The sequence below is a fragment of the Geomesophilobacter sediminis genome, assembly GCF_016458275.1.
GTDB lineage: Bacteria > Desulfobacterota > Desulfuromonadia > Geobacterales > Geobacteraceae > Geomesophilobacter > Geomesophilobacter sediminis.
Genome location: NZ_JAEMHM010000021.1, coordinates 1 through 114572, shown reverse-complemented (window position 1 = coordinate 114572; position 114572 = coordinate 1). Strand labels below are relative to the sequence as shown.

General features: G+C 59.3%; 97 protein-coding genes, 1 pseudogene and 1 riboswitch. Of the genes and pseudogenes, 31 read left to right on the top strand and 67 right to left on the bottom strand.

The window, feature by feature from the left end; translation table 11 throughout:
• Positions 1-280: 280 nt before the first annotated feature.
• The 7 genes from JFN93_RS21380 to JFN93_RS21350 form a co-directional block, all read right to left on the bottom strand.
• Positions 281-2212 (bottom strand): cytochrome c3 family protein, encoded by a 1932-nt coding sequence (locus JFN93_RS21380; RefSeq protein ID WP_199386179.1) that lies wholly within the window; start codon positions 2210-2212, stop codon positions 281-283.
• A 1-nt stretch (position 2213) separates the two neighbouring features.
• Positions 2214-3365 carry an SMP-30/gluconolactonase/LRE family protein gene (locus JFN93_RS21375; RefSeq protein ID WP_199386178.1) on the bottom strand — a complete coding sequence of 384 codons (1152 nt, stop codon included), beginning with the start codon at positions 3363-3365 and terminating at the stop codon, positions 2214-2216.
• 1 nt (position 3366) lies between these two features.
• Positions 3367-5421, bottom strand: a complete 2055-nt coding sequence (locus JFN93_RS21370; protein ID WP_199386177.1) for a hypothetical protein — start codon at positions 5419-5421, stop codon at positions 3367-3369.
• A gap of 4 nt (positions 5422-5425) precedes the next feature.
• On the bottom strand, positions 5426-6058 hold the full coding sequence (locus JFN93_RS21365) for a cytochrome c3 family protein (RefSeq protein ID WP_328754550.1): 633 nt from the start codon (positions 6056-6058) through the stop codon (positions 5426-5428).
• 140 nt (positions 6059-6198) lie between these two features.
• Positions 6199-7344 (bottom strand): NHL repeat-containing protein, encoded by a 1146-nt coding sequence (locus JFN93_RS21360; RefSeq protein WP_199386175.1) that lies wholly within the window; start codon positions 7342-7344, stop codon positions 6199-6201.
• 40 nt (positions 7345-7384) lie between these two features.
• Positions 7385-8749 carry a cytochrome c3 family protein gene (locus tag JFN93_RS21355; RefSeq protein WP_199386174.1) on the bottom strand — a complete coding sequence of 455 codons (1365 nt, stop codon included), beginning with the start codon at positions 8747-8749 and terminating at the stop codon, positions 7385-7387.
• Between the two features lie 460 nt (positions 8750-9209).
• Positions 9210-9836, bottom strand: coding sequence for a hypothetical protein (locus JFN93_RS21350; RefSeq protein ID WP_199386173.1), 627 nt, complete (start codon positions 9834-9836; stop codon positions 9210-9212).
• Positions 9837-10178: 342 nt separating this feature from the next.
• Between JFN93_RS21350 and JFN93_RS21345 the strand changes: the two genes are divergently transcribed.
• Positions 10179-10664 carry a hypothetical protein gene (locus JFN93_RS21345; RefSeq protein ID WP_199386172.1) on the top strand — a complete coding sequence of 162 codons (486 nt, stop codon included), beginning with the start codon at positions 10179-10181 and terminating at the stop codon, positions 10662-10664.
• A gap of 519 nt (positions 10665-11183) precedes the next feature.
• On the opposite strand, the gene JFN93_RS21340 is transcribed toward JFN93_RS21345, so the two are convergent.
• The 6 genes from JFN93_RS21340 to JFN93_RS21315 form a co-directional block, all read right to left on the bottom strand.
• Positions 11184-12512, bottom strand: a complete 1329-nt coding sequence (locus tag JFN93_RS21340) for a fibronectin type III domain-containing protein (RefSeq protein WP_199386171.1) — start codon at positions 12510-12512, stop codon at positions 11184-11186.
• Positions 12513-12965: 453 nt separating this feature from the next.
• Entirely contained in the window at positions 12966-13436 is a 471-nt protein-coding gene (locus JFN93_RS21335; RefSeq protein ID WP_199386170.1) for a DUF2318 domain-containing protein, read from the bottom strand.
• Complete coding sequence (locus JFN93_RS21330; RefSeq protein WP_199386169.1) at positions 13433-13855, bottom strand: heavy-metal-associated domain-containing protein; 423 nt, start codon at positions 13853-13855, stop codon at positions 13433-13435. Before JFN93_RS21330 ends, JFN93_RS21335 begins: the two co-directional genes overlap by 4 nt.
• 116 nt (positions 13856-13971) lie before the next feature.
• Positions 13972-14820 carry a GerMN domain-containing protein gene (locus JFN93_RS21325; protein WP_199386168.1) on the bottom strand — a complete coding sequence of 283 codons (849 nt, stop codon included), beginning with the start codon at positions 14818-14820 and terminating at the stop codon, positions 13972-13974.
• Between the two features lie 344 nt (positions 14821-15164).
• The gene (locus JFN93_RS21320; RefSeq protein ID WP_199386167.1) at positions 15165-16277 is read right to left on the bottom strand and encodes a two-component system sensor histidine kinase NtrB; all 1113 of its coding nucleotides are present in this window, start codon (positions 16275-16277) and stop codon (positions 15165-15167) included.
• 110 nt (positions 16278-16387) lie between these two features.
• The gene (locus JFN93_RS21315) at positions 16388-17041 is read right to left on the bottom strand and encodes a YajG family lipoprotein (protein WP_199386166.1); all 654 of its coding nucleotides are present in this window, start codon (positions 17039-17041) and stop codon (positions 16388-16390) included.
• A gap of 278 nt (positions 17042-17319) precedes the next feature.
• Here JFN93_RS21315 and JFN93_RS21310 point away from each other — a divergent pair, with 278 nt between their 5' ends.
• On the top strand, positions 17320-18573 hold the full coding sequence (locus JFN93_RS21310) for an SAM-dependent methyltransferase (RefSeq protein WP_199386165.1): 1254 nt from the start codon (positions 17320-17322) through the stop codon (positions 18571-18573).
• A 2-nt stretch (positions 18574-18575) separates the two neighbouring features.
• On the top strand, positions 18576-19682 hold the full coding sequence (locus JFN93_RS21305) for an FAD-dependent monooxygenase (RefSeq protein ID WP_199386164.1): 1107 nt from the start codon (positions 18576-18578) through the stop codon (positions 19680-19682).
• Positions 19683-19870: 188 nt separating this feature from the next.
• On the opposite strand, the gene arsS is transcribed toward JFN93_RS21305, so the two are convergent.
• The 3 genes from arsS to JFN93_RS21290 form a co-directional block, all read right to left on the bottom strand.
• A complete protein-coding gene (arsS, locus tag JFN93_RS21300) occupies positions 19871-20827 on the bottom strand; it encodes an arsenosugar biosynthesis radical SAM (seleno)protein ArsS (protein WP_199386163.1) in 957 nt (318 codons plus the stop codon).
• 19 nt (positions 20828-20846) lie between these two features.
• Positions 20847-21179 (bottom strand): arsenosugar biosynthesis-associated peroxidase-like protein, encoded by a 333-nt coding sequence (locus JFN93_RS21295; RefSeq protein ID WP_199386162.1) that lies wholly within the window; start codon positions 21177-21179, stop codon positions 20847-20849.
• A 119-nt stretch (positions 21180-21298) separates the two neighbouring features.
• A complete protein-coding gene (locus JFN93_RS21290) occupies positions 21299-21970 on the bottom strand; it encodes a TVP38/TMEM64 family protein (RefSeq protein ID WP_199386161.1) in 672 nt (223 codons plus the stop codon).
• 624 nt (positions 21971-22594) lie between these two features.
• Here JFN93_RS21290 and JFN93_RS21285 point away from each other — a divergent pair.
• The 3 genes from JFN93_RS21285 (at position 22595) to JFN93_RS21275 (ending at position 25062) form a co-directional block, all read left to right on the top strand.
• Positions 22595-23011, top strand: coding sequence for a QcrA and Rieske domain-containing protein (locus JFN93_RS21285; RefSeq protein ID WP_199386160.1), 417 nt, complete (start codon positions 22595-22597; stop codon positions 23009-23011).
• 24 nt (positions 23012-23035) lie between these two features.
• Positions 23036-24139, top strand: coding sequence for a cytochrome b (locus JFN93_RS21280; protein ID WP_199386159.1), 1104 nt, complete (start codon positions 23036-23038; stop codon positions 24137-24139).
• Between the two features lie 125 nt (positions 24140-24264).
• Positions 24265-25062, top strand: a complete 798-nt coding sequence (locus JFN93_RS21275; RefSeq protein WP_199386186.1) for a multiheme c-type cytochrome — start codon at positions 24265-24267, stop codon at positions 25060-25062.
• 350 nt (positions 25063-25412) lie between these two features.
• Here the strand turns inward: JFN93_RS21275 and JFN93_RS21270 are convergent, their stop codons facing one another.
• Complete coding sequence (locus JFN93_RS21270; RefSeq protein WP_328754548.1) at positions 25413-26129, bottom strand: Crp/Fnr family transcriptional regulator; 717 nt, start codon at positions 26127-26129, stop codon at positions 25413-25415.
• A gap of 648 nt (positions 26130-26777) precedes the next feature.
• Here JFN93_RS21270 and JFN93_RS21265 point away from each other — a divergent pair.
• A complete protein-coding gene (locus JFN93_RS21265) occupies positions 26778-29009 on the top strand; it encodes a thioredoxin domain-containing protein (protein WP_199386158.1) in 2232 nt (743 codons plus the stop codon).
• On the opposite strand, the gene JFN93_RS21260 is transcribed toward JFN93_RS21265, so the two are convergent.
• Both JFN93_RS21260 and JFN93_RS21255 read right to left on the bottom strand, forming a co-directional pair.
• Positions 29010-29633 (bottom strand): 3'-5' exonuclease, encoded by a 624-nt coding sequence (locus JFN93_RS21260; RefSeq protein ID WP_199386157.1) that lies wholly within the window; start codon positions 29631-29633, stop codon positions 29010-29012.
• 191 nt (positions 29634-29824) lie between these two features.
• Positions 29825-30310 carry a DUF6328 family protein gene (locus tag JFN93_RS21255; RefSeq protein WP_199386156.1) on the bottom strand — a complete coding sequence of 162 codons (486 nt, stop codon included), beginning with the start codon at positions 30308-30310 and terminating at the stop codon, positions 29825-29827.
• Positions 30311-30507: 197 nt separating this feature from the next.
• Here JFN93_RS21255 and JFN93_RS21250 point away from each other — a divergent pair, with 197 nt between their 5' ends.
• Together JFN93_RS21250 and JFN93_RS21245 are read left to right on the top strand one after the other, a co-directional pair.
• A complete protein-coding gene (locus JFN93_RS21250) occupies positions 30508-30903 on the top strand; it encodes a response regulator (RefSeq protein ID WP_199386155.1) in 396 nt (131 codons plus the stop codon).
• Positions 30896-31501 (top strand): CheB methylesterase domain-containing protein, encoded by a 606-nt coding sequence (locus tag JFN93_RS21245; protein WP_199386154.1) that lies wholly within the window; start codon positions 30896-30898, stop codon positions 31499-31501. The genes JFN93_RS21250 and JFN93_RS21245 overlap by 8 nt, the downstream gene beginning before the upstream one ends.
• Before the next feature lie 88 nt (positions 31502-31589).
• On the opposite strand, the gene JFN93_RS21240 is transcribed toward JFN93_RS21245, so the two are convergent.
• Positions 31590-34247, bottom strand: a complete 2658-nt coding sequence (locus JFN93_RS21240) for a sensor histidine kinase (RefSeq protein WP_199386153.1) — start codon at positions 34245-34247, stop codon at positions 31590-31592.
• A gap of 319 nt (positions 34248-34566) precedes the next feature.
• Between JFN93_RS21240 and JFN93_RS21235 the strand changes: the two genes are divergently transcribed.
• Both JFN93_RS21235 and JFN93_RS21230 read left to right on the top strand, forming a co-directional pair.
• Entirely contained in the window at positions 34567-36375 is a 1809-nt protein-coding gene (locus tag JFN93_RS21235) for a SulP family inorganic anion transporter (protein ID WP_199386152.1), read from the top strand.
• Between the two features lie 231 nt (positions 36376-36606).
• Positions 36607-38064: a DUF3300 domain-containing protein gene (locus tag JFN93_RS21230; RefSeq protein ID WP_199386151.1), complete on the top strand. Its 1458-nt coding sequence runs from the start codon at positions 36607-36609 to the stop codon at positions 38062-38064.
• 148 nt (positions 38065-38212) lie between these two features.
• On the opposite strand, the gene JFN93_RS21225 is transcribed toward JFN93_RS21230, so the two are convergent.
• Positions 38213-41647, bottom strand: a complete 3435-nt coding sequence (locus JFN93_RS21225) for a DUF4082 domain-containing protein (RefSeq protein ID WP_199386150.1) — start codon at positions 41645-41647, stop codon at positions 38213-38215.
• Positions 41648-42076: 429 nt separating this feature from the next.
• On the opposite strand from JFN93_RS21225, the gene JFN93_RS21220 reads away from it, so the two are divergent.
• On the top strand, positions 42077-43312 hold the full coding sequence (locus tag JFN93_RS21220; protein ID WP_199386149.1) for an FprA family A-type flavoprotein: 1236 nt from the start codon (positions 42077-42079) through the stop codon (positions 43310-43312).
• Positions 43313-43319: 7 nt separating this feature from the next.
• Here the strand turns inward: JFN93_RS21220 and JFN93_RS21215 are convergent, their stop codons facing one another.
• The gene (locus JFN93_RS21215) at positions 43320-43775 is read right to left on the bottom strand and encodes a DUF2141 domain-containing protein (protein WP_199386148.1); all 456 of its coding nucleotides are present in this window, start codon (positions 43773-43775) and stop codon (positions 43320-43322) included.
• Positions 43776-44145: 370 nt separating this feature from the next.
• Between JFN93_RS21215 and JFN93_RS21210 the strand changes: the two genes are divergently transcribed.
• The 3 genes from JFN93_RS21210 to JFN93_RS21200 all read left to right on the top strand — a co-directional run bounded on the left by JFN93_RS21210 (position 44146) and on the right by JFN93_RS21200 (position 46642).
• The gene (locus tag JFN93_RS21210) at positions 44146-44586 is read left to right on the top strand and encodes a GSU0071 family protein (protein WP_199386147.1); all 441 of its coding nucleotides are present in this window, start codon (positions 44146-44148) and stop codon (positions 44584-44586) included.
• A gap of 344 nt (positions 44587-44930) precedes the next feature.
• On the top strand, positions 44931-46301 hold the full coding sequence (locus JFN93_RS21205) for a DUF4403 family protein (protein WP_199386146.1): 1371 nt from the start codon (positions 44931-44933) through the stop codon (positions 46299-46301).
• Positions 46302-46357: 56 nt separating this feature from the next.
• Entirely contained in the window at positions 46358-46642 is a 285-nt protein-coding gene (locus tag JFN93_RS21200) for a hypothetical protein (protein WP_199386145.1), read from the top strand.
• 102 nt (positions 46643-46744) lie between these two features.
• Here JFN93_RS21200 and JFN93_RS21195 read toward each other — a convergent pair whose 3' ends face one another.
• From JFN93_RS21195 to JFN93_RS21185, 3 genes are all read right to left on the bottom strand, one after another.
• Positions 46745-46981 carry a hypothetical protein gene (locus JFN93_RS21195; protein WP_199386144.1) on the bottom strand — a complete coding sequence of 79 codons (237 nt, stop codon included), beginning with the start codon at positions 46979-46981 and terminating at the stop codon, positions 46745-46747.
• Positions 46982-47051: 70 nt separating this feature from the next.
• Positions 47052-49502 (bottom strand): methyl-accepting chemotaxis protein, encoded by a 2451-nt coding sequence (locus JFN93_RS21190; protein WP_199386143.1) that lies wholly within the window; start codon positions 49500-49502, stop codon positions 47052-47054.
• 90 nt (positions 49503-49592) lie between these two features.
• The gene (locus JFN93_RS21185) at positions 49593-50354 is read right to left on the bottom strand and encodes a substrate-binding domain-containing protein (RefSeq protein ID WP_199386142.1); all 762 of its coding nucleotides are present in this window, start codon (positions 50352-50354) and stop codon (positions 49593-49595) included.
• A 591-nt stretch (positions 50355-50945) separates the two neighbouring features.
• Between JFN93_RS21185 and JFN93_RS25630 the strand changes: the two genes are divergently transcribed.
• Positions 50946-52382, top strand: coding sequence for an OmpA family protein (locus JFN93_RS25630; protein WP_236021880.1), 1437 nt, complete (start codon positions 50946-50948; stop codon positions 52380-52382).
• A 336-nt stretch (positions 52383-52718) separates the two neighbouring features.
• Here JFN93_RS25630 and JFN93_RS21175 read toward each other — a convergent pair whose 3' ends face one another.
• From JFN93_RS21175 to JFN93_RS21140, 8 genes are all read right to left on the bottom strand, one after another.
• Positions 52719-53279: a peroxiredoxin family protein gene (locus JFN93_RS21175; RefSeq protein WP_199386141.1), complete on the bottom strand. Its 561-nt coding sequence runs from the start codon at positions 53277-53279 to the stop codon at positions 52719-52721.
• An 85-nt stretch (positions 53280-53364) separates the two neighbouring features.
• Entirely contained in the window at positions 53365-54024 is a 660-nt protein-coding gene (locus JFN93_RS21170) for a cation transporter (protein ID WP_199386140.1), read from the bottom strand.
• Between the two features lie 297 nt (positions 54025-54321).
• The gene (locus JFN93_RS21165; RefSeq protein ID WP_236021879.1) at positions 54322-54837 is read right to left on the bottom strand and encodes an SH3 domain-containing protein; all 516 of its coding nucleotides are present in this window, start codon (positions 54835-54837) and stop codon (positions 54322-54324) included.
• A gap of 251 nt (positions 54838-55088) precedes the next feature.
• A complete protein-coding gene (gene hcp, locus JFN93_RS21160; protein ID WP_236021875.1) occupies positions 55089-56747 on the bottom strand; it encodes a hydroxylamine reductase in 1659 nt (552 codons plus the stop codon).
• A gap of 369 nt (positions 56748-57116) precedes the next feature.
• Positions 57117-58826, bottom strand: coding sequence for a diguanylate cyclase (locus tag JFN93_RS21155; RefSeq protein ID WP_199386138.1), 1710 nt, complete (start codon positions 58824-58826; stop codon positions 57117-57119).
• Between the two features lie 304 nt (positions 58827-59130).
• Entirely contained in the window at positions 59131-60402 is a 1272-nt protein-coding gene (locus JFN93_RS21150) for an MFS transporter (protein WP_199386137.1), read from the bottom strand.
• Positions 60403-60693: 291 nt separating this feature from the next.
• Positions 60694-61152: a CC0125/CC1285 family lipoprotein gene (locus JFN93_RS21145; protein ID WP_199386136.1), complete on the bottom strand. Its 459-nt coding sequence runs from the start codon at positions 61150-61152 to the stop codon at positions 60694-60696.
• Between the two features lie 7 nt (positions 61153-61159).
• Positions 61160-61720 (bottom strand): hypothetical protein, encoded by a 561-nt coding sequence (locus JFN93_RS21140; protein WP_199386135.1) that lies wholly within the window; start codon positions 61718-61720, stop codon positions 61160-61162.
• A 658-nt stretch (positions 61721-62378) separates the two neighbouring features.
• On the opposite strand from JFN93_RS21140, the gene JFN93_RS21135 reads away from it, so the two are divergent.
• The 3 genes from JFN93_RS21135 to JFN93_RS21125 all read left to right on the top strand — a co-directional run bounded on the left by JFN93_RS21135 (position 62379) and on the right by JFN93_RS21125 (position 65679).
• Positions 62379-64610, top strand: coding sequence for a multicopper oxidase family protein (locus JFN93_RS21135; RefSeq protein WP_199386134.1), 2232 nt, complete (start codon positions 62379-62381; stop codon positions 64608-64610).
• Between the two features lie 117 nt (positions 64611-64727).
• A complete protein-coding gene (locus JFN93_RS21130; protein WP_199386133.1) occupies positions 64728-65132 on the top strand; it encodes a hypothetical protein in 405 nt (134 codons plus the stop codon).
• 217 nt (positions 65133-65349) lie between these two features.
• Complete coding sequence (locus JFN93_RS21125; RefSeq protein ID WP_199386132.1) at positions 65350-65679, top strand: hypothetical protein; 330 nt, start codon at positions 65350-65352, stop codon at positions 65677-65679.
• 171 nt (positions 65680-65850) lie between these two features.
• On the opposite strand, the gene JFN93_RS21120 is transcribed toward JFN93_RS21125, so the two are convergent.
• Positions 65851-66090, bottom strand: coding sequence for a hypothetical protein (locus JFN93_RS21120; protein WP_199386131.1), 240 nt, complete (start codon positions 66088-66090; stop codon positions 65851-65853).
• 187 nt (positions 66091-66277) lie between these two features.
• On the opposite strand from JFN93_RS21120, the gene JFN93_RS21115 reads away from it, so the two are divergent.
• Complete coding sequence (locus tag JFN93_RS21115) at positions 66278-67162, top strand: DMT family transporter (RefSeq protein ID WP_199386130.1); 885 nt, start codon at positions 66278-66280, stop codon at positions 67160-67162.
• 325 nt (positions 67163-67487) lie between these two features.
• Here JFN93_RS21115 and JFN93_RS21110 read toward each other — a convergent pair whose 3' ends face one another.
• The 4 genes from JFN93_RS21110 to JFN93_RS21095 all read right to left on the bottom strand — a co-directional run bounded on the left by JFN93_RS21110 (position 67488) and on the right by JFN93_RS21095 (position 69609).
• Positions 67488-67706, bottom strand: coding sequence for a hypothetical protein (locus JFN93_RS21110; RefSeq protein ID WP_199386129.1), 219 nt, complete (start codon positions 67704-67706; stop codon positions 67488-67490).
• Between the two features lie 51 nt (positions 67707-67757).
• The gene (locus JFN93_RS21105) at positions 67758-67958 is read right to left on the bottom strand and encodes a hypothetical protein (RefSeq protein ID WP_199386128.1); all 201 of its coding nucleotides are present in this window, start codon (positions 67956-67958) and stop codon (positions 67758-67760) included.
• Between the two features lie 137 nt (positions 67959-68095).
• Positions 68096-69205: a GTP pyrophosphokinase gene (locus tag JFN93_RS21100; protein ID WP_199386127.1), complete on the bottom strand. Its 1110-nt coding sequence runs from the start codon at positions 69203-69205 to the stop codon at positions 68096-68098.
• Positions 69206-69345: 140 nt separating this feature from the next.
• Entirely contained in the window at positions 69346-69609 is a 264-nt protein-coding gene (locus JFN93_RS21095) for a DUF3553 domain-containing protein (RefSeq protein WP_199386126.1), read from the bottom strand.
• Positions 69610-70150: 541 nt separating this feature from the next.
• On the opposite strand from JFN93_RS21095, the gene JFN93_RS21090 reads away from it, so the two are divergent.
• Together JFN93_RS21090 and JFN93_RS21085 are read left to right on the top strand one after the other, a co-directional pair.
• Positions 70151-71332, top strand: a complete 1182-nt coding sequence (locus JFN93_RS21090; protein WP_199386125.1) for a methyl-accepting chemotaxis protein — start codon at positions 70151-70153, stop codon at positions 71330-71332.
• A gap of 293 nt (positions 71333-71625) precedes the next feature.
• Positions 71626-72696: a diguanylate cyclase domain-containing protein gene (locus JFN93_RS21085; protein WP_199386124.1), complete on the top strand. Its 1071-nt coding sequence runs from the start codon at positions 71626-71628 to the stop codon at positions 72694-72696.
• A gap of 746 nt (positions 72697-73442) precedes the next feature.
• Here JFN93_RS21085 and JFN93_RS21080 read toward each other — a convergent pair.
• From JFN93_RS21080 to JFN93_RS21065, 4 genes are all read right to left on the bottom strand, one after another.
• Entirely contained in the window at positions 73443-75011 is a 1569-nt protein-coding gene (locus JFN93_RS21080; RefSeq protein ID WP_199386123.1) for a sensor histidine kinase, read from the bottom strand.
• A gap of 510 nt (positions 75012-75521) precedes the next feature.
• Positions 75522-77120, bottom strand: coding sequence for a hypothetical protein (locus tag JFN93_RS21075; RefSeq protein WP_199386122.1), 1599 nt, complete (start codon positions 77118-77120; stop codon positions 75522-75524).
• 603 nt (positions 77121-77723) lie between these two features.
• Complete coding sequence (locus tag JFN93_RS21070; protein ID WP_215907833.1) at positions 77724-78095, bottom strand: helix-turn-helix domain-containing protein; 372 nt, start codon at positions 78093-78095, stop codon at positions 77724-77726.
• Between the two features lie 89 nt (positions 78096-78184).
• The gene (locus JFN93_RS21065; protein ID WP_328754529.1) at positions 78185-78562 is read right to left on the bottom strand and encodes a type II toxin-antitoxin system RelE/ParE family toxin; all 378 of its coding nucleotides are present in this window, start codon (positions 78560-78562) and stop codon (positions 78185-78187) included.
• Between the two features lie 714 nt (positions 78563-79276).
• Between JFN93_RS21065 and JFN93_RS21060 the strand changes: the two genes are divergently transcribed.
• The gene (locus JFN93_RS21060; RefSeq protein ID WP_199386121.1) at positions 79277-80365 is read left to right on the top strand and encodes a nuclease-related domain-containing protein; all 1089 of its coding nucleotides are present in this window, start codon (positions 79277-79279) and stop codon (positions 80363-80365) included.
• Positions 80366-80487: 122 nt separating this feature from the next.
• Here the strand turns inward: JFN93_RS21060 and JFN93_RS21055 are convergent, their stop codons facing one another.
• From JFN93_RS21055 to JFN93_RS21025, 7 genes are all read right to left on the bottom strand, one after another.
• A complete protein-coding gene (locus JFN93_RS21055; RefSeq protein WP_199386120.1) occupies positions 80488-81435 on the bottom strand; it encodes a hypothetical protein in 948 nt (315 codons plus the stop codon).
• 60 nt (positions 81436-81495) lie between these two features.
• Entirely contained in the window at positions 81496-82026 is a 531-nt protein-coding gene (locus JFN93_RS21050) for a CHAP domain-containing protein (RefSeq protein WP_199386119.1), read from the bottom strand.
• 1378 nt (positions 82027-83404) lie between these two features.
• Positions 83405-83749 (bottom strand): hypothetical protein, encoded by a 345-nt coding sequence (locus JFN93_RS21045; RefSeq protein WP_199386118.1) that lies wholly within the window; start codon positions 83747-83749, stop codon positions 83405-83407.
• Between the two features lie 21 nt (positions 83750-83770).
• Complete coding sequence (locus JFN93_RS21040; protein WP_199386117.1) at positions 83771-84226, bottom strand: hypothetical protein; 456 nt, start codon at positions 84224-84226, stop codon at positions 83771-83773.
• A 237-nt stretch (positions 84227-84463) separates the two neighbouring features.
• On the bottom strand, positions 84464-85378 hold the full coding sequence (locus tag JFN93_RS21035; protein WP_268898848.1) for an alpha/beta hydrolase: 915 nt from the start codon (positions 85376-85378) through the stop codon (positions 84464-84466).
• The gene (locus tag JFN93_RS21030; RefSeq protein ID WP_199386115.1) at positions 85375-86079 is read right to left on the bottom strand and encodes a hypothetical protein; all 705 of its coding nucleotides are present in this window, start codon (positions 86077-86079) and stop codon (positions 85375-85377) included. Before JFN93_RS21030 ends, JFN93_RS21035 begins: the two co-directional genes overlap by 4 nt.
• A 66-nt stretch (positions 86080-86145) precedes the next feature.
• Positions 86146-86226, bottom strand: a riboswitch (cyclic di-GMP riboswitch).
• A gap of 415 nt (positions 86227-86641) precedes the next feature.
• Positions 86642-87841 carry a Fic family protein gene (locus JFN93_RS21025; RefSeq protein WP_199386114.1) on the bottom strand — a complete coding sequence of 400 codons (1200 nt, stop codon included), beginning with the start codon at positions 87839-87841 and terminating at the stop codon, positions 86642-86644.
• 644 nt (positions 87842-88485) lie between these two features.
• On the opposite strand from JFN93_RS21025, the gene JFN93_RS21020 reads away from it, so the two are divergent.
• The 8 genes from JFN93_RS21020 to JFN93_RS20985 all read left to right on the top strand — a co-directional run bounded on the left by JFN93_RS21020 (position 88486) and on the right by JFN93_RS20985 (position 95040).
• Positions 88486-88740, top strand: coding sequence for an AbrB/MazE/SpoVT family DNA-binding domain-containing protein (locus JFN93_RS21020; RefSeq protein ID WP_199386113.1), 255 nt, complete (start codon positions 88486-88488; stop codon positions 88738-88740).
• Positions 88734-89054 carry a type II toxin-antitoxin system PemK/MazF family toxin gene (locus tag JFN93_RS21015; protein ID WP_199386112.1) on the top strand — a complete coding sequence of 107 codons (321 nt, stop codon included), beginning with the start codon at positions 88734-88736 and terminating at the stop codon, positions 89052-89054. The genes JFN93_RS21020 and JFN93_RS21015 overlap by 7 nt, the downstream gene beginning before the upstream one ends.
• A gap of 1413 nt (positions 89055-90467) precedes the next feature.
• Positions 90468-91133, top strand: a complete 666-nt coding sequence (locus JFN93_RS21010) for a fibronectin type III domain-containing protein (RefSeq protein WP_199386111.1) — start codon at positions 90468-90470, stop codon at positions 91131-91133.
• Positions 91134-91176: 43 nt separating this feature from the next.
• Positions 91177-91353, top strand: coding sequence for a YegP family protein (locus JFN93_RS21005; RefSeq protein ID WP_199386110.1), 177 nt, complete (start codon positions 91177-91179; stop codon positions 91351-91353).
• Between the two features lie 532 nt (positions 91354-91885).
• The gene (locus JFN93_RS21000) at positions 91886-92323 is read left to right on the top strand and encodes a MarR family winged helix-turn-helix transcriptional regulator (protein WP_199386109.1); all 438 of its coding nucleotides are present in this window, start codon (positions 91886-91888) and stop codon (positions 92321-92323) included.
• A gap of 59 nt (positions 92324-92382) precedes the next feature.
• Positions 92383-93663 (top strand): beta-ketoacyl-ACP synthase II, encoded by a 1281-nt coding sequence (fabF, locus tag JFN93_RS20995; protein WP_215907832.1) that lies wholly within the window; start codon positions 92383-92385, stop codon positions 93661-93663.
• A 2-nt stretch (positions 93664-93665) separates the two neighbouring features.
• Positions 93666-94514, top strand: a complete 849-nt coding sequence (locus JFN93_RS20990) for an epoxyqueuosine reductase (protein WP_199386108.1) — start codon at positions 93666-93668, stop codon at positions 94512-94514.
• 19 nt (positions 94515-94533) lie between these two features.
• Positions 94534-95040: a CGGC domain-containing protein gene (locus tag JFN93_RS20985; RefSeq protein WP_199386107.1), complete on the top strand. Its 507-nt coding sequence runs from the start codon at positions 94534-94536 to the stop codon at positions 95038-95040.
• A 941-nt stretch (positions 95041-95981) separates the two neighbouring features.
• On the opposite strand, the gene JFN93_RS20980 is transcribed toward JFN93_RS20985, so the two are convergent.
• The 18 genes and pseudogenes from JFN93_RS20980 to JFN93_RS20895 all read right to left on the bottom strand — a co-directional run bounded on the left by JFN93_RS20980 (position 95982) and on the right by JFN93_RS20895 (position 113975).
• Entirely contained in the window at positions 95982-96233 is a 252-nt protein-coding gene (locus JFN93_RS20980; protein ID WP_199386106.1) for a hypothetical protein, read from the bottom strand.
• Between the two features lie 86 nt (positions 96234-96319).
• Entirely contained in the window at positions 96320-96499 is a 180-nt protein-coding gene (locus JFN93_RS20975) for a hypothetical protein (RefSeq protein WP_199386105.1), read from the bottom strand.
• A 32-nt stretch (positions 96500-96531) separates the two neighbouring features.
• Positions 96532-97197 (bottom strand): annotated as a pseudogene (locus JFN93_RS20970) (SOS response-associated peptidase).
• A 427-nt stretch (positions 97198-97624) separates the two neighbouring features.
• On the bottom strand, positions 97625-98230 hold the full coding sequence (locus JFN93_RS20965; RefSeq protein ID WP_199386104.1) for a hypothetical protein: 606 nt from the start codon (positions 98228-98230) through the stop codon (positions 97625-97627).
• Positions 98231-98353: 123 nt separating this feature from the next.
• Entirely contained in the window at positions 98354-98743 is a 390-nt protein-coding gene (locus JFN93_RS20960; protein ID WP_199386187.1) for a hypothetical protein, read from the bottom strand.
• A 33-nt stretch (positions 98744-98776) separates the two neighbouring features.
• The gene (locus JFN93_RS20955; protein WP_199386103.1) at positions 98777-100906 is read right to left on the bottom strand and encodes a hypothetical protein; all 2130 of its coding nucleotides are present in this window, start codon (positions 100904-100906) and stop codon (positions 98777-98779) included.
• A 188-nt stretch (positions 100907-101094) separates the two neighbouring features.
• Positions 101095-101346 (bottom strand): ATP-binding domain-containing protein, encoded by a 252-nt coding sequence (locus JFN93_RS20950; RefSeq protein WP_236021872.1) that lies wholly within the window; start codon positions 101344-101346, stop codon positions 101095-101097.
• Positions 101347-101790: 444 nt separating this feature from the next.
• Positions 101791-102348: a transposase gene (locus tag JFN93_RS20945; RefSeq protein ID WP_199386102.1), complete on the bottom strand. Its 558-nt coding sequence runs from the start codon at positions 102346-102348 to the stop codon at positions 101791-101793.
• Positions 102349-102465: 117 nt separating this feature from the next.
• Positions 102466-102810, bottom strand: a complete 345-nt coding sequence (locus tag JFN93_RS20940) for an IS110 family transposase (RefSeq protein ID WP_199386101.1) — start codon at positions 102808-102810, stop codon at positions 102466-102468.
• A gap of 236 nt (positions 102811-103046) precedes the next feature.
• A complete protein-coding gene (locus JFN93_RS20935) occupies positions 103047-106172 on the bottom strand; it encodes a DUF3427 domain-containing protein (RefSeq protein ID WP_199386100.1) in 3126 nt (1041 codons plus the stop codon).
• A 33-nt stretch (positions 106173-106205) separates the two neighbouring features.
• Complete coding sequence (locus tag JFN93_RS20930; protein ID WP_199386099.1) at positions 106206-108611, bottom strand: DNA/RNA helicase domain-containing protein; 2406 nt, start codon at positions 108609-108611, stop codon at positions 106206-106208.
• A gap of 28 nt (positions 108612-108639) precedes the next feature.
• A complete protein-coding gene (locus JFN93_RS20925; protein ID WP_199386098.1) occupies positions 108640-108996 on the bottom strand; it encodes a nucleotide pyrophosphohydrolase in 357 nt (118 codons plus the stop codon).
• Positions 108997-109050: 54 nt separating this feature from the next.
• Positions 109051-110028: an HNH endonuclease gene (locus JFN93_RS20920; protein ID WP_199386097.1), complete on the bottom strand. Its 978-nt coding sequence runs from the start codon at positions 110026-110028 to the stop codon at positions 109051-109053.
• A gap of 52 nt (positions 110029-110080) precedes the next feature.
• Positions 110081-110380, bottom strand: coding sequence for a hypothetical protein (locus JFN93_RS20915; protein WP_199386096.1), 300 nt, complete (start codon positions 110378-110380; stop codon positions 110081-110083).
• A gap of 909 nt (positions 110381-111289) precedes the next feature.
• Complete coding sequence (locus tag JFN93_RS20910; RefSeq protein ID WP_199386095.1) at positions 111290-111619, bottom strand: hypothetical protein; 330 nt, start codon at positions 111617-111619, stop codon at positions 111290-111292.
• Positions 111620-111744: 125 nt separating this feature from the next.
• Positions 111745-112341 carry a hypothetical protein gene (locus tag JFN93_RS20905; RefSeq protein ID WP_199386094.1) on the bottom strand — a complete coding sequence of 199 codons (597 nt, stop codon included), beginning with the start codon at positions 112339-112341 and terminating at the stop codon, positions 111745-111747.
• Between the two features lie 12 nt (positions 112342-112353).
• Positions 112354-112650 (bottom strand): hypothetical protein, encoded by a 297-nt coding sequence (locus tag JFN93_RS20900; protein ID WP_199386093.1) that lies wholly within the window; start codon positions 112648-112650, stop codon positions 112354-112356.
• An 851-nt stretch (positions 112651-113501) separates the two neighbouring features.
• On the bottom strand, positions 113502-113975 hold the full coding sequence (locus JFN93_RS20895) for a universal stress protein (RefSeq protein WP_199386092.1): 474 nt from the start codon (positions 113973-113975) through the stop codon (positions 113502-113504).
• Positions 113976-114572 lie beyond the last annotated feature (597 nt).

The window sequence follows — 114572 nt, the reverse complement described above, 5'->3', positions numbered from 1 at the left end:
CGTCAAAGCGAGATCGAAAAGAAACACCCGCTTAAGAAACAAGCGACGTAAAGCAAAAACCTAACCGGACAACGCTGCCCCAGCCCCCCTTTGCCAAAGGGGGGTGTCAAGGGCTAGGAGTGAGGCTGGGGGCTGCAACTCCTCCCCTTCAAGGACGTTGCATGCGAGAGCACGGGTTGCAAAATGGGGTGAGGAAGGGGGTCATGATGCCATATAAAGGCAAATCCCCCCAGCCCCCCTTTGCCAAAGGGGGGTATCAAGGTCGGACTCCATAGGCCCCTTAGCGGAACCGCGGGACGCGGCGCGGCATTACCGCTACGTTGCGGTCATAGCCCATCCCGGTGGGGTGGCAGCTGACGGTGCAGCTCCCCCCGGTTCCGGTCATGGTGTAGCGGGGAAACGGGACCGACTGGCTTGAAGCGTAGAACTTATCGAAGTTCATCAGGAAGCTGTTGTTGGTGACCGTCGCACCGTCCTGGGTCGAGACGCCGTGGGGATCATGACAGGCGAAGCAGGGAATACACTGGTCCACCACGTGCTTGGCGTGTTGGTTGGCGGACCCGTTGCGGAACTTGCTCCCGCTCACCATGACGTAATCGTCGGAATGGCAGATGAAGCAGAGGGCGTAGTCGGAACGGTAGCTGCCGCACTGGTTAGCGCGCCCCATCGCCCCCTGGGTCGGCGGCATTTCATAACGGGCAATCAGGATGTGCTCATAGCGCGAAGCGTGCGGCCCATTCGGCCCGCTCCCCCCCGCCTTGCGGCTCTGGTCGCTGTTGTGGCAGTCGGTGCATTCGATGGTGAGCATCGTGGTCTGATACTGGGCCAATAGGCTTGCCCCCGTACCTCGACGTGTGGCGGCAACGGGATGGAAGGAGGGGTTGCCGATGTCGAAGCGCTTACGCAGGTCCGCGTCCTGGATCACCCGGTTCTCCTTATCCAATCCGATGAATTTCAGCGCGTAGGGCCCGGAGTGGCACTTGTAACAGATCTCGTACTCCCGCGTCGCCTCCACGGTGGCCATCGAGTCTTTGTTGACGCCGCGCACCTTTTTCAGCGATCTCTTCATGGTGCCCGCCCCCGGCATAGCGCTTCCGGTCAGATGGGAATTGTGGCAATCCACGCATTCCACGCGCGGCTGCTTCAGTGGCAGCCTCTCATTGCGCTTGTACGGGGTCTTCACCTGCCCCACCGGGTGCTTGTACAGGGACTGGCCAAAGAGCGACTGCATGTCGAAAAGCCCCCTTTGGCGGGCCGGGGCAGCCGAGGCCGGCCGTGCGACGGAACTGTTGAGCTGCTTGCTCTGGGCGATCATCTGGGTCGGCACGGGATGCGCCGCCGGGTTGCCGGTCCCGTGGCACCCGGTTCCGTTGAAGCAGACCTGGTCCACCGGTGCATTGAGCAGGTACTCCTTCACCGGCGAGGTGTGGCTTGCGTGACAGTTCAGACACCCGGCCCCGGCGTAGTGCGGGGAGGTTGCGTCCCACCCGGAAGGGGTGTGGCATGCCACGCAAAGCGGCGAGGTGACATTGGGGTTGTAATCCGGCTTGGTGGGGTCGCCGTTGTTCATCACCAGGAAATTGCCGTACTCGTTGTCGTGGGGGTCGTGGCAGGCGGTGCACTGGAGATTATTGTTCTTGTCCAGCTTGATGTTCGGGGGAAGCGCCGTCGGCGAGACCAACTCCACCTTCGCCGCCAGATCGTCGGTATAGGGGAATGATATGGGATGATCGTCGGAGAGGTCGGTAGTGAGATTGGCGTTCTTGGTCCGGTCGGTGTCACCGGGCATGGTGGTCGCCGCCTCGGGGACCCCGGTATCGCTCAGCACCTTGCCGCCGTACCGGTTGAGCGCAAGGGTCCCGTCGTGGCAGCTCAGGCAGACCCGGGACGACCCGGTCGGGTACAGGGGGCGCGGGTTGACGTTCTGGTTGAAGAAGTCGGACTGGTACATGCTGTAGGACTGCCCCGCCGCAGGGAGCGCACGGTTCCAAAGCGGAGCGGAGTCGGAATTGGCAACGGCGTTGTGGGGCGTATGGCAGAAAACGCAGACCCGGATCTCGCCGAAGGAGATGGCGTGCGCCCCGCCCCCCCCGGAGATGGAGAGGTTGTGGGGGGAATTGAGGACGCTCCCCTTGGCAAAGACCAGCTCTCGGGCGCAAAAGGTAGCGCAAAGGGCAAGCGCTGCGGCGGTGAAATATTTGGAGATGGACATGTTACCTCCCTGCGGCTTCGGAATCCGCGACCTGCAGCTCCGCATCGAAGGGACGGCCGCCCTTGGACACATCGCCTTGTCCCTGGTTCTGCTGCGGCAGGAACCGGAACACCTGCACCTGCTTGTTGTAGGTGTCCGCAACGTAGATGAAGTCGTCCCGGTCGATAAAAAGGCCGGAGGGCATCCAGAACCCGCCGTGCCCATGGCCGGACCTGCCGAAGGAAAGGAGCGGTTTCCCCTCCGGGTCGAAGACCAGTACCTCGTCGCGCAGGGCGTCGCAAACGTAGACGTGTCCCGCGCTGTCGATAGCAACGCCCTTGGGCCGGCTGAAGTGGCCCTTGGCATCGCCGACCGCACCGATTTCCCGCACCAGGAGCCCTTCCGGGGTCATGACGGCGATCCTGAAGTTGAGAGAATCGGTCACGTAGATCTGCCCGACCCGGTCGACGGCAAGGTCGGTGGGGTGGTTGAAGTCGGTCTCCCCGGCCGAGTGCCGCGCCTCCGCGGGATCGATCCCCAGCCGCTGCCGGATCACCCCGGTCAAGGTCACGGCAAGGACCCGGTTGTTCAACGTGTCGGAGACGTAGATCAGCTTGTTTACCCGGTTGAAGGCGATCCCCGTGGGGCGCGTCACCCCCTCGGTAAGAAACGGGGCCAGCCGGCGCTCGTCCGGGTTGTAGCGGTAGACGGCCCCCCCTACCGAGTCGGTGATATAGAGTTGCCCGGCGTCGTCTTCGGTCAGTCCGATCGGCGTTTGCATCGGAGCTTCGCTGGTGCCGCGGATGACAAAATAGCGCCCGCCGTCGATGTCGAAGCAATGCACCAGCCCCGCCCCCGGATCGGCAAGGTATAACCGGTGCCGGGAATCATGCAGCACGCCGTAGGGACGCTGGATTCCGATATCCTCGGCGCCGGTGATCATTTCCTTCACCCTGGTCCAAAAGCCCTTGGTGAGCGCCAGGTCCTTTGCCCCGGTGATGTCCCTTACCCACGCGACCCGCGTCTCCTCGCCAGCCACGGGCCATTCCATGGTCAGGTCCGGACTTACTTTGGTGAGAGGCCGGGGACCGGAGCATGCCGTCAGCAGCGCGAAGCCGACGCAGCAGAGCAGACGAAACGCCAGGGCAAGATGCGAAAAGGGACGTGGTTCCATGTCAGAAGTACCTCAGTAACTGTACCGATGCGGTGTTTTCCCTGGTAACGATCCCTCCGGAGAAACTCCAGGAAGTTTGCCCGTCCACGGTGAGAGACATCCTGTTGACCACGATCAGCAGCGTTCCCCGCAAAGAGACGATGTCCTTGGGAGAGCGGATATCGCTGCGGGTGTCGTAGGCATTCGCCGCCACGGTGAACCGGGCGTAGGGATTGAGCTGACGCATGCCCCCCACCGAGCAGGAGGCGGTGTTCTCACCGTAACTTCGAGTGGTGGAAGTGGCATCGTAGCTCACGTAGCGGTCGGAACCGACGACGGTGTAGCGCGCGTTCCCCTCCTCCTTGAAATACTGGCCGCTCCCCTCGAAGGTGCGTGAGGTCAGGTCACCCAATTGGTTTTGGGACGCAGCCACCCGGTAGGTGAGGGGCTGGATCTCCCCGTTCAGGTAGACCAGAATGTTGCGGGAGTTGCGCAGGCTGTTGTTGGGGGGACCGCTGATCAGGGACAAACGCTGGGAGGAATAGGAGCCGCCCACGGAATGGCTCCCCCCCAAAAAGGTCATATTGGCCGAAACGGTGGTGGATTCGTTGGAATACTTGAGGCGCTCGTCAACCTGCACCCGGTACGAGATCAGAATGTCCTGGTTCGCGGTGGTGGCGATAGTGCCCCCAACGGTAATGGTGATCTGCCCGGTCCGGGTGTCGAAGGTGTAGTCCCGGGGGGACTGGTAGGTTATCGTGCTGATGCTGTTGCCGGTGCTGTCCACGATCCGGTTGCGTACCGAGATCACGTCGACCAGCGGCCGGGTGTCGCCAAGGGTGATTACCTGCCCCTGCGCGACCTGGGCGTGCAGCTCGTCGGGGATGAGTTCGAAGGGGGAACCGAGCTGATTGTCGATAACCTCGTAGAGCTCGGTGAAGTTGATGGCCAGCCGGTTATTGTCGGGGAGTTTCTTGGTGTAGTTGAGGTCGGCCTGGCCGGAATAGCGGGACTCGGTGCCGTCCAGGAGCTGGTTGTAGGTTCCCTTCCCGGTAAGGCGCGTAGTCAGGCTCTCGAACAAGCGATGGGTCAGTCCCACCTCCCCGATGTTGCTCCGGGTCCGGTTCGTCGTCGCGGCGGCATTCGGGTCGGTGGCGCCGCCACTGCCGACGCTGTTGCCGAGGACGATGCCGCTTACGGTGCTGTCGGCGAGAGAGTAAACCGCGTGGAACTCCAGGCTCTTGCCGAGGGCATCCCGGAACCCTTCATTCCAGGAGAAGTTCCGCTGGGTCACCCCCTGGTCCAGAGCCTCGGAGACCTGGACCGTGGAGGCAAGAGAATATTGGCTGCGCGCCCCCCACTGCACGGCGTTGTTCGCCGAAAGGGAGTAGGCCCGGGTGTCCAGCGAGCCTCCGCCGAACGAACTCGCCGTTCCCTCGCTGATGGATAAGGCCAGCCCGCTGTGCACCCAGTCCTGGTACTGATGCCTGACGGTGTAGCTGAAGGTGTTGGTGACCGCATTGGTGTCGTTGCCCCCGCCGGTGGTCTCGGTCCCGATCCGCGAAAAGCGGAAGGTGGAGGGGAGGAAGACGTTGCGGAGATCGACCTGCAGGTCGGTGCCGGAGGTGGTGGCGGTATAGGACGGCGAGAAGGGAGCCTGTACCCGGTCGGTGTTCTGGTAGGTGCTGATGGTGAACGGGGTCACGCTCCGGTCCAGCCCCGCCCCGGTGAACTGATAGTTGTAGCGGACGCTGTCCCCCCAGTTGGAGCCCTGGGAGTCGTACCGGTTCTGGTCCAGGCCGAGCGAGAAGTTCAGGTTGGCGTTGAAAAAATGGGGATTGAGGATGTCGAAACCGAAGCTGGAGTTGTAATCCTCTAAGAACTCATGCGAGGAGGAGCCGGCGAAACCGGTGGACTTGTTCCCCGAGTACAGATAGCGCAGGCTCACCCACTGCTGGAAATCGCCCAGGATGATGAGCGCCCGTTTCTGGACCAGTTCGTCGTCACCGCTCCCCTGTGCGACGCCGGAAAGGGCCAGCATTGCAACGAGCGCTATGAGGAGGATCCGCCGTACCATGCGGCTACTTTAGGAAGTAGCGGTTGCTGCCGCCGTGGGGATCGTGGCAATCGGTGCAGTACATGCCGTTGCTGATCACCTTTTTGTGCATCGAGTCAGCCAGCCGGGATTCGACGTGGCAGATACCGCAGATCTCCGACTTGGGCTTCACGATGAGGCTCGGATTGTCCGAGGTGTGGGGGACATGGCACTTGAGACAGGCGCCGACCGCCGCCGGCCCGTGCAGATATTCCCCCTGGGGAAAGTTCTTGTGGCAGTGGGCGCAGAGTTCGTCGGCCGGAGTGACAAAACCGGACTCGGTGTTTTTGTCGTGGCAGTTGCTGCAGCGCTTCTGGGCGTAGGGGGGGTGCGAGGAGGCCGCCGTCTTTCTCTGGGCCAGGCGCGCCTTGAGCGCGGCGTCCGCCTCCTCCTTCAAGGCCCGCTCATGGTAGTCCTTGCAGTACTGTTCTGCGGGAGGCATGCTGGGGACGCCGTCGAAGATGGTGGTAGTCACCTTGTGGACGGTCAGGGGGTCGCAACCGGCAAGAACCAGCAGCACCGCAGCGGCCAGGAAGGCAGCGGCCGAGCGGAACCAGTAACGCCGCAGGCGCACCCCTGGCGTGTTCGCGGGCTCGCCCCCCTCCTCGTTGAATGCCACTTCTGTATTTCGCAACGATCCCATCGGCTACCCGTCGTAATCAGCAGGGAACTGACCGGAAACCTTGGAGCCCGAGCCGGTGTTCACAACCGCTCTCTCCCTAGCCCCTGGCCCCTAGGCCCTAGCTCCGGTTCCAGATCCTATTTCTTGGCCATTCCGCCGATCCCGTAGACCGAGATGCGGGGAATACAGTACTCCTGCCCGAACTGGCTGACCACCAAGACGAGGTAGTCGATATTGAAGCCGGGAGCCGCGTACTTTTTGAAGTAATCGATGTGGTCCGTAGTGATTGCGATCCCGGCCGGACCGTTGAGCGACCCGTAGGGGAGCCCAGGCCAGCCGAAATAGGTCAGCGGACGGAACTTGTCGTCGAAGACCTGCACCACGTTGGTTCCCCCGTCGACCACGTAGATGAACCCCTCCGGGCCGAGGGCGATACCTTTGGGTTTTACGAAGGATCCGACGGTGTCGCCGCCTCCGCCGAAAGCGCCCAGGAAGTTACCGTCGAAGTCGTACTTCATGACCCGGTTGTTCCCGATGTTGGAGATGAAGATCTCCCCCTTGTCGTTCATCACCATGTTGGAGGGGAGCCGCAGGCTCTGGTCCGGCTTTTCGATGTACCCCATCTCGCTGATCTGCTCGCCGGTCTTGCGGTCCAGGACCCGGAGCCGTCCCGCGCCCAGGTCGAGCGCCAGCAGGTTCCCCTTGAAGACCTTGACGTCAACGACCTTGGAGCGTTTGTCCCAGAGTTCCGGGATGGCGCGCGAGTAGTTGCCGTTGGGATCGTAGACGACGATTTCCTTGCGGGCGGTGTCGGCGACGTAGAGGTATCCCTCGTCGTCGAGGGTGAGATTGACCGGGTACTTGAGCATCCCCTTGGGAATGCTGAGACCCGCGGGCTGCTCGAAGGTTCCCTTCTCGACGTCGATGATGTCGACCCGCCCGTTCATACCTTCGGCAATGTACAGTTTCCCGTTTCGAGCAACGATCCCGTAGGACTTGCCGATCCGTTTGATGACCTCCGGTGCCTCAGACCCGGACATGAAAAGGGAGAAGGAGCTCTGCTTCTTGATCGTTCCGATGTCTTCACTGGAGTTGATGCCGGTAAGGTACTGGATGTGCGGCTCGTCAGGCGCAGGCGGGAAAAAGATCGGGGTCTCCCAGTTGTAGCTGCACTTGTTCTCAGCGGCACAACCGGAGAGAAGACCTGCCAGCAGCGCGACATAGAGTGAAACCCGGAGAACCTTTCCTACCATCGACTTTGACGTGAGGTTGTTTCCTTTCATCTCGACTACTCCTTGCTCCTGATTCCTTGGTTGCATCGGTCTACTTCACGACGTAGTACTTGCCACTGGAGTACCCACCGTACCGGACCGGCTTCTCGCGGTCATAGACGAAGGCCCTGTGACATCCGGGAGCGCATCTCCCTCCATTCTCGGTAACGGTGAAATTGAGCGGGATCTTCCACTCGCCGAACTTGTACCCCTCTTTTCGGATCAGCTTGTCGAGGTCACCTGCGTGCGGCTCGTGGCAGATGCGGCAGGTCCGCCCCTTCTGCTTGTTGGCGACATGGACGAAATGGAGGTTCCGCTTGCCGTTACGGAACTTGGTGTAGAGGGAAGTCTCCGGAAAACGGAGCAGGTTCTTCTCGTGGCATTTGAGGCAGGCGTCGTAGAGACCATCCTTGTAGGGGACATAGAGGCTGGCGGGATACGCCCCGGGCAGCATGCGGAAGTACTCCGACCCGTGCGGGTCATGGCAGGCCTTGCAGCTCCCTTTCTTGATGGGGCCGTGGAGGAACTTTTTCCCTTCCAGGTCCTTCTTGATGTTGCGCAGCGGCGGCTGGCCCAGTTCCTTGTCGTGGCAGCTCAGGCAGACCGCCATCTCGTCGGCGGCCAGCATCCCCTTGGCCTTGGAGATGTGGGCGGCATGGCAGTTGGTGCAGCCCCCCTCGGCCATGACCGGCTTGTGCGGGACCTTGACGACCTTGAGCTTTTTGCCGATGTTGCCGTGGCAGTCGATGCAGAGGTCGGGCAGTTTCTTGTTGAGGAAGTACATGGTCGCACTGCCGTGGGCGTTGTGGCAGGAGGTACAGGGACCGACCTTGACCGGCGGATGGACCATGGGAGCGTCGCGCAGCGTCTTGTCGAAATCGGCGTGGCACTTGAGGCAGAGGTCGCGGACCTGCCCCTTGAGCAGGGCCTTCTCGTTGGACTGGTGCGGGTCGTGGCACTCGTTGCAGGTGCCGACCGCGGCGGGACCGTGCATGTAACGTTGCTGGAAGGGGCCGGGGGTGTGGCAGCGCAGGCAGAAGTCGGTCTGGTTGTCCCCCATGTTGAGCAGGGCCTTACCGGAGGAGGCATGCGGCTGGTGGCAGGAGGTGCATTCCCCCTTTTTGACCGGCCGGTGCACCACCTTCATGGTGAACTTCTTGTCGTGGCACTGGCTGCAGAGGTCGGCCCCCTGGGCGGCAAGCTCGAAGCTTTTCCCCTGCTTGATCGGGTGTTCCTTGGCACGCTGGGTATGGCAGGAGGTGCAGTCGTTCTCCTTGACCGGGGCGTGCACCATGGTGCCGTTGCTTATGGTGGCGTGACATGCGGAGGTAACACAGGAGGAGGCGCCGAGCGCGGGATTGGCGATGCACAGGGCGACAAAGGCCAGGGCCAGGGAAACGTACGGAGCTACCTTCATAAGGACATTCCACTCCAGGTGAGATAAAACGCGAAAAAAATCGCCCCTCCCCGTGGCCCAGGGGGAGCGTCGGGACCGCTCCGGCCCCCATAAAACGCTTATGGATAGGGTCCGGTTGACAAAGGAGTGGCTGTCCCCGGCCCCAAAATCATGTGATGTCCCTGCAAAAACGGTTCCCGGCTCAGCCCCTGCAGGCGGCGGGGTCCGTTCTATTTCTGCGCGGCTCCCTTCCGGTTCCGGAACGGGCCCGATTGTATGCAGTTAGCCTTTAGGCCATCTGACGGGTAACTACGCAAAAACGCCCCAGATACTTAACAGAATTGAGAAATCTTTTCAACAGAAAAGCCTGCACCGCGAAAGGAGCGGTTAAAAACAACTTAAGGACCTGGAGCTTAGCGTGTTTTAAGAAGGGAGGTGCCGGGACGCGCGACTTCGGGGGCGAGGTCGCGTTTTCGCGATATCACTGATCGGGGTAGTCGGAAAGGGCGGCGAAGGTCTCGCGCAGTTCGTGGGTGAAGATGGAAAATACCCGGTTGGCGAGGCGGGAGGTGAAAGCCGGCGGGTAGAGCGGGACGGCCAGCCGGTAGATGAGGTCGAGCAGCTGGTCGTGGGGGTTTTCTTCGAGAAAGAGCGCTCCGTACTGGAGCACCGGCGCGGTGAGGAGCGCCTCCTCCATGACGGCATCGTCCTCGCTGAAATACGGGAGGATCATCTCCAGCGACAGGCACAAGCCGGCACCGGTGGCGTCTTCGGAGATGGCGACCAGAACCTCGTCCTGCGCCGAGCCGTATTCGGCGGCTTCGGCGGAGAGTACGGTGGCGGGTATGACCATCACCCGGCCGTGCAAAGGGTCGATGCCGTATGGGATGTTCCGGCCCTGCAGAAAGCGCTCCAGGGCCTGGTAGCCTTTACCCTGCAGCCGCCCTACCCCTTCATAGAACGCGGCGCGGAACTGGTCGCGGTTCGCGATGAGCTCATCCAGGGGAATGAAGTCGACTTCGCCGGAGGGGCGAGCGCTGCGATTCTCCGTATTGTTTACTACGAGCTTCAAATGGCTTCTTTTGCGCTCGTCTTTGTCTTTGCTCATGGCTTGCCACCACCTTGGAAGGTAACCTCGTTCTCCTTGTTAATACACCCCCGGGTCGAAGAGTGTCAAGAAATCCCGGCGCAAGGCGCCGATTTCACTTCCGGAGCCGCCCCTAAAAACGTTGATTTATCTGGCGGGCATTGCTATCATGACGCCGGTTTATGTCGCTGCGGCGCCGTCTTGGGAGATCTCCCCGGACTTACCCGCCCCAACAGATCCAGGACGGATGCGCGCTGTCCCCTGAGGCCCTTTTCTTCCACCGGGAAGAGAACCCTGCCATTGAAGTTTTGTCGAGGTGGCGATGAGAATGAGCGCGAGGCAACGCATTGAAAGAGGTGGCGGGTGAAGGCAAGAAAAACGAGATGGATCGGCATGATCGCAGTGGGACTTTTGCTTGCAGGCTGCGGTGTCGATTGGTTCCCCGACGATTCGGGCAAGACGTTCAATAACAACAGCACCGCAAGCACGAGCCCCACCCCGACCTTCAGCTGGCCGGCTCAAACCGTGACACTGGCGAACGCACCGCTGCAAGATTTCGAAACTCCCGAGGTCACTATCAACGGCACCAGCGCGACAGGTTGGCCACTCAGCCTCCGGTCAACACCTGCGGGTGCCGGTACCGCAGTTCTGATTAACGGTAGCTCGTACGTTTTAAACACCCTCGGGGATGGCACAACCCTCGCTACGGTAAAACCCGGCGATACTTTAAAAGTCTACATAAAGCCGACTCTTACCCAGAACGCCTCGGTTTACACCAAGGTCGTTCTCGGAACCTACTCCACGGCCGGAGTCTACACCACGACGATCAAGCTGACCACCGTGCCTTGACCTCATCCGGACGAGCTCGGCGAAAGATGCTTCGAGCGGGTAACCAGCGAGGCCGGAATCAACGATTCCGGCCTCGCTTTTTTGTCCCCCGCCCCTCAAGCTCACCTCACCAAGACTTCGATCAAGCCACCTGCATAGATCTTGGCTCAGACAGAAGCCGATGAAGTCCCTTTGCGAAGGAGATGTCCCTCACCCCGTCCCTCACCCGGAGGGCGAGGGACGGCAAGGTCTTGATGCAACAATGCAACCGGACACCGCTGAGAAAAACGAAATAGTCCCCTAAACCCTTTGATCCCCCCTTTGACAAAGGGGGGACAGGGGGGATTTGGTCTTGAGGTTTCGGAATCTCCTAAACATCGGACCCTAGAGGCAAATCCCCCTATATCCCCCTTCGCAAAGGGGGACTTTATCGGTCTTTTGCCCAGAGCAAGCATTGCCCGTGTTTGGGGTCAATTCACCATAAAAAAAGGGCCGGGATGAAATCCCGGCCCTCTGCATATCAGCTGCAAGAAAAGAAAACTAGTTGATGGTCAGCACGCCGGTGTCACGCGACTGGCTGCTGTAGTAGAACTGCGCCTTCGCTACCATCGGCTGCCCACTGGTGAGCTGGAACATCTGGTAGTCGAACGTCAGCAGCGCGACCGAGGTGTTAACCGTGAAAAGGGGGCCGCTGACCGACCAGGCACCGGTGCCGCTGGTGGTCGTGCCGTCAATGGTGGCGCGATACTGGACCGTTCCGTCTGCGGCACAGTTGAAGGTGATCTGGTCCGCTTTCGTGTTGCCGACGTAGGTGACCACCTTGCTGGCAATCATCGTGTCGGTGAACACGAGCGGCAGAGACACGCCCACCGCAGAGGGAGCCGACTCGATCCCGTTGGAATCTACCGCGGTGACCAGGAAGTAGTAGGTATCGGTGTCCGTCGGCAGGTTCAGCGTCGAAGAGGTCGTGGTTTTGGAATCGATCTTGGTGCCGGCTCCGATGCTGAAGCCGCTCGAGGTAGAACGGTAAACGTTGTACGAGGCAGCACCCGGTACCGCCGACCACCGCACCCAAGCCTGGTTAGGGGCAGTAGTTGCGGGGGGGACAACAACCCCCTGCAGGGTCGACACCACGACGTTGGTCGGGTTCGGCAGGGCCGGGGTCACGGAGGGAACGCAGGGGACCTCACCCGAGGCCACCGACTCCAGCGAACCTTTGACCGCGGTGACGACGAAGTAGTAGGTGTTGCCGTCGGTAAGACCACTGATGCTCGTGGAGGTTCCGCTGTTAACCGCCACCGGGTTCGTCAGCGCGACCGGGGAGATATTGGAGTAGTAGACCTTGTAGGAGTCGGCACCATTGCCGGTCCAGGTGAGGCTCACCGAACCGTCGTGTGCCGTAGCCTGGAGGCCAGCCGGGGCCGAGGGAACCGTCACCGTCACGGCACCGGAGGAAAGGGTCGACGCTGCGGATTCCCCGTTGGCGTTGACCGCGGTTACCAGGTAGTAATAGGTGTTACCGGAGACGAGCCCGGAAGTCTGAATGTAGGACTGGGTGCCGGTTCCGCTGGCTGCCACGGGGATCGGGGTCCCGGTTGCCTTGGTCACGCTCGGACTGGTGGAGTAATACACCACATACGAGGTCGCCGTATCGGAAGGCTGCCAGCTAATGGTTACCTGCACCTGGTTGGTTGCCGCAACAGCCGTAACGCCAGTCGGCGCGCTCGGGGCGCTCCCGCCACCGCCACCGCCACCGCCGCCACCGCCGCCACCGCCGGTAGTAGTGCCGCCACCACCGCCACCACCGCCACATGCGGTCAAACTCAATGCGGTGAACACCACAAGAACGAACAACTTCAGTAACTTCATACCCGGCCTCTCCTTGTCTAGTTTTATGCTGCCCGATGTCCAGGCCCGACAACCGTCGATGCGGCAGGTCCGGAACGAGTGACCCGATGCTCCCTGCGAGCATACAGACCATCAACTTTTAGCAAGAACCGTTCCGACCCGACCGGCAGCCAAAGCGCGGGCCTTTATACCACAATCCACCGGCGATTTCCAGCCATATGGCGATTCCGAGCGCGGACCGACGGCCATATGGCGAGATGCGCCTTTCAAAAACTCGGTCATTTCGCCTACCGCCCAAAACCGCCGCGGCTGGCAACCGAAGTCACTTTAACGACTTACCTCCCACCCGCCCCTGCAGGCCAGACAGAGGCTCCGCGAATTCGCGACATCATTTCTCGTAGAATTTTTTAAGTCAGGGATGTGAAGGTCGGGTGCATCGTCGACCTCGCGGCGATGCACCCGTATCAAAGAAGGCTAGAAAAACCGTGCACCGGCTTTGAGGTCGGCAACGCCAATGGCAATACTGTTGCCGTAGATCCTGGAGGGGAGATAGGCGGGGTTGCAGCCCCCCGCGGAGGCGGCGCCGATCTTGTTGATCGGGAAGGCCTTGTTGCAGTTTTTGCAGACCACGTGGTCCTTGTCCTGGACGTATCCTTTTTTCTCTTTGTAGCAGACATCGCAGGCATCGAAGGCGGTATGCAGCGCCCCGTCGCTCCCTTTGGCGACAAAGAAGTTGATCTCCTTGCCGCCGTCCACGAGCCGGAAGAAATGGACCTTGCCGTCGTTTACCTTTGCCACCGGGATGGTCACCAGGCCGTTCACCGGCTTCACCTTCGTGTACTTGCTGAACCCGGGGATGCTGAAGCTATATGCCGCAGTTCCTCCGACCAGCAGGAGGAGTACGACAAGCACCGTGCTGAGCACCCGTTTTTTCATCAAATTCATGAATCACCCCTTTTTGGATTGGTAGTCTGGTTGCCGCAACATCCTCTGCCGCCGGTTCCGGAGGCGCCGACCTCATGGCCGGAACGGGCCATGAACTGCGCCGGGGACAGAACCGACCGGACCGTGCTGGCAAAGCCTGCCGCACTCGCCACGATGGCTATCCGCTCCGGGCTCACCTTTTTGGAGTCGATCCCGGCCGTTACCCGCCCCGCCTCCAGATCGACCTCGGTGGCGACAACGCCGCGCTCCTCGCGCAGGGCAGCCTCCACCCGGCCGGCACAGCTGCCGCAGCTCATGCCGGAGGTAGTGAGTACCACCACCGCATCGGCACCGGAGCCGATCCGAAGGTAGCCGGCACAGAAGATCAGGAGCCCCACCACCGCCGACAGCAGCAGGCTGTTCAGAAGATACTTTTTCATTTCAGGTCTCGAAGGTTGCTGGCGGCCTGGCCGGCAAAAGCACGGGTACTATCGGCGGGGCCGTCATCTTCCGCGTGATTCTACGATATTGCGTATTTTATTGGAAGCCGGAAAGTTCACTGCTCATGAACTTGAAGCGGGATCAGGGTGTCCCCCTTGCCCTCCCTCCCCTTCCGGTCCACCACCTTCCACCGGACCCGCAGCGGCATTCCCGCCTGGAACCGGGCCGGCTCCCGCGGCTTGAGTACCGCGGCCATGTCGAAGACCGAATGAAAGAGTTCGCCGGGAAAACCCTTGCCCTGGCCATCGGTGAGCACCAGCTCCCGGATCTTGAGAGGTCGGTCGAAAAGCACGCTCACCTCCTCCACCGTTTTTCTCCCCTTCCCCTTGTTGGCGACCACCGAAAGCAACCGGGGCGGCCCCGGCTCCCGAACCGCAGCCTCGGCGGGGAGCTTCAGGCGGGTCCGATCCCCGTCCCGGATCAGGTCGACCGTCTTCACCCCGGCAAACTGCTTCAGGGTTAGGGCCAGGGCCTCCCGTCCCGCCTGCCGGAGCACCCGATCGCTGGGCCCCTGGTTGCTCATTTCCAGCGTAACGAGGCCGTTTCGTTCGGAAAGGGCCAGAAGGTGCGTCCCGGGCGGGAAGGGATTGAGCAACTCCCCCCGGTACGCAGGGATCTCCATCCCCGTTACCAGCCGTTCCACCGCCACCTTCTTGAGGGTCGGCTTGTCGAAGCTGAAAAAGGGAAACGGCACCAGCTTCCCTTTTTCCACCCCGGACGGGAAATAGATGACGAAGGCAAAGCATTCCCCGCGGGTAGAGGAGGGAGCCGAGCCGAAATACTTCTCGTAGGCAGGCGTTGCCGAAACCGGCACCGGACGCTCGCCGGAGCCGCCGTCCCGGCGACAGGAGGTGGCGGCCAGCGCCAAGAGCGCGACAACAACCAGGTACATCAATCTTTTCATCAAGACTCCAGTCCAATCAATACCAGCAATTACGGTACGTTAAACGCAGCAGCAACACTCGCGATGACAGGAAAAGCAGAAAACATCCTCTAGTGACTACACCATGGTGCAGTTACCCCCCTTTGCGAAGGGGGGCAGGGGGGATTTGATTTTAAGGTTGTCGGTTCAAACTCTCGTAAGGGCTGAACCTTAGAGGCAAATCCCCCTAAATCCCCCTTCGCAAAGGGGGACTTGGTCGGGCTTTTGTTCAAGGCCAGCAATACTTCGTTGGGGGATATACCCAAAAACAAAAGGCAGAAGCCCTACCCGTCGAGGTAGCACTCCTGCCTTAAAACATCCTGAGCTCATCCGGGCAGGTTCTCCCGGGAAAGCGGCAGCACCACGGTGAAGGTCGCCCCCTGCCCCGGCTCGCTCCGAACCTCGATCCGCCCCCCCTGCCCTTCCACGATCGTTTTCGTAATGGGAAGCCCGAGACCGGTCCCCCCTCCCTTGGTGGTGAAAAACGGCTCGAAGATCTTGTCGCCCAAAGCGGGGTCGACCCCGGCCCCCCGGTCGCTGATACTCACCGCGATGGCGTTTCCCGCTTCAGCCGGGGCGGTGGCGACGACGACCGTCGATCCGGCCGGAGAAGCCTGGATGGCGTTCAGCATGAGGTTCATAAACGCCTGACGCAGCCTTTCGCAGTCGCCCCGGAAAGGAGGGACCGGGGTGCCGCGCAGCTCCAGGGTCACCTGACGTCCCCGGGCCTCCGCGGAAAGGAGCGCCACCATGTTGCGCAGCTCCTCGACCACGTCGCACTCGACGGTAGTGGAAGGACCGGGACGGGCGATGCGCAGAAAATCCTCGACCACGTGGTTGAGCCGGTCCGACTCCTTGACCAGGATCTGCAGAAACTCGCGTTTCTGCGGCCCCAGGGAGGGGTCGTCCGCCAGGATTTCCGCAGTCCCCCGAATCGAGGCAAGCGGGTTGCGGATCTCGTGGGCGAGCATCGCGGAGAGCTCACCGAGCGCCGAAAGCCGCTCGGCCCGCCGCAGCTGCTCCTCGATGCTGATGATGGTCTCCGATTGGCTGCGCAGCTGGCGGTAGGATTCCTCCAGCCCCGTGGCCGTCGCCTCGAGCTGCTGGCGGCGGGCCTGCTCCTGCTGGGAAAGGAACCCGGTGATCCCCCCGACGATGTTGTAGAGCAGCACCTCCAGGTACTTCTCCATTTCCATGGCCAGGTGCCCGCCCCACTGGAACAGGATGTGCGGCGCGTAGCAGAAGGTCACCAGGATGGCGCAGCCGAGCCCGCCCCTGAAACCGAACCAGAAGGCAGCGAGGATGATCGGCAGATAGTAGAGGCGCTGGAAGATGTCGTGCAGCATCGGCAGCCGAAGCGGCGTTAAGTAATGCAGCAGACTGATGCCAATGACACAGGTGATCAGTGTGGCAATCCGGATTAGATCCCGCTTCCCCATGGTTCCCCTTCATCTAGCGATACCGCGTCCCGATCTTCCTTCAGACCTCCCGTTTATATAGTCTCGGCAGAAAATAATCCAGCAGTTTCGCAAAGCTCCACCCTTCTGCCTCAAGGCTGCGCGCCGGCCAGGTTCCGCTTTTTCTCCAGGGCGGCCTGTTCCAGGGCGCGGACGATCTCCGGCACCGACTGTTTCATCAACTGCTGCAGCGATTGCTGCAGTACCTGGTCGGCAATCCGGTCCTTGTCGGAGACCGCGGTGTCGGTAAGGGAAAAGCTGTAGTGCAGCTTCTTGAAGCGCGAGCCATTTTTCAAAAGGTCGACGTCGTAGGCGAGCGAGCTGTTCGCGGTGGCCTTGAACGAGGTCCGGATCACATCGAGGTTCACCACGATCCGGGTGACGTCCACCCCTTTGGTCATCTCGGGGGTGAGCGAGTTGACACTGACCACCTGGTATCCCGCCGAGGAAAGCTCGGCGCTCAGCGCCTGCATGAGGAGCTCCTCGGGCGGGAGCCGGCTCAGGATCTCGCCGGTCTTCTCCCCGCTGTCGTTTTTCACCTGCCCCACCACCCATTCGACGTGCGCGTCCCGCGGCCGTTCCGGCCGCCCGGAAGCCGTCACGTAGATCACGCCGCTTCCCCCCACGACGCCGGACGCCGGAGCGTAGGTCGTGGTAACGTGCTGGTCCACCGAAGCGCATCCGGTGACGGCAATGACGGTGACCAACAGAAGCAACCGCCCCCAGAGATTCCCGATTCCAGTCATAGCTCCTCCGTTTCGCTCAAACTTTAAAGACTTTTTATTTAACATCTTTTCATCAAATTTACAGCCATAAAAATCTCTGCCTCTGCCGGAGTGCTCCCGGGTTCTGTGCCTGACGCCCCGGCCCCTCTGCCAGATGTTGTTTGCTGCGATTGTGCCTGCGTCTGGCGGGACAGAATCAGCCAACTATCTGCGGGGGGCCGCTTGACAATCAGGGCGGAAAACCGAGAATTATGAGTATTGTCTAAAACGACCGACAGTGACGTCCAAGGGAGACTGGAATGGAAAGTACTCGTGGATATGGCGTAGGACCGTCGCCGCTGTTTCGAAATTGCACCAAGGAGGCCGGCAGATCCAATCAGTTTGACCGGTTCCTCATGCACGCTCTGCTCCGGGGGTTAGGCATCCCCAATATCAGGATCATCCTGTGGGATGACAGCGAGTTTTGCCTGAGCGACAAAGCCACCGTCGGGGTGCGGATCAACAGCAGGATGGCCCTGCTGCGCCTGCTCGCCAACCCGCTCGCCTATTTCGGCGATGATTACAGCGCCGGCAACCTGGAGGTGGAAGGCGGATTGGTCCCGTTTCTGGAAACGGTCCTCGGGGCCATGAGCCGTCCCGGGCAGGTGCGCCGCCGCTCCCGGTCAATGGGGCTCATCTGCCGGCCGGGGCGAAACACCCTGACCCGCTCGCGCAACAACGTCCATCATCATTACGATCTGGGCAACGACTTTTACCGCCTCTGGCTCGACCAGGAAATGCAGTACACCTGCGCCTACTTCCCCGATGCCGCGCTCTCCATCGAGCAGGCCCAGGAGGCGAAGATGGAGCTGGTCTGCCGGAAGCTCCGCCTGAAAAAAGGAGACCGGGTGGTCGAGGCGGGATGCGGCTGGGGCGGCCTGGCGCGCTACATGGCCAAGTGCTACGGCGCCAAGGTGCGGGCCTTCAACATTTCGCGGGAACAGGTGGCTTATGCGCGGGAAACCGCGCGGCGCGAGGGGATCGAGGGGGTGGAATACGTCGAGGACGACTACCGCAACATCACCGGCACCTGCGATGCCTTCGTCTCGGTCGGCATGCTGGAGCACGTCGGCCCGGGGCAGTATCGGCAGCTCGGCGCGGTGATCGACCGCACCCTTACCGACCGCGGCATGGGACTCATCCACACCATCGGCCAAAACGTCGCCGAGCCGATGAGCGACTGGATCGAAAAGCGGATCTTCCCGGGGAGCTATCCTCCGACGGTCCGGGAGATGATGGAGATCTTCGAGCCAAACGGACTTTCCCTGCTGGACCTGGAAAACCTGCGCCTGCACTATGCCAAGACGCTGCAGCACTGGCTGGCACGGTTCGAGAACAACAGCTCCCGCATCGCCCGCATGTTCGACGAAAGCTTCGTCCGCGCCTGGCGGCTCTACCTGGCCAGTTCGATCGCGAGCTTCGAGGTGGGGACGCTGCAGCTCTACCAGGCGGTATTCGCCCGTTCCGCCAGCAACGACGTCCCGTGGACCAGGGACCATCTACGGGTACGGTGACCATGGAACATTACGAAGTAGCCGTAATCGGAGCGGGGCCGGCCGGTTCGACCTGCGCCGCGGCGCTCGCCCGCGCCGGGATGTCGGTCCTGCTCATGGACCGGGAGACCTTCCCGCGGGAAAAGCCGTGCGCCGGCTGGATCACGCCGGAGGTGCTGCACCGGCTCGACATTGAACCGGTCCGGTACCGCCAGGCCCACCTGCTGCAGGACATCGCCGCTTTCCGGACCGGTCCCATCTACGGCAAGGAGATCGAGACCCGCTATCCGGCGGTGGTGAGCTACGGAATTCGGAGGGTGGAGTTCGACCGGTTCCTGGTGGATCGCTGCACGGCGGCCAAGGCGCTGGGAGAACAGGTGATTTCGCTGGAACCGATTGCCGGAGGGTGGCGGATCAACGGCAGGATCGAAGCCGCGGTGGTGGTAGGCGCCGGAGGGAATCACTGCCCGGTGGCCCGGGCCTTGGGCGCCCGGCCCGCGTCGGAGCCGATCATCGCCGCCATGGTGGCCGAGTTCCCGGTGCCCGGGGAACAACTGGACCGGGGGGAGCTACCGGCCGGGGTGCCGGTCCTTTGTTTCACCGAGGATCTGCGCGGATACGGCTGGCTGATGCGCAAGGGGGACTACGTCAACGTTGGTCTGGGGAGCATGAGAGTGACCGAGATCCACGGCCAGTCGGTCTCCTTTTGTTCCCACATGCTCGAGAAATATGGGATCGAGGCGCCGAAGTCGTTGCGGCTGCGGGGGCATGCCTACCTCCCCTACCTGGGAAGGGCCGGACGGCGTGCTGTCGGGCAGGGCGCCGTCCTGGTCGGTGACGCGGCGGGTCTGTCGTTTCCGGAAAGCGGCGAGGGGATCCTGCCGGCGGTTGAGTCGGCGCTGCTCGCGGCCGAAGTGATCCTTTCGGCGCGCGGCAACTATCAGAAGGAGCGTTTGGAGCGGTACGCCACCGAGCTGGAACAAACGTTTGCCGGGAAGGAGCTCGGCGGAGCCGGAATTCCCCAACCGCTGCGCAAGCTCGCCGGCACGCTCCTCCTCTCCAGCCGATACCTGACCCGTCGTTACGTCCTGGACAAATGGTTCCTGCACAATGAGACCATGAGGCACTGAAACGGGGTCGAAGGATGTTAGTAAATAAAAAGTGGCCGCTTCAGAATATTTGAAGCGGCCACTTCGCGTTTCCCTACCCGTAGGGGCGCAGCATGCTGCGCCCGCACGCCCGACAGATTTTATTGTTCATTGTCTCATGGTCTCATGGTTCATCGAATCTCTCCCCCGCCGGGGGAAATCGCTCCGCCTCACGTGAAGCCGGAACCGACGGTGCAGGCGTAGCAGTGATCCCCCACCGGGATCGGCGTCCCCGGCGCCGGGAGTTCCGCCAGACCCCGCAGGTAGGTCACCTCTCCGCCGTGCGGCAGCCCCGCGGCCAGGTTGAAATCGCAATCATAGAGCCTCCCCTCCCAATCGACCGAGAGCTGCGACCGGCACATGAGCCCGGCTACGGTGCATGGGTTGAAACCGTCCGCGAGGGTGGCGAGGTACTGCTCCAGGTTTCCCGAGCGCGTCAGAAAATCCCGATACCGCCCCAGCGGGACGTTGGCGAAGGTATACAGCGACGTGAAGCTGATTCCGTACTTTCGGGAAAGATCGGTCCGGTACCGCTTCTCGGCCGCCCCCTGCGCCGGAGGGAGAAACGCCCCAGCCGGGTTTGCCACGAGATTCAGCTCCAGGCTGGTCCCTTCCCGGCCGTACCCAATCGCATTCAGCTCCCGCAAGGTATCAAGAGTCGAAGCCCAGGCCCCACCCCCGCGCAGCGCGTCGGTTTGCGAGGGGTTCGTGGCCGGAAGCGAAACCACCAGGACCGGCCGTACCGCACGGAAAAGTTCCAGGAGCTCGCGCCGGCGGGCCAGGTCCAGTCCCCCGAGGTTGCAGCGCAACATCAGGCGCGAGGTGAGCGGAGCCAGGGCGCGGACCAGGTAGTCGATATCCGGCACCAGTTCCGGTGCGCCGCCGGTTACGTCGATGACCTCGAAGCGAAAGCGCCGCGCCGCGGCGACCACCTCGTCCATCGTCTCCCGCCCCATAACCTCGTCTCGCTTGGGTCCTGCCTCGAGATGGCAATGACGACAGGCCAGGTTGCAAAGCAGTCCGACGTTGACCTGCAGGGCGGAGGTCCGGTCCCGGTGCAGTTTGAGATCGTGCTTCACTAACGTTTCGGCAAAGCCGGTCTCATGTGTTTCGTGTGCAGCGCTCATCCGTATCCCCAAGCGGCGGTTAGAGCGAAAGCTGTTCCGCGATCTTGCGCATCTGGACCCCGTGCACCAAAGAAGCGCCGCCCCGGATCGCAGTCACCACGTGAAGCGCCTCGGTCATCTCGCCCAGGCTGGCCCCTTTTTCCAGACAGCCGCGGGTGTAGGCATCGATGCAGTAAGGGCACTGGACGGTATGGGCCACCGCGAGGGCGATCAGCGCCTTCTCCCGCTCGGAAAGCTCCCCTTCGGCAAACACCGACCCGTAGTAGTCGAAGAACTTCTTGGCGAGCTCCGGCGCATCCTTGCCGATCTCGCCGAATTTACCCAGATCCTGCGGATTATAGTACGTCTCCATTTTCGGCTCCTTGCATTCTATAAGTTCAATCCAGAGGGGTTAGCCCGATCATGCCCGGCGGGCCCCATTGTTGGCAAGGGCGCAGCACGCTTTGCCCGCAATCCGCCCGGCTCATTATCTCACCGGCTCTTGATCTTCGCATAGATCGCCGGCACCAGGGCAAAAAGCCCGAGCAATGCAAAGGAAAGCAGTACCCGTCCCGACGCCACCTCCCGAACGTTCTGCACCGAGGCGAGACTTGCCCCCGCGTTGCAGAAGACGAACCCGCCCGGGATGATGCCGACGAAGGTGGTGAGAACGAACGTGCGCAGCGGCAACGGCGTCAGCCCGGCAGCCAGGTTGATCAGGAAAAAGGGAAAGAGCGGAACCAGCCGCAGAAAGAGGAGGTAGTTCCCGCCCCGCGCCGCCAACTCACGGTTGATCCCCTCGAGTTTGGCCCCGAACCGCCCGACGATGGCGTCACGGAAGAGGTACCGGCTCGCCAGGAAGGCAAGCGTTGCCCCCACCGTCGCGGCCAGGACCGCGTACAGGGTCCCCAAGGCGGCTCCGAAGATCGCCCCCGCAGAAAGCGAGAGAATGGCCGCCCCCGGCAAGGAAAGCGCCGTCTGCACGACGTAGATGGCCACGAAGACCAGGACCGTCTGCAGCCGGTGCGTTGCGTAGTAATCCAGGAGCTGGGCGCGGTGGGCCTTAAGCTCAGCCACGGTCAGATACCGCTGCAGATCGAAATAAAAAAACAGCCCGATAGCCGCTGCCGCCGCAACCACCAAGGCAATTTTCTTCAGATTCATGCCACCTCCGGCGGCTACCGCCATCAACCGATTGTCTTCCCCTCGTTCCCAAGGTCCACCTTGGGAACGCACAGCCCCATCCAAAGCTCCAGCTTGGCAAAGACCCAGGGCAGGCATCCCGCGCCCACCGAACAGGATCCCACTCGATGCGCAACGGCCCAGCATGCTGCGCCCATCACCCCGATCCGCCTTTAGTGCTGCATAACTTCACTGTCCATTATCGCCGCCCCACCGCTGCTAAGCCTTGCGCGGGAAAGTCCCTCCGCTTTGTCTCATCATCGTTGGCCGCCAAGCATACCCATTTTTCCCCACATCGTCCAGCCGGATTCACCACTACATCCGGATCTCCAAACCTGCTGACATAGCAGTCCGGGAATCAGATACAGGTGAAGCTCTCTCTGGAGGAAGTCTTCGGCTTAAATTGTTCCAGCTTGCCCAACTAGATTAGCCACCTCGACAATAAAGCACCGCTGTCAGAAACATGCGACAAAACGGGCAAAAAATATGGCTTATAACATTGCGGTTTATAACGATTGCCATAATTTCAGGATTGTGGACCGCTTGCAATCAAGGTAACAGTCTCTATACTTTCTCCCCATTAAAGACCGCACCCGGGAGAAGCTCATGGAAACCCAAAGCAGAAGAAAGTTCTTAGGATCATGCCTGGTCGGGACGGCGATAGCGGCTGTGGCTGCGGCGCTGTACCCGCTCTACCGGTATCTGGCGCCCAGCCAAAGCGGAACCGGCACGGCAAAGGTGACCTTCGCGGCAACCGAGGTACCCGAAGGGGAAGCCAAGTTCTTCGAGTACGCGGGATCGACGGGGGTGGTGGTTCGCACCAAGGGGGGGCTCATCGCCCTCTCCGCCGTCTGCACCCACCTCGGTTGCATCGTCCAGTGGGAGAAGGATAAGCAGGATTTCCTCTGTCCTTGCCACGCCGGACGTTACACCCCGGAAGGGACCGTCATCTCCGGTCCGCCGCCGCGCCCGCTCCCCAAACTACCCCTCACCCAGGCCGAGGGAAAGATCATCATCGGCTGATCCTTTTTCGGCTACGGAGGCTTCATGTCACTTTTCAAGAAAATTTACCACTGGATCGACGTGCGCATCGGCAGCACCGAGATCGTCGAGAAGGAACTCACCGGTTACCTCCTCCCGAAGAACATCAACGAGTGGTACTCGCTGGGGAGCGTGCTGCTGGTGATCTTCGCCCTGCAGGTGGTGACCGGGATGCTCCTGCTCGTCTACTACGTCCCCGACGCGGACAAGGCGTTCAAAAGCGTCACCTACATCATGAACGAGGTGCCGTTCGGCTGGTTGATCCGGCTCTGCCATGCGGTCGGCTCGAACCTCATGGTGTTCGTGCTCATGCTCCACATGCTTTCCACCCTGCTCATGGGCAGCTACAAGAGCCCGCGCGAGATGAACTGGATTTCCGGCTTCGTCCTGTTCTCTTTGGTCCAAGGGATCTCGCTTACCGGCTACCTCGCGCCCTGGAGCCAGCTCTCCTTCTGGGCAACCACCGTCGCCACCAACAGCGTCACGGCAGTCCCCCTGATCGGGACGGGACTGGTCAAGTTCCTGCGCGGGGGAACCCTGGTCGGACCGGCCACGCTGGGCCGCTTCTTCGCCCTGCACGTCGCCATCATCCCGGCGGTCATCGCCGCACTGATCGGAGCGCATCTCTTCTTCCTGAAACGGACCGGGGTCTCCACCCCCCCCTTTGGGGCCAAAGAGACCCAGAACAACTGGGAAGGCAAAAGCTACCGCTACGAGTTCCACCCGGGCGGCATCCCGTTCTTCCCGAATTACGCCCTGCAGGATGCCACCTCGGTGAGCATCTACCTCGCCATCTTCTTCGCGCTCATCTTCTTCGCGCCGACCCTGTTTTTCACCCCCGACTCGTTCGTGCCGGCAAACCCCTTTAAGACGCCGGCTCACATCAAGCCGGAATGGTATTTCCTGGCCAACTACCAGACCCTCAAGATCTTCCCGAGCGAGCTGATCGGACTTTTGGTTCAGGTCGCGGCGATGACCGTGCTGGCGCTGTTGCCGTTCATCGACCGGACCAAGGAGCGCCATCCGCTGAAACGGCCGATCTTCCTCACCTGCGCCATCGGGGGGATTCTCCTGTGGCTCGGACTCACCATCTGGGGGCACTACTCATGAGAAACCAGCACCGCGCCCAGCGCGCTTCAATCATTGCCGAAGGGGTTATCAAAAGGCTCAGCTGCACACTCCCGCACACCTCTGCCAGTCATCCCCTCCCCTTCAAGGGGAGGGACAGGGTGAGGATGGGGTTGTCATCAGCTCTCCTTTTTGTTGCACTGCTGATCGTTTGCCTTCCCTGGGCAGCCTCCGCGGCCGACCAGCCCCAGGAGCCGGTCTGCATCCAGTGCCACAGCCAGCTTCCCGACCGGCTCGGCGAACCGGTGAAACTCTGGAAGCAGAGCGTTCATGCCGAGAACGGCATTGCCTGCAACGGCTGCCATGGCGGCGATCCCACCAACGCCGCCGACGCCATGAACCGCTCCCGCGGCTTCCTCGGAGCGCCGAAGGAGGCCGACATCCCGGCCTTCTGTGGCCGCTGCCACGTCGGCGTCCTCAAGGATTACCTCGCCAGCGCCCACGGCAGAGCCCTCGGCAAGGGCGGCCCGACCTGTGTGACCTGCCATAGCAACCACCTCGTCACCCGTGCCTCGATCAACATCATCAACGAGAAGACCTGCACCCAGTGCCACACCTTCGAGCGCGCCAAACTGATCAAGGATGCCATGCAGGCGACCGAGACGCGCATCGTCGCCATCTCGGGCCGCATCGACAAGCTGAAAGCCGAAGGGGTCGACACCGAACGGATGGAGAAAGCGACCTTTGCGGTACGCAACCGGTTCCACACCCTGTTTCACGACGTGAACGTGACGCGGGTAACCCAGGAATCGGGCGCGATCGGCGCAGAACTGGCGAAACAAGAAAAGGAGCTGGCGCGAATCGACGAGATCAAACGCGAGCGCAAGATCGCCGGTGCCATAGTGGTAGCCGCCCTGATCGTACTGGCAATCCTCTTCCACCTGCTGAAGAAGACCTACGATTAGTGGAGTCCTTTCCTAGTTGAATAAAAAGAGCCCGCTTCCCTCAAAGGAAAGCGGGCTCTTTTTTTTATTTCAACCCTCACCTCGTAGGGGCGCAGCATGCTGCCTTCTTCCCCCGACCTCCTTCATTGACTCATTAAGGCTCGTCCCCGAGGTCCACCTTGGGAACGCTCCCTCTCACAAAGCTCCGGCTTTGTAAGAGCGCCTGTGCCAAGCCTGCGACCACCAAAGCAAAGAGCCCGCTCTACAAACAAAGCGGGCCCTCTAACTCGTGTAGCCGGAAACAAAGGAAGATCTGCCGATCACTCAAAGCGCCTTCCATTATCAATGGTCCATTGTCAATTATCCATTGCTTACAGCAGTTCCACCTTCTCGGAGAACCCCGGCTTGAGCAGGATGTTCCGGTTCTCCAGCATCTCCAGATCCCCCTCCTCCGACAACCGATGCAAAAGGCGCGTCACCGTCTCCCTGGAGACCGAGGCATACCCCGCTAGCTCCCGGTGGGTGAGCCTAAGCGCGATCACCACCCCGCGGTCGTCCCGGACCCCATGCAGCAGGCTCAGGTGGTTGAGGATCGAGCGGAGCCGGAGTTCCGCGTCCGAAAGCGCGATCGCCTTGAGGATCAGCCGCGTCTCCCGAAGCCTTCGGCAGAGGATGGCAATGAGCTGATGGAGTACCGTCTCGTTGGCAAGGAAGAGCTCCTGGAAGTTATCCTTGGAGAGGAGCCCGATATCGGACTCCTCCATGGCGATGACCGTGGCCGGCGACGTCTCCCCGTCCAAAAGCGCCATTTCCCCGAAGACGTCCCCCCGCTTGTGCACCGCCAGGATCCGCTCCGTCCCGTCCCCCCCCAAGTGGACCGCCCGGACCTTGCCGGTGAAGACCACGTACATGAAGTTCGCGGTCTCCTCCTCCAGCAAGACCACCTGGTTCTTGTAGAAGCGCCGTTCCGTAATGCGCGAAAGGAGCTTTTCGAACTCCCGGTCCTCCAGAGAGGCAAAGAGAGGAATCCGCTTCAACACCTTGCTATGGTCATGATCCAAAGGCACGCCCCGGTCCGATCTCGTCACCGCCGGCCTCCTTGTCTTTCAGACTATTAATACAGGCTAACAATCTTACCCTATTCCCTCCTCTTTTGAACAACAACCGTCCGAATGATCGCCTTAATCGCAAAAAAGCCCTTAGCCAAGGCGCAGGGCTTCCAATTTGAAAATGTCAGAGCCAAGACCGTAAGCTTCCCCCAAAGGCTGTTCAGGGGTTGCCGTGGGTAATCCGGTCCGATTTACTCTACTGCGCTCGTGAACGGGGGAGCTATGCAAGGCACCGAACTGCACCGTCATATTCTGGAACTGGAGTCACCGTGGCCTGTGATCAAGGTGAACCTGGACATCAGCCTGCCTTTCCTTTCTGTCTTTCGGAAACATTCACCATCTACCGCTGCAAGAACTGACGCTTGTGTACTGGTACAGCAATCGCGACAGGAATGTCGCTCCTACCTAGTTCGTCCCCCCTCGTTTTCCTCTTCAGTCACCCTAACAGAAATGGGTCCTTGAGCTCGCCTGCGGCGTGGCGTATGGAGGGCCCATCGTAGGCTCCCCTGCAAATTGATGTTGTCTTTCTGATCATCGCTCATTGATGAGCTATACTCCTACCTTCATATTTCAAGATTAAGCAGGTCGCACTGCTGCCCCAGTACTTATCCATCGAGGTGACGCGTTATGACCGATCCACGTACTCTTAAATACCAGCCGCTCCCCGGAACCCAAGGACTTCCGACGCCCCCCGTGGAACGGTTCGAGGCGCTCCTGGTCCGGCGCGGCACCGATTACCGGCCGCGCACCCGGCACCTTCTCCCGGACGGCTCGGCGCGCTACACCAACCGGCTCTTCCTGGAGTCGAGCCCCTACCTCCTCCAGCACGCCCACAACCCGGTGAACTGGTTCCCCTGGGGCAAGGAGGCACTCGACTTGGCTAAAGAGCTGAACCGGCCGCTTCTGGTCAGTATCGGTTACGCGACCTGCCACTGGTGCCATGTCATGGAGGAGGAGTCCTTCGAGGACGAGGAGATCGCCGAGTACCTGAACGCGAACTTCATTCCGGTGAAGATCGACCGGGAAGAGCGGCCGGACCTGGACGCGGTCTACATGAGCGCGCTGCAGGCGATGACCGGCCAGGGGGGCTGGCCGCTCAACATGTGGCTGACGCCGGAAGGGAAGCCTTTCTACGGGGGGACCTACTTCCCGCCCAAGGGGGGTGGCCATGGGACCGGATTTTTGGAGGTGCTCCGCATCCTGCGCAGCGCCTATGACCGGGACCCGGAACGGGTGGCGCAGAGCTCGGAGCAACTGACGCAAGCGGTGCGCCGCATGCTCGCGCCGGCCGAAGCCGGGGAGGTGCCGCAGCGCGAGGCGATGGAACGGGCGATCCACATCTACCGGGAGCGGATGGATACGGTGAACGGCGGCGTGACCGGCGCGCCGAAATTCCCCAGTTCGCTCCCGGTCCGGTTGCTGTTCCGTGAATACCGGCGCACCGAGGACCCGGACCTGTTGCGCGCCTGCTACCTCACCCTGCGCAACATGGCCCGCGGCGGGATCTACGACCAGGTCGCCGGCGGCTTCCATCGCTACGCCACCGATTCGCACTGGCGCATCCCGCACTTCGAGAAGATGCTCTATGACAACGCCCTTTTGGCGGTGACCTACCTGGAGGGGTTCCAGCTCACCGGCGATCGGGAATTCGCCCGGGTGGCCCGCGAAGTCCTCTCCTACCTGCGTCGCGACATGGCCGCGCCCGGCGGCGCCTTCTACTCGGCCACCGACGCCGACAGCCTCAATCCGGAGGGGGAGCGCGAGGAGGGATACTTCTTCACCTGGACGCCGCAGGAGCTGACCGAGGTGCTCGGCAAGACCCGCGGCGATCTGGTCGCGGCAGTATTCGGGGTGACCGAAGGGGGGAACTTTGAGGGGCGCACCATCTTGCACCGCAGCCGTGACCTCCCCGCGGTGGCGGCGGAGCTGAGGCGGACCGAGGAAGAGGCGAGCCGGATCCTGGACGAGTCGCGCGAGCTTCTCTACCAGGCCCGCGCCCGCCGGCCGCAGCCGATCACCGACCGCAAGATTATAGCTTCCTGGAACGGCCTGGCGATATCCGCCTTTGCCAAGGGGGGATTCATCCTGGACGATGGCGCGGCGGTGGAGCAGGCGGCCAAAACGGCGTCCTTCATACTGGAAGAGATGCTGCGCGACGGGAGGCTCGCCCACAGCTACCAGGAGGGGAGCCCGAAGGGGGAAGGCTTCCTGGACGACTACGCCTTTTTCATTGCCGGTCTGATCGACCTCTTCGAGGCGACCGGTGAACCGGCGTGGCTGGAGCGGGTCCAGGAACTGACGGCGGTGGTGGCGGGAGATTTCGAGGATGATGAGCTGGGGGGATTCTTTTCTACCGGGCCGCGCCACGAGGAGTTGATCGCCCGGGAGAAGCCTTCCTATGACGGGGCCATTCCGTCGGGTAACTCGGTGATGGCGATGAACCTGCTCCGGCTGCACCTTTTGACCGAGCTACCCGAGTACGGCGACCGCGCCCAGCGGGTCTTCTCGGCCTTTTCCTCGACCCTGGCGGCCAATCCGACCGCGCTGTCCGAGATGCTCCTTGCCCTGGACTTCCACCTCGACCTCCCCCGCCAGATCCTGATCGTGGCGCCCGAGGGGGACCGCAAATCGGCGGGATGGCTTTTGGGGAGGCTGCGCGGGGAGTTCCTGCCGAACCGGGTTTTGGCGGTGGTGACGGAGGGAGAGCAGTTGAACCGGGCGGCGGAACTGGTTCCCGCCCTGCAGGGTAAGACGGCGCAGGGAGATCAGGCGATGGCATATCTTTGCGAAAACCGGACCTGTCTCCTCCCGACCAGCGACCCGGAGCTCTTCGAGGACGCCCTTAAGAAGCGCCGCTGATCAATCCTGCTCGTCGGCAAGCTTGCGGAGGTAGTCGGGAACGTTGCGCTTGGGGAGTTTCATCAGCCGCTGCATGACGGCGAAGGGGACCCGCTTCAGCCGGTAGTCGCTCTTCAGCTCCCGGATCATCGCGGTCCATAGACCCGCGGTCATCTCGGCGTCGGCCAGCGCCCGGTGGAAGACGCCGTCGGTCTTGAGTTTGCGGTAGTTGACCAGGGCGCCCAGGCTGTGGCTCGGAGCCTCGGGATAGAGCCGGCGCGCGACCAGGAGAGAACAGGCGAACTCCGCCTTGCGGCGCAGTTGCAACCGGGAGAGCTCGGCGTCGAGAAAACGCTGGTCGAAAGAGGCGTTGTGGGCAACCAGGTGGTGCCGGTCCAAAAAGGCGGTCAACCGCTGCATCACATCCCCGACCGGCGGGGCATCGCGCAGCATCTCGTTGCTGATGCCGGTATACTCCTCGATGAAGCGGCTCACCCGCATGCCGGGGTTCATCAGGCTCTGGAAGCGGTCGGTCACCACGTTGTTCTCCACCAGCACCGCCCCTACTTCGATCACCCGGTCCCCGGAGAGCGGTGAAAGTCCCGTCGTCTCGAAGTCCAGCACCACTACCCCGTAATCCCCCATCCCACCCTCCTGCACAACCCGCAGCAAAAACCTTGAAAGTGCCGCATTTTGCAATCTTAGGCCGGCGAGGTCAAGCAGAATCACCGGCAGACACCGGCAGCCGGGAAGCCACGTCCCGAGCAGCAAAGGTTGACGGGCGCAGGATGCTGCGCCCCTACCTTTCCAATCGAGGCCCGCTCATTGCTCATTGCTCACTGCCTCGGTGACCACCGCGCCAGCTTGCGCAGCAGCCGGGACCGGGGGAGCACGAACCACAGGACCGAGAACAGGAGCAACAGCAGGCCGGCCATCACGAGGGCGACCGCCGGCACCTCCAGGATCACCGATGCAACCACGTAGAATTCCAGGCTCACCCCGATCATGAGCGGAACCATCGACCAAAGCAGCAGCCGCGAGGCAACCAGAATGAACTCGCCGGTCACCTCCTTGAGTCCCGCCTGCCGGTGATACGCCGCCGGCGCCATCACCAGCGCCACGGCGACCGCCACCAAAAGCGTCGATGCCAGGTGCAGCCGCTGCAGCTGCGCGTCCAGCTTCTGGTCAAAACCCTGGTTGATGACCGCAATCAGCTGGAATCCGAAGAGCGCCTGGATGCCGGGCAGCACCATGCGGCATTCCTCCAGGATGTTCCGCGTCGCCTCCGCCAACGGGAGTTCCTCACGCTCATCCTCGATCATGGCCACCCCCTTTCCCGCTGTTTCGGGACTTCGTCCGGCGCACCCTATTTGCGTTACCGAATGCACCGTTCGGCGTTGCCGATCAACCCGAGCCCAAAACCAGCAAAACAGGACAACCGATGCGATTTTTCCGTTTGCAGCACGCCGGGGAAACATGTATTCTGCGGTACCCCAGAACTCCCAGAGGTTGTGACAACATGCCCCAGAATGTGATGATTGTAGACGATAACGAGTACGTTCGCGCATCGGTGGAGATGACCTGCGAGGGGACCGGAATCGAGGTTACCCCTGCGGCCAGCGGCCCGGAGTGCCTGCGGCTCTTGACCGGTGGTTTTCGCGGACTGATCCTGATGGACATCATGATGCCGGAGATGGATGGCTGGGACACCATCCGGGAGATCATCGGACGGGGGCTCTACCCCGGGAACATCATCATCATGCTGACCGGAGTCGGCGAGCCGGATGCCAAGATGGAGGGGATGCAGGAATACGTGACTGATTACCTCACCAAACCCTTCGCCCCCGAGCAGCTCCTGGAAACCCTGAACTATTATCTAAAGCTGCAGCAGACGCTCGTGAATCCGCATGAGTAACCGAAATCTCGTCATCATCGGTGTGTCCACCGGGGGGCCGATGACCCTCAAGGAGCTCTTCCGCGAGCTCCCGCCGCTCAACGCCTCCTTCGTGGTGGTGCTGCACATCACCGCGGCGATGGACTTCCGGATCGCGGAGGGGCTGAACGCGGTCTGCTCCATGCCGGTCGCACTGGCCCGCGAGGGTGAATACCTGAAGACCGGACACGTGTATCTGGCACCGGGCGGAGTACACCTGAAGCTGGAAGGTAACCAGCGGGTCTCCCTTTTCGACGGTCCGCGGGTGAACTTCGTCCTCCCCTCGGTCGACGTCACCCTGCATTCGCTGCAACCCTCCGAGGCGAACCTGATCGGGGTCATCCTCACCGGGATGGGGAAGGACGGAGCCGAAGGGATCCGCTACCTCAAGGAGATCGGCGGCATCACCATCGCCCAGGATCAAAGGTCCTCCACCATTTACGGCATGCCTCGGGCCGCGGCGGAGACCGGCGCGGTAGATTACGTCCTCCCCCCCAAGAAGATCGCCGAACTGCTCACCGACCTCCTCGGCCCGCTCCACACCGACGAGCCGGCAGAGCCCATCGAGGCCCAGGGGTAATCCCCTCGCCCCCCTTCCCAAAGATGGGGCGCGGCGTACGGTGCCCGGCCGCAGTCCTTCTCACTTCCGCAAGCACCGGCAGTGCCCCTCAATCCACCGGCAGGGAAACGATCACCCGCAAGCCCCCTCCCTCGCGATTCTCGGCGCGGATGCTCCCGCCGTGCGCCTCCACGATCCCCTTGCATATGGAAAGCCCCAGTCCGGTTCCCCCCGCTCCTTCGGGAACCGGGATCCGGTAAAACTTCTCGAAAACCCGCTTCAGGTCCGCCGGCGGCACTCCCCGGCCCCGGTCGGCCACCTCCAGGGTGAGCTGGTGGTCCGCCACGGCAGCGACGATCCCGATCGGCTCGGCGCAGGGCGAATACTTGTGCGCATTGTCGATCAGATTCACCAGGACCTGGGTCATGAGGACCATGTCCATGGCAACCAGCGGCAGGCCCTCCGGCACGGTCACCTCGACCGCCCTCCGCCCCAGCTGCGGCTCCAAAGCCGCCAGCGCACATCCGACCAGATCCTGGACGTCGCACGGCACCACCTTCACCTTGAGCGCCCCCGACTCCAGGCGGGTCATGTCGAGCAGGTTCCCAACGAAGCGGTTCAAACGCACCGCCTCTTCCCACGCTCCCTCGACAAGCTCGCGGCGCGCGGGCTCGGAGACCGGATGCTCACGGTCTCGCAGCGCGCCGAGTGCTCCGGAAATGGAAACGAGCGGCGTGCGCAGGTCGTGGGAAACCGAGTTCAGCAGCGCCCGCTCCAGCCCTTCCCGCGCCTGCAGGATCTGCGTCTGCTCGGCCTGTTTGGCGAACTGGACCCGCTCGACGGCCAGCGCGCTCTGCGTCGCAAAAGCCTGCAGCAGCCGCCGGCTCAGCGGGGAGCGATATCCCTCCGGATCGGCCAACCGGACGCCGACCACCCCGAGAGTGCCGGAGCCGGTCTGCAACGGGAGGAAGAGGAACTCCGCCGACCCCAGGGTGTCGGTGCCCGCCCCCGCCGGGGAACGGTTGCGAAAGGCCCAGTCCGCCACCGCCGCCTCTTTCACCGCAAGGGTAATTCCGCCGCTTTGGCCCTTGACCTCGAGCCGTTCCCCCTCCGGCAACAGGACGACCAACTGTGCTTTGAGGCTCTCCTCGATGTTGCGCACCATCGCTTCGACAATCCCGCCGAGGTCCGAGGCGACGGCGAGGTCACGGCTGAGGTAATAAAGGCTCGCCGTCTGCATCTCCCGCTCCCGGATCGCCTCGGCACGTTCCCGGGCCTGCGAGACGAGGGTGCTGATCACCATGCCCACCGTGAAGAGGGCGGCAAAGGTGATGAAATACTCGGTGTCGGCAACGGCCAGGGTGTAGGTTGGGGGCACCAGGAAGAAGTCGAAGAAAAGGACACTGAGGAAGGCGGTGCACACCGCCTCGCGGCGCCCCAGGCGGGTTGCCGCGAGCACGACGGCCAGGAGAAAGAACATCACCAGGTTGGTGGGGGCGAGGTAGGGGCGCAGCGGCTCGCACAGCAGCACGGTGGCCAGGACCAGCCCGAGGCTTTTGAGATATCCCCCGCCCTGACGCGCCGCCCGCCGCGGGGGATGCGACGGGGCCTTTTCCGCCCCGGCGATACTGACGACGAAGACGTCGATGTGCCCGGAAAGACGGATGATGCGGTCCACGAGCGGCTGGCGCACCAGCTCCACCAGGCGGGGCTTGGAGGGCTTTCCCACCACGATCTTGGTGACGTTGTTGCGCACCGCGTAATCGACCAGGGCCTCGGCGACCGAGGTGGCGGTCAGGTTGGCCACCTGGGCCCCCAGGCTTTCGGCCAGGCGCAGCTCCTTCCAGACCCGGGACCGGTTTTCCTGCAGCTGCCGCCTGTTGCCGGGGGGTTCCACGTAGACGGTATGCCAGGGGGCCTTCAACTCGTCGGCGAGGCGGCGCGCGGTCCGGATCAGCCGCTCGGAAAACGGGCTCCCGCTCACGCAGACCATGATACGCTCGGCCACGGGCCAGGGACCGGTGATGGCGCGGGCCTCCATGTAGGCGCGGACCTGGTCGTCGACCCGGGAAGCGGTGCAGCGCAGGGAAAGTTCCCGAAGCGCCATGAGGTTCCCCGGCTGGAAGAACTTCTCCGCGGCGAGCGCAGCCTGGTCGGGAAGATAGACCTTTCCTTCCTTGAGCCGCTGCAGCAGGTCCTCGGGAGGGATGTCCACCAGCCGGATCTCGTCCGCCTGATCGAGGAGCAGGTCCGGAACCGTCTCCCGGACCACAATGCCGGTAATCTGTGCCACCACGTCGTTGAGGCTTTCGAAGTGCTGGATGTTGAGCGTGGTGTAGACGTCGATCCCGGCGCCGAGGAGCTCCTCCACGTCCTGCCAGCGCTTCTCGTGCCGCAATCCGGAGGCGTTACTGTGGGCAAGCTCGTCCACCAGGGCGATCTGCGGCCGGCGGGCGAGCACGGCGTCCAGGTCCAGTTCGGGAAGGAGCACCCCCTGGTACGGGATCTGGGCGCGCGGGACGATCTCGAGCCCGTCCAAAAGGAGCTCGGTCTCGCCGCGCCCGTGGGTCTCCACGTACCCCACCACGACGTCGCGCCCCTCCGCGCGCCGCTGCCGGGCCGCTTCGAGCATGGTGTAGGTCTTGCCGACTCCGGCGGCGTAGCCCAGGAACATCTTCAGTTTCCCGCGCCCCTCCCGGGCCGCCTCATCCCTGAGACTCTTCAACAGCGCTTCGGGAGAGGGGCGAGCAGGTTCGTCGTCACGCATGGCTTGCGGCTCCTGGTTGTGGCTGGCTGGTAGATCATCATCTGCCGGGACCTAAGGGACACCAGGGTCCCGGAAACGGATGCGGAATTGCCGACGGGCGTCCCCCGGAGGGGTCCCCAGTCATTAAAACGACAGGCACTGCTGTTTTAAGGTACCACCTGCCGACGGGTGGACAAGTACCGGCGCGGCTTGGCCTCCCATTGTGCCCTTCCCGACGGCAAATGTAATCAGATGGTTACGGCGCGGAAGGAGCATTTTGTTAATGAGTAGCGCGGGGCACCTGTGCTATGCTGGGGGCGCTGGTCAGCTCGGAGGGGACGTGGCACCTGATAACGGCAACGAGGCGCAAGACAGAAGACGCGGCGGGGCATCCCGGCTGGCCCGGCTCCTCCCGATCGTCGGGTGGCTCCCCGAGTATCGGACCCCGCGGCTCAGCCACGACCTCTTCGCCGGCGTCACCCTCGCCGCCTACGCCGTACCCGTTGCGCTCGCCTACTCGGTCCTCGCCGGGGTGAATCCGCAGATCGGCCTCTACTGCTACATCGCATCCGGGCTGGTCTACGCCCTGTTCGCCACCTCCCGGCACCTTGCCATCGGCCCGACCGCCGCCATCTCGGTCATGGTGGCGAGCGTGGTGGGGGGAATGGCCGGAAACGATCCGGCCCTTTATGCCTCGATGACTGCGGTCACCGCGGTGATGGTCGCCGTGATCTGTCTTCTGGCCTGGGCCCTGCGCCTGAACTCCTTTGTCAATTTCATCTCCGAGACCATCCTGATCGGCTTCAAGGCGGGGGCCGCGCTCAGCATCGCGGTAACGCAGCTCCCCAAGCTTTTCGGGCTCCCCGGGGGGGGAGAAAACTTCTTCCGGCGCATCGAGGTGCTCACGGAACAGCTTCCCGCGACCAACCCGGTCACCCTGGGAGTCGGGGCCGCCTCCCTGGCCATCCTCCTGGTGGCGGAGCGGTATTTCCCGCGCCGTCCCTTCGCCCTGGCGGTAGTCGCCGTTTCCACCCTGGCGGTTTCCCTGTTCGGACTGACCGGTGCCGGGGTCCAGGTCGTCGGGTCCATTCCCGCCGGGCTGCCCCCCTTCCACCTCCCCCGGGTCGGCCTGGAGCACCTGGAGGGTTTGTCGAAGCTCGCCTTCGCCTGTTTTCTCCTCTCCTATGTCGAAAGCATCGCCGCCGCCCGCACCTTCGCCGCCAAGCACGGCTACGCCGTCGATTCCCGCCAGGAGCTCCTCGGGCTCGGGGCGGCGAACCTGATCGCGGGGCTGGGGCAGGGGTACCCGGTGGCGGGAGGGCTGTCGCAGTCGGCGGTGAACGAGGGAGCCGGAGCCCGCACCCCACTCTCCCTTTTCTTCGCGTCGATCACCCTGATCCTGGTCCTTTTCTGGGTAGCGGGTCTGCTCACCAACCTCCCCCAGGCGGTGCTCGCCGCGATCGTCCTGGCCGCGATCTCCCGGTTCGTAAGCATCGCGGACTTCCGGCGCCTGTGGCGCATCAGCCGGACCGAATTCAACATCGCGGTCGTCGCTTTTTTCAGCGTGCTCTGCTTTGGCATCCTGAACGGGGTGCTCGTTTCCGCCATCGCGTCGATCCTGTTCCTGCTCCGGCTGATGTCCCGGCCCCACGTCGCGGTGCTGGGGCGGATTCCCGGCTCCTCCCGCTTTTCCGACGTCCAGCGCCACCCGGACAACGAGCTGGTGCCGGGGCTCTTCCTGTTCCGCGTCGAAGCCCCCCTGCTCTACTTCAACGTGGAGAACATCGACCGCAAGGTCATCGACATGGTCCACAGCCAGACGATCCCGGTGCAGCTCGTCGTGTGCGATCTTTCCAACTCACCCTATATCGACGCCGCCGGCGCCCGGATGCTGGCCCAGCTCGAGGAGAAGCTCTCCCGGGAGGGGGTCCGGTTCCGGGTGGCGGAAGCGCATGCGGAGGTACGCGACATCCTGCGCGTTACCGGGGTGGACCGGACCATCGGCGGGGTGAACCGGCACATCTCCCTGGCAAACCTGGTGGACGATTTTCAAAGCCGCCTCGCTGCCGCGGCGCCGGGCTCCCCGGCCGCAGCGGGTCAACCGAGCCCCCTCGCCCCCCCGAATCCGGGTCCCGGGGCCGCCGCCTGACGATCCCTTCCTCCCAGGGGCAGGCGGTCCTGCCCCGACCACCCCTCCCCGTAGGCCCCCTTCCCGCGTCCCCTGTTAATTTCCGCTCAGCCGGAGTACCATCAAACTGAGGTGCAACGGGAGAGCCCGCCGCGTTCCCTGCGGAACCACGTCCCTGCGCCGCAGCCGCCGGCCGGAGCAAGGGGGCACCCCATCTCGCTCCGCCACCCTCCCCTGCCCGGGAGATCAACCATGAAACGACTACTCTACGTTGTCCCCCTCTTCCTGATCATCGTCTGCGCCTGGTCGGTGCCGCGCTGCCTCGGCCAAACGGAGACCCTGCTGACGCCGGACGAGCTCGACCAGTTGGCGGGCCCGATCGCCCTGTATCCCGACCCGCTGCTCGCCCAGATCCTCCCGGCGGCCACCTTCGTCGACCAGGTCGAGCAGGCAGCCGACTATGTCGCGCGTTACGGCACCGCCGGGGTCGATGCCCAGCCCTGGGACCTCAGCGTCCGCGCCATCGCCCACTATCCCCAGATCGTCGAGCAGTTGGACGACCAGCCGGAGTGGACGACGGCCCTGGGGCAGGCCTACCTGAACCAGCCCCGAGAGCTTATGGAGGCGATCCAGCGGCTGCGTGCCGAGGCCTATGCCGAGGGGAACCTGGCAAGCAATCCGGAGCAGCAGGTCATCGATGCAGCGGACGGGATCCGGATCGTTCCCGCGGTCCCGCAGTACATCTACGTCCCGATCTACGACCCGGAACTCGTGTACCTGGAACCCCCGCAGCCGGGCATCGCCTTTGTCAGCTTCGGCACCCCGCTGCTGATTGGGGTATGGCTTAACCGGGACTGTGACTGGCACCGTCGGCGGGTCTTTTACCACGGCTGGCGCGGCGGCGGATGGATCGCCCGGTCCCGCCCCCACATCGGGGACCGCGGGCACATCTATGTCGGCAAAAATGCCAGCGTGGTCCGGGTGAACCGCAACATCAGAACGCGCGACACGCATGACTTCAGGCGGGAGCTGCGCAACGACGCGCTCCGCCAGCGGGAACTCCGGGGGCGGGCGCACCGCCCCGGGGCGGCACCGACCCCGGCTCCGGAGCGGCGCAGGGAAGGGATGCAGCGCGGGGCCGCCACCGGCAGTGCGGTCGGTGCGCCCACCACTCCGACAGCGCGCAGGGGCCGCAGCCGGGATCGCAGCGCTGCCCCGGCAGCCGGCGCCGCCCCGGCGGCAACCAAGCCCTCCCGGGCGGCCCCCGCCCCCGCTCCGGGGCGAGCTCCGCTCGACGCATACCGCCGCAGAGGCGCCCCGGCCGGGAGCGCCTCCCAAGGGGCCGGAACGGCCTCCGGCCGGGCCGCCGGAAGCGAACTCCGCGGCGGTGAACATCATCGCGCCCCTGCCGCGACCGCCCCGGCACCGGCACGCCGCCCGCCGCACCCTGCGCTGGCCGCACCGCCGGCCCCGCCAGCGCGCCATCCGGCAGCGGCGCCCGGGCCGCGTCCCCTGCCTGCACCGGCGCGGTCGTTCACACCGCCGGTGTCGGTTGCCCCGCGGACTCCGGCTCCGGTTCGTGTGCCGGCGCCGGCTCGCCCGGCCGCCGCTCCTCCGGCGGTGCGCGCCGCACCGGCTGCCCCGGCTCCCCATCCGGCTCCTTCGGGGGGAGGCCGTGGCCCCGGCGGCGACGAGCCGTTTCGGCATTGACCATGAAAAAGCCCGCAGCAAGCGGGCTTTTTTTATCGGCAGGTCCGACGACGGCTCTATTCTCGGCCTCAAACAGCAAAGGTGCCCCTGAGGTGCCGTGGCAAGCCCCCCTCGCAGAAGCGGCAAGGGGGGCGCCAACTTATCACGTTCATGGGGTAGCGGTAGAGAAGAGAACGTCCACCCAGTAGTTGGAGCTCAGGTACCCCTGGCTGGGGAAGATGCTGGTCGCTCCATAAGCGAAGACGCCGTTGAAGCCGTTGGTCCCATCGGCGGGTGCATGCAGCGGTACGTTGTCCGCCCCCTTTCCGGAGAAGAAGCTCTGATCCACGCTGTAATGGCCGCTCACGGTGTGGTATGAGGCGACATAGGTGGTATTGGCGGTCACGGCAACCGGTGCCGGGAAGGTTGCCTGTTGCCAGCCGGAAGGGGTTTCGTTGGGGAAGGTAACGCTGGCCAGGAGTTTGCCGGAGATGCTCCAGAGGTTCCCGACGTGGACACCGGTGTTGGTGGCCGCCTTGTAAAAGCGGATTCCGGTGATGTAGCCGGCGCTGTCGCTGCGGAATTTCACCCCGAGTTCCACTGCGGCGTCGGGACCGGTGTCTACCACGCGGGGGGTGGCGCCGGCGTTGAAGAGCGAGAACGGTCCGTTGCCCGAAGCGGCGGTACTGAAGGACCAGGAATAATCGCCAGGAAGAACGTTACCTACGACGTCCTTGACCCCAGCCGCTCCCCCTTCCACCGTCGCGGTATAGCTGGTCGAGTTCGCCAGCGGTGCCGACGGGGTCAGCGTTGCGGTCCGGCTGACCGCATCGTAGGTGACCGCAGCCGGTACGGCAATGCCGGAGCCGCTGCGCAGGGAGAAGGTGTCGGGGCTGACGCTGGTGCCGTCCAGCGCCTCGCTGAACTGCGCGGAGACCGCCGCGGTCGTGGGCACCCCGACGGTACCGCTGGCCGGAGTGACGCCGGTTACCGACGGCGGGGTGCGGTCCGAGGAGAAGGTGACCTGGTAATTGCCGCTGGAGGCGGTGAAGGTCGCGTAGGGTATTCCCTTGATGCGCTGCAGCGCGAAGGGGATGGTACTCCCTTTGGCGGTCACCGTCTGCACGGTTTTGCCGTCCGGTATCGGGACCGCTACGGTGAGCCCGTTGGCCCCGGAACCGGCGCTAACGGCGAAGCTCAGGGTGGTCCCGTTCCAGGAGAAGCCACTGAAGCTGGAGGCGTTGCGCCCATCCAGCCAGGTCAGCAACTGCTTGGCCGAGATCACCGGCACCCCGTGCGCCAGGGCGGAGTACACCACGGCATCGGAGACGTCCGAGTCGACGAGATCGGTGTGGGCGTTGACCACGAAGACACCGTAGTACCCCTGCGGCCCGGTGGCGCGGTCCAGCAGGGTATCGATGGTGTAGGGGTAGCTTTGCCCCGACTCGTCGGTCATCTGGGTCGCCGCCTGGTACACGTCGATCAGATGTCCCTGCAGGTCGGCAAAGCGCATCGGCATTCCGGACCCGGTAAAGAAGCCGGGGACGTTGTTCACCCAGGTAGGAGGCCAGTAATAGTAGTTGGTATCGAGGCGGATCCCGTGCCTGAGCTCGATCTGGGGCTGCGAGGCATAGTCGCTCCAGACGATGCAGTGGGTCCGGTTGGTCTGGGGCAGGGGCAGACTGGAGTAGCGCGAGGCCCAGCTGGTCAACTGATCGGAGAAGAAGCCGTCCAGGGTGGACGGAGTCCAGTCTGCGCAGTTGGTAAAGACGTGCAGTGCCACCTCGAAACCCGCCGCGGTGTAGCTGGCAGCCTGGGTGTTCGTGAGCGGGGCATTGGGATAGAGATACGATGTCCCGCGGATGCATTCCCAGTTGGCCAGCGAACAGTTGGGCGGGCTCAGGGCGAGGTACCGATCGAAGCGGCCGGCCGTTCCCCCGTTGGCATGATCGTCGCCGGTCATCACGACGACCGCCGCCTCCCCGCGGGGGAGGTACCAGAAACGCGGCAGCGGTTTCTTGTCCAGATTCATCTGGATGATGAGGTTCGCAAGCAGGCGCTGCTGCTCGTCCGCCTGCGGGATCGCCACCCGGTTGAAGTCCACCCAGTTCGGCTCCTGGTCGAACACCGCCGGACCGAAAAAGAGATCATCGGAGCGGATGGGAGTTTGTCCGTCGCGCTCGTCACCGCTCCAGGCGGGGTTACCCTGCCGGGTGTACACCACCGAACGGGCAAGGTCGTAAGCAAAGGCCGCGACGGTTCCCCCCTTGGTCCCCACCGGCCGGAAGCTGACCGCCGGATTCGGCGTCGACTTCGTTGCGTCGGCGTAGAGCTTCGCAAGGACCGTGGCGCCGTTGGCGGCGTAGAGGTCGGCGCTGCCGTGGAACTGCAGGGTTTCGCCGCTGATTCCCTGCCCCGGTCCGGAAGAGGTGTCGATCAGCAGATATCCATCCGACAGGGTCCCCCCCTGGTCGGTCAGCCCCAAAAGCGAGGCAAGCTTCTTGTCCGGATGCATCGCCACGAGATGTCCCCCTCCGGTTACCCAGTTGGTGAACAGGGTCACCTGGTTCGGGCTCAGCGGCATTTCCCCCAAAAGCACCAGGTCGTAGCCGGCGAGCAGCGTCGCGGTGACCGAGGCGAGGTCCGCCTGCGCAAAGGAGTTGAACCCCTCGGTACCGAGGATTTCGGTGTAGTAGCTACTGAAAGGATTGCTGTTCGAGGTGACGATCAGGATCGGCCGGTCCCCGGTCGTACTCACGCTGACCGAGGCGCTCAGGGAAGCGGAGATGTTCCCGGCAGCATCTTTGGCCCAAGCGTAGAGCTGCTTGTTCCCGGCGGAGGTGAAACTATAGGAGGTGGCGGGGGCCGCCGACCACCCGGTCGCGTCGACGGCGGGGAGGTTCGGCGACTCGTTGACGAGGTAGCCGGTTACGGCAACGTTGTCGGTGGCGGTGAAAGAGGTCAGATAGACGGTGAGGGAGGTCGCGGTTGCCGGAACCGTGAAGGCGGTCACCGTCGGCGGGGTCGTGTCGGCCACGGACGGGACGAAGATGAGGTCGACCCAGTAGTTGGAACTGTTCCATCCCTGGGAGGGAAAGGAACTCCCGGTGCCGTACGCGAAGACGCCGTTGAACCCGGAGGTCCCGTCCGCCAGGGCGTGCAGCGGCGGATTGTCGCGGGTTTTGCCGGCGAAGTACTTGAGGTCGTCGCTGTAGTGACCGGTGGACGTATGGTAGGAGGCCACGTAAACCTTGTTGGCGGCGATGTTGACCGGCGGGGAGAACAGGACCTGTTGCCATCCCGACGCGGTTTCCTGGGCAAAGGTCGCGGTGGCGAGTCTGGTACCGGTTTGGTCCCAGAGGTTGGCCACGTGGGTGCCGGTGTTTGCGGCGGACTTGTAGAAACGGATTCCGGCGATGGTCCCGGCCTGGTCGCTTTTGAATTTCACTCCGAGTTCGACCGGATTGTCCGGGCCCGTGTCCGCGACCGCCGGAACGGTGGTGTTCGGCCAAAGGGTGTAGTTCGCGGCCCCGAAGGCGGCCGGGGCGAGCGCGGACACCCAAAACGCTACGGCGATGAATGGGATGCGGAACGTCTGTTTCATAAGCTCTCTCCTGGTGTTGAAATGAATATCCGGTGTTGCTGGCAGCCGCCTCACCCGATCGGCCCTCGGCGGTCACCTCCTCTTTGGTTGCTCAATTCGGCATGGTCCGGCGGATCGGGGCGTGCGGCGTTTTTTGGAAAAGGATCTCTGGCAGATGAAGTGGCGGGGGCAGCCTGGCTCCGGAGTGCACCCGAAACGGGCGCCAAGGTGTTAACAAAATTCTAACCCTCGCTGGCGAAATAGGGCGGCTCCGGCTGCATTAAAACTGAACAGGCGCCGTTCTGAAAAACGGTCAGCGGGAAAAAGCGAGCCATGCTGCGCCTTCCGGCGCCAAAGGGGGGAGCTGTGCTAGAATACTGCGATGGGAAAATCGGGGCTTTGTCCCGGATCAGCAAGCGCCGGGCGTGTAGCCCGAGAAAGGAGAACCAGATGGAAGCAACCCAGGTAGCCGACGGTCTTTTCTGTCTTTCCGCAAACCTAGGGACCGGACTCCTCTTCGAGGGGATGTGGCCGCTCCCCCGCGGCTGCTCCATGAATTCCTATGTGGTGAAGGGGCGCGAAGTCGCCATCGTCGACGGGGTCTGCGACTGGGACGGGGTTCCGGAGACCCTTTACGCACAGATGGCCCAGATCGGGGTCGACGTGCACAGCATCCGCTACGTGGTGATCAACCACACCGAGCCGGACCATACCGGCTGGCTGAAGTCGTTTCTCCAGATCACCCGCGACTTCGAGGTCGTGATCACCCAGAAGGGTCTGGAACTGGCCCGGGCCTTCTACGATCTGGAGGTGAACTACCGCATCGTCCGGTCCGGCGACACCATCGATCTGGGCAACGGCAAGATGCTCCGCTTCGAGGAGACCCCCAACGTGCACTGGCCCGACACCATGGTGACCCTGGAGACCGGGACCGGCACCCTCCTTTCCTGCGACATTTTCGGCGCTTTCGGCGCCCTGGAGCAGTCCCCCTTCGACGACCGGCTCGACGAGGCGGAGCTGAAATGCTTTGAGGCCGAGGCGCTGCGCTACTTCGCCAACATCGTCTGCCGTTTTTCCCCCTCGGTGGCGCGGGCGGTCGAGAAGGTCAAGGGACTGCCGGTGCGGATCGTCGCCCCCGGGCACGGCCCGATCTGGCGCCGCGATCCGGGACGGATCATCGATCTGTACCAGCGCCTGGCGAGCTTCGGCGGCGGTCCCGCCGAGCCGGTGGTCACGGTCGTTTGGGGGACGATGTACGGGAACACGGAGCGGGCGCTCGCCCCGGTATTGGAAGGGATCGCGGCGGAAGGGGTGGAGACGGCGGTGCACCAGGTCCCCGAGACGCAGGTAAGTAACATCCTCGCTTCGGCCTGGCGGTCGACCGGCATCGTGCTCGCCATGCCGACCTACGAGTTCCGGATGTTTCCGCCGATGGCGGCGGCGCTCGAGGAGCTGGGGCGCAAGGTGGTCAAGGGGAAGGTCGCCTTCCGGCTCGGGAGTTTCGGCTGGTCCGGAGGGGCCCAGCGGGAGCTCGACGAGATCGTGGAGCGGCACAAGTTGGGGTGGAACTTTCTGGAGCCGGTGGAATTCAAGGGGGCCGCGCTACCGGAACAGCTGGAGCTGCTCTACGAGCGGGGAAGGGAACTGGCGCGCCGGGTAAAGAGCGCGGCACTGCGGCAACAATGAGCTGGGGCTACTTGACCCGGATCTCGATGGTCCGGTTCTGCTTCAGCTCGAAGGCGGCATCGGAGAAACGGGGGGGCCCGACGGTCCCGCGCGCCCCGTTGGAGGCGCCGGTCGGTTCCACCGGCCACCCCAGAAGACTCCGGTCCAGCTCCCCGTTGCCGTTGAGGTCCTGAAAGGCGGCCGCCGCATAGGTCCCGGCCGGGAGGGAGGCGAAGGTGACCTGGACCGAGTCCCCGCTAACCGGCGCCTGCCGGGTGGCCACCGCCTTTTCCGGATGGGTGGGAAACGAGGCCGCATCCCGCCAGAGCATGACGTAGACGGTGCCGGTCAGCTTCTTGAAACCGGAAACCCGGACGGTGAGACTCTCGGCCGCAGCCGCCGCGGCTATCGAGCAAAGCGCCAGCACGAGGAGCACCACGCTTCCCCGTTTGAGCGCTTTCTGTTTTCCGTCAAACTGTCCCACGCTTTCCTCCTGCCGATTTTTTCAGCGGCGTTTGCTTTAAGCGGCGAAGATAGCAAAGAGCCTCCGGCAAGGCAAGCGTAACCGACCGTAGGCACCGCAGCGGCTGGACGGCCGCGGCACGGCAGGGAAAATCCGGGAAGCTCCGCCCTCCCCCGCGGCAGCTTCGCCATTTCGCCGCATCCGCTGCCGAAAAAACGGGCAATTGCCCTGCCCGGATGCGCCGGCTACGGCACGGTTTCCCGCCGGAAAGCGCGATTTACCGGCATTTTTACCGGCCCCGGTACGGTTTGGTATGCGATATGCTAAAGACTAAGCAGTGCTGCCGGAAGCGGTGGAATCGCCACCCGGCAGGACCGCAGGAGGAAGCCCCATGGATACCATGATCATCGACATCGAACTCGAGCATTACTACCGCGACCGCCTGGCGACCTCCAGCAGGGAGGCCTGCCGGCGGTTCTACATCCGCGCCGTCTCCCGCTTCAACGGCGCGGAACTGGAGACCTACCTGGCCCGGGTCCGCTCCCATGCCGTGGCCTACGCCTCTTTGAGCCACGTGCTTCGCTCCCCGTTCCGGCACATGGAAACGCCGCTTTTCCTGTCGAGCCTGGTGCTGCTTCTGGCCGGCATCATCACCGTCGTCAGCGGAGAGACCTCGCTCATCGTCGCCTGCGGCACCTCCGCCGGCATCGTAGGGATGTTCGAATGCGCCCGCAAGCTGGCCAAGTATTGGGAACGCCACTCGGTGCGGGAAGCCGTTTTCCTTGAACTGCAGGAAACCCTGGAAGATTTTTCACTGCAGCGGCCCGTCTGACCACCAAAGCCGCTGTCCAACCGTCCCTCTAACACGTTGTTACCTCCCTGCTAATGGGCCGCCTCTCTCCGGAGGCGGCCAATTTTTTTGCCCGGAAAGAAACGCCCCGCAAGCGGATACTCCCGGGGCGTTCCTTTTTTCGTTACCTGCCGAAAGTTCAGCACCCCTTTCCGGCACCGCCGAACCGGGTGCGGGGGAAGGTTCCCGGCACAGGAATTCCTTGCGACGGAGGGTGGAGTGCGTTAAGGTGGCCGGCTGGGGCGGGCTTGCGAGAGGCGCTCCCGGCTGGTGGACCGGCGGCTGGCGCCGCAGGAGAACTCGGGAAATGGAAAGGCGGGAAAGTCATGTCGATTGGGAAAAAGACGCGAGGATTTGCTTTTGCCTTGCTGACGGCACTGTTTTTGGCATCGTGCGCCGGGGTCGGCCCGGCCGCCGGGCGCTTCGCCGCGCCCCCACCGGGACCGGAAGGGGCCCAAAAGGAGATCCCCCGCGAACTCTCCACGGTCAACCTGGCGGTTGAGCTTTCCGCGACGGAATTAAGCCGCGCCCTGGAGCGGCTGCTCCCCAAGGAGCTTTACCGCGGTGCCGCGCCCGGCGGCATGACCGCCCGGGTGCTCCGGAACGGGGTGATCCGGGTGTCGGTCGCCGACGAGGCGCTGCATTTCAGCGTCCCGGTCTCGGTCTCGTGCAGTTACGGCATCTTCGAAACGGTCCCTTTTGCCACCGAAATCCGGTTCAAGCTGCGCCCCAGAATCGGTGCCGACTGGAAGGTGGACGCCCAGTTGACCTACACCGGGCTCAGCGACAACCTGGCCGAGGCGATCAAGCTCGGCCCCCTCTCCTTCAAGCCGCGCAGCGTGGTCGAGGGCATGCTGCAACCGCTGCAGCGGCTGCTCGCCGGCGCGGTGAACCGCAAGCTCAACGACGAGCTGTCCGTCAAGAACCAGGTGGCGAAGGCGTGGGGGGCGGCCCAGGCTCCGGTCCTGCTCGATGCCGCGCGCCACGTCTGGCTCGTGGTGACGCCGACGGCGCTTAACCTCAACCCGTTGTCCTTCGAGAAGGACCGGGTCAAGATCAGCGTCGGGATGCAGACCTTCGCCGAGGTGGTAGTCGGGCCCAAGCCCCTCCCCAAGGCCCCGCTCCCCCTTCCGGAACTGAAGCTGACCACGGCGACCGACCGGACCTTCCGGGTCGCCCTCAACTCCGAGCTCTTTTACAACGACCTCCGCTCCATCGCGCTGCCGCTGCTTCGGGACAAGGATTTCGGCCGGGCCGGCAGCAAGGTCCTGCTCAAGGACCTCGAACTCTACGGCAACGGCGACCGCCTCATCGTCAAGGTGGTCACCGCCGGGTCGCTGGAAGGGACTTTCTACCTCACCTGCCGCCCGGTCTTCGATCCCGGGACCGGCCACTTCTCGGTGCGCGAGGTCGACTTCGACGTCCAGTCCAGAAACCTCCTGGTCACTACCGCCGACTGGTTCCTCCACGGCAGCATCCGGGAGACCATCGGGGAAAAGCTGAACCTGGATCTTTCCCAGCGGCTGAAGCAAGCCCAGGAACTGGCGGGGAAGCACCTGTCCAAGGTGCGGGTGGCGGAGGGGATCTACCTGCGCGGCGCGCTGAAAACGGTAAAGCTGAGCGCTGTGGTGGTGCAAAAGGAAAAAGTCTGCATCCGGGTGTATGCTGAGGGGGAAAGTTCCCTCGTCTTGCAGTAGGACCGGCAAGGCGGCGACTCCGGGGGCTCCCGGCAAACCACAGTCAGGGTGAAGACATGTTAACTATCGTGCTCATACTGGCCATGATCAGCAACATTTCCTTCTTCGCCATCCTGCTCCGGCTGAGGGTAAAGCACAGCGAGATCCTGCAGCGCATGGAACACGATCGCGCCGGCCCCGATCCCATCACGTTTTTGGCGAAGGTGATGGAATTCGTCATGACCAACCGCCATGCCAGGGTCAACGACCTGTGCCTGGCCTGCCTCGGCTATGCCTTCGTCGGTTCTTTCGCCTCGGGGGCAGGTTTGATGCTGGTCTACCTGCTGGTAGCCAATGCCTGATCCCCGACCACCGGGGAAGCGGACGCAAAAAAAGGAACCTCGACCGCGAGGTTCCTTTTTTTTGTTGGTCTGCAGCCAAGCATGCGACCCGCGGCGGTCCGGTCACCCGGCTTCGCCATCGGGAAGCACCAGCTCCCATCCGTCGACCTCCAGGTCGTGGCGCAAAAGGTACAGCATCCCGTCGTCGGCGCGGACCTTGAAGTAGTTGCCGTCGACGTCGTACCAGCGATCGACGATCGCCTCGATCTCCAAATCGCGGCCGGCAAAGACAAAGGAAGTCGGCCGCTCGTCCGCTTTATAACCCGCATAACATTCTACGCTGATCGACTCGGTCTTCATTTCTCCTCCGGTTAAGGCTTCTTCCCCAGTATACTCCGACCGGGGTGCCGAACGCAGCAGGAAGCGGCAACTAGACCTGGAACCACCCCACCATCCCGTTCAGTTCCGCCGCCAGCCGGGAGAGGTCCCCCGAGGAGCGCTGGATGTTGGAATAGGAATCCTTCAGCTCCCGGTTCACCGCGGAAATCCCTTCCATCTGCTCGGAGACCTCCACGGTAGTCGTCGACTGCTGCTCCGCGGCGACCGCGATCCGCTGCACCATGTCCGTCACCTGCTCCACGAAACGGACGATGTCCTGGATCGCGGCAAGAGTCTGGCGCACCTGGTCCTGTACCCGGTCCACCGAGCTCCGCTCGCTCTGCATGAAGTTCACCGAGACCCCCACGCTCTCCTGCATCGTCTTGACGGTACGGGCGATGTCGTTGGTTGCGACCGTGGTCCGCTCGGCAAGGTTGCGGACGCTGTCGGCGACCACGGCGAAGCCGCGTCCCTGTTCCCCGGCGCGGGCCGCCTCGATGGCGGCGTTGAGAGCGAGGAGATTGGTCTGGTCCGCGATCTCGTTGATCAGGGTGATGACGTTGCTGATCTCCCGGGACTGGGTTCCCAAAGCCTCCACCTGGGATGCCGCCTCCTTCACCGATTCGGCGAAACGGGAAAGCTCCTGCGCGGTCTGGCTCATCGCCTCCATCCCCTTGCCCGCGATCGACTTCATGCTCGCCGCGGCATCGGAGGTGTCGCTCGAGTTGCGGGCCACCTCGGCCGTGGTCATGTTCATTTCGGTCATCGCACTCGCCGACTGGGTCACCCGCCCCGACTGCTCCTCGGCGCCCCGCTCCAGGGCCGTAGCCGTCTCGGAGAGCCGGCTGGAGCTGTGCGCCAGGCTGTCGGTCGAGTTCTTGATCTTGCCGACCATCTCCCTGAGGTTGCGCACCATCTCCCCCATGGCGTCCTGCACCTTGCCGATCTCGTCGTTGCCTTCGCTTTTGACCTGCACCGAGAGGTCACCCTTGGCGACCCGCTCCGAGACGTGGATCAGCTCGGAGAGGGGGCGGCTGATGGAGCGGTAGACCCAGAAGCCGAAGAGGATGCCGAAGAGCGTCGCCCCAAGGCCAATGGCGGCGATGAGTACCGTAGCGAAGCGGACCACGTTGTTGACGGTGTGGATCGCCTTCTCCTGGGCCCCCTGGGCCACGCTCACCGTCTGTTTCCCCTTCTCCGCCTGCTTGACGACCACCTCGTGCAACTTCGCGGTGGCCGCGACCGCCTTGGCGCTCATGTCGAGACGGTTTCTCACCTTGGCCACCACGCCGTCTTTTCCGGAAAGCATGCCGCGGATGGCATTGAGCGCCCCGACCGCCGCCCTCAGGTTCCCCTGCTCCCGCCGCGCGTTGATCCGGGCCAGATCCCGATCCAGCCCCCCCCCCACCTGGGCCACCCGGCCAAAGACGCGGTTCAGCGAGGCGTCGATGGCGTCCACGTCCTTGACCGCGGTCGCCGAGAAGAGGCGGCTGGCCAGCCCCTCCACGTTGAGCCCCAGCGAGAGGAGCTCCGCGTTTTCCGACATGATGGCGGTCGCCACCGTGTTGTTGCCGAAAAAGGTGGTCTGCTTGCGGGTTTCGGTGTTGAGGATGTCGTTGGCCAGGACGTCCTCCTGCTCGGCGGCGAGGATGACCGCATTCAGCTTGTCGGTCACCTCGGCGGAAAGCCCGTCGCGCGTGCCGGTGTCCGCGTTGGGCTGCCCAGCCACGGCCATCTGCGCCTTCATCAGCGCGGGGAATTTCCCCTGGAGCGACTTCAGGTCGGCGGCGATGGCCGGGAACCCCTTGACGCTCTCGTTCTGGATCGCCTTGTTGAGCGCCGAATTGCATTTGCCCTGCGCGATCAAGACCGCCTTCTTGCTCTGCGTCTTCAGCGCCTCCTGCAGCCCGAGCTGGACGTCCTTCAGGGTGAGCTTCAAAAACGCCACGTTTTTGGCCTTGACGGAGACCTGGCGGGTCGCATCGACCGACCGGCTGTACGAGCTGGAGGAGCCGCTCTGCAGCCCGCGGATGCGCTGATCGAGGTCCTTGAGCCGCGCCTGCGCCTCCTGGAGCTTCGCAGAGATGCCGCGGTCGGCGGTCAGGGTCTCCTCTTCCGACTTCAGTCGGCCGTCGGTCACCCGGACCAGTTCCTCGGCGATCGCCGAGAGCTCGCTGTGCGCCTGGACGGTCGTGTCGCTGGACATCGCCTGCAGGTCCGATTCGACGCCTTTCGCCTCGGCAAGCGACTTGTCCACCTCGGCCTTGGCCGCCGCGAAATCGGCCCGGGTCCGGGACGCCCCCAGCTTGACCAGCTCGGCGGTCGTCCCCTGCAGGGCGCGTTGGAACTCCACCGTCTTCATCTGGAACGGCGTGCTCCGCTGGGTGAGATCCTGCAGCTTCGCCTTGACAAAGGACATGCCGACAATACTGGTGACCGCAACCGCAGCAACAATCACGATAACAATTACGACATTGAGGGTGAGTTTGGTCTTGATCGTCATCCGGATTCCCCACTTACCAGGCGTCATGGAAACAAGGTGCCGGAACGGGCGCGGGGAAAAGCCCCCCGGCCGGTTCCGTCGGACAGGCCGCTACAGTTTCAGGTATTTCTTTCCGTCACCGTGAATGAAGTCGATCAGTTTCTGCAGCTTCGGCGTCGGCTGTCCCTTGGTGACCAAGATCACCGGGCGGGAGAACTCCGGGGTCTGCACCGTCTTGACGCTTTGGTCCAGCATGCTCGCCGGGCCGAAACCGATCGCTTCCGGGGTGGAGGCGACCTTGTCCCGCAGGTCTTCGAAACGGCCGGCGTCCAGGACGTCGGCAAGATAGGGCTCGTCGGAGAGGGCGAGCTTTTTGTAGGCCGCGTTGGTTGCCGGATTGATCTTGGAAAGGACCACGATGATCGGCGCGTCGTTGCCTCCGAGCTCTTTCCAGTTGCCGATCTTGCCGGTGAAGATCCCCTTGATCTGGTCCTTGCTCAGTTTGCCGACCGGGTTGTCCTTGTTGACGATGGTGAAGATGTTGCTGGAGCCGAGGACGGTGGCGGTGTAAGCGGACGGGGCACCGACCTCGAGCTTTTCCTTGTCCATCGCCTTGAGCAGATCAGGGTAGGCAACCCCGGCGGTCGACGCGTCCAGTCCGCCGTCGGCGAGTTGTTTGAAGGCAAGGGTAGCGCTGCTGAAGTTCAGCTTGATGCTGATTCCCGTCGCTTTTTCGAACGGCTCCTTGACCGGACGGAAAATCCCGTCGATCGGAGCTCCGCCGCCACCGACTGTTATCTCTTCGCCAAATGCCAGGCTGGTTCCAGCGGCAACCATGAAAAAGACCGCAAGTTTCGTAGCAACTCTCTTCATCTCTCCTCCGTTTCTTCGGTTGTAGGTGCGCGGCAGAGCCCGCGCACCGGCGGATGTCGTGCTGCAGGATGGATGTCGTCCGGCTGGAGTCGGGTGACGGGCCGGCGAGCCGGGGTCCTCTCCTTCCCTCCTCGACGCGTCCTCAGGCAATGGTACCGGTGCTAACGCCCGAGAACCGCGGATTCTCCGCAAGGCACCGCCGTCGGGAAGGGAACTTTAATTGAATTCGGCAAAAACTGAAATAAATTGAGCACTTTTTTTCGAACCACGGCAGTAAACGGCGTATACAAAATTCTACTTAATTGCCACAATCACACACAAAAAGATTGCATAAACGGCCATGATTGTTGAGATAGGCAACGAAACCAACAGAAAAATCTAACAAATCTTCCTTCAGACTATGCCGGCAAAACCCAAGGGATAAAGATTTTATTATTACTTTTTAACATCTCTCAAAGTAGAATTTTTTATTTAGGGATGTATTGTTTATGTCTGTACGTTGAAGGCCCAAGTCCGACCAGAGAGATTGTCCGGTTCCGCTGGTAGTATTCCCGACTTGGGTCATATAAATTTCAAGGCAATGGAGGGAATATGGGACGTGAAAAGGTGCTGAAAGGATCTGTACTGCTGTTCGCAATGGCTGCCGCGGGTTCGTTCGCCGGCTGCGCCAGCTATGAAGCCAATACCGGTCGCGGCAACGTAACCGGCTATTTTATCCGCACTGAAATGCAGGATTCCGACCGTGCCCTCGACTCGGCCCGCGCCGCAGGCAAAGACCGCCAGTGCCCGGACGAGTACAAGAAGGCGGAAGCGGCCAGAGATCACGCCTACGACGTCTACCGGGCCTGCCATACCGAAGAAGGGGTCGCCCTCGCCAAGGAGGCACAAGCGCAGGCGAACGCCCTTTGTCCCGCGCAGCCGGTGAAGGCGGTTCCGCCGCCGCGCGACAGCCTGACGATCGCCCCGGGCTCGATCACCAAGGGTCAGACCGCCACGCTTACCTGGAATTCGGAGAACGCCAGCAACTGCTCCATCAAACCGGACATCGGCGCCGTTGCCCAGCAGGGCTCCATGACCGTGACCCCGGCCGATAACGTCACCTACACCCTCACCTGCTCCGGCGAGGGGGGGACCGCGCTCAGCGCCGCCAGCGTCACCGTGCTCGCCCCGGCCCCCGAAGCCCCCGCCGACAAGCTCTTCGCCTCCCCGGCGTCGGTCGCCAAAGGTGAGCCGGTCACCCTGACCTGGAGCTCGAAAAACGCGAGCAACTGCCAGATCGATCCGGGGGTCGGCCCGGTCGAGCCGCAGGGGTCGATGACCGTCACCCCGGCCGCCAGCACCACCTATACCCTCACCTGCTCCGGGGAAGGAGGCTCCGCCAAGAGCGCGGCGAACGTGAACGTCGCCGCACCGGCCGCGCCGACCGACACCCTCACCGTCAGCCCCGAGTCCATCACCAAGGGAGATTCCGCTACCCTGAGCTGGAGTTCCACCAACGCCACCGACTGCAACATCCAGCCGGGGATCGGCAAGGTGCCGCCGCAGGGATCGATGGCGGTGCTTCCGGCCGGCGGGACCACCTACACCCTGACCTGCAACGGCCCCGGCGGCAGCGCGACCAGCAGCGCCAACGTCGCAGTGGCAGCGGCCGCAGCCAAGGCCGCAGCCACCAAGCTCTGCAAGCCGACGGTCATCAACATCCACTTCGACACCAACAAATACGACATCAAGCCGGAATACCATAACGAGCTCAAGCAGCTCGCCGACTTCCTGACCGAGTTCCCGAAGGCGACCGGGACCATCGAGGGGTACACCGACAGCGTCGGCAACAAGGCGGCCAACATGACCCTGTCGCAGCGGCGCGCCGACAGCGTCCGCAAGTACCTGATCGACAAGTTCGGCATCAGCCCGGAAAGGGTCAAAGCCGTCGGCTACGGCCCCAACAAGCCGATTGCCGACAACAAGACCCGGGCCGGCAAGGAGCAGAACCGGCGCATCGAGTCGAACTTCCAGTGCGAAGAAAAATAACGGCTTGAAGCTTCGCAAAAAACCCGCTTAAACAAAAACGAGGCCACCCCCGTCATGGGAGGTGGCCTCGTTTTTTGGTGAAGTGGGAGGAGCCGGTTGTAGGAGCGACATTGCGGTGGCGATCCCCATCGCTCCACTCCTTGGAAGATGAACCTCGGCCGTCCCCCGCCCCGCCCTTACTGTGGGAGCGCCTTTCCAGGCGCGAATCGCAGTGCGTAATCGAAATTCAAAGCAGCCTGACGGGCGCAGCAGGCAGCCCCTTACGGTGCCAACCGGCACCGAAGCCGGGCTCCCTCGCCCTTTCTTTGCGATCCGACTATCCCGTGGCGCTACCGCCTAACGATGGTGCAGCTTGTCATAGGATTCCCCCGCCTTTAGGGGTGCCTCCAGCTGCCGGCGGATCAGCTTTTCCAGTTTGGCGGGACCGGCATCCCCCAGGATCCGCTCCCGGACGATCCCGTTTCGGTCCAAGATGAAGACCGTCGGAAAGGCAAGCACCTGGTACTGCTTCATGAGCATGGCGTGCTCGTCGGTAAGCAGGGTGAAGGTGAGCCCGTTCTGGTGGGCGAACTTAACCACATCCTCCCGGTGGTCCATGCCGTTGATCGCGACCAGCGCCACCTCTGCGCGGTGACGCCGATACACCGGCTCGGTCTGGATCAGGCTCTTGCCGCAGCAGGAGTTGGCCCAGAAATACAGCACAACCACCTTGCCCCGCAGCTCCTTCAGGCTCACGACCTCCCCGTTGATGTCCGTGTCGGAGATCCCGGGGGCGGTATCGCCGATCCTCACCCCCGCCTTCTGGTCGCATCCCGACACCAAAGCGGCGGCAATGAAAAGCGCCCCGAAAACGAGCGCCCACGCCAGCCAGCGAAACTTTGGGATCTGTACGGTCATATATGCTGAACTCCTTGAGTAATTACCCGTCTGGCGTGCCCTGCGGGTCCGGCGTACCGGCGCGGGGCAACCACAGTATCCTTTCTCAGCTGCACTTTCCCGAACAGGAACAGGAACAAGCGAGCCCCCGGGCCTTTTGCAACGCCTCGCGCCCCTCGCGGACCGACAGCAGCGCGATCACCGCCGAGCCGGCGGCGTCCAGGTAGCCGATCCCGGTCAGCGAGTAGCCTACGCTGGCAACGAGCAGGGCGACGGAGAGCTGCAGACAGGTCCGGGTGCAGGCCGCGTCGGCGAGGATCGCGTCGGAGTTGAGCGCGGTGCCGACCTGCACCTTGTAATGGATCAAGAGCCACATGGAACAGATGGAGACCAGGGAAACGACGATGCCCCAGAAGGTCGTGACCGGACGGTGCTTTTCGATTACGGCGATGACAGCGGTGGCGGCCATGCCGGCGGCCAAAAGGTAAAAGGCGCCTCCGGTGATGCGCAGGGCGGTCCGCTCGAACCGGTCGCGCTCCGGGTGCTCCCCCTTACCGAGCCGCCGCACCAGGTGCCAGATGCCGATCCCGGAGATGACCTCCACGAACGAGTCGAGACCGAAGCCAAAGAGGGAGATCGTCTCGTCCTCGGCCCCCAGCCAGATGGAAACGACCCCCTCGCCAAGGTTGTAGAAGATGGTGATCAGGGCCAGGATCGAAGCGAATCGGTAGAGCTGCTGCAGGCGGAGCATTTTGTCGCAGAACATGTGAGGTCTCTCGGTTTCCCCCGCCGAAACGGAAGGGATTAGACATTCAGAAATACAAATACACTAGTGTTGCCGGGTTCCGAAGTCAACGATTTTAACGTGCAGCCACCTGCAACGCCTCCCCACCCCACGTTCCCGAGCTGGAGCCGGGGAACGAGATGCATGCTCTGACCCAAGGCAAATCCCCCCTGCCCCCTTCGCAAGGGAGATACCAGGCCGACGGATCGGGATGGTTCAGACAAAAAAAGGCACCCGAAAAAAATCCGGGTGCCTTTTTGCATTGCGCTGGGCCGAAAATTACCCTTTCTTCGCCCCGTGCTTTTTGCCGCCTTTTTTGCCGCGGACGGCAACCTTCAGGCCGCGGATGTCCTTTTTCACCTTGTCCATGTCGCGGTTGAGGGTGAGGACGTTCAGGCGCAGCTCGGTAATCTGGATGGCAAGCTGCTCGTTGTTCGGGATTTCCTTGGGGGCAGCCGGAGCAGCAGCCGGAGCCGGAGCTTCGGCCTTGGCTACCGGTGCCGCCGGAGCAGCAGCCGCCTCGCCCTGGGCGCCATTGCCGATCGCCCAGCCGCCGACGTAGCCGGCGCGGCCGTCTTCGGCGACGACTTTCACCCAGCCGCCTTCGCATTTACCTTCGGTGGTGACCTTCGCGTTCTTTTTCAGCACCCCGAGGACCTTCGCCTTCTTGCTCGGGGTCTTGCGGAGCCGAATTTCCGGCGCGGTGACGGTGCAGGTCGTCGATTCCGCGAAAACAGGCGCCGCCAGCGCGGTGAGAGCCCCGGCAACAATTACGGTGGACATCAGCTTTTTCATCAATTTCCCTCCAATGTTTTAAGACCTATCTGGGGTCATGTAGTGGTGGTGTCTCCTCCTCGCATCGGAGCGGGGCCAGTGATTCGACCGATGGCGTCAAGGAGCAGCTACCAATACCACAGAACCGCGAATATTAACAAGATTTTTCGTAAGGGACCTTTTTAGTCCGAGGTTCACCGATTCATTAAAGACACAAAAAAAGGCACCGGACCCAACGGCCCGGTGCCCCGCTCCCGCAACTGCCCAATTTCTCAGCGTCCCAGTGCGTGCTGGAGGTCCTGGTCGGGGGTGGTAGTAGGACCGAGGTCGTAGTTTTGCACCAGGACCTGCAGGACCGCCGGGGAGATGTAGGCGGGAAGCGACGGTCCGAGGCGAATCCCCTTGATCCCGAGGTGCAGCAGGGTGAGCAGGATGACGTGCGCCTTCTGCTCGTACCAGGAAAGGATCATGGAGAGCGGGAGATCGTTGACCCCGCACCCGAAGGCGTCGGCGAGACCGACCGCGATCCGGATGGCGGAGTAGGCATCGTTGCACTGGCCGACGTCGAGCAGGCGCGGGATGCCGCCGATGTCGCCGAAGTCGAGCCGGTTGAAACGGTTCTTGCCGCAGGCAAGGGTGAGGATGACGCAGTCGTCGGGGACCTTTTCCGCCAGTTCGGTGAAGTAGTTACGCCCCGGTTTGGCCCCGTCGCACCCGCCGATCAGGAAAAAGCGCTTGATCGCTCCCTGCTTCACCGCGTCGATGACGGTCCCGGCTACCTTGAAGACCGCCTCGTGGCCGAAGCCGACCATGATCTCCTTGCCCGGGCTTTCCAAAAGGTCCGGCAGGGCGAGCGCCTTGTCGATCACCGGGGTAAAGTCGTGTCCCTCCAGGTGCGGTATCCCCGGCCAGGCAACCTCCCCCCAGGTGAACAGGCGGTCGGTGTATTCCGCGGCCGGCTTTTGGATGCAGTTGGTGTTGAAGATGATCGCCCCCTCGAAATCGGGGAGCTCCCGGGTCTGGTTCTGCCAGGCGCCGCCGAAGTTCCCGACGAAATGATCGTACTTGCGCAGCCCCGGGTAGCCGTTGGCCGGAAGCATCTCGCCATGGGTGTAGACGTAGATCCCCTTCCCTTGGCTCTGCTTGAGGATCTCCTCCAGCATGGGGAGGTCGTGCCCGGAAACGAGGATCCCCTTGCCCTTGCGGGTCCCGAGGCTCACCAGCATCGGTTCCGGCGCCTGGAAGCGCTCCTCGTGCCCCTGGTAGAGAAGTTCCATGGTGCGCAGGTTCTGCTTGCCGCACTCCAGGGAAAGACCGACGAAGTCCTGCAGGGTCGCCTGCGGGTTGGCGGTCGCGGCGAAGGCGCGGTGGATGAAGGCGTAGATCTCGTCGTCTTCCTTGCCGAGCTCGGCGGCGTGCCAGGCGAACGCCCCCATGCCCAAAAGGCCGTAGATGAGGATCTCGATCGTGGAGAGGGTGTCGGGGTCCTGGTGCCAGGTCAAGACGCCGTACTGACGTCCCTGGTCGATGAGGGACTTGGTGTCGCTGCCGGCGGGGGTCCAGGTCGCCGGGCCGTCGGTGATCGGCGGCGCCTGGCCCCCTTTCTGCTGCTGGTAGGCGTTCTCGTAGAGCGATTTCGCCCGTTCCTTCATCTGGTAGCACTTCTGGAGCCGGCGCGCGATGTCGTCGGGGTCGAAGTTCACGTTGGTGACGCGGGTGAAGAGCCCGTCCAGCATGAAGTGGTCCACCTCCTGGTCCTTCTGCCCCAGCTCCCGCGCCAGGTTGGCGTAGATGGAGACCCCCTTGAGCCCGTAAATCATCAGGTCGAGGAGTGCCGCGACTTCGGGGTTCTTACCGCAGTTCCCCATCACGTCGCACCCGATCCCACGTGCCGCCTGCTCGCATTGCCTGCAAAACATCGCCTTTTCCATATGGCCCCCTGAATGATTGGAATTTTTTAAGTCGGAATATTCTCGCAGGTAGTTCCGGAAATTCAAGCGGGAGAGAGCCGCCGGGGGGGAAACGTCGGTCCATGGCTCCCCCCTTTGACAAAGGGGGGCTGGGGGGGATTTGGTTCTGAGGGAGGGGGACAGGCACCTGCGGAGCCACTCCCCGGAAATCGGCCTGGCTTGCACCGGCAAAACCTTCTGAGTAAGTTCAGGGGGACTTCAAACCAACAGGAAAGCAATAGCTAAACAAAAAGGAGCGCCCCGGGCAGGAGAGCTCCTTTTTGTTTCGTATCAGCATATGGCACGGAGGGGGACAGGCACCTGCGGAGCCAGTCCCCGGAAATCGGAAGCTTACCCCGTCTCCCTCTTGGCCCGTTTCTGCCGGTACATGAGCTGATCCCCCTGTTGCAGCAGGGTCTCCAGGAGCACCGGGTGTTCCGGATCGTAAACGGCAACCCCGAAGCTGAAGGAAAGTTGGTAGGTACCCCCGGCATCGAGGACGTGGGCGTGGAGATTTTCGGTGAGCCGTTTCGAGATCACCGACACGACGTCGGGGGCCGATTCCAGCGACAGCGCCACGAATTCGTCCCCCCCTACCCGGGCCACGATGTCCGAGGCGCGGAACGAGCTCTTCAAAATGACGGCGGTATCGACGATGGCCCGATCCCCCTCCCGGTGCCCGAAGGTATCGTTGATCGACTTCAAACCGTCCAGGTCGGCGAACACCAGGGCCAACCGCATCCGGTTGCGGTCAGCGACCTTCATCTGCTGCCGGGCCAGGAGCATGAAGCCGCGCCGGTTGGTCAGCCCGGTCAGTTCGTCCACCAGGGAAAGTTCGCGCAGTTCCTCCTCCTGGCGCTTGCGCTCCGTGACGTCGCTGGTAATCGAAAGCAGCGAGACGATGTTGCCGGCCTCGTTTCGGAAAGGAACCGCCCGGCTCTCCAGCCAACGGCGCCTCCCCTTCAGCCCCACCACCTCGAACTCCAGGGTCGCCTGGTTGCCCTGGAAAACCTCCTCCACGGCAGCGATGAAGGCGTCGCGATGTTCCTCGGCGATCAGGGGATAGACGCATTTCCCCTTCACCTCATCGAGAGACGCCGCCTCGATCATTGCCAGCCCGGCCGCGTTCATCATCAAGAGCCCGCCGTCCGCCGCCAGCATCTTCACGCATTCCGGCTCGGTGTCGATGATCGTGCTCAGGAATCGCTCGCTGTCGCGCAGGGCCATCTCGGCGCTGTGCCGGTCGACGACCTCGTGCTCCAGCTGCACGGTCTGGTTGCGCAGCGCCGTTTCGCTCTCCTGCAGCGCCGCCACCGTCCCGGAAAGCTTGCGGGACCCCAGGCCGATCACCCCCAAGCCCAACATCCAGATCAGACCGTGCCCGCAGATCGCCCCCAGCAGCTGGGGGCGGTTCGCCGCGAGGAGGTCGCTGATCGGGACGGTGACGCCGACCCCGCCGCGGATATCCCCGACCCGGTATCCCTGCACCGCATGACAGCGCAGGCACGGCTTCTCGGTAATGGCGACCCGCATCAGGCGGACATAGCTGCGTCCGTCGATGATCTCGATCGAGCTGACTTCCTTCGCGCCCTGCTGGAACCGGAGCAGAGCCGCCCTCTCCCAGGCATCGGGGCGGTTTTCCGGACGGATCGGATTGAGGCTGGTCATATGGCCGCGCCCGGCGACCATCTCGGCCTGGGGATCGATCGATTCGAACACCTGGCGCGCCAGATAGGCGGCGTTGATGAGGGTGAGAGGCTTTCCGGAAGGAGTGAAGATATCGCGCTCGGGGACATGGGCCAGCAGGGGATTGGGAAGGACCTTGTCGCTGACCGGTACGTAGATCCCCCCCTGCATGGAGACCCAGCGCCGGTACAGGCGGTCCCGGTCAAAGGCCATCAGCGCCTTGGAACGCCCCATGACCATGATCTCTTCCCGGTTCAAGCGGTAGTACCAAAACAGGGAACCCGCGACGAGAGCCGTCCAGGCGATGGCGAGCATCCAGGCCCACACGATGATCTTTCCCGACGCTTTCTTTCCAACCGGCGAAGAATCAACCATGAAGCCTCCTCCTGTTGATATGACACAGCGGAGACCGCCACTGACATAAGGCGGCTTATACTACAATACAACAAGCACGAAAGAGCACCAACCTGTGTGACAGGTTTCTTTCAGATATCGGTTGAGTGTGGGGAATATTTAAGCTCTATTTGCATAGCAACTGACGGTGAGGAGATGCCGGAACCCAAATAGGAATCGATACCACAAGTGTTTGCGAACCTGTCGGCAGGACGCGGCAGAGGGTGACGGGCAAAGCGATGGCAGCTCCGCTCGCGACTTCAATGCCGGCAGCAAGGGGAGGATTTCAGGAAGGATTCCCGGAAGAGCGGGCGGGGACGACAGCGGAGTCGGGGTCCGGCTCCAGTTCCGGGGGGGTGACGAAACGGATGCATACGCCCGCCACGAAGCAGCATACCGAGAGGTAGCCGAAGATGATGGAAAAGTTCCCGCCGGTGAGATCGAGGATGTAACCGCTCAGGGTGGCCCCAAGCAGCCCGGCAAAGAAGCCGTAGGCGGTGAAGACCAGCCCGATGATGGCGCCGAAGTGGCGCATCCCGAAGCAGTCGGCCGCGAGCGGCCCGGAGACCGAAAAGAGCGTGCCGAAGGCGAGCCCGATCACGGCGGCCAGCGCCATGATGCCGGCAAGCCCCGATACCTGCAGGAGGAGCAGGTACGCCACTCCGGCCGCGGTGAAGGTAACGCTCATGGCGCGGTTGCGGTTCACGTGGTCGGAAAGGTACCCCATGATGATCCGTCCGAAACCGCTGAGGGTGTTGAACGCGGTGAGGATGAGGACCGCCGCGGGCATGGCATAGCCGCGGGAGAGCCCGAAGGTGGTCGCCAGGGAGACCATCCCGATTCCGGCGGCACCCTGCAACGCCCAGGTAGCCCAGAGGAACCAGAAACTCCTGGTCCGGACGCACTGCCGAACCGACAACGACGGGTGGTGCGGGATGAGCGGGTCCGGCGCCTCCGGCTCCAGGGCGGGAGGGCGCTTGAGCTGTTCCGGGCTTGCGGTAAACGGCGCGGCAATCAGCCCGCAGACCAGGGCCAGCACCGCCACGACGAGGTTCATCCGGACGTAGCCGATCGAGGCGACCATCTTGTGGAAGAGCGGAGACATGATCGCGGCCGATATGCCGAAGGTGAAATTGATGACCCCCGAGGCGAGCCCGCGCCGCCGGGTGAACCAGCGCTGCACCGTGGTCATCGCGGGGGTGTAGATGAAGCAGGTCGCCGCCCCGTTGAGAAACGCCCAGAGGTAGAGCATCCCGAGGTTGGCGGCATAGGCGATGGTCAGCATGTTGAGGGAGAGAAAGACCGTGCCGACCATGATCATGGCCCGCATCCCGTAGCGCTCCTGCCACCGGCCGACGAAGAACATGACAATGCCCAGCGAGGCGAGGTTGAAAAAGAGGGTGTTGCCGATGGCCCCTTTACCGGCGTGGAACATCGTCATCCAGTACGGCGCCAGGACTCCGGGAAAGCCGAAGGCAAGCGCACCGGGCCAGAAGATGGCGACGCAGCTTCCCGCGAGGGCAAGGAAGCGGCGGTTTTCAGGATGTCGAGAGCTCATGCTGCAAGGTCCGTTGCGTGTGATGTGTTGCGCACCCCCACCACTTCAGAGGTTACCGAAGGCAACAGGGGGAAACTGCCGATTGACACCTGTGGGAGCGCCTTTCCAGGCGCGATTCCTGGCCGGTGCTCCCAGCCGGGCTGCCACGAATCGCAGGGGCCGCAGCATGCTGCGCCCGCCAACCCGCGGTGACGGACACGATCTCAACGCATTCTGATAGGAAGATGAGGCAAAGGAGGGATCAAGATAGACAGGAGGCAGTGGAGAGTCAAGCACAAAGCAAGGCGGCGCCTACCGGTAGCGCGCCCCCAACCGGTCGATTACGGATTGGGCATCGACCGCTTCCGGTGGGACCGGCTTTTGCCCGGGAACGACCTGGATCAAAAGGATTGCCGTCGGCTCCAGCGCGGCCTGCTCCCGGACCGGAACGAAGGCGGCAAAACCGGCACCGACGACCGGAAGCGTCGTCAGCTGCACCGCTTCCATGGCGCGCGCCTTTTCTTTCAGGATGACGAAATGCGTCCCGCCCTGCTCCCGGGTCAGCCGGGCCGCGCGCAGCAGGACGATTTCCGCGGCGCGCTGGGCGCCGGTATGCCGGTTGCCGGTAAAGGAGACGCTGAATTCGTTTCCCCCCATCGGCTTGTCGCGATAACCGTAATTCGGCGACCAGGCCGGGTCCGACTTCACGTACCCAGTAGGAGTGGCGCATCCCGTCAGGAACGCGAGGAAAAGGAGCGTTGCCGTTCGCATGTGACCCTCACTTCCCGGATATTTCCAGGCGCGGCAAGCGGGACAAAAACTCGGCGATGTTGGCGCGGATGGAGGCTTCGGTGGTCATTCTAAGGCGGGTGGAGCCGACTAAGGCGTCGTTCAGGGTTCCCTTGGCGGAGCCGGTGATCACGTCGTCAAGAAGCACCGAGCGGTCCTTGATCGAGAGCAGTTTGTAGCGGATGTGGGAATCGACGATCAGGGTGTAAGCCCCTTGCGGCTGTTTGAGATCCACCAGGAAAGCTTCCAGGGCAAAGTCGGCCCGCCGGTCCGGGCCGGCCAGATAGTCGAACCGCTCCAGCGCCCCGCGCAAGGCGTCCGCGAGTTCCCGGTTCCCCACCTTGGATACCATGAGGGGGTTCGTTTCCTCACCGCCCCCCACCTGGGTAACCACGATCCGTTGGTACAGAGGCGATGCGGCATCCGCCCGGGGAGCATCCATGGCGTTGGGAACCATCCGTGACGGGGCAGCGCCGGTCGCGCAGGAAGCCAGCAACGCCGCAGCCGCGAGCGCGAAGATGAACCGGATGATTCTGGCGACAGACCACATTCGATCTTTCTCACCACAGCTATTATGCATGCAACAGCCCCCCCCTGACACAATGAGATGCCGGTTCAGACAGTACGGCAGTCGTAATACAATAGCACAGAGGTGCCGCCGAAGCACAAACAGAGGCGCAGATAGCAATATATATTGTAGGAGCGACGTTCCTGTCGCGGTCGAATCCTGTTGAATCAGGAAGCAGCTGCTACTCAGTGGGAGCGCCCTTCCAGGCGCGAAAACCGGCCCCGTCGTCTCCAAGGGGCGAAAGCGGTGATACTTACTCACCACCTGCAATTTTTGCATCCGGCAGATAAGAACGCATTTTCAGCACCTTAGCAGACCGGCACCATCTTTACGTTTTTTTACCGACAACCCTCCACCGCGGCATCCCAACACCCCCCAGCAGAAACCTCTGCGTCATTTCAGCCAGTTACCAGCTCATCCGCGGTTCGGCACGCTTCCTGATTAGAGAATAATGACCACCAGGCTCACGACTGACGAAAACGTCAGGCATAACAGCACCTTCGGGTCCACCGACAACCCCGTTCGACCACGGTTATCCATTCGCGACAACGGCGTCGCCCTGCCACATACATCGCATCGCCAGGTACGGCGATTACCTCGGCAGAGATCTGCAGTGAAATACATTCGGAGGAGGTAGGGCATGAAAAGGAAAGCAAGGATGATCGCCGTCATGGTGGCGTGCCTGGGGGGAATGGGCGGATTGTTCGGCTGCGGCAGCTCGTCTTCGTCGTCCGGGATCGGCTCGGTCACCAACTCGACCACGACCAGTTGGACCCAGCAGAATCCGCTCGATCCCAACGCGCTGCAGCAGTTCGCCAATGCGCTGGTGGAGATCCCCATCGCGCCGCAGAACCAGGGCGACCCGACGACCTACAACGTCGCACTGCGCCAGGGGAGCTGGGATTTCGGGCTCAAGAACATGGAAGGAAACGCGATGATGGACCCGGCGACCGGCAAGCCCGTGGTGACCAAGACCTGGGGTTACGAGATCAACGGTGCCTTTCTGGGGGTCTACGGTGCCACCGTCGAGGCGACCAAGGGGACCCCGCTCACTTTTCACTACGAAAACGACCTGCGTGACGAGGTTAACGGGGTGAAAGGAACCGGGCCGTACCTCACCAAGCACCTGCTTCCGGTCGACCCTACCCTCGACGGGACCAACATGGGCGAACCGGAATGCCGCATGGTCACCCACCTGCACGGCGGAGACGTCGGGCCGGAATCGGACGGCCACCCCAACGCCTGGGTCGCCAACGACCCGGCGGTGCAGGCGAACTGGGTCGCCGCCGCCGATCCGACCAACGGCTTCCCGGGACGCATCGCCGGAAACGCCCTCACCCCCTACACCTATCCAAACACCCAGGAAGCCTGCACCCTCTGGTTCCACGACCACTCCATGGGGATCACCCGGCTGAACGCCTACGCCGGGGTGGCGGCCTTCTACCTGATCAAGGACCCCGTCGTCGAGTCGGCCGGTGCGCTCGCCAACCTCCCCAAGGGGCGCTACGCGAACCCGGTGGTGCCGAGCCTTGTATCGGACGAGTTCGACCTTCCCATCGTGATCCAGGACAAGTCGTTCAACGCGGACGGCTCCCTCGCCTTCCCGGCCTTCACCAACCTGGGGACCTACACCTATTCGGTGCTGCATGACAGCGCCGGCAACCCGGTTCCGTCGCTGCGCCCGGAAATGTTCGGCAACGTCATCACGGTCAACGGCAAGGCGTGGCCCTACAAAAACGTCAAGCCCCAGGCTTACCGGCTCCGGCTCCTGAACGGGTCGGATTCGCGCACCTACAACCTCTGGCTGCAGGATGCCGACACCGGAGAGGAGATCACCCCGTCGGTGGCGAGCGCCGCGGCCGCCGCGGCCGGAAACCCGGGGCTCACCTGGCCGGTGGTGCAGATCGCGGCCGAGCAGGGGTACGCCGACCACGCCGTCGACGTGGCGCAGGGGAACGAGGAGGAAGGTCTCCTCATCCCCCCCGGTGCCCGGGTCGACATCCTCATCGACTTCGCCCACCCGGTCTTCAAGGGACGCAACATCGTGGTGCGAAACGACTGCCCTGCCCCCTTCCAGGGGGCCTTCGGACCGGCGGCGGAGGATCCGACCACCCTCGATCCCAAGACCACCGGAAAAATCATGATGTTCAAGGTCGCCAACAGCTCCGGCGTCCCGTCACCGCTGCTCGCACCGGCCGGTCCGGCGAGCTCGCTGCGCACCGCCATCGTCCCCTACGGCAGCTATCCGGCCCTCACCCCGACCCGGGCCGCCGGCCCCCGGTACCTCGACTTCCAGGAGCGCAAGGACCCGACGTTCGCGTTCCTCGACCCGACGACCGGCCAGGTGGCCTACCGGACCCAGCTCCTTTTGAACAACATGCGCTTTTCCGACCCGATCACCGAGAAACCGCAGGTGAACGACGTCGAGGAATGGGTGATGATCAACACCACCCCGGACGTGCATCCGATGCACGTGCACCTGGTCAAGTTCGAGGTGATCGAGAAGGGGTACATCGATACCGTCAACTTCCCCGAGGCCTACAGCCGTGCCGACGGAATCCGGCTCCCGGAGATCAAAGACCCGGCGGCCTTCATCGCCAGCGCCGCCCCGGGTGACCAAGCCGGCTCCGCCACCGGCAATTCGCTCTACACGGTGGCGCCCAACGAGAAAATGGTCTGGAAGGACATCGTGATGGTCCCCCCCGCGGGAACCGCGTTCGATGCGATGACCAACGTGAAGTACCCGGGCTACGTGAAGATCCGGGCGAAGTTCCCCAGGATCGGGACCTACATGTGGCACTGCCACATCCTCTCCCACGAGGAGAACGACATGATGCGGCCGTTCATGGTGGTCGCTTCAGGAGGGAACTAGGAGGGAAAGGTAGCGCCGCCGGGAGCTCCCCGGCGGCGCCGCCGGATCCAGCAAAGAGACAACGCGAGGTGAAAGATGATCCTGAGCGAAATTTTAAGCAAGCGGAGGTGGCCGACGATGTACCAGAACATTCCGCGCTTTTCCATTTTTCTCCTGATGGGGATTTTGCTGCTCCTGCTGTCGGTATGCAGCCAGAAGGACGCCGTCAGCGGCGTGTGGGTGGCGAAGATCACCCTGCCGGAGACGGGAAGGTCGATGTCCGGCCTCAAGATGAAGCTGGCCCAGGCGGGAAGCACCGTGCAGGGGGTACTTCTCTTCGGCAAGGAAGAGGGGGTGCCCCTGGTCGGGACGCTGCACGACGGCGAGCTCAAGATTTCCTCGCCCAACAAGGACGGGCTGGCCATCGCGATCGACGCCCGGATCGAAAGCAAGCAGAAGATCACCGGAAAAGCGAGCCTGGATTACCGCACCCCGAAGCTTGGCAACCAGCACGATGAGGCCTTGATCGAAATGAGCCGGTGAGGTGGAGTTGCCCATTCAACTTCGGACTGCACAGTCATTGCATCCCACCGCTACTGGCAGAGCCTCTGAAGTCATTGGCAAAGTAAGCGCTACCAGGCATCGATGCCATTTGCCCAGGGGTTCAAAGTGGGTTTTTTGTGGGAGAGAGTAGTATAGTGATAACAGATGGAGATTGTCTGACCAGGGAGGGTTTTCATTACCGAAGGGGGTGAGTCTTATGACAACAATCACGCCTCTTTTACCCGAAGATCGGGTAAGACGGATCGATACTTCGCTGCAGGTTTCCGCCGTCTCGAGCGAGACCGCCGGCACCACCACGCAGCCGGCCGCAACCACGCCGGCCCAGCCGAGTCGGGACGTGGTGCAACTATCCGGGCTGGCGTTGGCAAAATCGCTGGAAATGCAGGGGATGACGCCGGACCAGATCGCCGCCGAGCTGGGAATCGACGTCACCACCGTCGACAACTGGCTGGGTATCACGCCCCAGCCTGCCGCTCTGCCGCCCTTCTACAGCAGCAGCGGCCAAGGCCTGTCCGCCCCGGCGTAAAGTAAGAGTTCAGAGTTAAGCATCTGGGGTCAGAGGTCGGGGGTCTGGGATCGGGAAAGCAGGAGCCCGCTGCGCCCCCTCCACTTCAAGGTTGCGTGCGAGACCGACAGGGTGAAGACGGGCTTCCGCAAGACCAAGGTCTGGAACCCCAGCGTTTAAGCCGGCACCTGCTCACTGAACTGTTTTCCCTTTCTTCGCCGACGTCGCCTGCCCGTGCTTGGCGCCCTTACGTTGTTTTTTGCCCGCCTTTTTCTCTTTCTTGGTCTTGGTATCCGCCTTCGGCTCTTTGTTCTCGTCGGTCACCGTTGAAATCGCCTTGTCCATGTTCCCGGTCGCGGGAACTGCCTGGGCGATCCCCGAAATACCCAACGCCACCAAGCCAAACGCCACGCTGCAAAGCAACCTTTTCATAACTCGCGCTCTCCGCACCAGCCCGGGGGCTACCCCCCTCGAAGGCCAAAGCTGTCGTTTTAACTATCCTTTCTCAGGATACGCCGCACCGGGCGCCGGCGTCCACCTCAAATTAGCCAACACACATAAGCAGAACGACGGCGAGCTTTCCCTTGACACTCCCGCGCCGTTTCGTGAAACTCAGCTGATGCCGTATCTCCTGCTTACCTTGAGCGCGCTGATCTGGTCCGGCAACTTCGTGATCAGCCGCGCGATGAACCACGTCATCCCCCCCGCGGGCTTCGTCTTCTGGCGCTGGGTGCTGGCGATCGTCGTGCTCGCCCCGATCGCCCTCCCCCGGCTGCGCCGGGACTGGCCGGTCCTGCGCGCGAACCTGGGCCTGGTCTGCATCTGCGGCCTGTTCGGCGTCACCCTCTTCAACTACCTCATCTACACCGCGGTCCACTGGACCACCGCCATCAACGCCGCGCTGGTCAACTCCGCGATCCCCATCTTCATCATCATGTTCGGCCGCATCCTGTACCGGGAAAGCGTTTCTTTACGCCAGCACCTGGGGATCGCGCTCTCCTTGGCCGGCGTAGCCACCATCATTCTGCAGGGAGACCTGGGGCGGATCCGGGGGCTCAGCTTCAACCGCGGCGACCTTCTGGTGCTCCTGGCCGCCGTCGTCTGGGCGCTTTATTCGCTTGCCCTCAGGCGCCATCCCCGGGAGGTGAACCCGTTCGTCTTTCTCTTTGCCACCGCGGTGGCGGGGCTCATTTTCCTGGTCCCGTTTTATGCCTTGGAACTCGCCCAAGGCACCTTCATGACCGTCAATGCCCCCACCGTAATGAGCATCGTCTACGTCGGCATACTCGCCTCAGTCGTTGCCTTCATGGCCTGGACCGCCGGGCTGCGTCGAGTGGGCGCCCAGACCGGGGGGCAATTCATCCACCTGATGCCCGCTTTCAGCACCATCCTTGCCGTCATTTTTCTCGGCGAGCGCCTGCGCCCCTTCCACCTAACCGGCATCATCCTCATCTTCACCGGCATCCTCTGCGCCACCTTCCGGATCAAAGCGAATCGCCCCTGAAAATCCCGTTCGTCCGCCGATCAACGCCGATGTCGGCCTTTCAGGAAGCTCCAGCTTCGCAAAGACACCATTGTGACTTCTTTTTACAGGGATGCAGGGGATGAATGAGATTCACTTCAAGCAAAATGATTTATCGCTTTCGTTTTATCCCCTTTATCCCGTTCATCCCTGTTAAACAGCTTTTCCTCCGATGCGGAGTTTTAGCGGGGGCAGGCCCAGGTCTACGATCCAGACAGTTACCGAACCACCAAACTGTGATAAGACGGGCAGAAATGAAAAGAAAAAGGCACCCGATAGAGTTCGGGTGCCTTTCATTTTCGTGCCCTCACGCCAGGGCGCTCAGGATTTCCTCCAGGATCGGCTGCTTGCTGTCCACGTGGGTAAGCGCCTCCTCGATGGAGGCCCGGAAGCGGGCTTTGTCAAAATACGGCTGATCTTTCAGCGCTTGAACGAGCATTACCAGCGCGATGGCGATTTGCGAGGTTTCACTGGTGGGGTTTGCGCAGACCTGCTGCAAAAAATCGTTTATTTTGAGATCGGACATCCTTTTTCTCCTCGTAGGGAAGTCATTCCGTCCATCCCCGCGTTCTCGCTCTCAATCGTCCATTCCGAGCGACTGCTTCTCCAGGCTGCTCAGAATATCGGCGAACGCCTGGGTAACCAGACTCTTCGAATCATACGGTTGAGACCCGCCCTGTACCATTATCGCGGCATCTCTGATGGCTACGGCTACGGTTAGATTGGAGGCGATAATCATCGTTGCTTCTCTGGACAATCCGCTGGATAGCTCACTCATGGGGACTCCCTCCTGTACGATTCAAAGATGCCGTAGGAATATATCATCTAAGAGAGGCCCAGCAAGGGAAGCAGGTGCAGCAGGGGATGGCGGGGTGTAGCAGGGATGTGGGGAGGTACGTGGGGAGAAAATCAGGATCAGCCGGCCTTTGCCGCCGTGTCTGCCTCAGGCTGAGGTTTGCCCGGGACCTTCAGCCAGGCGGAAAAACGTTCCCTGGGTCCCCGGTTGAGGATGGAGCGGAAGGTTTCCGGATCGCTGAGGTACAGGCAGTGCCTGATCGTGGTGTAGGGGCCGAAGGTTTTTTCCGGATTCTCCGCCAGGAACAGGACGCGGTAATCCTTCACCAGCTTCAAATTCTCGTTCAGGCACCGGTGCAGATCCGATTTTTCAAATCCGCTGTGCAGCTCCAGTATGTCCTGGACAAAGGTATCCACCTTGTCCGCTTCGAACGCAAAATCCCGGAAAAAGTGCCCAACCACGCGCAAAAAGCTGAAGGCGTTGACGGTTTTTACGCTGGCCGTCGTCGCCGCCTCCCCCACCGTGTCACCGCCGGCGTCAGGCCCGTCGCTCACCGGCGCCACGGTCGCTTCCAGCAAAAGGTCCCGGGTGGCGTTGCGGATTTCCTGGAATTCCCGGTCCGCCAGTTCGAAAAGCGCCGACAAAACGGTGATCCTGCGCTTGAGGTTTACCGGGATCGACTTCTTGTATTTGATCTTGTGGTCCAGGACACTCCAGGCATCCTGGACCAGGGACCGGATCTGGACTTCGAAGGACAAATCCCGGTATGCCCGGTACTTCGGCAGAGCGGCCATCTCGTCGCTCAGGGCCAGGTCCAGGTGCAGTCCCCGGTAGCCGAAGGAATCCTCGGTATTCTCCACCGCCGAAATCTTGTCGGTGACGTCGAGGATCTTGAAGTGCCGGTGCAGCACCTCGGACACCGCCGAAATCTGGTCGTTGTAGAGGCAGACGACGCGGACGGCGATCAGGTCGCTAATGAAATCCTTGATCTGGTACGGTTGTTCGTCCGCTTCGAGCTGCATCAGGTATTTGCGGTGAAACTTCCGGATGCACTCCTCTTTGTCCTTGACCCGCCCCTCGATTTTCGTCACTTCGGCCACATCCAACGGCTTGAGCAGACCGTTGATCATGCGGATGTAGAGGTTCTTGGCCGCGGTGAATTTCTTGTAGTCGCTTTCGTAGAATTTCCGGAAAGCGGTTTTTTCCATCTCGAAGTCGAGAGAGTGCATGGTCAGGTCCTTACTTGATCGGTGTGCCGTGCCGTCCGACACCAAGTGGGGCCCGTTCCCGTCCCCTCCCGGTGCGAACAGCTCGACCCGACTGCGGTCGGAAGCCCCACCCTTCTCCTTCGCTGAGGAAACGGCCGGACTCACAGCGCCGTTTTTTTCACCTTGGCCACCTTTGCCTTACTCGAAGTGGCCCGGGCCTTGACGGCGGGGATGGCCGCAGGAATGGGCACGAAAAAAGCGGGGTCGGCCGGCACCAGGCTCGGATAATGCGCCGCGGCGATCTTCCGGACCAATCCGTCGGAAAACTCGATGGTCGCACTGGTATACGTCACCTCAACCACCTTTCCGATACCCCATTCAACGGCTGCTGCATGGCTCACCACGGTTCCTCGTTTGATATTCATGGATTCCTCTTTTTACGACTTCGTTGACAGCGGAGACGTCCCAATGCTTTCTGCCGATGTGCTCAAGCAGAGCGACGCCCAAAAGTGAAGGTGCGGATGCGGATAATTGGCTCAGGCAGCTGGTAATGACGGGAGATCTGAGGTGGCTGGAGATGATGCAGTGAAACGGTGTTAGAAGTTCGATTTTTAACTGTACTCTTTTCCCGGGTTAATAGATATGGATATTTTATTTTTCCCGGTTCGGTAAGCCGGTTAAAGAGGATGCGCCCTCTGCCGCGGCGGCTTTTTCTCAATGCGGGTTCCCTTCAGCTCAGCAGGAGTCCCCCCTGGCGGCAACTCTTCGGCTGTTTTCCCGGCGGCTACTTCCATCCGGGAAAAGGCTGGTACTGCGATGAAGGAGCAAACTGGCGCGACCTTCGCCGTTTGTTTTGGGCCCGCCCCGTGCTCTTCCTAAATTCATCTCCAGTTTTTCCGGGGAAAGCCGATAGTTGTAGTAGGCCAACTGGTTGAACTGCTGTTTTTTTTGTCATCGGAGGATTACATGGATTTCCTAATGGGGTATTACCGGAGTCTGAAGGTCCGCACCCGCATCCTACTACTGTGTATTTGTTACAGTTTCAGCATCGTCGGCACGGCGGTCCTGGTTCGTTGCTTCTCGCTGGCGGTGGCGGTGACCGCCACCGTGCTCTGCGTGTCACTGGGGATCCTGTTCAGCCTGATGCTGATCTGGTCGGTGAACGACGGGCTCAGCAAGATTTCGGGGTACCTGGAGCGGATGACCAAAGGGGATCTCTCCAAGGACATCAAGCCTAAAAACGATACCGAGCTCAGCAACATCAGCCGCGGCATCGGCGTGCTGCAGGCAAGCATACGGCAGATCATCGACCAGATCGCCCGGACCTCGGAACAGCTCGCGGCTTCCTCCGGGCAGCTGCACGGCAATGCGGAACGGATCGTTTCCGGGACCGAGGACGTCGTCTCGCAGACGACTACCGTTGCCACGGCAAGTGAAGAGATGGCCGCCACCTCCGGGGATATCGCCCGGAATTGCCAGATGGCCGCCGATATGTCCAACGAGGCCTGCGCCGCCGCCACTTCCGGCGCCACCGTGGTCCAGGAAACCATCAACGGCATGGATCGCATCAACGAGCTGGTGGTGGGCGCCGCCAAGACCGTGGAAAACCTCGGCAGCCGTTCGGACCAGATCGGCGAGATCGTCGGCACCATCGAGGATATCGCCGACCAGACCAACCTGCTGGCGCTCAATGCGGCCATCGAGGCGGCCCGCGCCGGCGAACAGGGGCGCGGTTTTGCCGTCGTTGCCGACGAGGTGCGCGCCCTGGCGGAACGGACCACCCGCGCCACCCGCGAGATCAGCGAGATGATCCAGTCAATCCAGAACGAAACCAGGGCGGCGGTCGGGATCATGGCGGACAGCGTCACCGAGGCAGAGAAGGGAAAAGCGTCGTCGGTCGAGTCGAGGGCGGCGCTGGATACGATTCTGGGCAAGATCAGCGACGTTTCCCTCCAGATCAGCCAGATTGCCACGGCAGCCGAAGAGCAGACCGCCACTACCGACGAAATCACCTCGAACATCCACCAGGTCACCGCCGTGGTGCACGAAACCTCCCGGATGGCAACCGATACCGCCGCGGCCTCTTCCGAACTGTCGCGGGAATCGGATCACCTGCAAAAGCTGGTGCACCAGTTCAAGCTGGCCTGACCCACCGGAAAGGGGGACCGGCGGCAGGCGCCGGTCCCTCTCACGCCCTGCGATTCCTCCCGGGACTGCTTTCCCCGAAAGGGATTACCGGCGCCGCCCCGTTTTGATTTACCGGTCAGCCGGGACGGATACCGATCCTCTCCGGTTCAACTCCCGCCTTTCCCTTGTCGTAAAATTTCGTTTCCTGTATCATTCATTAAAATGGCTGCTATGCTGGAGAAGTTCTCCGACCCTTTCGGAGAACGCTCCCCTGTTCTACGTTGGTTGGTCCTGCACCTGGAGGAGGATTCCCCTTGAGTAGCGAACTGGAACAACTGCAGGCGGGCCTCGAAGTGGTGATAGTCGAGGACAGCCCCACCCAGGCGTTTTTCCTCCACAGCCTGCTGGAGCGCAACCGGTTCCAGGTACAGGTCGCGAGTTCAGGGTACCAGGCAATCGAACTGGTGACCGAGCGGCCGCCCGCCCTGGTGATCAGCGACGTCCTGATGCCGGAGATGGACGGATACGAACTCTGCGCCAGGATCAAGGCCGATCCCCGCTCGCACAAGGTCCCGGTGATGCTTTTGACCTCCCTTTCCGAGCCGCTCGACCTGATCCGGGGGCTCAAGTGCGGCGCCGACTGTTTCCTCACCAAGCCCTACCATGAAGACCATCTGATCGCCCGGATCCACAACCTGTTCGCCAATCAGAGCATCCATCCGGGGGAGATCCCGGAGGTCGACCTCAACGTTTTTCTCGCCGACGAGAAGCACCGCATCACCGCGGATCCGATGCGCCTGCTGACCTTTCTCTTCAGCTCCTACGAAACCGCCCTCCACAACAACCGCGAGCTGATCAAGGTCCGGGACGAGCTGCGCCGCCTGAGCACCCACGATCCCCTGACCGGGCTCTACAACAGGATGTTCTTCGACGAGGAACTGCTCCGCCTGGGAATGGGAAGGGAATTTCCGGTGAGCATCATCAGCGCCGACGTCGACGGGCTGAAAACCGTCAACGATACCCTGGGGCATGATGCGGGAGACCAGCTGATCCGAATCGCCGCGGAGATCCTCACCGACTCTTTCCGCGCCGAAGACGTGGTGGCCCGGATCGGGGGGGACGAGTTCGTGATTCTGCTCCCCAACGCCGACAGCGCCGTCGCCCATGAGGTCCTGAAACGGCTCGCGGAGAGAGTATCCGAGGCGAACCAGAGGGATCTCCCGTACTGCGTCAGCCTCTCCTTCGGCGCCGCGACGGCCCACTGCAAGACCGAACTCTCCCCCGCCTTGAGAGAAAGCGATCGGCTGATGTACCAGAACAAATTCGAACACAAGCAGCGGGAGCGGGAAAATCCCACCGATTACCCGGCAAAGGGGCTTTCCTGACGCTTACCCGGGCAAAGGGGTCCTTCCTGAACAAACGCAGCGTTCCCCCCCTTAGCCTCGACGCGGCTATCACGTTCCCCCCTTAGACTCGGCGCGGCTATCACGTCCCCCCCTTTGCGAAGGGGGGTCAGGGGGGATTTGCTCTTGGTTTGGCACAAGACTCGACGCGTGCTATTGCGCTCCCCTTTGCGAAGAGGTGAGATGGATTTGCACTTGGTTGGCTCAAGATGCGTTCCCCCCTTTGACTCGGCGCGTCTATCACGTTCCCCTCTTAGACTCGGCACGGCTATCACGTTCCCCCCCTTAGCCTCGACGCGGCTATCACGTCCCCCCCTTTGCGAAGGGGGGTCAGGGGGGATTTGCTCTTTGTTTGGCACAAGACTCGACGCGTGCTATTGCGCTCCCCTTTGCGAAGAGGTGAGATGGATTTGCACTTGGTTGGCTCAAGATGCGTTCCCCCCTTAGCCTCGGCGCGGCTATCACGTTCCCCCCTTTGCGAAGGGGGGTCAGGGGGGATTTGCTCTTGGTTTGGCACAAGGCTCGACGCGGGCTATTGCGGACCGGAGCCTGTTCGGGGACATGGGTAACAGTTTTGGTTAACGTCTTACCGTTGTAAGCCTTCAACTGGTGGCCGTACCGTCTAACCAAGGCGAATCTGGCCCCCCTTCGTGGAAAAGATGCTGCAGGCTCTTTCCGTTAAAAAGTCTTCCCTCCGCGCTCCTCGGCGTCCCTCGGTGGTTGCTGCTTTAATTCGTCTCTCCCGTTTTCGGCAGGGAAAACCAGAAGGTGGCGCCCTCTCCCACCGATCCTTCGGCCCAGACCCGGCCGCCGTGCCTCTGGATGATCCGCTGCACCAGGGCGAGCCCCACCCCGGTCCCCTCGAACTCCTCGGTTGCGTGCAGGCGCTGGAACAGGCCGAACAGCTTGTTGACGTAGGCCGGATCGAAACCGACACCGTTATCGCCCACGAAGAAAGCGATGTCGTTTCCCTGGTCCACCGCGCCGATCGAGATCTGCGCCTGTTGGCGCCGCCGGGTGAATTTCAGCGCGTTGCCGATCAGGTTCACGAAGACCTGGCGCAACATCGCCTGGTCGCCTACCACATCCGGCAGCGGCGCTATCTTCCATTCGATTTCCCGCCCCGCCCCAGCGTCTTCCATCAGTTCGCCAACCACGTCGGAAACCAGGGCCCCTACCGGAATGCTGCGCCGCATCACCTCGGCGCGCCCCATCCGGGAGAAGGCCAAAAGGTCGTCGATCAGGCTCCCCATCTTCTGGGCGGCATCGGTAATGACCTGCAGATAGTGACGGCTCTTTTCGTCCAGAGAGGCGGCATTCCTGGTGTTCAAGAGGTCCACGAAGCCGATGATGTGCCTGAGCGGCGCCCGAAGATCGTGGGAGACCGAATAGCTGAAGGCTTCGAGCTCGCGGTTGCTCGCGCCGAGCTGGGCGACCTGGATCTGCAGCGCGTTGTTGAGTTCCAGGATCTTCTCGTCACTTTGCTTTTGCCGGGAGATGTCCCGGATGACGGCAAAGGCGCCGGGCCCGTCGCTGGTCTCGATCGGCGTCAGCATGATGTCCACCGGGATTTCCCGGCCGTCCTTGTTGCGGCCGTACAGTTCCAGACCGATACCCATCCGCCGAGCCTTCGGTTCGGCAAAATAGTTGCGCCGGTGCTGGCGGTGCCGCGCCTGGAAGCGTTCCGGCATCAACCGCTCCACGCGTCGGCCGATCAGTTCTTCGCGCTGGTAACCGAAAATGACCTCCGCCTGCTGGTTCACCCTCCGGATGACCCCGGATTGGTCGATGACCACGATGGCGTCCGGCCCGGTTTCGAAGAGGCGTTCGAAGAGCGCACGGCTTCTTTTCAGCGCCTCCTCCAGCTCGTGCCGCTCGGTTATGTCGCGGGTGATCTTCGCGAAGCCGGTCAGGTTCCCCTGATTGTCGTGGAGGGCGGTGATGGTCACCGCGGCCCAGAACCTGCTGCCATCCTTGCGCAGCCGCCACCCCTGGGTGTCATAACTCCCTTGGGTCGCCACGATCTGCAGCTCTCGTTGGGGCAGTTCCGCCGCCACGTCTTCCGGGGGATAAAAGATGGAGAAATGCCGGCCGATCACCTCTTGGGGCTGGTATCCCTTGATCCGTTCCGCGCCGGCGTTCCAGGTCAGGACGTACCCTTTCTGGTCCAGCATGAAAACGGCGTACTCCTTGATCTGATCCACCATCTGGCGAAACTGGTCGTCGCCGGTGGTCTGCCCCACCGCTGCCGTCCCGGGATAAGACGGCCGTTGTACCCGGTATTTTTTTCCGATCATAATGAACTCACTGGTGCTGCTCGCTAACTGCCTGCCGGCACACCGTTTTTCGGGTCCGGCTGATCACCTTCCGCTTATTTTACGCCTGTTGCCCCCACCAATACAAACCCCGCGGCAAGGAGACCTTACCGGGGTGCCCTCCCCCCCCCTTGTAGTAGGAGCGACATTCTTGTCGCGATTAACAGAAGCAATACCGCAGAGGACGCAGAGGGACGCCGAGGACCCCCCTGAGAACCTTTGAAACGATTTCGGTCTACCTGCGTGCATCGGCGTTCATCTGCGGCAAATTAGACAAAGATCTCGAGCTCCGGGAGCCTGCCAGTATATTTCCACAAAGCGCTGCACGAGAACTCGCGTCCCCCCTTTGCAGTTCCTTCTTGCCCTCCGTGGTTGCAGCTTACGTTGTCAAATCCGCGTGCGTTCATCTGCGGACGGCCAAAAACAAAAGGACCCGCCGGAAAACCGGCAGGTCCTTTTTCAAAAATCCGTTTCGCGCTCCTTCCCTTTTTCTTACTGGCAACCGGGGAACTTGAAGGAGGTGATCCAGGTACTCCAGTTGAAGGTGCCGTTGTTTTTCAGGTACTCGTTGGTGTACCAGAAGGTGCAGTCGTCCACCGGGTCTATGGTCATGGCACTGTAGTCCCCCCATCGGTTCAGGTTCTGCAACTGAGAACCCGCGCCGGCCTTGGCAATGGTCTCGACGGCCATGGTACCCGGGGAATCGAGCGCCTGCCGGCCGGTATAGCGGACCGAAGGCTTGACGGTTCCGCTCGACGCGCTGTAGCCCAAGGCAATGTTTCCAGCCTTGTCCATGGCGATACTTCCCATCCACCGATGGATTCCATCCGCGGTCCCCAGCGTTCCCTGCTGATAAACCACCGGGGTACCGGAAGCCAACGTTCCGGATGCGGGGTTGCGCAACTCGTACCAGCGCACCGAGGTCACCTGGTTCTTCTTGTTTGCCCCCACGGCCACCGAATGGTTCACCACCGCCGACTCGTGATCGCCGAAGTTGCGATACGCCAGGCGATACATGAGCCGGTCCCCCAGGGAGTCAAGCTGCTGCCGGGTGTTGGGCTGCGGCACGCATGCCCCTCCACCGTTACAGGCAGCCGCAAAGCTCGCCACGGGAATACTCACCGGACCGGTCAAGGTCGAGACAGCCGGGGTGGTCCAGTTGACGGAAAATCTCCACATCTGCAGCGCGTTGGTGCCGAAGTTCAGGAAGAGTTCCGGAGAGCCGGAAGGCGGAGCGGTTGCCCCGTCCAGATCGGCCGGGAGGAGGCTGCCGTACTTCGTGCTCAACTGGAAGCATTGCTGAGTCGCGCTCGCATCGCCAAGGAGCATCTTGGTCCGGTCAAAGGCGCAGACTTTGGCGCCGGCGAAGGTCGAGGCGTTGTTGAAGATGTTGTAGCTCGCATAGTAACCGTCCGGCCAGACCCCGAGCTTGGGATAATCGTTGAATTGGGTCGAGCCGTAGCTGAAGGCGTAACGGTAATAGGAGCCGGTCGCATCGGGAGTGGTGGAAATGGCGACGCACTGCAAATACGGCGTAGTGGAGACCGAAAACTGGGTCAGGATCCAGCGGTTGGCGGCCTTGTCGTACTGGACGATGGGATCGCCGTCGTTGTTGTTTTCGCACCCGCCGCCGAAGCCTTTCCATACCGCATTGCCCGCTTTGGGGAAGCCCGGGGCGATCTGCCCGCTGGACTTGTCGAACACCGCAAAATAGGTGTTCACCCACTGGACGTACTGCGTTGCCCCGACCGCACCGTTAGTGTCGGGAGGCGCATACTGGTCGGAAAAACCGTAGTCGCCGTTACCTACCCCGGGAAAACCGAGACCTTGGGTCACGCTCAGCGACGGCCCGGGCACCGACTGCACTGCCGTGTCCGTTGCCGCCCCCGGACCCACCGGCGGGATCAGGCGCAGTGGCTTCTCCTTTTTCTCCTTACCGGCGTCTGCACTGGGAGTCAGGCCGACCAGGTCCCGGACCGGTTCCGACATATCGGACTGCACCGAGGTGGAGACTTCTACCGAACCGATTTCGTCCTTTGAGCCAGAAGCAGCGGCGACCGAGAATGAACTAATGATCGTCAAAACTGTCACACACGCTACCTGCAAACCCCTACCCGACATACGACCTCCTTGAATTTGCCTACAACAGGTTCCAAACCAAAGCGATTGAGGTAGAGCGTAAGGGTATCGTGTTATCGGCAAAGCTCAATCCGGTATTTCATCGGCGTTCATCCGCGTTCATCAGCGGACGGAATTCCAGTTACTCAGACGTTGCGCGTCCTTGCCTCTAGCTTGCGGGCTGGAGGTCGAGAGCAAAGCCGTATATTTCTGTAGGATGAACAGGGCAAGGTTTGCCGGGAAAATCCTCTGCCCGGAAGGAGGGCGTCCGCGACACGGTCAACCTGATCAAGCGCTCCGCCGCCCTGGCCGAGGTCACCGAATCATCTACGGGGAGCTGAAGAAAGGAAAGGACCTGCCGAGATTCCGGCAGGCCCTTTTTGTTTTGGTCAGACCGACGCATCCTGCCTGGTGGCAGCAAAGCCAAAGAGGCAGTAGCGAGACCTTATAATTCAAGACCTGGCATCCCACCCTTGTTAACAACAAATAACAGGGATGAAGAGGATGAAAGGGATCTTCGCTTCAAGAACCAGAATTGGGTTCGGAATAGAACCATTCCTCTGGGTCCATCCTGGTTCAGCGTGCATCTACAGACTGGCTGACGCTAAAGCTCCCCTTCCCTTCTGTCCTTCGGGGCTTTACGACAATTTCGACATCTCTGCCAAACAGCGTGAGGAAATGACACAGCTTTTCCATGGAAAAGCCGCGCAGCTTTCCATTGAGGATCATCGACACCTTCGGTTGCGGGATACCCAATATGGCAGCGGCATCCACCTGTGACAGCTGACGCTTTTCTATTATCGATGACAATTGCATCGCCAGATTACTTTTCACTACCAGTTCGTCTGCGTCAGGCAGGCCCAGATCCTCAAAAACATTCCCGCTGGAGTTGGTAACTTTAATCACCTTCTCTTTTGACTCTTCCACGATTCCCTCGTGTCCATTCATTGCCGTGCTCCTTATACTCCAAGACCGTTGCCCATGTGCCGTTTTGCAACGACGGCTTTATTTCCACGACTTCCGTATCGTCGGTACCGTTAGTCCGCCAGGCTCTTAGCAACCTTTAGCCGGGTCTTAACAATCTCGATCTCAGCAGCGGGGGTTGCGATCCCCCTTTTTGACTTCTTCTGAAACGCATGGAGGACGTAGAGTCTCCTGCCTACCTTGACGGTGTACATAACCCGGAAGGAGCACCCGTTAAAGTCATCACAGATCTCCATGATGGTCGCCCCACCGCCAATCCCTTTCAGAGGTTTGGCATAATGAACCTTCCCCCCCTCTTGTGCGACTCTGATCGCATGGCCCATGCTGATCCTGGTATCGGGCGGCCAACTCTTCAGCCTCTCCAGGGAATCACCCAGAAACACCACTTGTTTAGGCGTGCCCCCCTCTTTTGAGGCGTTATCTTCCCGCACACGCCCCCCCGAGCCTATACCTATATGGGTATAACGTCAAGGCCCCCGTCTCGCACTAATAAAAATCGCGAAGACAACTGATAACCACCGATTTCCCTTGTCGTTCAAACTAGAATTGGTTCGAACGCGTTACCTCAGTCCCCCTTAGTGCCCATCACGTTTCAATCTTTTGTAAGCGTAGTCGCGGATGACAAGCAGATCCGGCAGCGGCGCGATCCATTTGATCCCCCCTTGGTCAGCGTCTAATCTGTGGGAGCGCCATTCCTGGCGCGAACCGCCGGAGGCGGTGATAACGATGCTAACCTTGAGATAGTGGCAGCTCTTTTCATCAAGGGAGGCTGATCGGGAAGTCCCCGTCGACATCATGCTGACATCGACGAGAAGAGACGATGGGACAACCGCTACATTTACAACTGGTGGCTTTGGCGAGTTTTCACCGCCTTTTCTACGTCATCTCAAGAGGATCTCACATTAAATTATCCGATACTAATCCAAACCTCGCCAAGGTCAAGGCGCCTCCGCGTCTTTGCGTCCTCGTGTTAGCATCGGCTTTAGGACCATCCCTTTCATCCTGCTCATCCCTGTCAAAACGAATTTTCCTCGATACCTCTGCCATCTAGCCCCCGCTTTGGTTCTGCCTAACTTCCTATTGTCCGCTACCGCCTAAACCTGTTATGATTACAGCCAATTATCCAGGGCACACCAGGAGCCGTAATGATCATAAAGAAGGCCGATGAACGTCAAACCGACCTGCAGGAACTCCGCAATCTTCTCCAATGCCGGCTCTCGGCAAAACAACGCGTCCTTATCGAGCGGGAAATCAAGTGGCTCAGCTCCGGTATCCGGGGAGAGGAAAACTCAGCCTATTACATTGACTTCTACTACCAGGACAGCGAGCGATGGGCGGTAATCCACGACCTGCGTTTGCAACACAACGGATTTCTCGCCCAGATCGACCACCTGCTGATCAGCCGTTTTCTCGACATCTACGTCCTGGAAACCAAGAACTACTCCTACGGCGTCAAAATCACCCCGGAAGGCGAGTTCATGCTCCATTACGGGAACTCCTGGACCGGCATCGAATCCCCCATCGAACAGAACCGCCGTCACATCCATCTTCTGGAGAAGGTGTTGGCCGACCGAAACCTCCTCCCCACCCGGCTCGGCATCCCGATGCCGGCGGCACTTCACAACTACGTCCTGATCTCCCCCAAAGCGACCATCACCCGCCCTTCAGGCACCAAATTTGAGATGGTAATCAAGGCAGACGCTCTCAAGGACACCATCGGCAAACGGGTCGACGCAATGGGCGTTGCCAGCACCCTTGCCACAGCCGGAAAATACGTCTCCAGAGATACCTTGGAATCCTTCGCGAACGCTCTGGTCCGTCTCCATCGACCAGGAAAGATCAACTATGCCGAAAAGTTCGGAGTGACCGTGGATCAACTGGAAACTGCGGGGCAAACGGATTCGCCAAAGGAGGGATCAGAGCCCAGCAAAGGCAACGGCACCTGCGAGGCTTGCGGACTGGAGGTCGAGAGCAAAGTCATGTATTTCTGCCGGATGAACAAGGCAAGGTTTGCCGGGAAGATCCTCTGCCAGAGCTGTCAGAAGAAACCTCTCCCAACAAGGGAACCGGAAATCATCGAACTGACCGACGTGGCGGAAACGTCAGAAGAGAGTGGAGGCGGGAACTGCGAAAAATGCGGGAGTCCGGTCGACAAGAAGGTCGCGTACTTCTGCCGGATCAACAAGAAGCGCTTCGCTGGCAGACTCCTCTGCAGGAGCTGCCAAAGTACATAAAGCAGTCCCGCTGCCAGTAGTAGGATCTCAATCAAAAAAGGACCTCCCGGAAACCGGAAGGTCCTTTTTTGACCAAGAGACGCGAACGAGATGCTAAAACCGAGGGCCGATGTGGTTTAAGGCTATCTGGAAGCCTCGGTGGCTACGGTCTTTATTTCGTCGAATCCTGCGTCTTTCATAATCCCACGAAACATATTTTCTCCATCGGCACCATAGCTGTTGACGAAGGCCGTCTTAATAAATCCGAGGTTCCTGTTTAATCTTTCGCCCTCATCAAGTGCCGGCTTGCATCTCCGAAGCATCTCAACAAGCTCATCTCTTTTTACCAAGTTGGTGCTATATCTGCGCCCCCACTCATCCCCCATCACCAAAAACGCTTGAGAGTAGATCCTTTTGGTTATTGTCTCTGGACTTGGCATTGCCATTGCGTTCAGCTCTTTCGGGAAAACATACCGAGTTCCACCTATTGTAATTTGAACGCTTTGGTTCTCTTTGGCAGTCTTGTCAATCAAATCCTCGTATTTTGCTGAGTACTGCTTTTTGAACCTGGTGATAAATGCATCCCGATCTGCCTGTGAGCCTTCCGATATCAAGACGATGAATATGTCTATCGCCTTAGTCAACGTTTCCTTCCATTCCTTATCGAACTGGTTAATGATCAAAACTATTTTGCCCGATGTTATAGTACCAACGTCCCCTGCCGCTTCACGAATATGAGGACCCAAAACCAAATCGCCAACTCGATCTTCGTATCCAATTCGAAATCCGCGTTTGAAAGCATCCTTGAGCTCAGTGTGTGCTTCAAAATAACCGAGCTGCTCGTTCAGGTATTTAACAAAGGCAGTATTCAGTTCTTTTTGCGGATTGATACCATCTTTCTTTAATTTTTTCCCCCATTCGGTTCCTCGTTTTTCAAATTCAGTTACCGATCGCTCTACACGCTCTATCTCGCGTACTTTAGTTTGCTGAAAGACACAACCTGACATCAAGGTAACAAACAAGACACAAAGGATGTAGCTGAGTGTTTCAGACCGAAGTCTTGCCCCTGTATTGGTATCCGCCCTGTTCATATCAATCTCCTTTTGAATTATACATTTACCATAAACTTCATTTAGTAGCGGAAGACAACGTCATTTCTCATATATGTAGCCTTTGATTAAGTCATCATGCGCTGACACCATGCGAACGCTTCTCTCGTTTTGCTTTTCGAAGTTCATCTCCTCAATACTAACTTGGTCCCCTTTCACGTTTTTCACCCAAGCCACGTGACCTACCCCACCTCGTTCCGGACTTTTACCTGGGATAGGTTTAAATACTATGATTGAAGACTTCGCTGGTTTGCTCCCGACCTTGAATTTGGCATCCTTGGCGTGGTCGTACCAAGTTCCAGCGTTGCCCGACCAAGGAATCCAAATACCCCAATTTTCTTTTACCTTTTCGGCAACGAACCATGTGCACTGTCCGGCTATGAAGTGGTTGCCACCAGCAGTCTTGCTGGGAGTCTCATCGTGCTTTTTATCATTCTTCTTGTTATCGTTATTCTCTTGTTTAGCATCCTTGGATTTGTCATCATCATGCTTTTTCGATTTGCCCCAGACACTCCCTTGAGTCAAAAGAACCGCAACGACGATCAATATGTAACGCATCAGTACCCTTTTCATAATTCCTCCCCTTGATTAAATTGCAGGATTACTCACACACTGCGGCAACGGGACTCCCGCCCCCAGCGCAGCGCCCGCGACATAACACAACCTGGTCAACCCCGCTCGCGCACTGCTGGTTATCACGTTTGGAGCCTATTGGAACATTTCCATAGCATCCACATGCCACCGTCACACTTCCCCGCGGGAGGCCTTCCTGACCTTCCACAATGCTCCCGCTAGAATTAGAACCTTTATTGTTCCTGACATCGACACCAGTAATGTCTGAGATCAGCCCTCTTCCCAAGTCGTCGCCAACAGACTCGAGCCAACCCTTGGCAAAGGTAATGGATGGTAGGAGCAGAAAACACACTACAAAGATAGCTTTTTTCATACGTTCCCCCTTCTTCGTCAGAATTTGTGTGGTAAGTAGACCATTGATGCCCCTCTCTGGTATCTGAACTCCGTCTCTTTTTCACAGTGACGACCACGGCACAAGAACGAAGAAACAGGGAGCCATTCGGCGTTCAGTCCGGCATCGCGCGCATGCCCCCCAACCGTCATTTCACCGACTCAAGAAGGTGTCGGCACAAAATGGTAAAAGAGAGCCGATAGTTAACCCCTTGAATAATCAAATTTTATGCCACTTTCTCTGCACGGAAATATGGTCAATGGTTTTCTTCTATTATAAGATTCACAGTAAGGCCCCAAAACAACATTGGAGGTCTTTAACTGTTCATTTTGTTACAAAAATACGCGTAACACCCTGAGCTAACAAGATTCGTAACATAATGGACAGTCCAATTTGTTACAGGCGCAGATTGAATATAAAATTACGTCGAATCGCTGACAGAGATGGACGCAAGGCACGTTTCACAAGAAAGCCCGTCAATGTGCAGGCCTATGCCCTACCAGCGTAGAAAACAAACCCTTCTTCCATGCCGAATTGATAACGTAGCATGCTGCGGCCGATTCACATTTGGTCAAACACCAGTCATCCTGTTTATCCTGCCCATCCCTGTTAAATGGGTTTCCTCCGGCCTCATTGCCTCCCATCACCTCTTGGTCAGGTGGTCTTGGACCAGATTAGAACCGTCGACAAGAAGCGGTTGGTAAAAAACTGGGGAAGGTAGACCAACAGACCCAGAAAGAAGTGCTGGTCCTCTTGTCGGAGATGTTCGCGTCGTAAAAAGCCAGCCCACACGTTGAAAAACCAAAACCGAAACGGCCGCAGTATGGGTACTGTGGCCGTTCCAGTTGCAGAAGCAGGCATTGTTTCGCCGGAATAACTCAGGTCGCAACCCGCCAGCTCACCTTTTGATAATATCTACCAAGTGAAACGTATAAAAACCGAATTGGAAACAAGAGGCGGTGAGACTACCACTGGTTCAGAAATATATCAGATTAATACAATACCTAAAGCTGTATTGACGGCATCCTTTGCAACCCCCAGTGCTGCATTAATGGCAGCCTCTACGGCAAGGGCACCAAGGCCCTCTACTGTAAGCAATACCGCCCTCGCAGCTTGCTTCTGAATGTCTAACTGGAGTTTTGCTTCCTCTTCTTGTATTGTTCCAGCTGCAAACAAGGAAGTGATGGTCGCGAGGCATTGAGCCATTTTTACACCTTCACCTTTTGCATAACTTTCTATGTCGGGTGCCTGTTTTTTGAGAGTAGCAAGGAAAGCAGCTCCCATTTCTTCTCCAATTTTCCCTACTTGATCTAAACTTAGAGCCGATGCCATTTTATTCTCCTTGTTTTGTATTTATTTTGATTCTCCGCGTTTTTTTGCTATCTCAAGTTTGAGTATTGCAGTAAATATTGTATTGAATAATATCCTATCTGTGTCTATTGAGGTGGGGTCAATGCAAACATTCTGTTTATCTTTAAGCTTATGTAATTTCTCTAAATCCGATATAGCAGTATTTATAGCATCGAGTTGATTAACTGTGATGTCATTTTTTGGAATAGCCTTTGCTCTAACCAGAATTCCACTTATTTCTACATCAGCATCCTTATAGAATGACATATTGTTAAAATATGAACAATTTGGATATGATTCACTTTTTAAGTTAACAAAATACGAATCAAACTTTTTTTGAAGGGCTGTGACATTTGTGTCTGTTTGGTCATCATATTTACTAACTAATTGAACAGTGCAACCTGATAAAAATACAACAACCGCCAGTGACCTCAACGTAATTTTAAGCAAATCATTCATAAGACCCCCTCCTGTTAATTAATTTATGACGATGATGATTAAATGAATCAGCAAGCAATCTCCAGCTGCGGGTACTGCTGGCGCTGGCTCAGCGTCCTTAATTTAAGACTGGGTACGAAGCACGGATTTTTGTACCTAAAACAATTCGTTTATATCCCAAATGCCATAGGGCAACATGCCCCTTTATTGTGAACGTGCTTCACGTAGTAATCAACCTGGCAGAGGGTTTGTGCTGGTCTAGTACAGGGGCAAACGCGTGGCGGCGAAGTCCGCCGACCAGCAGGGCTTCCAGGCATTCGTATTGGTCAGTGTTTCGGGGATGGGGACCACCGCCGGCTTGGGCAGGTTGGACTCCGGCATTCCCGGTATTGGAATTGTGACAGTAGGAGGGAAATCTCCGTTGACGGTCTCCTTTGTCAGGTAGTCGGAGTGCCCGTAGTCCCACGAGTCCGGCAGTCTCGGATTGCCGATTACATTCCCGGGTGCCGGGGCTAAGGGGCCGGAACGTCCCAACGCCGCCTTCAGGTTGGGATCTCCACGCTCTATCAGGCCTCCTACGAGGTTGCCGGCGGGGTAGGCCATTGCCAGCACGTGATCTCTGTAGGAATAGATCACGGATATGTGTTTGATCTTTCTCGCTGAGTCCTGAAATTCCCTGGAGAGGGTGTCGTCCTCGATCGCCGCTGCCAGCGTGAACAGGTGGCGCACTGTCTTCCCTTTTCCCAGTTGTCGGATGGCTTGCAGCATCACCCGCACACCCAGTGAATGCGATCCGAAGGAGATCGACGCCGCGCCATCAAAGTTCCGATCGACAAATTCGCCAAGCATGGTGCCACTCTTCTCGGCTTCGCTCCCTTCCCATATGTAGTCGAGCGCCATCGGGATAATGCAGTCACCCGGCCAAAGGACTCCTATATAGAGCGGCATGGGATCAATCTTTAGATGCTTCTTCCATTCGTTTAGCTTGGCAATTCCTTCCGGCCGGTTGTTCTCGAACCCGTGCGTCATCAGTAGCACGTCTCGTCCGGCCACGGCTCGAGACAGGCGAGCCGGATCCAGGAAGTTTCCGTTCCCGTCCGTCACTTTCAGCGTGCCAACGGGCCCGCCATGTGACCAAGCCCTCAGGTCAATGAACCAGCTCCCATCATTCATGGTTTACCTTTAGCCGCCTGGATCGCCTTCGCGGCTGTCCCGATGCTGGACGCCAAGTCCTTTGCTACAGGTGCGAACGGTGTTGCCAGGAGGCCCGCAATAAACGCGAATAGGAAGGTGGCCCCGTCTCTATATTCCGGGGCCGAGACATAAAGGGACCACGCGGCGATCTCAGCCAGAGTGATTGCCAACACACAGGCAAATGCCTTGCAATTGTTGCGGTACCGCTGGTCTGCACGTTGATAAGCGCGATCTATCATCGTTGAGAGTAGTAAATCGAAGCGCCCGTACACGTTCAGCTGTTCTTGCGTCAGGGCCTTGCCCGAATCCAGGATGGCAGCAACAGAGCTTAATATTTCAGCATCGACCCCCGTACACCTGGCCAAGTCCGGCGCCGTCTCCGAGTTCAACCGAAGCTTGATCAGGGATTTGGCGGTGCTTTTAAAGTCGGACGGCGAAGCACCATTGAGCCAACTCCCCATGAGGGTCTCGCGAATTGCCGAACTGGTAACGGCAGATCCGTGCGGAATGCCTTTGTCATTGGGTGCCACCAAATTCAGGAACCGGGAGATGAATTCGAACCCAGAACGGGACACCCCTCCCCAAAGGGCCTTGGTTGCATCTACGAGACCAAAGGCAGCCGTCCCAAGTGCGCCGATGGCTGCAACCGCAGTTGCGAGTTCGGTTGGCGAAAGCCCCATCACATCCCCCTTATACGACAAAAGAAAAAGGCCGAGCTGCCCCCTGAGCCTCCATGCGGTGAGGCTTCCGGCAACCCGGCCGACTAATCTACTTAGTCCCGTAGGCTTTCCGTTCCCCCGGTCACCCGGAGGTTGGCTTGTTCAGCTTTCTACTGCATTAACTCCACCCGCAACCAATTTTCTCCCGTAACAACAAGGACACAGGTCAGCCACTCAATAAATTAACACGTTTTAACCATATTGAATCACTAGGGAAAAACGATTTCGCGACTAAAATACTCGATCGCTCAAAAATATCATTTCCTTTCTTTCTACAAATCGGCAAAGCCCATCTTTCATTCAATTTTCTCACACGGATAGCGGCAAAAAAATACGGATAACACCACATCGATGGGTGTTATCCGTATTTTTCCTGCTACCCCTCAGCGAGTTTTCCGCCCGCGCCTAGCTGATGGTTTTATCGGCGTGCATCAGCGTTCATCTGCGGACGACGATATGAGGGTGTTGAGGCCCCCAAAGTCATAAGTTATGGCCCGAAAATACTCCCCAAGCGGGAGAATCGTTACTGCGACACGCCCATCGGGTAGAGCTCGTGGAAGAGATACCCCGCCGCATGGGGAGGAAAGCCGATGCGTACCGGCCCCTTGGGCATATTGCTTACCAAGAGCCCCTCGCCGAGGAGTTGCGGAAGGATATCCTTTCCGGTGCGGGGCGACCCGCAAGCCGCGGCCGCGTCGCCGCGACTCATCTCCCCCCTCAGCAAGACCTCCTGAAGGATTTTGGCAGCCGGCAGCTTTATCGACGGATATTTTTCCATAGGCGCCGGAATGATCTTTTCCGCCCGCAACTTCACATATCCCTCAATCCTCCCCAGAAGCTCATCGAGCCGCAGCATCGACGTCATGTACTGAACCTGGTCGAGACACGTCTCCAGGAAGAATCCGCAGAAGTGGATGATCCCTTCGTTGGAGAGGGGGCCCCGTCCATCGAGATCATTCCTTTTCGGCATATCCGCCGTAGCCAACGCCTCCATGTATCGAGCCTTTCCTCGGGCTAAACCTCGGCTCACGGTCCACATCCCGTATCCCGGCATCAATGCCCGTAGATAGGTATCGGTGATCAGACGAGCGACACGGCCGTTGCCATCGAGGAACGGGTGGATCCAGGCGAGTCGGTGATGAGACGCAGCCGCAGCAATGATCGGCTTCAGCCCACGCAGCTGTGCCCTACGGTAACTTTCGTGAAAACGAGTGAGGAAACCTTCCAGGGCATCATGCTTCGGGGGCACATGTCCCCCCACGGCTACGTCCCGTTTCCGAAATTCCCCAGGCACAACCCTCAGCCGCTCTCCCGTATCCGGATTTTGGACCCAGCACAGCTCTTCAGGTAGCCTGAGGTAGAAGATTTCGTGGACCCAGGACATAATTTCAGGGTCGCACGGCTCAAGGTCAGGGACCTGCCGCAACCTCTCCTCAAGCGCCTTCTGGCACTCGATGTGCGCAAGGCTTTCCAGCTGAAGGTTCCGCTTGAAAGGGTCTTCGGCGTAGTGTTGACGCATGGCCTTTTCGATGTCGATAGGATGCGTGCTGTTGCCTTCGATGAGGTTGGAGTAATAGCTGTTGATAAGGCGAGTCAGGTCGACAACGGCTAGTTGCGAGCAGGGATGAAGCATTCCGGAAAGAACAGCGGATTGGGTCTGGACCTGGAGCGCCAAATCTTCCAGAGCCCCGACCTTCGGCCCTTGCGGGAAAAGAGGTTCCATTTGTGTTGGGATACTCGCCATTCGGCCATATTAACGGCAATATAATATGTATGTCAAGTTATTATCATATCGCCTTTTTCGCGTACCAATCCCCACATGAATAGTCTCTTTTCGGCTATATTAACGTGTATCTATGTAGCCACCCTACCCACTCTTCGTTCGCCACTTCCGTCCGGAGCAGACCGCCGTTGTGCTACCGGAGAGTCCTCGGTGGTTGAAGCCTTACATCAGCGGTCAGTCGCGTTCATCTGCGGACGGCTTTGCAGTCAACAGACGGGATGTTATCCGTTTTTTATCAGTGCATATCCGTGTGAGACCGCAGTAGCAGGCTTTCCTGTTAAATGGTTTTCCTCTGTGCCCCTCCGAGTCCTCCGCGGTGACGCTTTTACATCGGCGTTCATCTGCGGCCAACTTTGCAGTTACCCAGTGTTCCTGGCCTCTCCGTGTCTAACCGTCTTTTAGCTAACCATTCATGGCAGGGACATCCAGTCCATCCTGCCCATCCCGGTCAGATGGTTTTCCTCCGTTTATCAGCGTGTATCTGCGGGCGGATGTGGCTGCATCTCGCAGGTTGACCTCTGCCTCTAATGTAATTACAATGTAAATCCAAACCGAATATCGTGTTTCTTGGGAGGCAACACCAAATGAAGGCAAACATCATCCGCATCGGCAACTCGCAGGGGATCAGGATTCCCAAGGTGCTCCTCGATCAGAGTCAGCTGGGGCCCGAAGTTGAACTGGAGGTCCAGGAAGACCGGATCATCATCCGCCCCCTGACCCGGTCGCGGGAAGGCTGGGCGGAAAAATTCAAACTGATGGCAGCGCAAGGCGACGATGCGCTGTTCGATGCACCAGGTGGTGAACAGACCGACTTCGACCAGGACGATTGGCAATGGTGAGCCGATTCGATGTCCATCTGGTCAACCTCGACCCCACCATTGGAAGCGAAATCCGCAAAGCACGACCGTGTCTCGTTATTTCTCCAGATGAGATGAACCACTACCTTGCGACCGTCATCGTTGCCCCGATGACCACGAAGGGGAAAGACTATCCGAGCCGGGTAACCTGTACCTTCAAAGGGAAAAGCGGGCAGGTCGTCCTGGACCAGATCAGAACCGTCGACAAGAAGCGGTTGGTGAAAAAACTGGGGAAGGTGGACAAACCGACCCAGAAAGCAGTGCTCGCCCTTCTGTCGGAAATGTTCGCGCCGTAAACAACGTCAACGGCTGGGGTTACAGCGGTCTAAACCGAAGGGGGCTGGCACTACAGGTGCCAGCCCCCTTTAGCATCCCGTCGATTCCCTGAGCGCGAAAACCAACGTCATAGCCAACCTTCGTACGGGCGCAGCATGCTGCGCCATAACCCGGCCCGAGGCATCAACCAGCAACAGGGATATAGAAGATGAAAAGGATGTCGCTTTCCTCTGTGTCCCCTGTGCCCTCCGTGGTCAAAGCTCATCAGCGTGCATCAGCATTCATCTGCGGCCAGCTTTGCAGTTCACCAACGCTCCAAGCGTCTCCGCGCCTTACCGTTTTTAAGCTAACCATTCATGGTGGAGGTATCCTGTTCATCCTGTCCATCCCTGTTAAATGGTTCTCCTCCGTGTCCCTCCGTGTCCTCCGTGGTCAAAGCTTTTACATCAGCGTGCATCGGCGTTCATCTGCGGTTAAATTTGCAGTTCCCCGGTTCTAACGTTTCTGGCCCTTAACGTCTCAACGCCGTTGATCCATAAAACATCCCGTTCATCCTCCCTATCCCTGTTAAATGGTTCTCCTCCGTGTCCCTCCGTGTCCTCCGTGGTCAAGCTTTTACATCAGCGTGCATCGGCGTTCATCTGCGGCCAAATTTGCAGTTCCCCGATTCTGGTGTTTCTGGCCTTTAACATCTCTACGCCGTTGATCCAGGAAACATCCCGTTCATCCTCCCTATCCCTGTTAAATGGGTTTTCCTCTGTGTCCCTCCGTGTCCTCCGTGGTTAAAGCTTCTAACATCGGCGTTCATCAGCGTTCATCTGCGGCCAGCTTTGCAGTCAACCCCGTTCATCCGGCCCATCCCTGTTACCTGCTTTTCCTCCGTGTCATCTGAGTCCTCCGTGGTCAAAGCTTTTAGATCGGCGTTCATCTGCGGCCGGCTTTCCACAGATTCGCACCGGTCCGGCCAACTCGACGGGCAATCCGTCAGATCTCCTTCCCAATCCGATGGATTTCGAATCCAATCCGATGGATTTCGATTCCAATCCGACGGATTTCGATCCGAATCCGATCGATTTCGTTCCAAATCCGTCGGATTTTTTCTAAAAACGATCGAATTTCACCCGCGCATCGCTCATTTCTAATTAAATCTGCAGTCAAAACCGGTAAAAAACGACGGATTTGCCCTCAAATTGAACAGATTCCGCTCCGAATCTGACGGATTTCTCCTCAAATCCGTCGGATTTTTCAAAAATCCGTCGGATTTCAAAAAAATCCATCGGATTTTTTTGGCAACCTACTGAAATCACAACAGGCGCTCCAGCTCATGAGAGATCCTCCTCTTTTTTTTCCGATAATCCGTTTGCCATCCGGTTTTATCCTGCTACCGTTCATACATTAGAGCACACCAATCTAGGCCAGAAAAGGAGGACCTGATGGACCGAAGGCTGATGGACCGAAGGCTGATCAACGCATACCTGAAGCTGAATCACGCGGAGTTCATCGTGAGGTCGGGCCCTCCCGTCGCCGCCCTCACCGAAACCGGGGTGATCGGGTTCTCCTGGAACTGTTTTTTGGGAAGTCCCGAGGCCCTGAAGGGAGCCTTCCAAAACCTCAAGGAGAGCCATAACGCCTCCTTGGGCGGGGACCCGGTAAAGTTGGCCGAGACCGACGCCCGGCGCCAGGAGTTCACCGGGATTTTCGGTGACGTCCTGGACGTCCTGGCGGTGGCGGCACGCAAGGACTCCACCCTGCTGATCAAGGCGGGGCTGGACTGGATCAAGAAGAGTTCCCCCAGTACCGCATCCCAGGCCCGTGCCGCCCTCGCCAACGGCCCGATGAACTTTGCCGTGAAGTATGGTGTGGGCCACGAAATGGTCGGCAAGTGCGCCGCGGTAAAGGGGGCCAAGAGTTACGAAGTATGGTGCACCGAGGATCCGAAGGATGAGTCGAGCTGGAAATTTCTCGGCATCTTCACCAAGGCCTCGCGGATGGAGTTTCAGGGGCTCACCCCGGGGAGGCAGTACTGGTTCCGGGTCCGGGCCGTGCTCGCCAACGGCAAGAGCCCGTGGTCCCACGTGGTAAGCCTGATGGGGATCTGATTAACAAAAAGAGGCCCGCAAGGTGGGCCGAGGAGGTCGAGGAATGGTGAAGTTCGAGATCTTCCAGGGGAAAGACGACCAGTACTATTTCCGCATCAAGAGCGCCAACGGCGAGCCGATCGCCCAGTCCGAGGGATACGCCCGGAAGGAGGGAGTTCGCGACACCGTCAACCTGATCAAGCGCTCCGCCGCCCTGGCCGAGGTCACCGAATCCCCCTGACGCAAAGGTGCCGGGGATAGCAACCGAGCAAACAAAAGGACCTGCCGAGATACCGGCAGGTCCTTTTTGTTTTGTTCAGGTGGCAGGTTCTTCAAATCGGAGGCAAGGCCAGGGAGTCAGCAGCGAACCGATAATTCCACCCGGCACCCGCCGCCAGAGATTGCAACATTGCATGCCTGACCCGAGGTCGGTTCCCCTGTTAAAGATTTTCCTCCGGGCTCTATGTGCCCCTCCGTGGTTAATGCTTCTTCTTTCCGTCTCAAGAGGCATCCACGACGGTCGCGACCTCACCCGAACCTCTCACACGGATACCGGCAAAAGAAAACGGATAAGGCCGCCTCGTCACAGTTACCCTGACCAAGACGCGGTGTTATCCGTTCTTTTCCGTGATGATCCGTGTGAGAGCTCCCCATCCTGCCCATCCCCGTTGAAGATTCCTCCGGGTCCCCGGTGTCCTCCGTGGTTGATGCTTTTCGTTTCGAGGTTGGGAAATTTCTTGACAGCCGGGACCGGCTCGTGTTGTATATGCAACATGGAGACTCCCAAGACGGCCGAACAATGCGCCGAGATCGTCGCCGCTCAGTGCCTGGCGGGCCGGGTCCGGCGCTTAAACCGGGTCATCACCAACCTGTACGACCGCGCGCTGCAGTCTCACGGCATCAAGATCAACCAGGCCAATATCCTGGTTTTCCTGCTGGCCTACGGCGACGCCAGCCCGAACGAGATCGGTACCCGCCTGCAGATGGAAAAATCCACGGTCAGCCGCTCCCTGGACCGGATGGAAAAAAGCGGCTGGGTCGCCATCGATGGGAACGGCCCCCGACTGACGGTTCGCGTCACCGAACCGGGCAAGCAGTTGATGGTCGACTGCCATGAACAGTGGCAGGACGCCCAACGAAAGGCGTTTGCGCTTTTGGGCGAGGCAGGCGCCGCTTCGCTTAAGGAGATTGCCGATCGCCTCAAGAGGTGAAGCGGATATTTTTTTAACGGCAAGGTTGCATATACAACCTTCAATTTTCGGGAGACAACATGCAAAGATACGCGGGAAAAAGCGTGGAATTGAAGCGAGCGGTCGTAACGGGGCTGGGGGCCATCACCCCGGTGGGGAACACGGTGGCGGAAACCTGGGCCGGCTTGGTTGCCGGGAAAAGCGGTGCCGGACCGATCACCCGGTTCGATGCCGGCGGGTTCCGGACCAGGTTCGCCTGCGAGGTCAAGGGATTCGATCCCCGGGATCATTTTGAGGCCAAGGAGGCCAAGAAGCTGGACCTTTTCAGCCAGTTCAGCATGGTCGCCGCGGGGGAGGCGTTCCAGGATGCCGGACTGCACCGGGGGGGATTCGATCCCACCCGGGCCGGGGTGGTTTGGGCCTCGGGCATGGGGGGCTTGGCCACCCTCGACGAGCAGCTGCTCGACTATGGGGAGCGCCGGGGCAGACCCCGCTTCTCGCCGTTTTTCGTGCCGCGCATCATCGCCAACATCGCTTCGGGCCTGATCTCCATCCGGTACGGTCTGCAGGGGGTGAATTTTTCCGTGGTATCGGCGTGCGCCTCATCGACCAACGCCCTGGCGGAGGCGCTGCTGCACATCCGGCTGGGCAAGGCGGATCTGGTGATCGCCGGGGGTGCCGAGGCCGCCATCACGGAATCCGGCGTCGGCGGCTTCTCGGCAATGAAGGCGCTTTCCGAGCGCAACGACGATCCGCTCCATGCCTCACGCCCCTTCGATGCCGACCGCGACGGGTTCGTCATCGGCGAAGGGGCCGGCGCCTTGGTGCTGGAAGAATACGGGCATGCGGTACGACGCGGGGCGCGGATCTACGCCGAGTTGTGCGGGGTGGGTACCAGTGCGGACGCCTACCACATGACGGCCACCCATCCGGAAGGGGACGGTGCCTGGCGCGCCATGCGGGAGGCGCTGGAAGACGCCGGCATCCCGGCCGGGGCGGTGAACCATGTCAGCGTCCATGCCACCTCGACCCCGCTGGGCGATCTCAGCGAAATCAAGGCCATCGAGAGGCTGTTCGCGCCCCATTTTGGCAACTTCGCGGTCAGTGCGGTCAAATCGGCGACCGGCCATCTGCTCGGGGCGGCCGGGGCCCTGGCGGCCATCAGTTGCGTGAAGTCCATCGGGGAACAGGTGATCCCCTCCACGATCAACACCAAGGTCCCCGATCCCGGGCTTCCGGACGGCATCGACCTCACCCTGGAAACCGCCCGGTCCAGGCCGGTGGCGGTCGCCATGAACAACGCCTTCGGTTTCGGGGGTCACTGCGCCAGTGCCGTTTTTGCCACGTGCGAGGAGAGGTAGCCATGAAAGAGCTGATACGGGAAACGGTCACCCAGGCAATCGTCGCCAGCGAGCATAACTGGTCGGACTCCCTGCAGGGGCGTTACTATGACGCACCGCTGGTGCAGTTCGCCGCAGGGGACGATCCGATCTTCACCGAGTTCAAACGGATCATCGGGCCGTGGCACAAGACGCCGCAAGAGGCGTACGAGGCCGGCCACGGCGACGGGAGTTGGCACGGCGGCACCGTGGTCAGCTGGGTGATGCCGTGGAGCCGGGGGCTCAGGGACTGCAACCGGGCGTGCACGGAGCACCCTTCGGTGGAATGGACCAAGGCCTACCACGTCGCCTCGAAGCTGCTGCAAAAGCAGGTGCGGGCGGTATTGCTCCAGGAGTTGCAACGATGCGGGGTACGGGGCGTGGCTCCGGCGGACGCCGGGTGGTTTTCCATCATGGACGCACCGGACGGCAAAACCTCGCCCTGGTCCGAACGACATATCGGATACGCCGCCGGCCTGGGGAGCTTCGGCCTGAACAACGCCTTTATCAGCGGCAAGGGGATGGCCGTGGTGCTCAACTCGGTCGTCATCGATGCGGTTCTTGAGCCGGACCGGCGGGCCGCGGCACACCATCGGGCGGACTGCCTTCATTTCACCACCGGCGGCTGCGGCGCGTGCATCAGACGCTGTCCGGTCCAGGCCATCAGCCCCCAGGGGCACGACAAGAACCGGTGCATGAGGTTCGGCTACGGTCCGGAATCGGTCCTGCTTGCCAAGGAGCGCGGCGTGGAAGGGCCCGCCGGCTGTGCCCTTTGCCAGGTCGGCGTACCGTGCGAGTACCGTAACCCGTCAACGCACCGCGCAGCACACTAAAACCAAAGGAGAAAAGTACATGGTAAAAATCGGGATCATCACCTGTGCCAACATGACCAACGACCTGGCTTGCAGTTGTGGAGGGTGTCTTCAGGACAGCTACGCGGCCCAGGGGAAGTTCGCGCGGTATGCGGAGCGCGGGGGGGTCCAGGTGGCCGGCATCATCAGCTGCTCGGGCTGCCCTACCCTCCGGGCGCCGGAAAAAATCGTGCAGCGGGTCAGGCCCCTGGCCGTGAGCGGAGTGGAAGCGATCCACTTCTCCTATTGCCTGGAGCGGAATTGTCCGTTCAAAAACAAGTACCGGAGCGTTTTGCAGAGCCAATTCCCGGACCTGGAGTTCGTCAGCGGGACCCACGAGATCTCCGATGAGCAGCTGGCGGCGGAGATCGACGGGTTCGTCAAGAGCGCGCTCTGCCAGCAGAGCCTTTCCATGGCCGACCTGATGTTGCATGTGGCGGGCAAAAAAGGGTTGGCGCAGGAGGCGGCCGTGGTCGAAAACGATTCGGCGGATGGCGCAAGGCATTAGTCCGGGGACTCATATTAATTTCTCGAAAAGGAGGAACGGCACGGCATCCACGACGGTCGCGATCGGATACCGGCCAAAGAAAACGGATAACACGACAGCCCGTGTTTTACCCCTGAGCACGACGCGGTGTTATCCGTTCGTTTCCGTGTTGATCCGTGTGAGAGCTCCCATCCTCCGTGTCCTCTGTGCCCCTCCGTGGTTAATGCTTTTGTTTCCGCATCAAGAAGCCGATCGCCCAGTCCGAGGTCACCGAATCCCCCTGACGCAAAGGTGCCGGGCATAGCAACCGAGCAAAGAAAAAGGACCTACCCTGGACCGGTAGGTCCTTTTGTCGTTTTAACAAGGGTGTTCAGGGTGAACAGGGTCGGCCTGAAGTGGAGATCTTTTGTGAGAGCCCGGGCCATTCGAACCACTCTGGCAGGTCTTCCCAAAGAGCGGCAAAGCCAAGGACAAGGAGTCAGCAGCGAACCGAATAATTCAACCGGCCCCCCCCGCCCCGGAGATTGCAACATTGCAAGCCTGACCCGAGGTCGGTCGCCAAAAAGGGCCAAGTTCGTGAGAACCTGGCCCTTCAATGTTTCTTTTGGAGCGGGAAACGGGATTCGAATGCGTGTTCACGCCAACGAGTCGGCCCCCAAATGTGCATAAGCAGTCAAATTCATAGAACGTATTCTGAGCCTCGCTGTTCCGTTAGTCCGGATTTGTTCAGATTTGTTCGGTGGTGTTCGGCCTTGTTGGGTAATGCTGCAGTAATGTTTCCCTTTCCAGCAAGTGGGGGTTCAGGCGGAATAAAGGGGCACACTGCCGGGTTGGGACTTTCTTTTCAGCCATCTCACATGGATGCGCCGACCAGAATGACCATATTAGGATTCCGTCTGAAGTCGCAAACACTGCGCTGACCTACCATCCCAACTACGTGTCCGACTGAAGCATCAACAATCCTAAGCAAAGGCGTATTGGGACAAGACATGGGCGAGGTCATCGTCTTGAAGCTGCTTCGCCTGCATCAGTACCCCTGCAAGACCAGTAATTGCCGACCAGATTACGGGAGAGTCAATCATTTCTAAGGTTTCAATGGAAACGGCAGCTAAATCAACGGGGGGGTCTCCATTGTCTTCAATAGTTTGCATATAATGCTTAATCTGTGCATCATCATAACAGGCTGAATTTCGAAGTTTTGAGCAGTCATCCACTCCTTTTCCCTTCAAATATTTTTGCAGGGCAATATTCCCGGCCAGGTGAAACTTTATAAGTTTAATAGTGGCGCCACGAACATTATTTAGGTTTTTGAAAAAAAACTTTCTAGGTCCACTTCACAGCCACCATCATAACTACCATCAGAATCAGTTTCAGCAACAATTGAAATTTTTACTATTTCGAGCGGTATTGTAAGGGCTACAACAGCGTGAGCAGCCTCATGAAACGCAATCGCTTCTTCAATAAAAACATTTGAAATCAAACCTACACCTCCAAACCAATTTCTGGCGGAATTTATATTGGCGCTAGGAGCTCGTGGCCTTCCGATTTGGGCGAGTTCACGAGTGGAGATACCGGGTACATCTCCATCATCTCAGCCGGATATGGCTGGTAGAACCGCATCAGTTGCTCAGGGTCGTTCATGTCGCGGTCGAGCCACTGGTCAAACTCCTCTGGGTGAAAAATCACCGGCATACGGTCGTGGAGAGGAGCCACGAGACTGTTGGAGGGCGTCGTTAACAGAGTACAGGTCTCGATGGTTTCATTTCCGGGGGATTTCCAGCTCTCCCAGAGCCCGGCGAGTACCATCGGGGAGCCATCCTTCAGGCGGATATACAGGGGCTTTTTTGCCTTCCATTCCTGCCGCCACTAGAAGACCCCTGAGGCCGGGATGAGGCAGCGCCGGTACCGGATGGCGTTCCTGAACGCCGGTTTTTCGGCTACCGTCTCACACCGGGCGTTTATCATCTTGCTGCCAATGGAATTTTCCTTGGCCCACGGGGGGATAAGCCCCCATGTCAGGAAGTCTAGGCGGTTTTGGCCACCGGCAGTCTTTCGGATGACAGCTACCTGCTGGGAGGGTGCAATGTTGAACCGTGCCGGGCAAATCGGAACCTCGATGAGGCTGAAAATCTCCGCAAGCAGCTCCGGCGATATCTGAATGGTGAATCGTTCGCACATGGTCGGCATCCTACCATCTTTTGACGAGAGTTGAAAGCTGCCGAAGGAAACATCTTGTATTCCAGCCGTCGTGAGCCACTGGCTCCTTGACCTCATTGTGCACCGGCCTGACCTGCCACTGGTCTCCGGCAGCAACGTCAAGTCGGCATCGACGTGTGGGCCTCCCTGTCAGGGACACTGCTTGTCGAGATGGGGATATTAGCCGTCGGGGTGGTCCTGTACCTGCGGACGACACTCGCAAAGGCCGCAGTCGGAAAGTGGGCACTTTGGGAGTTGATTGTCTTCCTGGTGGCAGTCTACCTCAGCAACCTCTTCGGACCTCCGCCGCCAAATGTGACGGCGCTGGCCTGGGTGGGGCAGTCGCAGTGGTTGCTGATTCTGTGGGGGATTGGGTGGACCGGCATCGGCAGACATTAGGGTAACGCAATTATGGTTCCCAGTAGGGGGAGTCTTTCGGAATCCAGTTTTCGTGTACTTCAAAGTCAAAATCCTGTTTCTTCCGGGCTTGTTCCATTCGTCGCGCTAATGAAACGCCATAACGCACCCAGGAGTTGCCCTGAGCCTCATCCTGAGTCCACTCATTTAGAATGAGAGCATATTCATCACTTCTCATTTGGGGCGTATAGAGGGCCTGCCCTCCGCGAATGTTGTAGGCGCAACGGAGCAGTTTCGCCATTCGAATGCACCCGTGCCATAGGTATAAGCTGACAAGGAGGTTGTCCTCGCCCGAGAACGGCAATTCCTTCTTGAGAGCGCCCATTAGGTTCACCAATCGCTGAACAATCTCATCAACAGGAATTACCCGGAGAACCCTGTCTTGAGGGTCACGGAGGAGGATTGTCTCGACAGTCTCGAAAGCTTGAACGCCGCAGTCCTTTGGTGGCAAGTCGGTTGGCAATGCCGCCCCGAGAGTCTCACGAAGCTTCTCGGCCAGCCAGTAAATGTCCACCAGGTTTGAGTCTCCGTCGCCAAAGAAAGGCCAATTGTCGGCTGCCGCTGTGACGGCTTCACAAATTTTATCAACCTCGCTCATTACACCGGTAACCTCCTCGCAGTCTGCGCAACGAGGGGAATTTTACCGGCTGATGTGTCGGCCAGCCGGTACCAACGCCCCCTTTCGACAGCCACTGAGTCGACAATATTTCACCTCGTAAGCTCAGTGATTTCCATCTTCAGCCCTACTATTCCCGGTGAGGGTATAGCCATAATCTTTAAGCCGCTTTGCTGCCTTAGCTCTTTCCTCTTCCGTAAATAGTTCATGCCATGCCGGTTCGAGGATTAGTGCTTCGACCGTCAAGTCGAGCCTTTTTCTCTCCCAAAGGGCGGTATACCCTTCGGAAACATGGCTACTGTGCAGGAGAAGTTGAGCGGTCTCAAGTCCACCGTGGTCACAAAGCATCTGATGAAATCGGGTAGCTCGGTATTTTGCCTCATCCAAGGCCCTAGCCAGGTACTCTCCCAATTTCCGGGCCTGCGGCGGTGCCTTAATCATCTCCCCGTTCTCGTCGAAGTAGTGAGTGAGGTCGGTAATCCAGGTGTCTGCCATATTGAATCTCCCTTGCGCCTAAGGGTTGCATTCTTATTGAAAATCGTTTTTGTGGAGTTCCTGGAACTCGGAATGTAATTCTTCTAGTTTGTTAAAGTTAAGGGCAAAGGAGTGGGCTATCACATTAGCATTATGAAACCTTACATTCTTGTATACAGCTTCAGTTGCTTCGTAAGTCATTTTATGAATAATATTATTATCGATAAAATCTGCCAAGATTGGTCCAGTGACAGGGCCTGTCGGCCTAATGCGGACGTCTTTATCTTTAAATACCACCGTTCCTTCTGCTAAAAAATTATGCATTTCCCTAACAGGAATCACTCTGAACTTTCCATAGCAATATCCATAAAACGCTCTATTTCCGGTTATGATACACTGACTATAAGTAAAAAACGGCGGAAGAAACCACCCAATTTTATCAAAAAGATATTTAAAAAATCCACCTTTACTTTCAAGCATATCAATATCGCCTAACTGTTTACCGGCCTTTCTTATATAGTCAAAACTTGTTCTTATCTCTGATATATTACCTGGCAGCATAGAGTTCTTACATTCGAAGACAAAGACTATGCCATCTTTAAGTGCTAGAACATCAATATCACTTTCATGCCCATGGTATTTGAATTTAACGTCTGTTTTAACATCAAACCCATTTGCAACCAACTCTTCTTTTAGCAATTGAGACAATGGGTCTATAGTCCCTTCATGAAAAATACGTTTTTGCTGCGAAGAAAGAACGTTTCTTATTATGTTAGCAGAATCCAAAACATTCATAAGTACAAAATAATGATTAACAACAGGTATAAGAGGCGTATATTGTAAATCAAGAATCTTCCCTTCTTCACCAGCCCATGACATAACCTCAATCCACGAATTCATTTTGTCTGCGTCAAGGCATGCTTCTAACGTCTTATTCAAGGTTTCCTTACTCATCACTGGAAGAAGAGACCTTAACACTAAAAGTTTATCATTTTCATATTTTGACTGCAAAAAGGCATTGAAAGAACCTGTGATAAATGTAAAAATACGCTTTACTTTTAAAATATCACGTAATGTAAGGGTTCCATTAATCACAAATTCATCTAATTCTTTAAAACTAACAAATAGCTCGCTATATAAATCTGCAAGTAAAAGTATTTCTTCTTGAAATAAACCTTCCGTCTCTGCTAGTTTTTTAAACGGTTCGACAGATGGAAGTTGAAATACAAGCCGTTCTATCGGGTCAGTCTTCACTACGTAGAATTTTCCTAGAGATTTTTCATATATATCAATCGCAGCAGCTACCAGAGACTCAGATTTTTTTGACTCCTCAAACCACTTTGCTACTGTATTAAACCTTTGGATTTCTGTCCGTATGAACCCTAGCCTTATGGATTTCTCAAGCTTTTCCGACGGGTCTGAAATCAGGAATTTCCTGTTATCAATTTTTGAAAATGTGTAGCCAAAATAGTCCAGTAAAATTTCATATTTCATATATTCTTTAATCTTACATGCGTCAATGATAAGTTTTGTAAACTCTGGTGTCAAGATGAGTTCTTCATCGATATTCTTGGAATTAGCTGCGCCTATACCATGCTTTGCTTTAAAAAGATACACCAAATATGATATTGCCTCACTTATATCTTCACTGGAATAATATTGTATTACCTCACTAGACGTTTCCGAATTAGGTTGATGGTTGCAAAAGAATGAAAAGTCAACCGAGCAGAGCAATGTTTTGAGAAGCGATGGCTTCGCCTTAGCAATATAATCTTTTATGGAGATATAGATTGAAAACACCTTTAACGAGAGTACATACAACACGCTAACGCTATTCAAATATTGAACTGTGTTAGGTGCAAGTGAAAGCAGTTCTTGTTTTTCAATTATGGATGCAACAGCTTTATGCAACGTGCTTCTTTCAAAATCGTATTTTGACTTGCGAATCAATCCCTTCTTCCTAATTTCTACTATTACCTCTTCATCATCTAAATACAGGCCAACCGTAAGCCAATTAGTTAAACTTTTAACATTTTTTTCTTTAATGCTTTTCTTAATTTCAGCTAGTATATGCCTCCTATCTTTCGCGTCTAAACAACCTTTTGTTATTTTAAGAGTTTCTTCAGCTATATCCTGCCACCAAAATTCATGTTTGTATCCATTTATATACTCTATAAAATTCATATATTCTCCCACTAAATGCCAATCTTATTGTAAAGCCGGGTGAATTCTTTCGCTTTTTTTTGCATCCATATCTTGAATTCCTCGGAGTCAGCGACGGCTCTTAATCGTGCCTCCATTGTCGTCTACGAAATGAGTTAGTCGTTATACAGATATCTGCACGTCGCTGACTTTTCCGCCGATTCCTACGCCTACTTCTCAGTAATTCTTATCGCCAGCTTTGTCAGCCGCCTATTCGACTTCCGGTTCTTCACCGCCATCCCCAGTGCCTTCGGCTGCCCGATGATGGTCACCAGCTTCTTCGCTCGCGTAACAGCAGTGTAAATGAGGTTCCGCTCAAGCAAGGTGTAGTGCTGCATAGTCAATGGGATGACCACTGCGGGATACTCGGAGCCCTGGCTTTTGTGGATGCTGGTGGCATAGGCAAGGGAGACCTCATCCAACTCGCCGAACTCGGAAGAGGCCTGAGGAAGAGGCCTGAGGGTCACCCATTAAAGGCTGTCCGTCAAGAGGCAAAAAGGCCCCCTGAAGCTGGAAAAGAGACTTTTCAAGCCCTTCTGTTTTCAGTTATCGCCGTCAGTACTATTGCCGTTATTTCTTTCTTTGCGATGTCAGACTTTGCTGCATCCCAGTCACCCATCAGGATCAAGGCCGGTTACGGTGGTAGATGTACGGCCCCTTCCGCATTTCGCGGTCCAGAAAACCCTCGGTACCATGCCGGGTCCAAATGTTTGTTTCAGGTCTTGTGGTTATTAACCAGCCCCTTGGTGGCTCTCGGCATGGGCAGTAAAGACGAAATAACTGCTATGTAAGTGGGTGGAGCGGCTGCCAATCAAGTCTTGTGGTTTTGCCAACCCCTATACTGGTTCACCGCTCCAGCCACACTGTTACGTGAATGTCTTTTCCGAGACAAAGATCACTTGGTCTCGCATGACATAGTACGCTGCCCTCGCTAATTTGTGTGCCAGCGCTGCATGCGCGACCACGAAATTACTCTTCTTCAACTTGCGATTGTAATAAGCTCTTGCTTTGTCGTCGAAGCGCCTTGCGAATTCTGCAGCTTCCGAGAACGCCCAAGAGAGGTACTTGTTGCCATTTTTCTTGTTCCCTTTTCCCTTTGCTTTGTCGTTGCTGGTCCATTTCGATGAGACGGCACGGCAGTATGAGGCATAATTTCCGCCTTTCTCAAACCGCTGAATTGGACCAGTCTCCAGCATAATGGTGAGGCCAAGAATTTGTCCTACGCCAGGGACCGTAAGCAGCGTCTTATAGTCTTCTCTCAGTTCCAGCTTCCTTTCGACGAATCTCTCGATGGAGTGAATCTGCCGGGTCAGAAAGTCGATGGATTCTTTGCTGGCACGGCCTGCAAGGGCAAGATCCTCGTTATAGGCAAGTAGAGGATGAACTCGATCCTCTCGTAGCCGTTTAATATCGTTCGTTTTCATCTTCATCCCGCAGTTGCGAGTGATGATGTTCTGGAGACTGATCAGCAACGACGATCTAAGAGCAACAAGGTGACTCCGTTTCCTGAGCAAGTCACGAATTGGGCGCACCTCTTTCGGCTATACGTAGCCTTCCGGGAGTATGTTGAGCCGTAGCATCTCAGCCAGCCAGAAAGCGTCGGACAGATCATCAGCATGCTTAAGGCCCTTGTATTTCTGCATGGCTGAAGAATTCGCCAGGTGTACGGCGTATCCTTCAGCCATCAATCCGTCGACAAGCCAGTACCAGTTGTACGTCGATTCCACCACGATGCCCTGCAGCGATCCGCTGTAAAGATCGAGGCGCTGAACAATGGTTGCTATGTCGTTGGGCAACTTCTCCTCGAAGATACGCTTGCCTTTGGCATCGATGATGGCTAAGTAGCTGTTGGTTGAATGCAGATCGATTCCCGAGTACAGTTTCATTGGGCACCTCCTGAGGTTAAGAGATTGGGGTCTCTTTAACAGCATATCAGGAAGTCATTTGCCTTCCGGCTATGCCAGGAGGTGCCTTTATATGATTATCAAGTCTTTATTCTTGCTCTTTTTGCTCGTCTGCTGGGCAAAATCAAGAAAAAAGACCTGCCCCTCGGGCTTGTAGAAATTGGGCCCTTCAGGGACGTTGTTGAGTTTACAGGTTATTCTGTCGGTGCCGCCTTTGCCTACCCGCCTCGCCGATTGTCCTCAAATATCTCCACTGGCATCGGATGCCTCAACCGCCACACGAATTTGATCGGCCGCTCGCTCTCGTAGCTCACACGCTCTACCGGACCAAGATAGGTAAAGGGGACGGTGACGTTGTTGCGCCGTTTCTGGTCACGAACAAACACTAGGACCGTGTAGCCTCGTTGCAAATGATGGATCAGGTTCTGTCCGGTGGAATGATGCTGGGCGGTATCCGCCTGAGACTCCCAATGTAGGAGATCTCTGCTGATCGGATAGTCCGCATACATCGTACTCGGCGAGAACTCCTTTTCCGTTTTCTGGAACGTCACTAGGAGTACATAGGCTTTCATCTCCGGGAAATGAAGCACACCAACACCGGTCTGCCCTGCGCTCTCCAATGTTGCCCGACCAAAAGCGGCCTGAATCTCCTTGAGTCCGTACCGAGCGCCCAATTCCAGGCAACAAGAGAACGGCAGTTCCGGCTGCGGTCCCCCCACCTCGCTGTTTTCCAGCGCCCAGTCCAGTATCTCCTCTAGATCGGCACAAATCGTCGGATTGCCGGCAAGGCGTGTAAAAGCCTCCTGAACCGTTGAAATACCAACGTTGGTGCCCTTCTCACCCCAAATCCGGTAATAAATGAGCATCACCGAATCTCCAGCCAGTGAGAGCGCCTCGGATACTTCCCCCTCTGCAAGCTTTCTGATTACCTCGCGCAATAACTTCGCTTCTCGTGGACCGTTTATAAACGTTGTCCGGATCAACGCTTTTTTCAAGCGAGCCAATTCCGGATCCACCGGAATGGTTGCAAGCTGAGCTTTCGCCTTCCATTCCGTCCACGACTCCTTGGCCAACAGCACCTCCGGCTCGTAATCGTGGTAGCGGATAAAGTTGCCAAAGGTCAGCTCTTGGCCAGTTTCACTGGTGAAAGTCTGCAGCCGGTCTGGCACCTGTACTGCCAGCCGCCCCAAGTTCTCCCGGATATTTTCCAGCACATACTGTCGGGAGAGCCGGTCAAGCTGAATGGCACAGCCAGCCGGCAGATGGGGGAAATCCTGCTCCACTTCCTTGTCAATTGAGAAGCGGTGCCGGGGGAGCAGTGATTTCAGTTTGGTATCAATGCGGTAGCGGCGGTGGGCCTGGCCGACAAAATCGAGGACTGTAAGGCACTCTTTTCCCGGAGCATGGCGCAAGCCCCGTCCGAGTTGCTGGAGAAAAACTGTCAGGCTCTCCGTAGGGCGGAGGAAGAGGACAGTGTTAATATCTGGTACGTCCACCCCTTCGCTCAATTTGTCCACGGTAAAGAGAAAGGTGAGTTGACCGTTTCTTAGCTTGGCCAGTAGCTCAGCAGACTGGTCAGTGTCAATCCCGGAGACAAAGGGGGCTGACTTGATGCCATTCTGATTGAATTGCTCGGCCATATATTCGGCATGGCGAATGGTGACGCAGAAGCCGATTCCCTTAAGAGTGCCCACGTCCGGTTCATAGCGGTGCAGGGCAGTAAGGATCGCCTCTACCCTCTGGCGGGCGCGGCCCTGGTCCAGCACGTAGATATTCTCCAGAGCCGCGGCGTCGTACTTGCCGTTGCGCCAGAACTGATCGCCACTTATAGCTATAGGGTCGGCAATGCCAAAATAGTGGAAGGGGCAGAGTAGCTTTTCCTCCAGGGCTTCAGGAAGGCGGATTTCCGCGGCAAAGCGATTGCCGAAATCAGCGGCCACGTTGCCGCCGTCCAGCCGCTCCGGTGTGGCGGTCAGCCCCAGCAGAATCTGCGGTGTGAAGTAATCGAAAATTGGGCGATAGCTGCTGGCCGTACCGTGGTGTGCTTCGTCAACCACAATGTAATCGTAGAAGCCGCTCCCCACTTGCTCCCAGAGCCGGCGAGAGGCAAGCATGCCAACGGAGCAGAACAGATGTTCTAGTCGAGTGGCCTGAAAAGGACCGACCTGCAATTCGCCGAAATTTTGGTCGCGCAGGATGTTGCGGAAGGTTGCCTGAGCCTGTTGGAGAATCTCCTGGCGATGGGCCAGAAAGAGCAGGCGCGCTTGTCGCTGCCGTTGTTCAAAGAAGCGTTTAAAGTCAAATGCAGCCACAACTGTCTTACCGGTACCGGTGGCGGCGATGACCAAATTGCGCCAACGGTCGTGGCCGCTCCGCTCCCGCTCCAATGCCTCAAGAATCCGTTCCTGAAAGGGGTGTGGCCGTAGGTCGAAGAATATTGCCGAACCGCGGGTCCCCTTATCCTTGGCGCGGGCAAGAGCGCTGCGGAACAACTCAGGCCGCTCCGGATCAAAAAGGGCGAACTCACGACTGTTCCAGTAGGTCTCAAACTCGACAGAAAATTTTTCCAAAATGTGAGCCATGTCCTGAGCAGTAACCTTGAGGTTCCACTCGAGTCCGCTGGTGATGGCAGCATGGGACATGTTGGCCGAACCGATGTACGCCGTAGAAAAGCCGCTCTGCCGCCGGAAGTGGTACGCCTTGGCGTGCAGTCGGGTCCGTTCAATGTCGTACGAGACACGTACCTGCACATTGGGGAGCTTCGCCAACCATTCTACCGCCGGGGCATCGGAGGCCCCCATATAGGATGTCGTAATCAGACGTACCGGGACCTGACGCTCGCGCAGGTCCTCAAACGCAGGCATCAACAGCCGCAATCCGGACCACTTGATGAACGAGACCAGAATATCCACTCCATCAGCCGAGCGCATCTCTTCCAACAGTTCATGGACCAGTTGCGGTTCTTGCGGGGAGCCGGTGAAGAGACTACTTTCCGCTAGGGAGGTGTGGGGACGGGGGAGGCCAGTCTGGTTATAGTTTGGCGGAGTAATTTCCAGCAGAATGGGTTTGGGCTCCGGCACGAGGCGGCGTTTTTCCAGATGCCCCCTTCCCGGCTCGGCAGCTACCGTGCCGAGAATCCTGTTACAGAGGACAACCCGCTGTTCCGGGTCCGTCTCCTCCCGCAGAGCCTGCTCCAATACCTTGGCGACGAAGCTGGCATAGAGTGCCGGTTGCTCCTCGGGGTCGATCTTGCCAAAGATGCGGCGCAACTCCGGACGTTTTGCCAACGCTTCCTGCAAGGCTTCGTCTAGAAGTGCTTCATATATGCCGTGAGCTAAATGCATTGAACCTCAAACTATATTAGGAGGAATAGAAGACTAACCCAATACCGCCACCAACTCCCCCATCACCTGCAAATCCTCCGACTGTTCCTCACTCAGGACAATCGGTTCATATCCGTGCAGGTAACTGTCCGGCCTCAGGATGATCGACGTGTGCCGCCACGTACCATCGGCCAGACTATCCTTAGTGCTCTCATATAACTTGATGGTATAGTGGCCACCGGTATCGGTGTCGGCAATCTCCCGGTGCGATGCCAGGACGACCTTGCCGTTCCGCGAACCAGCCGATGCTATGCGGAACAGACACCACGCACCGTTTGGAATTCGTCGGTTCATCGACTCTCCCACAACCTGGGCCACGAACAGCCCCTTCTGCGGCCGGAACACTTCCGGTAGTTCCACCCATTCACAGCCGTCCAACTGCTGCTCGTCGCTGAACCCACCAGCAGCGATCTTGAGGTCGTAGAGCGGCACACAGTTCTCGTACGGCCGAGCTTCTTCCGGTTCCATGCGCCGGAACGGTAGAACGGCTGAAATGTCTTCATGTGCAGGCATCACCGACGTGTCGGTTACCGTCTCAGCTGTCGACCTCGTCTGCAGTCGCTCGGCAAAGTGCCGGCGCGTTTCATCGTCAACGAAGTAGACGTAGCATCCCTTCTGACCACGAGTCATAAGGGTCCGATAGGTGTTCTTGATGATGGCATCAAGCCGCGCCGCTCCCCGCTCGGGATCATCTTTGAGTAATTTTTTCCACCCCTGAATAGATTTGTCCATTCTCGACCGCTCGACGGGTCTGGTCAGCACGTTGCCGTCCCGGACGACGAGGTCCGGCCCGACGATAACCCCGATGTAATCGACCTCCAACCCCTGGCAGGTGTGGATACACCCCACCTCGCTTACGGAATCAGGCTTGATGATCCACGCCTGTCCATCTGTTTCCAGGTTCCACGTCCCTTTATAGTCACCAATAACAATGTCCTTAAGTAGCAAATTCTTCTTGCTGATCCAGTCCCAGCAGTAGCCGGCTACCATCCGCGCCTTGTTGTTCTTCCTGTTCCTTGCTCGAATTAATTCATGTAGCTCCATTGGGGTGTCGAGAATGCGGAAGTCGTACTCGCAGGTATCCAGAGTTTGGTTGGCCGTCTCTCGAATCTGCAACGTGTTGTCAAGCCACGCCAGATAACCGTTGGAGCCGTTGCAGCGAAACTGGGATTCCAGATTGGCCTCAACAACACCGGCACCAGCTTTCTTCGCCCAGGCGCGGATCGACTCTTTATCACCGATGTCCTTGAGGGTTACCTTCTGGTCTTCGTCGATGAAGAAGACGCTCAACTTGCTGGCGTTGATGATCTCCTTGATCTGGTTCTCCCCCAGGTGGCTGAACATGCCAGATTTTTCATTCAGACGATGCGCCTCGTCTACTATGAGGCAACCGAACGTATTTGCCGGGACCGCATGGTATGAGCCGGAACCTGAGAACATATTGGAGATGTGAGTCTTCCTGAAATGGCCGGTGAGCTTGGCCTCGTAGACGAGCCGGGGGGCAGAGTTACGGGTGACATACTGAACAACGTGATCTTTGCCGGTGAGCGCCACCAGGAGGTTAATAGCCAGGACCGATTTACCTGTTCCCGGCCCCCCCTCGACGATCAGGACCTTCTTGGCCTGTTCCGAAGCCTGTTCTGCTAGACGTTTCGCTTTCTCGAACACCACTTTCTGGTCGTCGATCAGGACGAACTCTCGGTTGCCGCGGAGCATTGACGCCAACTCGTCAGCCAAGTTCTTGGAAGGCTTTATTTTCCCGTGATCGATCCGGTACATGATCCGGGTCGTGTCCCCATACCTAACGTGGGCCTTGATGAACTGCTGTAGCTTAAGGGCATCGGGCTTGAGAAACATCGGCGCCCGCTTGATATGGTCACTGTAGAACTGATGGGTGATTACGCCGTCGTCTTCGTAGTTGTGCAGATAGGCGCAGGGGTATAGCCCAATCTGCTCTTCCTGCACGGTCTGGTTAAAATCATCGAGAAGGCGCTTGTAAGACCATGCTTGGTAAGACGGGTGGAGGGTTTCGGCAAGACCATGTTTAAAGCGAGTGATAACGACGGCATCGCTCTGAGTCAGTTCCGCTGCCTCCCATTGCTTCAGTTCAACGAGAATAGCTGATTCGCGCCGGTCCCTGTCCCGTCCAGTAAGGATGAAATCAATGCGTTTGGAAGTCTGGGGAAGGTGAAACTCAACGGCGACACCGGCATCGAAGGGAATCTCGTCATCCCTCAAAACTCGTTCCATATACGACAAGGAGCTTTTCCAGGAATGGATTTCAGACTTGGATGTGGTCCGTCCGGTGGCGGATTCAAAGGCGCTAAGAATAATGCCGTCGATATCGTTTGTCATCACATCATCATGAAATCTGGCTTTTGTTGCGGAATAGACGATCAATTTTGGCCCCTGAATTCCAGTTGTTGGCCTACAGCTTCGTATACTTTGTGTTTTTCCCTTTTGCCTTCTGTATTGGATATTTCCGTCCGCTTTTCTCGATCTTTCTCAGCAGAGCCTTTGTCAGATCGACCTCAAAGCGTTGTGAAAACCGCAACACGAAGAACAACACATCGGCGAGTTCATCTTCGATCTCTTCTCTAGCGTGTGGCTCGTTTAGTAAGGCCAGCGCCTGTTCATCCGACTGAAAGCGGAAATGCTCCAAAAGTTCTGCTGCTTCGGTGCTAACTCCAATGGCAAGATCCTTAGGGCCATGGAATTGATCCCAATCTCGTTCTTCACAAAAGTCCTTAACTTTTAGTTTTAGATCATCGATAGTAGTTGGCATAACCTTTCCTTAAATCACTATAGTTTCCCGAGACTGCACCTTAGCAGCGGACCATTACAACCGCCACTCCTGTCGATGTTTCGTCAGATATTCGTGGGCCGGCCAAGTTCTCTTGTCCTCCGGACCTACAATTGTTCGCCCGGCCAACGTCAGTAAAAAACCCGGGGCGTTTCCGTCGGCGGAAATCTGCCGGGAGACGATCACGCCATAGTTTTCGGAAACCCCTACCATCCCGTTGTCAAAGGCCCAATGACAGAGTTTGCAGAGCGCCATGCCGTTACGGATGTCGTCGTTTTTGCTTCTGCACCACGGAACAATATGGGCCGCCTCCACTGCAGTGTATTGTTCAGGGGTAATGATCCGAATTCCGCAAACGGCGCAGCGATGGTCATAGGAAGTTACCACCAACCGCCGGAATCCCTGGTCCCGCACCGCCGGCCGATAACTTTCCTCTTCCAGGATTTCTTTTACCAACGGCAGATGAGACCTTTCCTCCAGCTTGCGACTGTAATCTATTGCCTCGCGGTTGATTGCCGACTGTTCGCGCAAGGCAACCTGCATTTCGGTGGAGAAACAGAAGACAAGCAGAGCATCCCGTAGCGCCTCCCTCCCCTCGGCGCTCTGCATGACATGAAACAGTCCCTCTTCGATCCGCGCTCCCAGTACATGCCTTCGCAGATAGGTCACTGAGGAGGTGTTGTTGATTACCGCATCCGTCACCACATCGCCCTGCCGGGGTACGAGTTCCCAGAAAGGCTCGCGAGCCAGCCGGGAAAACGGAAAGGCGATGCTACTGCTTTGGCCGAGAGGCACCACCCGGCGCCAGTAGAGGTTGAAAAGGTCGTTGAGCTCCAGCAAATCGCGATCTACGTCGACAAACGGCGACGTGACGACGCCGCGAGCCACAAGGTCGAGCACGGCCAGTAGAAGGAGCGGCTTATGCGGCGCCCTCTTCTTGGTTGCCTCGGTCCAGACCGAACCGGTGGCCCGGTTGAGCCCGGCAAATTGTTTCAGACAGATGGGAAGGTTCATCAGCGTTTATCAGCGTCCCTCTGCGGCCGGATTTTAACGACCGCCTTCACCATCAATAGCACGCAGCCCCGTAATCGGAAAAGTCGCTCGTCGGGAACTCAAAGCCTACGGGAGCGCAAGCGCCGCTGACGATATTTTTTCTGACGCAGGTATGGGTGCTTCCGACGGTGAAACCTTTGGCGGTGATGTAGTCCCGCGGCGGGTTTATCCCGTCGCCAACGGTCAAGGTCACGTTGTTATCGGTCAATGAGTTGCTCTGCGCCGGATCGGTCGGGGTGAAGGTGAACCGTACCTCCACGGGGTCGTTATTGCAGTTGTAGGCATTGGATGGGGCAGCGGTTATCGAGACCACCGTTGCCTGCCCCGGGGTATCGGTGGAGGTGCAAGGACCGCTATTTTGAGGAGAAGCCTGATATCCGCAGGCCAACATTCCAACCCCGAAAGTAAGGCAAAGCAGTAACTTGGCTCTCGACATGTGCCTCTTACTCCGTGGCTGATCAGCGTTTATCAGCGTTCATCTGCGGACCGTTTAAAGAAACGGTTTCCTTACGCCCCTCAAGCCGGTCTCGGTTCCGTCCTGTTTATCCTGCTCATCCCTGTCGCTGATTTGTGATTCGGTGCGCCATCTACTGTCTTGTCAGCGTTCATCAGCGTGAATCTGCGGACTTATTTCCCTCACAGACGGTGTTTCTGTTTAACCCCAATGAATATCAAGTTCCGTGCCACACTGGCATAGCGGCTCAGATATTGGATTTACGGGGGCTTCCGGCGCCACGCAGACTCATTAGGTATGCTTTAGTGTTCATTTTGTTACAGTTTTATGGGTGAAGTAGTTGAAAGATATGGGAACGTAACAAAATGGACAGTCCATTTTGTTACACCAATTGGTCCGCAGATGAACGCAGATAAACGCGGATAGGGGGGTTAAAAGCTTGAACCGCGGAGGGCACGGAGGGACACGGAGGAAACCTTCTCTTTATGACAGGGATGAAGGGGATGATGGGGATCTGGAAGAGGATGTGACTTATCAGCCGCAGATGAACGCTGATACAGACCCAAAAACATTTCTACAGGGATGGGCAGGATGAAGAACTGGGGGAGGACCCGAATGGATGATTTGCGCAGCACCTAGCGTCTCACAGTGTAGGGTAGATCTGCGTTTATCAGCGTGAATCTGCGGCTGAAAAGATTGAACCGCAGAGGGCACGGTGGGACACGGAGGAAAACCTGGATCTTCTTTCAAAAGGGTTCTTCTGGAGGTCTATGCCTGGGGGTTGAGGAGTTCGAGGCGGTCTCGCAGTTCGCCCGAGAGGCTCTTCAGATGGTCGTCGGAAAGCAACTTGTGCTTACGAAGGCAGACCACCTTTAGCCACAGGTTGGAGTGTCGCCAGTCGTCGAAACAGTTGGCGACGATTTTGTCCGAGTCCTCGATGTGCCGGTAGAGCTTCTGATATTTTTCGTGTTCAGTCAGACCAGGTCGTTGCACGATCCGCACAGCCTTCTCGTTGATCCTCCGGCAGAGATCGGCAAGGAGTTCATCTTTGATTCTTTTCAGATATTTCCAGTCGCTTTCAGGAAGGGTGAGGGCCATGTGGGAGTCTCCGTAAGTGTCACCGGCAACAAGCTCACCGCAAAGGACGCGGAGGGCGGAGAGGAAAACCGGTATCTTCGAACAGGGATGAAAACGATGAAGGGGATGGAGAGACCGTGATCGTTTTACCCAAAGGTCGCTGCTATGGTCTTCAATTCCTTCATGTGCTTTGGTGTTTTTGGTTTCACAATATCCTCGTATATCTTCAAAATGATCCCTTTGATCAACTCGGTGCTGCTGTGCAGACCTGTTTTCTGAACTACATCGCCAAGTTCACGCTCTGTCCTTTCAGTGATCTTCAGCGAGAGTCTTTTGGTGGAGGGTGCAGAGGCGAGTTCACTAGACAGGAGTTCTTTGATTATCTTCGCTGGGATTTCTCCATTATTAAGCTTGTGAACATAATATAAAAGGAGTGGCTTTGACAGAGCATCACCAATCTCATCATCAATTTTTGAGGATGCCAGGCTTAAAATGTCTATGAAATGTGCCGGGAGTCGGTATTCAGCAGACTTTTTAGCTTCGTACACAGCCTTAATTTTCGGAGTGCATTGTCTTGGGACGCTGACAACGTGCCCACACTGGTCACAGACACCGGCCAGAATATTTTTCACGATCCCAACATCGTCAGTAAATGGAACGTCACGAAGCCGATAGGTAACCGAAGTCAGTCCGCAAGTGTCGCAAACGGCCTTGCTTTTATCCCCTTCTTTAACAATTTTCATAGATGCTCCGTCTCAAAGATGAACACTGATAAAAACCGCACCAGGTTCGATGAAATAGAATTTGATATACCACGTCACACCATGATGGATCGGCCTAAAAACGTGCACCATAACCGTCTGGTCGGCATGGTGCGGGCTGACTACATATTGACCACCGTTGGTCCTGCTTACCAAGCGGATAACATCTTCTTCGGTCACCTGCCCGCAGGCCAGCAGGTTTTTCACCTCGATCTTTCCACGCGCTTCGTGATCGTATTCGCCGGATCGAAGACAGTTCAGAATTCTGGCTTTCACCTCGGTGAATCCCATTGCCCCCTCCAAAACGAATTGCATCAGCCACCTCACAAGAGGTACGCCATCTTTCGTACATTGTCAAGATCAGTAAAGGGATCTGGGACTTCAAATAGCCGCAGATGAACGCAGATAAACGCGGATAGGTGGTCGGTACGGATTAAAAGCTTGAACCGCAGAGGGCACGGAGGGACACGGAGGAAAACTTCTCTCTATGACAGGGATGAAGGGGATGTGACTTATCAGCCGCAGATGAACGCAGATGAACGCAGATGAACGCTGATACAGACTCAAAAACATTTCTACACGGATGGGCAGGATGAAGAACTGGGGGAGGGCCTGAAAGGATGATGGGCGCAGCTTTCCTGGGGATCTCACCGTGTAGGGGTAGATCTGCGTTTATCAGCGTGAATCTGCGGTTGAAAAGATTGAACCGCAGAGGGCACGGAGGAACACAGAGGAAACCTTCTCTTTATGACAGGGATAAATGGGATGAAGGGGATCTGGAAGAGGATGTGACTTATCAGCCGCAGATGAACGCTGATGAACGCAGATAAAGAGCCGAAAACATTTCTACAGGGATGGGCAGGATGGGCAGGATCAAGCACTGGGGGGACCCGAAAGGATGATTGGCGCAGCATTGCTGGCGATCCGACAGTGTAGGGGTAGATCTGCGTTTATCAGCGTGAATCTGCGGCTTGACCCTGCAGTACCGAAATCATTTCAAAGGTTCTCTGGCTTTTCCTCTGTGCCCCTCTGTGTCCTCTGCGGTTTGCTTCTGTTGATCGCTCCCGCTTCCATCCCCTGCATCCCGTTCATCCCTGTCCAAATTCAGGTTTTCCTCCGTGCTCATTAATCATTGTCTCCCCCTACCACTTGACTCCCTGCGGCTCGTGCTTCACGAGGAAGATGCTGCACGGGAGCTTCCGGATCAGGGCGTCGTTTTCGCCGCCAAACAGAAGATGTTCCAGCCTCCCTTCCTCGTGGGCCAGCATGACCAAAAGATCGATCTCCTCCTCACGCACGATCCGCAAAACCTCCGGAATCGGCTCCTTATCGGTAACCAGCGCCCGCATCGGAAATCCTTCCTGAACGAGGTCGCGGATCGCGTGCTCCAGTTCTTCCCGGTACTGTTCCCGTACGCTCAGGTAGTTCCGGTATTCGTCCGACTTCCATAACAGGCTCGGCGCGTTGAGCGCTTCCTGGTCCACCGGGTTGGAATACACCCGAAGGACAATGAGTTCTGCGCCGAACTGTCTCGACAAAAACATCCCATACCGCAAGGCTTCGCGCGTGTACTGCGTGAGCCGGTTCACCACGAGTATCCGTCGTACCGCATCCATACCTCTCTCCTCTTTGCTGCCGTTTACCTCCACCGAAACAGAGTGCTTCGCTACTTGCATTGTACTCTGGCTTCAGTAATTAGACGAGATTGCAGCATCGGGAACAGGAAAGGGATGTATGGGGACTCGGGCCTTCCTCCTTCGGCGCCTTATGCGCTTCTGTCATTCGCGCCTGGAAAGGCGCTCCCACAGGGTAAGCACCGCCTTTCCATTGGAACTGAGGTCACCCCAGGGCCGCTTCCATCCAGGGCATCCTGGGTATCCCTGTTCAGAGTTTCTCAGGCTTTTCGTCTGTGTCCCTCTGCGTCCTCTGCGGTATTGCTTCTGTTAATCGCGACAGGAATGTCGCTCCTACATCTTCGCGCCTGGAAAGGCGCTCCCACAGGGTAAGCACCGCCTTTCCTTTTGAACTGAGGTCACCCCCGGGGGCGCTTCCATCCAAGGCATCCTTGGTATCCCTGTCAAAGTTTCTCAGGCTTTTCCTCTGTGCTCCTCAGTGTCCTCTGCGGTGTTGCTTCTGTAATCGCGACAGGAATGTCGCTCCTACATCTTCGCGCCTGGAAAGGCGCTCCCACAGGGTAAGCACCGCCTTTCCTT

Coding starts and splice junctions, on each gene's coding strand:
- JFN93_RS20990 (WP_199386108.1), top strand. CDS start 93,666: ATGAAAGAGCTGATACGGGAAACGGTCACCCAGGCAATCGTCGCCAGC.
- JFN93_RS21275 (WP_199386186.1), top strand. CDS start 24,265: ATGGGGTTGTCATCAGCTCTCCTTTTTGTTGCACTGCTGATCGTTTGC.
- JFN93_RS21025 (WP_199386114.1), bottom strand. CDS start 87,841: ATGGAACCTCTTTTCCCGCAAGGGCCGAAGGTCGGGGCTCTGGAAGAT.
- JFN93_RS21125 (WP_199386132.1), top strand. CDS start 65,350: ATGACAACAATCACGCCTCTTTTACCCGAAGATCGGGTAAGACGGATC.
- JFN93_RS21370 (WP_199386177.1), bottom strand. CDS start 5,421: ATGGTACGGCGGATCCTCCTCATAGCGCTCGTTGCAATGCTGGCCCTT.
- JFN93_RS21035 (WP_268898848.1), bottom strand. CDS start 85,378: ATGAATGATGGGAGCTGGTTCATTGACCTGAGGGCTTGGTCACATGGC.
- JFN93_RS20985 (WP_199386107.1), top strand. CDS start 94,534: ATGGTAAAAATCGGGATCATCACCTGTGCCAACATGACCAACGACCTG.
- JFN93_RS21045 (WP_199386118.1), bottom strand. CDS start 83,749: ATGGCATCGGCTCTAAGTTTAGATCAAGTAGGGAAAATTGGAGAAGAA.
- JFN93_RS21380 (WP_199386179.1), bottom strand. CDS start 2,212: ATGTCCATCTCCAAATATTTCACCGCCGCAGCGCTTGCCCTTTGCGCT.
- JFN93_RS21325 (WP_199386168.1), bottom strand. CDS start 14,820: ATGAAAAGATTGATGTACCTGGTTGTTGTCGCGCTCTTGGCGCTGGCC.
- JFN93_RS21320 (WP_199386167.1), bottom strand. CDS start 16,277: ATGGGGAAGCGGGATCTAATCCGGATTGCCACACTGATCACCTGTGTC.
- JFN93_RS21060 (WP_199386121.1), top strand. CDS start 79,277: ATGATCATAAAGAAGGCCGATGAACGTCAAACCGACCTGCAGGAACTC.
- JFN93_RS21070 (WP_215907833.1), bottom strand. CDS start 78,095: ATGAATGGACACGAGGGAATCGTGGAAGAGTCAAAAGAGAAGGTGATT.
- JFN93_RS21140 (WP_199386135.1), bottom strand. CDS start 61,720: ATGTGGTCTGTCGCCAGAATCATCCGGTTCATCTTCGCGCTCGCGGCT.
- hcp (WP_236021875.1), bottom strand. CDS start 56,747: ATGGAAAAGGCGATGTTTTGCAGGCAATGCGAGCAGGCGGCACGTGGG.
- JFN93_RS21005 (WP_199386110.1), top strand. CDS start 91,177: ATGGTGAAGTTCGAGATCTTCCAGGGGAAAGACGACCAGTACTATTTC.
- JFN93_RS21040 (WP_199386117.1), bottom strand. CDS start 84,226: ATGAATGATTTGCTTAAAATTACGTTGAGGTCACTGGCGGTTGTTGTA.
- JFN93_RS20940 (WP_199386101.1), bottom strand. CDS start 102,810: ATGAAACTGTACTCGGGAATCGATCTGCATTCAACCAACAGCTACTTA.
- JFN93_RS21360 (WP_199386175.1), bottom strand. CDS start 7,344: ATGAAAGGAAACAACCTCACGTCAAAGTCGATGGTAGGAAAGGTTCTC.
- JFN93_RS21205 (WP_199386146.1), top strand. CDS start 44,931: ATGTCGATTGGGAAAAAGACGCGAGGATTTGCTTTTGCCTTGCTGACG.
- JFN93_RS21250 (WP_199386155.1), top strand. CDS start 30,508: ATGCCCCAGAATGTGATGATTGTAGACGATAACGAGTACGTTCGCGCA.
- JFN93_RS21185 (WP_199386142.1), bottom strand. CDS start 50,354: ATGAAGAGAGTTGCTACGAAACTTGCGGTCTTTTTCATGGTTGCCGCT.
- JFN93_RS20910 (WP_199386095.1), bottom strand. CDS start 111,619: ATGGCCCTCACCCTTCCTGAAAGCGACTGGAAATATCTGAAAAGAATC.
- JFN93_RS21225 (WP_199386150.1), bottom strand. CDS start 41,647: ATGAAACAGACGTTCCGCATCCCATTCATCGCCGTAGCGTTTTGGGTG.
- JFN93_RS20965 (WP_199386104.1), bottom strand. CDS start 98,230: ATGAGCGAGGTTGATAAAATTTGTGAAGCCGTCACAGCGGCAGCCGAC.
- JFN93_RS21150 (WP_199386137.1), bottom strand. CDS start 60,402: ATGAGCTCTCGACATCCTGAAAACCGCCGCTTCCTTGCCCTCGCGGGA.
- JFN93_RS21220 (WP_199386149.1), top strand. CDS start 42,077: ATGGAAGCAACCCAGGTAGCCGACGGTCTTTTCTGTCTTTCCGCAAAC.
- JFN93_RS21195 (WP_199386144.1), bottom strand. CDS start 46,981: ATGAAGACCGAGTCGATCAGCGTAGAATGTTATGCGGGTTATAAAGCG.
- JFN93_RS21295 (WP_199386162.1), bottom strand. CDS start 21,179: ATGGAGACGTACTATAATCCGCAGGATCTGGGTAAATTCGGCGAGATC.
- JFN93_RS21255 (WP_199386156.1), bottom strand. CDS start 30,310: ATGATCGAGGATGAGCGTGAGGAACTCCCGTTGGCGGAGGCGACGCGG.
- arsS (WP_199386163.1), bottom strand. CDS start 20,827: ATGAGCGCTGCACACGAAACACATGAGACCGGCTTTGCCGAAACGTTA.
- JFN93_RS21090 (WP_199386125.1), top strand. CDS start 70,151: ATGGATTTCCTAATGGGGTATTACCGGAGTCTGAAGGTCCGCACCCGC.
- JFN93_RS21175 (WP_199386141.1), bottom strand. CDS start 53,279: ATGACCGTACAGATCCCAAAGTTTCGCTGGCTGGCGTGGGCGCTCGTT.
- JFN93_RS21280 (WP_199386159.1), top strand. CDS start 23,036: ATGTCACTTTTCAAGAAAATTTACCACTGGATCGACGTGCGCATCGGC.
- JFN93_RS21050 (WP_199386119.1), bottom strand. CDS start 82,026: ATGAAAAGGGTACTGATGCGTTACATATTGATCGTCGTTGCGGTTCTT.
- JFN93_RS21240 (WP_199386153.1), bottom strand. CDS start 34,247: ATGCGTGACGACGAACCTGCTCGCCCCTCTCCCGAAGCGCTGTTGAAG.
- JFN93_RS21000 (WP_199386109.1), top strand. CDS start 91,886: ATGGAGACTCCCAAGACGGCCGAACAATGCGCCGAGATCGTCGCCGCT.
- JFN93_RS21330 (WP_199386169.1), bottom strand. CDS start 13,855: ATGAAAAAGTATCTTCTGAACAGCCTGCTGCTGTCGGCGGTGGTGGGG.
- JFN93_RS21310 (WP_199386165.1), top strand. CDS start 17,320: ATGGAAAGTACTCGTGGATATGGCGTAGGACCGTCGCCGCTGTTTCGA.
- JFN93_RS21145 (WP_199386136.1), bottom strand. CDS start 61,152: ATGCGAACGGCAACGCTCCTTTTCCTCGCGTTCCTGACGGGATGCGCC.
- JFN93_RS21315 (WP_199386166.1), bottom strand. CDS start 17,041: ATGACTGGAATCGGGAATCTCTGGGGGCGGTTGCTTCTGTTGGTCACC.
- JFN93_RS21155 (WP_199386138.1), bottom strand. CDS start 58,826: ATGGTTGATTCTTCGCCGGTTGGAAAGAAAGCGTCGGGAAAGATCATC.
- JFN93_RS21130 (WP_199386133.1), top strand. CDS start 64,728: ATGTACCAGAACATTCCGCGCTTTTCCATTTTTCTCCTGATGGGGATT.
- JFN93_RS21105 (WP_199386128.1), bottom strand. CDS start 67,958: ATGAGTGAGCTATCCAGCGGATTGTCCAGAGAAGCAACGATGATTATC.
- JFN93_RS21305 (WP_199386164.1), top strand. CDS start 18,576: ATGGAACATTACGAAGTAGCCGTAATCGGAGCGGGGCCGGCCGGTTCG.
- fabF (WP_215907832.1), top strand. CDS start 92,383: ATGCAAAGATACGCGGGAAAAAGCGTGGAATTGAAGCGAGCGGTCGTA.
- JFN93_RS21340 (WP_199386171.1), bottom strand. CDS start 12,512: ATGAAGTTACTGAAGTTGTTCGTTCTTGTGGTGTTCACCGCATTGAGT.
- JFN93_RS21010 (WP_199386111.1), top strand. CDS start 90,468: ATGGACCGAAGGCTGATGGACCGAAGGCTGATCAACGCATACCTGAAG.
- JFN93_RS21230 (WP_199386151.1), top strand. CDS start 36,607: ATGAAACGACTACTCTACGTTGTCCCCCTCTTCCTGATCATCGTCTGC.
- JFN93_RS21020 (WP_199386113.1), top strand. CDS start 88,486: ATGAAGGCAAACATCATCCGCATCGGCAACTCGCAGGGGATCAGGATT.
- JFN93_RS21260 (WP_199386157.1), bottom strand. CDS start 29,633: ATGGGGGATTACGGGGTAGTGGTGCTGGACTTCGAGACGACGGGACTT.
- JFN93_RS20905 (WP_199386094.1), bottom strand. CDS start 112,341: ATGAAAATTGTTAAAGAAGGGGATAAAAGCAAGGCCGTTTGCGACACT.
- JFN93_RS21285 (WP_199386160.1), top strand. CDS start 22,595: ATGGAAACCCAAAGCAGAAGAAAGTTCTTAGGATCATGCCTGGTCGGG.
- JFN93_RS20920 (WP_199386097.1), bottom strand. CDS start 110,028: ATGAACCTTCCCATCTGTCTGAAACAATTTGCCGGGCTCAACCGGGCC.
- JFN93_RS21095 (WP_199386126.1), bottom strand. CDS start 69,609: ATGAATATCAAACGAGGAACCGTGGTGAGCCATGCAGCAGCCGTTGAA.
- JFN93_RS21170 (WP_199386140.1), bottom strand. CDS start 54,024: ATGTTCTGCGACAAAATGCTCCGCCTGCAGCAGCTCTACCGATTCGCT.
- JFN93_RS21265 (WP_199386158.1), top strand. CDS start 26,778: ATGACCGATCCACGTACTCTTAAATACCAGCCGCTCCCCGGAACCCAA.
- JFN93_RS20945 (WP_199386102.1), bottom strand. CDS start 102,348: ATGAAAACGAACGATATTAAACGGCTACGAGAGGATCGAGTTCATCCT.
- JFN93_RS21030 (WP_199386115.1), bottom strand. CDS start 86,079: ATGGGGCTTTCGCCAACCGAACTCGCAACTGCGGTTGCAGCCATCGGC.
- JFN93_RS21165 (WP_236021879.1), bottom strand. CDS start 54,837: ATGAAAAAGCTGATGTCCACCGTAATTGTTGCCGGGGCTCTCACCGCG.
- JFN93_RS20955 (WP_199386103.1), bottom strand. CDS start 100,906: ATGAATTTTATAGAGTATATAAATGGATACAAACATGAATTTTGGTGG.
- JFN93_RS20900 (WP_199386093.1), bottom strand. CDS start 112,650: ATGGGATTCACCGAGGTGAAAGCCAGAATTCTGAACTGTCTTCGATCC.
- JFN93_RS21290 (WP_199386161.1), bottom strand. CDS start 21,970: ATGAATCTGAAGAAAATTGCCTTGGTGGTTGCGGCGGCAGCGGCTATC.
- JFN93_RS20895 (WP_199386092.1), bottom strand. CDS start 113,975: ATGGATGCGGTACGACGGATACTCGTGGTGAACCGGCTCACGCAGTAC.
- JFN93_RS21335 (WP_199386170.1), bottom strand. CDS start 13,436: ATGAATTTGATGAAAAAACGGGTGCTCAGCACGGTGCTTGTCGTACTC.
- JFN93_RS21100 (WP_199386127.1), bottom strand. CDS start 69,205: ATGCACTCTCTCGACTTCGAGATGGAAAAAACCGCTTTCCGGAAATTC.
- JFN93_RS21245 (WP_199386154.1), top strand. CDS start 30,896: ATGAGTAACCGAAATCTCGTCATCATCGGTGTGTCCACCGGGGGGCCG.
- JFN93_RS21375 (WP_199386178.1), bottom strand. CDS start 3,365: ATGGAACCACGTCCCTTTTCGCATCTTGCCCTGGCGTTTCGTCTGCTC.
- JFN93_RS21015 (WP_199386112.1), top strand. CDS start 88,734: ATGGTGAGCCGATTCGATGTCCATCTGGTCAACCTCGACCCCACCATT.
- JFN93_RS21350 (WP_199386173.1), bottom strand. CDS start 9,836: ATGAGCAAAGACAAAGACGAGCGCAAAAGAAGCCATTTGAAGCTCGTA.
- JFN93_RS20925 (WP_199386098.1), bottom strand. CDS start 108,996: ATGCCAACTACTATCGATGATCTAAAACTAAAAGTTAAGGACTTTTGT.
- JFN93_RS21355 (WP_199386174.1), bottom strand. CDS start 8,749: ATGAAGGTAGCTCCGTACGTTTCCCTGGCCCTGGCCTTTGTCGCCCTG.
- JFN93_RS21110 (WP_199386129.1), bottom strand. CDS start 67,706: ATGTCCGATCTCAAAATAAACGATTTTTTGCAGCAGGTCTGCGCAAAC.
- JFN93_RS21080 (WP_199386123.1), bottom strand. CDS start 75,011: ATGATCGGAAAAAAATACCGGGTACAACGGCCGTCTTATCCCGGGACG.
- JFN93_RS20935 (WP_199386100.1), bottom strand. CDS start 106,172: ATGCATTTAGCTCACGGCATATATGAAGCACTTCTAGACGAAGCCTTG.
- JFN93_RS21055 (WP_199386120.1), bottom strand. CDS start 81,435: ATGAACAGGGCGGATACCAATACAGGGGCAAGACTTCGGTCTGAAACA.
- JFN93_RS20960 (WP_199386187.1), bottom strand. CDS start 98,743: ATGGCAGACACCTGGATTACCGACCTCACTCACTACTTCGACGAGAAC.
- JFN93_RS21135 (WP_199386134.1), top strand. CDS start 62,379: ATGAAAAGGAAAGCAAGGATGATCGCCGTCATGGTGGCGTGCCTGGGG.
- JFN93_RS21115 (WP_199386130.1), top strand. CDS start 66,278: ATGCCGTATCTCCTGCTTACCTTGAGCGCGCTGATCTGGTCCGGCAAC.
- JFN93_RS21120 (WP_199386131.1), bottom strand. CDS start 66,090: ATGAAAAGGTTGCTTTGCAGCGTGGCGTTTGGCTTGGTGGCGTTGGGT.
- JFN93_RS21200 (WP_199386145.1), top strand. CDS start 46,358: ATGTTAACTATCGTGCTCATACTGGCCATGATCAGCAACATTTCCTTC.
- JFN93_RS21190 (WP_199386143.1), bottom strand. CDS start 49,502: ATGACGATCAAGACCAAACTCACCCTCAATGTCGTAATTGTTATCGTG.
- JFN93_RS21210 (WP_199386147.1), top strand. CDS start 44,146: ATGGATACCATGATCATCGACATCGAACTCGAGCATTACTACCGCGAC.
- JFN93_RS25630 (WP_236021880.1), top strand. CDS start 50,946: ATGGGACGTGAAAAGGTGCTGAAAGGATCTGTACTGCTGTTCGCAATG.